General features: G+C 67.1%; 76 protein-coding genes. 25 read left to right on the top strand and 51 right to left on the bottom strand.

What is annotated here, in order from left to right; all coding sequences use genetic code 11:
- Positions 1-816 (top strand): FecR family protein (locus D7Y61_RS03580; RefSeq protein WP_258010201.1); only part of this gene is annotated, 816 nt, incomplete at its 5' end.
- A 70-nt stretch (positions 817-886) separates the two neighbouring features.
- Entirely contained in the window at positions 887-3,304 is a 2,418-nt protein-coding gene (locus D7Y61_RS03575; protein ID WP_180865090.1) for a TonB-dependent receptor domain-containing protein, read from the top strand.
- Positions 3,305-3,358: 54 nt separating this feature from the next.
- Here the strand turns inward: D7Y61_RS03575 and D7Y61_RS03570 are convergent, their stop codons facing one another.
- Positions 3,359-5,260, bottom strand: a complete 1,902-nt coding sequence (locus tag D7Y61_RS03570) for an amidohydrolase (RefSeq protein WP_219627777.1) — start codon at positions 5,258-5,260, stop codon at positions 3,359-3,361.
- Between the two features lie 39 nt (positions 5,261-5,299).
- On the opposite strand from D7Y61_RS03570, the gene blaL1 reads away from it, so the two are divergent.
- Positions 5,300-6,172: a L1 family subclass B3 metallo-beta-lactamase gene (gene blaL1 / locus D7Y61_RS03565; RefSeq protein WP_180865089.1), complete on the top strand. Its 873-nt coding sequence runs from the start codon at positions 5,300-5,302 to the stop codon at positions 6,170-6,172.
- 118 nt (positions 6,173-6,290) lie between these two features.
- Here the strand turns inward: blaL1 and D7Y61_RS03560 are convergent, their stop codons facing one another.
- Both D7Y61_RS03560 and D7Y61_RS03555 read right to left on the bottom strand, forming a co-directional pair.
- A complete protein-coding gene (locus D7Y61_RS03560) occupies positions 6,291-6,827 on the bottom strand; it encodes a DUF411 domain-containing protein (RefSeq protein WP_180865087.1) in 537 nt (178 codons plus the stop codon).
- 477 nt (positions 6,828-7,304) lie between these two features.
- A complete protein-coding gene (locus D7Y61_RS03555; protein ID WP_180865085.1) occupies positions 7,305-9,590 on the bottom strand; it encodes an FdhF/YdeP family oxidoreductase in 2,286 nt (761 codons plus the stop codon).
- Between the two features lie 245 nt (positions 9,591-9,835).
- Here D7Y61_RS03555 and fdhD point away from each other — a divergent pair, with 245 nt between their 5' ends.
- Positions 9,836-10,675 (top strand): formate dehydrogenase accessory sulfurtransferase FdhD, encoded by an 840-nt coding sequence (gene fdhD, locus D7Y61_RS03550; RefSeq protein ID WP_180865083.1) that lies wholly within the window; start codon positions 9,836-9,838, stop codon positions 10,673-10,675.
- Positions 10,676-10,832: 157 nt separating this feature from the next.
- Here fdhD and D7Y61_RS03545 read toward each other — a convergent pair whose 3' ends face one another.
- The gene (locus tag D7Y61_RS03545) at positions 10,833-11,369 is read right to left on the bottom strand and encodes a carboxymuconolactone decarboxylase family protein (protein ID WP_180865081.1); all 537 of its coding nucleotides are present in this window, start codon (positions 11,367-11,369) and stop codon (positions 10,833-10,835) included.
- Positions 11,370-11,475: 106 nt separating this feature from the next.
- Here D7Y61_RS03545 and D7Y61_RS03540 point away from each other — a divergent pair, with 106 nt between their 5' ends.
- Positions 11,476-12,357, top strand: a complete 882-nt coding sequence (locus D7Y61_RS03540; RefSeq protein ID WP_180865079.1) for an AraC family transcriptional regulator — start codon at positions 11,476-11,478, stop codon at positions 12,355-12,357.
- Positions 12,358-12,452: 95 nt separating this feature from the next.
- Here the strand turns inward: D7Y61_RS03540 and D7Y61_RS03535 are convergent, their stop codons facing one another.
- The 8 genes from D7Y61_RS03535 to D7Y61_RS03500 form a co-directional block, all read right to left on the bottom strand.
- Complete coding sequence (locus D7Y61_RS03535; protein ID WP_180865077.1) at positions 12,453-13,013, bottom strand: TetR/AcrR family transcriptional regulator; 561 nt, start codon at positions 13,011-13,013, stop codon at positions 12,453-12,455.
- Between the two features lie 4 nt (positions 13,014-13,017).
- Complete coding sequence (locus D7Y61_RS03530) at positions 13,018-14,550, bottom strand: MFS transporter (protein WP_180865075.1); 1,533 nt, start codon at positions 14,548-14,550, stop codon at positions 13,018-13,020.
- A 151-nt stretch (positions 14,551-14,701) separates the two neighbouring features.
- Entirely contained in the window at positions 14,702-15,448 is a 747-nt protein-coding gene (locus D7Y61_RS03525; protein WP_180865073.1) for a hypothetical protein, read from the bottom strand.
- Positions 15,448-16,068 carry a DUF3299 domain-containing protein gene (locus tag D7Y61_RS03520; protein ID WP_180865071.1) on the bottom strand — a complete coding sequence of 207 codons (621 nt, stop codon included), beginning with the start codon at positions 16,066-16,068 and terminating at the stop codon, positions 15,448-15,450. Before D7Y61_RS03520 ends, D7Y61_RS03525 begins: the two co-directional genes overlap by 1 nt.
- Entirely contained in the window at positions 16,058-16,609 is a 552-nt protein-coding gene (locus D7Y61_RS03515; RefSeq protein ID WP_180865070.1) for a DUF3299 domain-containing protein, read from the bottom strand. The genes D7Y61_RS03520 and D7Y61_RS03515 overlap by 11 nt, the downstream gene beginning before the upstream one ends.
- Positions 16,610-16,611: 2 nt before the next feature.
- A complete protein-coding gene (locus D7Y61_RS03510; protein WP_180865068.1) occupies positions 16,612-17,865 on the bottom strand; it encodes an ABC transporter permease in 1,254 nt (417 codons plus the stop codon).
- Positions 17,858-18,553 carry an ATP-binding cassette domain-containing protein gene (locus D7Y61_RS03505; RefSeq protein WP_180865066.1) on the bottom strand — a complete coding sequence of 232 codons (696 nt, stop codon included), beginning with the start codon at positions 18,551-18,553 and terminating at the stop codon, positions 17,858-17,860. Before D7Y61_RS03505 ends, D7Y61_RS03510 begins: the two co-directional genes overlap by 8 nt.
- Positions 18,550-19,083 (bottom strand): ZrgA family zinc uptake protein, encoded by a 534-nt coding sequence (locus D7Y61_RS03500; RefSeq protein WP_180865064.1) that lies wholly within the window; start codon positions 19,081-19,083, stop codon positions 18,550-18,552. The genes D7Y61_RS03505 and D7Y61_RS03500 overlap by 4 nt, the downstream gene beginning before the upstream one ends.
- Positions 19,084-19,115: 32 nt before the next feature.
- Here D7Y61_RS03500 and D7Y61_RS03495 point away from each other — a divergent pair, with 32 nt between their 5' ends.
- Positions 19,116-19,592 carry a MerC domain-containing protein gene (locus tag D7Y61_RS03495; protein WP_180865062.1) on the top strand — a complete coding sequence of 159 codons (477 nt, stop codon included), beginning with the start codon at positions 19,116-19,118 and terminating at the stop codon, positions 19,590-19,592.
- A gap of 57 nt (positions 19,593-19,649) precedes the next feature.
- Here the strand turns inward: D7Y61_RS03495 and D7Y61_RS03490 are convergent, their stop codons facing one another.
- Entirely contained in the window at positions 19,650-21,782 is a 2,133-nt protein-coding gene (locus tag D7Y61_RS03490) for a TonB-dependent receptor (RefSeq protein WP_180865060.1), read from the bottom strand.
- A gap of 189 nt (positions 21,783-21,971) precedes the next feature.
- Between D7Y61_RS03490 and D7Y61_RS03485 the strand changes: the two genes are divergently transcribed.
- From D7Y61_RS03485 to D7Y61_RS03465, 5 genes are all read left to right on the top strand, one after another.
- Positions 21,972-22,826, top strand: a complete 855-nt coding sequence (locus D7Y61_RS03485; protein ID WP_180865058.1) for a helix-turn-helix domain-containing protein — start codon at positions 21,972-21,974, stop codon at positions 22,824-22,826.
- A gap of 115 nt (positions 22,827-22,941) precedes the next feature.
- The gene (gene copC, locus D7Y61_RS03480; RefSeq protein ID WP_180865056.1) at positions 22,942-23,319 is read left to right on the top strand and encodes a copper homeostasis periplasmic binding protein CopC; all 378 of its coding nucleotides are present in this window, start codon (positions 22,942-22,944) and stop codon (positions 23,317-23,319) included.
- Positions 23,320-23,329: 10 nt separating this feature from the next.
- On the top strand, positions 23,330-24,214 hold the full coding sequence (copD, locus tag D7Y61_RS03475; RefSeq protein ID WP_180865054.1) for a copper homeostasis membrane protein CopD: 885 nt from the start codon (positions 23,330-23,332) through the stop codon (positions 24,212-24,214).
- Positions 24,215-24,259: 45 nt separating this feature from the next.
- Complete coding sequence (locus D7Y61_RS03470; RefSeq protein WP_180865052.1) at positions 24,260-24,958, top strand: heavy metal response regulator transcription factor; 699 nt, start codon at positions 24,260-24,262, stop codon at positions 24,956-24,958.
- Entirely contained in the window at positions 24,955-26,322 is a 1,368-nt protein-coding gene (locus tag D7Y61_RS03465; RefSeq protein ID WP_180865050.1) for a heavy metal sensor histidine kinase, read from the top strand. Before D7Y61_RS03470 ends, D7Y61_RS03465 begins: the two co-directional genes overlap by 4 nt.
- Positions 26,323-26,341: 19 nt before the next feature.
- On the opposite strand, the gene D7Y61_RS03460 is transcribed toward D7Y61_RS03465, so the two are convergent.
- Entirely contained in the window at positions 26,342-27,280 is a 939-nt protein-coding gene (locus D7Y61_RS03460; protein WP_180865048.1) for a LysR family transcriptional regulator, read from the bottom strand.
- Between the two features lie 105 nt (positions 27,281-27,385).
- Between D7Y61_RS03460 and D7Y61_RS03455 the strand changes: the two genes are divergently transcribed.
- Positions 27,386-28,129 (top strand): SDR family oxidoreductase, encoded by a 744-nt coding sequence (locus D7Y61_RS03455; protein WP_180865046.1) that lies wholly within the window; start codon positions 27,386-27,388, stop codon positions 28,127-28,129.
- A gap of 48 nt (positions 28,130-28,177) precedes the next feature.
- A complete protein-coding gene (locus D7Y61_RS03450; protein WP_180865045.1) occupies positions 28,178-28,525 on the top strand; it encodes a hypothetical protein in 348 nt (115 codons plus the stop codon).
- A 91-nt stretch (positions 28,526-28,616) separates the two neighbouring features.
- Here D7Y61_RS03450 and D7Y61_RS03445 read toward each other — a convergent pair whose 3' ends face one another.
- Genes D7Y61_RS03445 through D7Y61_RS03435 form a run of 3 tightly spaced genes read right to left on the bottom strand, consistent with a single transcriptional unit; the run spans position 28,617 to position 34,113 of the window.
- Positions 28,617-31,694, bottom strand: a complete 3,078-nt coding sequence (locus tag D7Y61_RS03445; RefSeq protein WP_180865043.1) for an efflux RND transporter permease subunit — start codon at positions 31,692-31,694, stop codon at positions 28,617-28,619.
- Complete coding sequence (locus tag D7Y61_RS03440) at positions 31,691-32,869, bottom strand: efflux RND transporter periplasmic adaptor subunit (RefSeq protein ID WP_180865041.1); 1,179 nt, start codon at positions 32,867-32,869, stop codon at positions 31,691-31,693. The genes D7Y61_RS03445 and D7Y61_RS03440 overlap by 4 nt, the downstream gene beginning before the upstream one ends.
- The gene (locus D7Y61_RS03435; protein ID WP_180865039.1) at positions 32,866-34,113 is read right to left on the bottom strand and encodes a TolC family protein; all 1,248 of its coding nucleotides are present in this window, start codon (positions 34,111-34,113) and stop codon (positions 32,866-32,868) included. The genes D7Y61_RS03440 and D7Y61_RS03435 overlap by 4 nt, the downstream gene beginning before the upstream one ends.
- Positions 34,114-34,175: 62 nt before the next feature.
- Between D7Y61_RS03435 and D7Y61_RS03430 the strand changes: the two genes are divergently transcribed.
- Positions 34,176-34,850, top strand: coding sequence for a response regulator (locus D7Y61_RS03430; RefSeq protein ID WP_180865037.1), 675 nt, complete (start codon positions 34,176-34,178; stop codon positions 34,848-34,850).
- The gene (locus D7Y61_RS03425; RefSeq protein WP_180865035.1) at positions 34,843-36,216 is read left to right on the top strand and encodes a sensor histidine kinase N-terminal domain-containing protein; all 1,374 of its coding nucleotides are present in this window, start codon (positions 34,843-34,845) and stop codon (positions 36,214-36,216) included. Before D7Y61_RS03430 ends, D7Y61_RS03425 begins: the two co-directional genes overlap by 8 nt.
- A gap of 123 nt (positions 36,217-36,339) precedes the next feature.
- Here the strand turns inward: D7Y61_RS03425 and D7Y61_RS03420 are convergent, their stop codons facing one another.
- The 3 genes from D7Y61_RS03420 to D7Y61_RS03410 all read right to left on the bottom strand — a co-directional run bounded on the left by D7Y61_RS03420 (position 36,340) and on the right by D7Y61_RS03410 (position 39,533).
- The gene (locus D7Y61_RS03420) at positions 36,340-38,691 is read right to left on the bottom strand and encodes a GH92 family glycosyl hydrolase (RefSeq protein WP_180865033.1); all 2,352 of its coding nucleotides are present in this window, start codon (positions 38,689-38,691) and stop codon (positions 36,340-36,342) included.
- A gap of 96 nt (positions 38,692-38,787) precedes the next feature.
- The gene (locus D7Y61_RS03415; RefSeq protein ID WP_180865031.1) at positions 38,788-39,111 is read right to left on the bottom strand and encodes a thioredoxin family protein; all 324 of its coding nucleotides are present in this window, start codon (positions 39,109-39,111) and stop codon (positions 38,788-38,790) included.
- A gap of 5 nt (positions 39,112-39,116) precedes the next feature.
- A complete protein-coding gene (locus D7Y61_RS03410) occupies positions 39,117-39,533 on the bottom strand; it encodes a host attachment protein (RefSeq protein WP_019337746.1) in 417 nt (138 codons plus the stop codon).
- Positions 39,534-39,695: 162 nt separating this feature from the next.
- Here D7Y61_RS03410 and D7Y61_RS03405 point away from each other — a divergent pair, with 162 nt between their 5' ends.
- Together D7Y61_RS03405 and proP are read left to right on the top strand one after the other, a co-directional pair.
- Complete coding sequence (locus D7Y61_RS03405) at positions 39,696-39,923, top strand: hypothetical protein (protein ID WP_049462507.1); 228 nt, start codon at positions 39,696-39,698, stop codon at positions 39,921-39,923.
- A 477-nt stretch (positions 39,924-40,400) separates the two neighbouring features.
- Positions 40,401-41,891: a glycine betaine/L-proline transporter ProP gene (gene proP / locus D7Y61_RS03400; protein ID WP_180865029.1), complete on the top strand. Its 1,491-nt coding sequence runs from the start codon at positions 40,401-40,403 to the stop codon at positions 41,889-41,891.
- 72 nt (positions 41,892-41,963) lie between these two features.
- Here the strand turns inward: proP and D7Y61_RS03395 are convergent, their stop codons facing one another.
- The 10 genes from D7Y61_RS03395 to D7Y61_RS03350 form a co-directional block, all read right to left on the bottom strand.
- On the bottom strand, positions 41,964-42,593 hold the full coding sequence (locus D7Y61_RS03395) for an AAA family ATPase (RefSeq protein ID WP_180865027.1): 630 nt from the start codon (positions 42,591-42,593) through the stop codon (positions 41,964-41,966).
- Positions 42,594-42,596: 3 nt separating this feature from the next.
- Positions 42,597-42,938 carry a type II toxin-antitoxin system prevent-host-death family antitoxin gene (locus D7Y61_RS03390; RefSeq protein WP_180865025.1) on the bottom strand — a complete coding sequence of 114 codons (342 nt, stop codon included), beginning with the start codon at positions 42,936-42,938 and terminating at the stop codon, positions 42,597-42,599.
- Between the two features lie 70 nt (positions 42,939-43,008).
- Positions 43,009-44,601 carry a sensor histidine kinase gene (locus tag D7Y61_RS03385; protein WP_180865022.1) on the bottom strand — a complete coding sequence of 531 codons (1,593 nt, stop codon included), beginning with the start codon at positions 44,599-44,601 and terminating at the stop codon, positions 43,009-43,011.
- 9 nt (positions 44,602-44,610) lie between these two features.
- The gene (locus D7Y61_RS03380; RefSeq protein ID WP_180865094.1) at positions 44,611-45,015 is read right to left on the bottom strand and encodes a response regulator; all 405 of its coding nucleotides are present in this window, start codon (positions 45,013-45,015) and stop codon (positions 44,611-44,613) included.
- A 136-nt stretch (positions 45,016-45,151) separates the two neighbouring features.
- On the bottom strand, positions 45,152-46,606 hold the full coding sequence (locus D7Y61_RS03375; RefSeq protein WP_180865020.1) for a surface lipoprotein assembly modifier: 1,455 nt from the start codon (positions 46,604-46,606) through the stop codon (positions 45,152-45,154).
- Positions 46,607-46,696: 90 nt separating this feature from the next.
- Positions 46,697-47,461 (bottom strand): Slam-dependent surface lipoprotein, encoded by a 765-nt coding sequence (locus D7Y61_RS03370; RefSeq protein ID WP_180865018.1) that lies wholly within the window; start codon positions 47,459-47,461, stop codon positions 46,697-46,699.
- 54 nt (positions 47,462-47,515) lie between these two features.
- The gene (locus D7Y61_RS03365; RefSeq protein WP_180865016.1) at positions 47,516-50,638 is read right to left on the bottom strand and encodes a TonB-dependent receptor; all 3,123 of its coding nucleotides are present in this window, start codon (positions 50,636-50,638) and stop codon (positions 47,516-47,518) included.
- Positions 50,639-50,820: 182 nt separating this feature from the next.
- A complete protein-coding gene (locus D7Y61_RS03360) occupies positions 50,821-51,777 on the bottom strand; it encodes a FecR family protein (protein WP_180865014.1) in 957 nt (318 codons plus the stop codon).
- A gap of 82 nt (positions 51,778-51,859) precedes the next feature.
- The gene (locus D7Y61_RS03355) at positions 51,860-52,363 is read right to left on the bottom strand and encodes an RNA polymerase sigma factor (protein ID WP_180865011.1); all 504 of its coding nucleotides are present in this window, start codon (positions 52,361-52,363) and stop codon (positions 51,860-51,862) included.
- Between the two features lie 191 nt (positions 52,364-52,554).
- On the bottom strand, positions 52,555-53,481 hold the full coding sequence (locus D7Y61_RS03350) for a LysR family transcriptional regulator (RefSeq protein ID WP_180865009.1): 927 nt from the start codon (positions 53,479-53,481) through the stop codon (positions 52,555-52,557).
- A 150-nt stretch (positions 53,482-53,631) separates the two neighbouring features.
- Here D7Y61_RS03350 and D7Y61_RS03345 point away from each other — a divergent pair, with 150 nt between their 5' ends.
- From D7Y61_RS03345 to D7Y61_RS03330, 4 genes are all read left to right on the top strand, one after another.
- Positions 53,632-54,498 carry a pirin family protein gene (locus D7Y61_RS03345; protein ID WP_180865007.1) on the top strand — a complete coding sequence of 289 codons (867 nt, stop codon included), beginning with the start codon at positions 53,632-53,634 and terminating at the stop codon, positions 54,496-54,498.
- A gap of 71 nt (positions 54,499-54,569) precedes the next feature.
- The gene (locus D7Y61_RS03340; RefSeq protein WP_049399760.1) at positions 54,570-55,250 is read left to right on the top strand and encodes a hydrolase; all 681 of its coding nucleotides are present in this window, start codon (positions 54,570-54,572) and stop codon (positions 55,248-55,250) included.
- 55 nt (positions 55,251-55,305) lie between these two features.
- Positions 55,306-55,947: a hydrolase gene (locus D7Y61_RS03335; RefSeq protein WP_180865005.1), complete on the top strand. Its 642-nt coding sequence runs from the start codon at positions 55,306-55,308 to the stop codon at positions 55,945-55,947.
- A gap of 84 nt (positions 55,948-56,031) precedes the next feature.
- Complete coding sequence (locus D7Y61_RS03330; RefSeq protein WP_180865003.1) at positions 56,032-56,430, top strand: OsmC family protein; 399 nt, start codon at positions 56,032-56,034, stop codon at positions 56,428-56,430.
- 94 nt (positions 56,431-56,524) lie between these two features.
- Here D7Y61_RS03330 and D7Y61_RS03325 read toward each other — a convergent pair whose 3' ends face one another.
- The 6 genes from D7Y61_RS03325 to D7Y61_RS03300 all read right to left on the bottom strand — a co-directional run bounded on the left by D7Y61_RS03325 (position 56,525) and on the right by D7Y61_RS03300 (position 63,308).
- Positions 56,525-56,854 (bottom strand): hypothetical protein, encoded by a 330-nt coding sequence (locus D7Y61_RS03325; protein ID WP_005409871.1) that lies wholly within the window; start codon positions 56,852-56,854, stop codon positions 56,525-56,527.
- Positions 56,855-56,952: 98 nt separating this feature from the next.
- Positions 56,953-58,698: a putative porin gene (locus tag D7Y61_RS03320; protein ID WP_012511241.1), complete on the bottom strand. Its 1,746-nt coding sequence runs from the start codon at positions 58,696-58,698 to the stop codon at positions 56,953-56,955.
- A gap of 41 nt (positions 58,699-58,739) precedes the next feature.
- Positions 58,740-59,405 (bottom strand): cell envelope integrity protein TolA, encoded by a 666-nt coding sequence (locus D7Y61_RS03315; RefSeq protein WP_180865001.1) that lies wholly within the window; start codon positions 59,403-59,405, stop codon positions 58,740-58,742.
- A gap of 39 nt (positions 59,406-59,444) precedes the next feature.
- Entirely contained in the window at positions 59,445-59,858 is a 414-nt protein-coding gene (locus D7Y61_RS03310) for an ExbD/TolR family protein (protein ID WP_005409874.1), read from the bottom strand.
- Between the two features lie 10 nt (positions 59,859-59,868).
- The gene (locus D7Y61_RS03305; protein ID WP_180865000.1) at positions 59,869-61,653 is read right to left on the bottom strand and encodes a DUF2341 domain-containing protein; all 1,785 of its coding nucleotides are present in this window, start codon (positions 61,651-61,653) and stop codon (positions 59,869-59,871) included.
- A 38-nt stretch (positions 61,654-61,691) separates the two neighbouring features.
- Positions 61,692-63,308: a ShlB/FhaC/HecB family hemolysin secretion/activation protein gene (locus tag D7Y61_RS03300; RefSeq protein ID WP_180864998.1), complete on the bottom strand. Its 1,617-nt coding sequence runs from the start codon at positions 63,306-63,308 to the stop codon at positions 61,692-61,694.
- 201 nt (positions 63,309-63,509) lie between these two features.
- Here D7Y61_RS03300 and D7Y61_RS03295 point away from each other — a divergent pair, with 201 nt between their 5' ends.
- Positions 63,510-63,845: a hypothetical protein gene (locus D7Y61_RS03295; RefSeq protein WP_180864996.1), complete on the top strand. Its 336-nt coding sequence runs from the start codon at positions 63,510-63,512 to the stop codon at positions 63,843-63,845.
- A gap of 90 nt (positions 63,846-63,935) precedes the next feature.
- Here D7Y61_RS03295 and D7Y61_RS03290 read toward each other — a convergent pair whose 3' ends face one another.
- A complete protein-coding gene (locus D7Y61_RS03290; RefSeq protein WP_180864994.1) occupies positions 63,936-64,385 on the bottom strand; it encodes a general secretion pathway protein in 450 nt (149 codons plus the stop codon).
- Positions 64,386-64,500: 115 nt separating this feature from the next.
- Here D7Y61_RS03290 and gspH point away from each other — a divergent pair, with 115 nt between their 5' ends.
- The 3 genes from gspH to D7Y61_RS03275 are packed head-to-tail and all read left to right on the top strand — an operon-like array spanning position 64,501 to position 65,917.
- Positions 64,501-64,947, top strand: a complete 447-nt coding sequence (gene gspH / locus D7Y61_RS03285; protein ID WP_180864992.1) for a type II secretion system minor pseudopilin GspH — start codon at positions 64,501-64,503, stop codon at positions 64,945-64,947.
- Positions 64,944-65,306: a type II secretion system minor pseudopilin GspI gene (gene gspI, locus D7Y61_RS03280; protein WP_097047718.1), complete on the top strand. Its 363-nt coding sequence runs from the start codon at positions 64,944-64,946 to the stop codon at positions 65,304-65,306. The genes gspH and gspI overlap by 4 nt, the downstream gene beginning before the upstream one ends.
- A complete protein-coding gene (locus D7Y61_RS03275) occupies positions 65,303-65,917 on the top strand; it encodes a prepilin-type N-terminal cleavage/methylation domain-containing protein (RefSeq protein WP_180864990.1) in 615 nt (204 codons plus the stop codon). Before gspI ends, D7Y61_RS03275 begins: the two co-directional genes overlap by 4 nt.
- 380 nt (positions 65,918-66,297) lie before the next feature.
- Here D7Y61_RS03275 and D7Y61_RS03270 read toward each other — a convergent pair whose 3' ends face one another.
- The 14 genes from D7Y61_RS03270 to D7Y61_RS03205 all read right to left on the bottom strand — a co-directional run bounded on the left by D7Y61_RS03270 (position 66,298) and on the right by D7Y61_RS03205 (position 92,140).
- Complete coding sequence (locus D7Y61_RS03270; RefSeq protein WP_180864988.1) at positions 66,298-78,672, bottom strand: filamentous haemagglutinin family protein; 12,375 nt, start codon at positions 78,670-78,672, stop codon at positions 66,298-66,300.
- A 187-nt stretch (positions 78,673-78,859) separates the two neighbouring features.
- Entirely contained in the window at positions 78,860-80,029 is a 1,170-nt protein-coding gene (locus D7Y61_RS03265; RefSeq protein ID WP_049400282.1) for a substrate-binding domain-containing protein, read from the bottom strand.
- 409 nt (positions 80,030-80,438) lie between these two features.
- Complete coding sequence (gene gspF / locus D7Y61_RS03260; protein ID WP_180864986.1) at positions 80,439-81,638, bottom strand: type II secretion system inner membrane protein GspF; 1,200 nt, start codon at positions 81,636-81,638, stop codon at positions 80,439-80,441.
- Between the two features lie 7 nt (positions 81,639-81,645).
- Positions 81,646-83,079 carry a type II secretion system ATPase GspE gene (gene gspE, locus D7Y61_RS03255; RefSeq protein ID WP_132810252.1) on the bottom strand — a complete coding sequence of 478 codons (1,434 nt, stop codon included), beginning with the start codon at positions 83,077-83,079 and terminating at the stop codon, positions 81,646-81,648.
- Positions 83,076-85,457, bottom strand: coding sequence for a type II secretion system secretin GspD (gene gspD, locus D7Y61_RS03250; RefSeq protein ID WP_180864984.1), 2,382 nt, complete (start codon positions 85,455-85,457; stop codon positions 83,076-83,078). The genes gspE and gspD overlap by 4 nt, the downstream gene beginning before the upstream one ends.
- Complete coding sequence (gspM, locus tag D7Y61_RS03245) at positions 85,454-85,981, bottom strand: type II secretion system protein GspM (RefSeq protein ID WP_180864982.1); 528 nt, start codon at positions 85,979-85,981, stop codon at positions 85,454-85,456. Before gspM ends, gspD begins: the two co-directional genes overlap by 4 nt.
- Positions 85,978-87,141, bottom strand: a complete 1,164-nt coding sequence (gene gspL, locus D7Y61_RS03240) for a type II secretion system protein GspL (protein WP_180864974.1) — start codon at positions 87,139-87,141, stop codon at positions 85,978-85,980. Before gspL ends, gspM begins: the two co-directional genes overlap by 4 nt.
- Positions 87,138-88,043 carry a type II secretion system minor pseudopilin GspK gene (gene gspK, locus D7Y61_RS03235; protein ID WP_180864972.1) on the bottom strand — a complete coding sequence of 302 codons (906 nt, stop codon included), beginning with the start codon at positions 88,041-88,043 and terminating at the stop codon, positions 87,138-87,140. Before gspK ends, gspL begins: the two co-directional genes overlap by 4 nt.
- Positions 88,044-88,052: 9 nt before the next feature.
- Complete coding sequence (gene gspG, locus D7Y61_RS03230) at positions 88,053-88,490, bottom strand: type II secretion system major pseudopilin GspG (RefSeq protein ID WP_180864970.1); 438 nt, start codon at positions 88,488-88,490, stop codon at positions 88,053-88,055.
- A gap of 57 nt (positions 88,491-88,547) precedes the next feature.
- Positions 88,548-89,108 (bottom strand): hypothetical protein, encoded by a 561-nt coding sequence (locus D7Y61_RS03225; RefSeq protein ID WP_258010197.1) that lies wholly within the window; start codon positions 89,106-89,108, stop codon positions 88,548-88,550.
- A gap of 144 nt (positions 89,109-89,252) precedes the next feature.
- Entirely contained in the window at positions 89,253-89,804 is a 552-nt protein-coding gene (locus D7Y61_RS03220; protein ID WP_180864968.1) for a hypothetical protein, read from the bottom strand.
- Positions 89,805-89,862: 58 nt separating this feature from the next.
- Positions 89,863-90,843, bottom strand: a complete 981-nt coding sequence (locus D7Y61_RS03215) for a FecR family protein (RefSeq protein WP_049463064.1) — start codon at positions 90,841-90,843, stop codon at positions 89,863-89,865.
- A gap of 69 nt (positions 90,844-90,912) precedes the next feature.
- Positions 90,913-91,443 carry an RNA polymerase sigma factor gene (locus D7Y61_RS03210; RefSeq protein ID WP_032128154.1) on the bottom strand — a complete coding sequence of 177 codons (531 nt, stop codon included), beginning with the start codon at positions 91,441-91,443 and terminating at the stop codon, positions 90,913-90,915.
- Positions 91,444-91,459: 16 nt separating this feature from the next.
- On the bottom strand, positions 91,460-92,140 hold the full coding sequence (locus D7Y61_RS03205; protein WP_180864966.1) for an STN domain-containing protein: 681 nt from the start codon (positions 92,138-92,140) through the stop codon (positions 91,460-91,462).
- Between the last annotated feature and the right edge of the window lie 363 nt (positions 92,141-92,503).

Genomic DNA, 92,503 nt, shown 5'->3' with positions numbered 1-92,503 from the left:
GCCCCCCCCTCCACCGAGCAGGTGCTGGACCAGCATCGCGACGCCCTCAAGAAACGCTTCCCGCTGCCGGCCCCCGAAACCTTGCGACGCCGCGGCGGGGGGGACGCAAAGCGGGGGATGCCCGCGCTGGCCGTACTGCTGGTGATGGCAGGCGCACTGTTCGTGGTCGATCCGGCCTGGCAGGTACGCGAGTACCAGACCGGCGTGGCCGAGCGCCGCGAGCTGCCCCTGTCCGATGGCAGCCGCGTACTGCTTGACGCAGGCACCCGTCTGCAGGTGCGCCGCCATCTGCGCTCCCGGCAGGTACTGCTGGTCCAGGGGCGCGCCCGCTTCGACGTGCAGCACTCCGCCTGGCGGCGCTTCGAGGTGGATGCCGGCCCGGTGCACGTGCGCAACTATGGCACGGTGTTCGATGTCGATCGCCAGGGCGAGCTCAGCGAGGTCACGCTGTGGCGCGGCGAGGTAGGCGTGCGCGTGGAAGGCGGCACTGCCGAACAGCGGCTGGTCCCCGGCCAGCGCCTGCTGGCCCAGCCGGGTTCGGTCTCCCCGCCGGAGGTGGTCGAGCTGGACCAGGCCGACTGGACCCATGGCCGGCTGCAGTTCGATCGCATGCCTTTGGCTGAGGTTCTGCGGATCCTGCAGCGCTATCACGACCGTCCCATCGTGCTGGACGACCCGGCTCTGGGTCCACTGCTGGTATCGGGCGTGTTCGATGCCGATCGCGCCGAGACCGCCGTGGCGTTGTTGCCGGAGATCCTGCCGGTGCAGGTGAATACCGCTGCAGATGGAAGCCTGCATCTGCGCGCACGCCATTAGCGGCCACATCGAGGGTGGGTTGAGCGCCGCCCCAACCGGCAACTGCTTGAACCCCTTCGAAGGACCCCGCATGACCCGCCGTCATTCGCCCGCCGCCCTGCGCCGGCTGGCCCCCACCCTGCTCGCCGCCTGCCTCTGCACCGCGCTGCCCGCTGCCGCACAGACCACCGCACCTGCGCCGCTCGAACTGCACCTGCCCGCCGGCCCGCTGCAGGCTTCGCTCAACGCGCTGGCGCGCCAGAGTGGTATCCAGCTGCTGTTCGCCGCCGACACGGTAAGCGGCCGCAACGCACCCGCTCTCGATGGCCGCTACACGCCAGGCGAGGCGCTGCAGCGGTTGCTGGCCGGGCACGGCCTCACCCTCCAGGAACGCTCGCCCGGTGTCTTCGTGGTAAGCCCGGCAGCCACGCCGCCAAAGGCCAAGGCGCCGGCGCGGGCCTCCTCGCCAACGGCCCCCACCTCGCTGGCCCGCGTCACGGTATCGGCCTCCACGGCGCGCATGCCGCAGGGCGAAACCGCGATGCCCAACACCATCACCGTGCTGACCCGCGAGGACATCGCCCAGCAACTGGCGCTGGGCTCGGATGTTTCGCGCGTGCTGTCGTCACAGATTCCGGCGTTCGCGCCAGCGCGCGAGAAAATGTCCAACTACGGCGAAACAATGCGCGGCCGCGGCATCCTGTACATGGTCGATGGTGTACCGCAGTCCACACCGCTGCGTGATGGATCGCGCGATTCGCACACCATTGATCCGGCGATGATCGAGCGCATCGAAGTGATCCACGGTGCCAATGCGCTGCAGGGCATCGGCGGCACCGGTGGCATCGTCAATATCATCACCCGCAGTGCGCCCAGTGAGCCGGGCGCGTTCCTGCTCGACACCAATGTCAGCTACAGCTCTGCCCTGCCCAGCCGCCATGATGACAATGGCCAGCGCGGCTCGGCCCTGGTGGGTGTGCGCAGCGAGCAGTTCGACCTGGTCGCTGGCCTGGCCTATGAAAAGCAGGGCCTGTACCACGACGGCGAGGGCCGATCGATCGGCACCAACGCGCAGGGCGAACTGATGGATTCGACCTCGTCGAATGTATTCGCCAAGCTGGGCTGGAGCATTGCCGAGGGCCATCGCCTGCAGGTGATGGCCAACCGCTACGAACTGCGCGGGCTGGACAACTACTTCGCAGTGAATGGCGACTTCCGCAGCGGCCGCCCGACCGTTTCGGTACCGGGTGACACGCCACTGGATCCGCCGATGAACCGCTCACGCTCCTTGACCGTGGACTACAGCGCTGCCGATCTGCTTGGCGGTCGCTTCCAGGCACAGGCGTTCGCGGTCGACTTCGAAGGCCGTTATGGTGCCAGCCAGTGGGATCCGTGGGGCAACACAGGTGCCAATGCCGCCTGGGACCAGACCCAGAACGAATCGGACAAGCGCGGCTTCAAGCTGACCCAGAGCTGGACCCGCGTGGCCGATACCACGCTGGACGTCACCCTGGGCCTGGACGGCCTGCGTGACCGCACCCACCAGGTGCTGCTGGCCAGCGGCATGAACTGGGTGCCGCTGACCACCTACCAGAGCCTCTCGCCGCTGCTGCAGCTGCACTGGTGGCCGACCGATCACCTCATGCTGTCCGGCGGCCTTCGCTACGAAAAGGGGGAGCTGGAAGTGGGCGATTACACGACGCTGCCGCGTTACGGTACGCGGAAAGTGGCCGGGGGCAAGCCGACCATGAGCGAGACCCTGCCCAACTTCGGCGCGGTCTGGTACATCAACGATCGCCTCAACGCCTATGCCTCGTACTCGGAGGGCTACACCGTGGCCGATGTCGGCCGCGTGCTGCGTGCGATCAACCGCGACGGCCAACGCGTGGAGAACCTGGTCGACCTGTCGCCGGTGGTCTCGGACAACCGCGAAATCGGTCTTGAATACGACGATGGCCGCTTCAGCGGTGACATCGCCTACTACACCTCCGAATCCAAGCTGGGCTCGGTGCTGGTCTACGACGCCGGCATCGACGCCTACAACGTGCAACGGCAGGCCACGCGCGTGGAAGGCTTCGAGAGCAACCTGCGCCTGCGCCTGGGTGACAGCCGCCTCGGCCTGGGCTACGCGCGCGCGAACGGCCGCTATGACGCCGACATCGACGGTCGCCTCGACAGCGACCTGGCGGGCGTGAACATCGCACCGAACCGGCTGACCGCGTTCTGGGAACAGGGCTGGACGCCGCAGCTCAGCACCCGCCTGCAGGCCAGCCACGCCTTCGATCGCGACTTCGACCTGCGTGGCGCGCGGGTAGCAGAGTTCAAGGGCTACACCACGGTGGATCTGGTCGCGCGCTACATGCTGGACAAGCATGCCTTCACACTTGGCGTGCAGAACCTGGCGAACAAGCAGTACATCAGCTACTACTCGCAGACGACGCCATCGAATCCAAGCTATTTCTCTGGTCGCGGCCGGGTGCTGACGCTGGGGTGGCAGTACCGGTACTAAGCAGCAGCAGGGCCCGGGGCGGAGTTGCCCCGGGCCCGCAGTGGAATCTGCGGGTCACGCTGCGTAGCGTCGCTCACCCTGCAGCCAGGTCTCCATCACCTTCAGGTCGAGCACCCTTGCCGGATCGATCTTCAGTGGATCGCGATCGAGGATGACCATGTCCGCATACTTGCCGTGTTCCAGGCTTCCGACAATGTCATCGACGCGGCACTGCCAGGCCGCATCGATCGTGACGGCGCGCAGTGCCTGCTCGACACTGATGCACTCCTCCGGATTCAGCACCTCGCCACCATCACGCATGCGCCGGTTCACCGCATTGTCGATGTAGCGCAAGGGTTCGATGGTCGTGACATTGAAATCCGAATGCAGCGAGATGCGCAGGCCTCCATTCAATGCAGAACGGCATGGGTCGTAGAACGCCGCGCGCTGCGGTCCGAGGATGTTGTCGCGGAACGCTTTTCCCCAGTAGAAAACGTGCCCGATCAGGAACGAAGGAGAGACCTGGAGATCGGCCAGCCGGGCGATCTGCTCGGGATGCAGCACGCTGCAATGTTCGATGCGATGGCGATGATCCGTGCGCGCGGTCTTTGCCAGCACCGCCTGATAGACGTTCAGCGTAGTGTCAATGGCTGCATCACCGTTGGCATGGATACCCACCTGCCAACCGAGGTCGTGGGCGCGCTGGACCCCAGCGATCAACTGGGCTTCGGTGTAGTTCAATGCTCCCCGCTTGTCCGAACCCAGATAGTTCTGGCGCTGATAGCCGGTCTGCGCCTGGTTGGAGCCATCGGACCAGAACTTGATGCCGGTCAGGCGGAAGCGATCATCGCCATCCCCAGGCTTGATGCCACGCTTGATCCAGTCGTCCATCAGATCGGAGGTGAGGAATCCTGAGTAGCGGACAGATGGATTGTTCGCCATCACGCCATGGAGGACGTCCAGATCCGTAGTTCCACCGGTGCCGATGCCTGCGTCATGCAGGCTGGTGCAACCGGCCTTGGTCGCGTCTGCGAACAGCTGCTGGATCAGCTCCGCATATCGCTCCGGGCCCGGCATCGGCATCACCGCCATGAACGGCTTCATCGCAGGGGATTCCTGCATGCGCCCGGTGAGTATTCCATGCACGCGATCGTAGCGCCCCTGATCCGGATCGGGCGTGGCATCGGTGACCCCTGCTGCCGCGAATCCCTTCGTGTTGCTGTAGGCGATATGCCCATTGGACTCGAGCACGAAAACCGGATTGTCCGCCGCCACACCATCCAGTGCCTGCATCGTGATGGCCGGGCCTGGCATCAGCGAGGGGTCGATGCCCTGCGCAACGATCCATTCCCCGGGTTTGACTGCACGCGCTGCGGCGCCGATCTTGGACAGCGCTTCGTCCAGGGTGGCGGTACTGAACGGTGTCACGTCCACCCAGTCGGACAGCATCGCCATCGCCGAGTGCATATGCGGATCGATGAAGCCTGGCAACAGCGCCCTGCCGCGCAGATCCACCACGTCAGTGTGGCGCCCCCGGTGCAACATGACCTCCTCGTGGCTGCCCGTGGCCAGGATCCGCCCTTGGCGAACCGCGATGGCCTGCACCTTGCCCTTGCGCCCGAGCGTATGGATCGGACCGCCATGGAAAATCCGATCCGCCGGCCCCGCCAGGTCCGGCGCCGGCGTAGCCGCGATCGCCGTCATCGGTGCAGCCGTTCCCGCCACTGCCACCACCCCCAATCCGATCATGCTGCCGAGAAAATCACGACGAGCCTGCAGGAATGCTGCGGCTCCGGGATTGCACACAATGCACATGCGCCTGCTCCTTCCTTGTGGTCCGCGCAGGCTACCCCGAGCACGTCGAATACGCTGCGAACTGCATCGCCCTTTAACGACGGGGCAGCGCCAGAATTCCGGCACCTGCAACCCCTCCTCATGGCAGGCATGAGGAATCATCGAAACGGGACCGGAAAACACCGTGCTAGCCTCGATCCACCTTCCCTATGCATCTTTCACATGCGCCAGCACATGCTCGCCCTCACGCTTGCCGCAGTACTCACGATCACCCACGCCAGCGCTGCCGAAGCGCCCTTGCCACAGCTGCGGGCCTATACCGTGGATGCGTCCTGGTTGCAGCCGATGGCGCCGCTACGGATCGCCGACCACACGTGGCAGATCGGCACGCAGGACCTGACCGCGTTGCTGGTGCAGACTGCCGACGGCGCAGTGCTGCTGGACGGCGGCATGCCACAGATGGCCGGCCACCTGCTGGACAACATGAAGGCGCGCGGTGTGGCTCCGCAGGACCTGCGATTGATTCTGCTCAGCCATGCGCATGCCGACCACGCCGGCCCGGTTGCCGAACTCAAGCGTCGCACCGGCGCGCATGTAGCTGCCAATGCCGAATCGGCGGTGCTGCTGGCACGCGGCGGCAGCGATGATCTTCACTTCGGTGATGGCATCACCTATCCGCCCACCAGCGCTGACCGGATCATCATGGATGCCGAAGTGGTTACGGTGGGTGGCATCGCGTTCACCGCGCACTTCATGCCGGGGCACACGCCGGGAAGCACCGCGTGGACCTGGACCGATACCCGCGATGGCAAGCCGGTGCGCATCGCCTACGCCGACAGCCTGAGTGCGCCGGGCTACCAGCTGAAGGACAATCCCCGCTATCCGCGCCTGATCGAAGACTACAGGCGCAGCTTCACCACGGTGCGTGGCCTGCCCTGCGACCTGCTGCTGACTCCGCATCCAGGTGCCAGCCAATGGAACTACGCTGCCGGCAGCAAGGCCAGCGCCAACGCGCTGACCTGCAAGGCCTACGCGGATGAGGCCGAGAAGAAATTCGACGCGCAGTTGGCCAGGGAATCTGCGGTACACCGATGATCCTGTAGAGCCGAGCCTACGCTCGGCTTGCCGGCCGAAAGCAGCCGAGCGTGGGCTCGGCTCTACACCGGCCGCGTAGAGGGGTGCCGGCCAGGCCGACCGGCACCTCCACTGACTGTCAGCCCCCCTGCCCGTGCTGGGCATACGGCTCGGTGCTGCCGTCGGTGCGCACCAGCTCAACGGTGTACCGCTGCACGTAGCCATCGGGCATTTCCATTCCCGGCGAACCGGCCGGCATACCGGGCAGCACCAGCCCGCGCGCCGACGGTCGTTCGGCCAACAAGCGCTTGATGTCCTCGGCCGGGATATGGCCCTCGACCACGTAGCCACCGATCTCGGCGGTATGGCAGGAGGCCTTGCCGACCGGCACGCCCAGGCGGACCTTGATCGGGTTCATGTCGTCGGTATCGCGCACATCGACCTGGAAGCCGGCGGCCTTCAAGTGATCGACCCATATGCCGCAGCAACCGCAGCTGGCGGTCTTGTGCACGATGGCAACCGGCAAGGCCGGATCAACCATCGCCGGGCTGACCGGGGCTGGTGCCGGTGCCTCGCTGGCGACCGGTGCTGCGGAGGATTCTTCGACGGCACGAGCGCAGGCGTTCGTGGCCAACACAGTGCCCAGCAGCAGGCCGAGGGAGAGAGTACGGTTCATTGAGTGATTCCTTTGCAGGTACGGGCAACAAGGCCCGCCGCCCGCGCATCGAAGGCGCCGGCAGAGTCGAGAAAAAGTCGAGCAGTCTTGGCAGGCGCTTGAGGGCCTGCAGGAAATCACGCGATGGGTGGACGCAACGGGTCCGGCATCGGCGGCGGTGCGCGCTGCTGGGTGCTTGCCGGCACAGGTGCCTCACGCCAGGGCGATGCCGGTGTTCCGTTCAATGTCGCCAGCAAGCCAAGACAGGCCGGCGGGCATTCACACTCGCCGCTCTGGCAGGCCGTTGATGCAGCAGCGTCGCAGCATCCGGCCATGGCCGCAGAATGCGGTGCGGCGCAATGGTCCGCGCTGGACTGCGCCGCGTACGAGGATGAGACAGTCGCAAGCGCCGGTGCATTCAGCACCAAGGCAACAAGCAGCATCCATCTCAGTAGCAGGCCAGGCAGGTTCACCCGCCGATGATAGCCGATGCGCGCGTCACGCAATCGCCGCCACCATTGCGCTCACCCGCACCGGAATCGACTTGGCGGCTGGCGTGCCGCTGATCCGGTCGTAGTAATCCAGCGGCAGCAACGGGTTCAGTTCAGGGTAGTAACCGGCCAGCGCGCCGCGCGGCATCGGGTAGTCCAGTACGGTCAGGCCTTCGATGCGCCGCTGAACGCCATCACCGCTGATGGTCTCCAGACTGACCAGTGCCTCCTTCTCCAGCCCGCGCGCCAGCCGATCCTCGATGTTCATGAACAGCACCATGCGGTCGTTGTACACGCCGCGATAGCGGTCGTTGTAGCTGTAGATGGTGGTGTTGTACTGATCGTGCGAGCGCACGGTGGCCAGCCGCAGCATGTCCGGATCATGTACGGGATCGTCCACGTCCAGGCCAGGCATCACCAGGATGTTGGCCTTGCCGTTCGGCGTGGGCCAGACGCGGCGGCGCGGCGGGATGTCCAGATGGAAACCATGCGGCTGCTGGATGCGCTCGTTGAAGCCGGTGTAGATCTCCGGGTACACCGCAGCTATCAGTTCACGAATGGGGGCATAGTCGTGAATGCAGCGTGCCCAGTCGACCCTGCTGTGCGGCAGTGCGGCCATCGCCATGCGGCAGACGATCTCTACCTCCGGCAACACATCGGCACTGACCGGCTCGAGCACACCCCGCGAGGCGGTCACATTGGACATCGCATCTTCGATGGTGACGAACTGCTCGCCGGCCGGCGTGACGATGCGCTCCGAGCGCGCGACCACCGGCAGGATCAGCGCGTCGCGGCCGTGCACCAGATGACCTCGGTTGAGCTTGGTGGCGATGCCCACGGTCAGATCCAGGCCACGCATGGCCTCATACGCACGCGGCGTATCGGGCACTGCATGAATGAAATTGCCACCCAGGCCGATGAACACCTTGGCGCTGCCGTCCAGCATCGCTTCGATCGATTCGACCACATGGTGGCCGTGCTCGCGTGGCGGATCGAAGCCGAACACCTGCTGCACGCGATCCAGATAGGCCGGCTTGGGCTTCTCATCGATGCCGACGGTTCGGTCGCCCTGCACATTGGAATGGCCGCGGATCGGCCCGATGCCGGCACCGGGCTTGCCGAAGTTGCCACGCAGCAACAGCAGGTTGGCGACCTGCTGCAGCAGGCGCGAGCCGTACTGATGCTGGGTCAGTCCCATGCCGTAGCAGATCACCGTGGCGTTGGAGCGGATGTAGATCTCCGCACAACGGCGGATCTGCGCCTGCGAAATGCCGGAAATCCGTACGATCTCGTCCCAATCCTGCGCCATCACGTCCTCGCGCAGCGCCTCCAGGCCCACCGTGTGTTCTGACAGGAAGTCGTGGTCGAGCACGTGCTCGCCCTGCGCCTCGCGCTCGAACATCACCTTCATCATGCCCTTGATCAGCGCGAGGTCGCCGCCGATGCGGATGTGCACGAACTCGCTTGTGATTTCGGTAGAACCGAACGTGGCCATCTGTACCACGTCCTGCGGTTCTGCGAAGCGGATCAGCGCGCGCTCGGGCATCGGGTTGACCGCTACGATGGGGATGCCGCGTTTGCGCGCCTCGACCAGGTTGCTCATCATCCGCGGCGAATTGGTGCCGGTGTTCTGGCCGATCACGAAGATCGCCTCGGCGTGCTCGAAATCCTGCAGCACGATGGTGCCCTTGCCCACCCCGATGGCCGGCGGCAGGCCGCGGCTGGTCGGCTCGTGGCACATGTTCGAGCAGTCCGGGAAGTTGTTGGTGCCGAACTCGCGCACGAAGATCGAATAGAGGAACGCAGCTTCGTTCGGCGTGCGGCCGGAGGTGTAGAACTCGGCCTGGTGCGGGCTGTCCAGTGCCTGCAGGTGGCGGCCGATCAACGCGAAGGCCTCATCCCAGCTGCACGGAACATAGTGGTCGGTGGCTGCGTCGTAACGCATTGGCTCGGTCAGCCGGCCCTGCATCTCCAGCCAGTAATCGGTCTGCGCCATCAGTTCGGTAACGGTGTGCTGTGCGAACAGTTCGCGGCCGGCGCGGAACTGGGTGGCTTCCCAGGCCAGTGCCTTCGCGCCGTTTTCGCAGAACTCCAGTTTCCTGCGCTCGTCGGCGTCCGGGAACGCACAGCTGGGGCACTTGAAGCCACCCGGCTGGTTCATCGCCAGCAACGCCTTCGAGCCTTTGCCGATCACGCTCTGCTGCAGCAGCACCCTGGCGGTAGCGCCGGCGGCCCCCCAGCCACCAGCCGGCTGGTTGTAGGGCTTGTAACGCGGTGGCTTCTGCTCGGACATGTTCGGGAACCTGACGGGAGGAACGCAGCAACACAACGGCACAATGCGCTCCGGCAGCGCCTTCGATCGCACGGCCAGCTTCACAGTCAAGCACGGCCCACGCCGCTCCGCCAGTGGATACGTGCCATTTTCAGCGCAGCCTGCCATGACAACGGTTACCGCCGCGTCTGCGTGTGATCACTGCGCTATCCTCGAAACCGCAGGCGGTGGCCCGCCCGCGTTTCTTCCTTGTCCGGACGCGCTGCATGCCTGATTCGATCCCGCCGCACACCCCGCCGGCCGGCACCGTCCAACGCCCGTTGCAGCGATGGCGCAACGAGGGTCGACAGCGGCAGGTCGATGTGGTGGCCGAAGAAGTACCGGTGGCGCTGCGCTACAACGGCGCCGCCTTCGCGGTGATGATGGCCACGCCGTGTGACCTGGAAGATTTCGCGCTCGGGTTCTCGCTCAGCGAGGGCCTGATCGACACCCCCTCGCAGTTGCTGTCGGTCGACATCCGCCCGCAGCTGGAAGGCATCGAGCTGCAGATGACCGTCGCCGAGGAGGCGCCCGGTGCTGACCTGGACCCGGCCAATGGACGTCTACTACCGGGCCGCGGTGGTTGTGGCCTGTGCGGCACACGCCAACTGGAAGAGGTGCTGCGACCGCTGCCTGAGGTGCGTGAGCGGCGGACCTACCCCCCGGCAGCCCTGCAGCGGGCGCTGGCCATGCTGGTGCAGCATCAGCCGATGAATGCGGTGAGTGGCTCGACCCACGCTGCCGCCTGGGCCGACGCCAATGGCCGGATCGGCTGGGTGCGCGAGGATGTCGGCCGCCACAATGCGTTGGACAAGCTGATCGGTGCTCTGCATCACAACGAGCACACCGTCACCGGCGGCCTGCTGGTCATTTCCAGCCGCGCCAGCTACGAAATGGTCAGCAAGGCGGTACGTGCCGGCGCCAGCGTGCTGGCGGCGGTATCGGCACCGACCGCGCTGGCGATCGACCTGGCCCGCAGCGCAGGCCTGTGCCTGGTGGGTTTCGCGCGGGAGAGCGGATTCAACGTATATACGCATCCCGAACGGCTGCAGGCGGATGACAAGTAACGTCGACTGGGTAGAGTCGACTGTCAGTCGACTGCCCTTCGTTCAGATCCCCAAAACCCCGCGCTGCGCACGATAGTCGACTGACAGTCGACTCTACCCCGTCGGCTCCATTCCGACCGGCCCGGGCGGACCACTGCCACCCGGGCCGAACCGAATCTCAGCGCAGCGCCACCTTCGGGAAGTCCACCGGCACGTCGAACGCTACGTTGACGTAGTTGGTGAACAGGTTGAGCGCCACGTGGGCGAGGATCTCAACGATCTGCTCATCGTCGAAGCCGGCCGCACGCAGCGCCTGCACATCGCCATCGGCAATCTGCGCACGCTGCTCGACCACCTTCAGTGCGAAGTTCAGGGCAGCGGCGGTCGCTGGGTCGCTGGACTGGCCGATCTGCGCGGCGGCCATCTGCTCGCTGCTGGCACCGGCCTTGCGACCTAACGCAGTGTGGGCGGCCAGGCAGTATTCGCACGCATTGCGGTTGGCGATGGCCACGGCGATCTGCTCGCCCAGCAGCGGCGACAGGCGACCGCCGCCCAGCGCGCCGAACGAACCCCACATGCTCTGCAGGGCGGCTGGCGAGTTGGCCACGGCGCGGAACATGGCCGGGGTGGCGCCGAAAGCGGCATGGACCTGGCCCAGCAGGGCCTGGCGGTCGGCAGTGGTGTTGGCGGCATCGATCAGGGGGACACGGGACATGGTGGATCTCCTTGGGAAAGCGCCCGGGATTGGACGACCCGCTCATCCTAGGTAGACTCGTTGGACGCATTAGGCGCAATCAGCCACACATGTTGTCCATTCATCCATGAGCATCCCCGCCGACACCTCCCCACCCGACCGCCTCTCCTCCCTGCTGGAGCGCTTCCGGGTACAGGCCGCGCTGTTCCACAGCGGTCCGCTGTGCGGGCGCCATGTCTTCGAGCCGCAGCCCGGTCGTGCCTTCCTGCACATCCTGCGCCAGGGTGAAATGGAGGTCCGCCATCCCGGGGGCGATATCGCGCTGCCCCGCTTGAAGATCGACACACCCAGCCTGCTGCTGTATCCGCAGCCGCTGCACCATGTGTTCTTCAACGCACCGCTGGATGGCCCCGATTTCACCTGTGCCACGCTGGATTTCGATGGCGGTGCGCGTAATCCGATCGTGCAGTCGCTGCCGCCGGTGATGGTGGTGCCACTGGCCGCGATCGGCGAATTGGACGACACCCTGCACCTGCTGTTCGCAGAGGCTGATCGCCGGCGTTGCGGCTCAAGGCTGCTGACCAACCGCCTGTTCGAGGTGGCGCTGATCCAGATCCTGCGCTGGGTGGTGGACCACCCGGACGCGGCCGGCGTCAGCCACGGGCTGATGCGGGGGCTGTCCGATGCGCGGCTGGCGCGCACGCTGGTGGCGATGCACCAGGCGCCGCAGGAAGAATGGACGCTGCCACGCATGGCTGCGACCGCCGGGATGTCGCGCAGCGCCTTCGCGGCGGCGTTCAAGGACGTGATGCAGGCGACGCCGGCCAGCTATCTGCTGGACTGGCGGCTGAGCCTGGCCTGCGCGCAGTTGAGGGCGGGCGTGGCGGTCAAGCAGGTGGCGATCGAGGTGGGGTTTGCCGATACCGCCTCGCTATCGAAGGCGTTCCGCAAGCGGCTGGGGGCGTCGCCGAGGGCATGGCTGGCGGGCCTTGCCGCGCAGGCCGGGTAGAGTCGACTGTCAGTCGACTCTCGCGCGCAGCGCGGGGGTTTCGTTGTCTGGTTGAAGAGCAGTCGACTGACAGTCGACTCTACCGACAGTCGACTCTACACGTGCGACGCCCCATCAGACTTCGCCAGCAAGCCGGCGATGCGCTCTGCAACCTGGGCACGCACATCTTCATCCAGCTGCCCTTCGTACATCGCCTCATAGATCCACAGGCCATCGGCGGCCAGGCGCGCCACGAAATTGTCGAGCGTCGTCGGGTCGGCATTCCCGGCCTCCGGCGCGGACGGTGCCCAGCGCTGGACCGCCGGGCCCCACGGACGCTCGCGCGCTTCAGGGTCGGCCGATTCAAGCATGAACATCAGCTCGGCACGGGTAGCGCTCTGGGCCGACACGCGCACGAAGGTCTGGTAACGCTCCAACGCAGTGGCCTGCTCGGCGGTCTTGCCCAGCAACGCTTCCATCGACGTCTCCCAGGCATGCACCAGGTGTTCGTCGATACCCCGCAGCAGCGCCTCGCGGGACGGGAAGTGATACAGCAGGCCACCACGTGTCAGCTGGGCCTCGGCCGCCACCGACTCGAAGGTCACCGCGCGCACGCCGTCACGATTGATCACGTTGACGGCGGCGTCGAGGATGCGATCGCGCTTGCTGGTTCTCATCGCTTCATTTTACGCGATCGGCCGCGCCCTCGCGGCTGCCCACGCGGCCGCGCAGCAGGCGCGCGATGATCGCCGCGCCCAGTGCGAGCATCGCAGTGATCACCAGCAGCACGATCTGGTAGCCGCGGTCATACGCGGCCGCAGCCAGCACGAACCACTCGCCCTGCCCGCTCTCGCGCGCGGCATGCAGCGCCTGGGTGAAGCCTTCCCGGGCAAGTACAGGCATGTCGGCCGAGACCGGCAGGAATGCGCTGTACATTGCCGCGCTCAGGCTGCCCAGCATCGCCACCGCCAGCAGGCCGCCGAACTCATAGGACACTTCTTCCACCGACGAGGCCATGCCTGCCCGATGTGCAGGCACATTGTTGAGGATGGCGGTGGACGCCACCGAGATGGCCGCACCCATGCCGAATCCGGTGATCGCCATGCCCGCCACGACCCAGCCGAGCCCGTGCGGGAAGCCGAACGCCACCACGCCGACACCCAGCGCGCCCGCAGCCAGGCCGCCGCAGATCAACGGACGCAGGCCGACCCGATGGAGGATGCTGCCGCCCAGCAGCGCACTGGGCAGGCTGCCCAGCGCTGCCACCGATACCAGCAGGCCCGCCTGCAGCGGCGTAAAGCCCGCCACCAGCTGGAAGCGCTGGGTGGTGACCAGCTGCAGGCCGGCCATCGCGAACAGGGTGAACACCGCCGACAACGTGCCGGCCAGGAACGCCGGGTTGCGGAAGATCGCGAAGTCCAGCAGCGGGTACGGTAGCTGCTGCTGGCGGCGCGCGAACGCCGCACCGCTGATGACGGCCAACAGCAGCGCGCTTGCGCCCAGCGCATACGACGGCGGCGTAGCGATCAGCGACTTGATCGCCAGCACCAGGCCGGACAGTGCAGCCAATGCCAGCACTGACGACACCAGATCCCAGGGCCGCGAGGTGTCGCGCTGTCCTTCCGGCGCCAGCAGCAGCGTGGCCACGAACGCGACCACCACCACCGGTACATTGATCAGGAACACCGAGCCCCACCAGAAGTGCTGTAGCAGCCAGCCGCCAATGATCGGGCCGAGCGCCGCACCGACAATAGCGACCGAACCCCAGATCGCGATGGCGATGTTGCGTTCGCGTTCTTCGTGGAAGCTCAGTCCGATCAGCGCCAGCGTGGCCGGCATCATCGCTGCGGCACCGACCGCTAGGAACGCTCGCGCAGCAATCAACTGCGCGGCAGTTCCAGCGAAGGCTGCGGCCAGCGAGGCAATGCCGAACACCACCAGGCCGATCAGGAACATGCGCCGGTGACCGATGCGGTCGCCCAGCGTACCCGCGCCCAGCAGCAGCCCGGCCATCACCAGCGGATAGGCGTTGATGATCCACAGCGCCTGGCCGGCACTGGCCGAGAGTTCTTCGGTCAGCGTGGGCAGTGCGGTGTAGAGCACGGAGTTGTCGAGCGTAACCAGCAGCAGGCCAGCGGCGACGGTGAACAACAGTGCCCAGCGACGGGCACGCGACAGGGCCGGCGCACCGGCCAAGGGCTGGGACAAAGCCATGGGAGAACCTGATTGGGGGTGGAATACGGCCATAACTATACAGGATGTCCTGTATAGTTATGAGAACAACGGTACCGATTCAGATTGGGGCCCGGGCAATGTTCATGTTGTCGTGCCCGTCATGCCGGGTCGTGGACAGTGTCAGGGATCATCACCGGCAGTCCTCCGGCAGCGCGGCAATCGCCGATACCACCGCTGCCTGCATGCCCTGCCCCACAGCCATGTCCAGTTCCCCGCCAGTTCCCCCATGCTGGCGCCGCAGCTCGTCCTCGCACAGGCCGCGCACCCGTGCACGGGCGTTCGCGCGCAGGCTGCTGCACCGCCAGTCGGTGCCACCCAGCGGCAGCACCGAATACACCACGCTGTTGCAGGCGTTGCCGGCGCGCTGCTGCAGCGACAGTCCAGCGAAATCCCGCGGTTCGCTGCTGCGTTGCGGGTCGAAGTAGCTGTCCGGGAACGTGCGCGCGTACTGTTCGATGTCCACGGCCATGCTGCGCCCACCAGCCAGCGGCATCTGCAGCGGCTGGCCGCACTGCGTCGCATCGGCGCGATGCTGGATGTACTGGTAGATCGGCCGGTCCAGCGATGGATCCTGCTGGGTCACCGCACTGACCGCCGCCAGCACCGGCAGCGATGCACGATTGGCCATGCGCGCCAACAGACCTGCCTGCGCCGGCTGGCAGCGGTCGCGCAGGGTTGCAGCGAGCAGGAACAGTACGTCGTTGCGGAACGCGTGGTCATCGCCCAGGCGCTGTTCGATACGCCGGCTGGCGTCGGACGCCGGTGCCGGAAACGCGACCGCCGGCGGCGCGATGGGTGCGCGCTGCTGCTGCCACCACACCAGCAGCGCAACCACTGCCAGCACCATTCCCGTAGCAATGATCGAGCGCCTGCGCATCAGTTGCGGATCGCCGTCAGCGTGGCCGCTGCGGCATCGTAGGATGCGCTGGCGATGTCCGCGTCGAAACGCTTCACCTGCAGGCGGCCGGCAAGCCGGTACGGGTCCCACAGGTCTCCCAGTGCGATCGGCGTGGCCAGGGTCACATGGATGATCTGGTTCGGTGGCGGTGGCGGCACATGGATGCAGGCCCCGTAGAACGGCACGAACAGCAGTTCATCCACCAATCCTGCATCGTTGGTACCGAGCGGTACCACGTAGCCATCCAGATCCACCGCGCGACCATCGACAGCATCGACCACGCGCGAAGAGCCGAACTGCTTGGCGCGGTCGGGGCTGGAATGGTCGATCTCCAGCCCCGGCGGCGTGCCCGAGCCGGTGTCGTCGATCAGGCCACCCACGCCCTCCATGCCGTTGCGTGACAGGCCGATCTGCGGGGGTGGGCGCTGGAAGGTCACTTCGTCCGGCCGCAGCGCGTCCCAGCGATCAATGGCGGCTTCGGCCGTGACCGAGGGTGCCGGCTTTTCCTGTGGCGTGACCGCCACGGTATCGCCGCCCGGCGCCGTACAGCCCGTCAACCACAGGCATCCCAACGCCAGCAACAGGTGACTACGGTTCATAGGGCCTCAGCTGTGCGTCACGCATGGTGTAGGCCGAACCGGCCAGATCGTCATCCAACCGTTCGGCGCGCAGGGTGCCGACCAGGAAGAACGGCGAATACATGTCCGGCATCTCGATCGGGCGCGGCAGCACCACGTGCACGATCTGGTTCGGCGGTGGCGGCGGCACATGGATGCAGGCGCCGTAGTACGGCACGAACAGGAATTCGGTCAGCCGCCCGTCCTGCGCGTTGGCCAGCGGCACCACGTAACCCGGCAAGCGCACCGGCCGTTGCAGCACGGTATCCGCGGTGCGAAACGTACCGAACTGCGGCATGCGCCGGTTGCCGTTGTGCTCGACTTCCGGGCCCTCGCCCCGTTCCAGCGCGGCCAGCTCGTCCTTCGGCATCATCTGCAGCCAGTCCAGTTCCTGCTCCGCAGCGTCTGCAGGGTCATCGCGGTCAACAACCGGCGCGGGTGGCAACGCCTGCACGCCGGTATCCACGGGCCGCTCACAGGCGGCCAGCGCCAGCACCATCGGCACTACCCACATCCAGCGCATGCTCAGCCTCCCGGTGAAAGGCCATCGGCCAGGGTGCGCCGGTAAGCGAGCAACGCCGGCACCAGCCCCGCTACCGCGCTGACCAGCAGCACGCCCGCAGCCCATGTCAGCTCGCGGCCATCCGGCCAGACATGGGTGATCGACAGGCCGAAGGTGGCAAGTACCCAGCCGCGCCCGGCAATGCTGGCGACCACCAGCAGCGACAGGGCCAGCACGCACGCCACGGCACTGGTCGCCACGGCTTCCACCACGAGCAGGCCAGCGATGTAGCGCGGTCGCGCACCGGTGGCACGCAGGATGGCCATCTCACGCCGCCGCTCCTGCAGGGTCGAGACCAGCAGCGCCACCAGCGAGACCATGCCCAGCAGCACCACCATTGCACTGATCAGCTGCAGGGCGCGCTCGGCGGTGCCCAGTGACTGCCACAGCTGTTGCAGCGTGACGCCGGGCAGGATCGCCAGCATCGCCTCGTCCGGATACTCGTTGATCCTGCGCTGTACCGAGAACGTGGCGATGCGCGAGTTGAGGCCGAGCATGAAGGCGGTGATGCTGGTCGGCGTCAGGTCCAGGTGGCGCGCCTGCTCGGCGCTGACGCTCTGGCTGCGCAGCTGCACGCCCGATCGCCAGTCGACATGGATCGCCTCGATGGCCGGCAGCGAGACCAGCAGCGACGAATCCACCGGCGTGCCGGTGCGCTGCAGGATGCCCGCAACACGGAACGGCTTGTCGGCATGCGTGGCCAGGGTGACCGCGCCGGTGCCGTGTGCCAGCACGATCTCATCGCCGAGGCCGACCTTCTGCGCGCGTGCCACTTCTGCGCCGATCACCGCGTCATACAGATCATCGAAGGGCTGCCCCTGTGCAAAGGCCAGCTCGTGACCGGAACCATAGCGATAGTGTTCAAAGTAGCCGCCAGTGGTACCCACTACACGGTAGCCGCGCCAGGAATCGCCCAGCGACAGTGGCACCGACCACTTCACCTGCGGCAAGGCGGACAGCTCCTGGTAGGACTGCCAGGACACGTTGTTGGTCGGGTCGCCGATATGGAACACCGAGTACAGCAGCAGGTTCACCGGTCCCGAGCGCGCACCGACGATCAGGTCGGTGCCCGATACGGTGCTGGCGAACCCCTCATGCGCCTGCGTGCGCACACGCTCGACGCCCAGCAGCAACACCACGCTGAGGGTGATGACCAGCACGGTCAGGCCGACACTTAACGCACGGCTGCGCAGACTGGCCCAGGCAAGCTCAAGCATGGCCGGCACCTGCCTGGTTGATCTCGGACAGTGAAATGGTGCGGTCGAACAACGGCTGCAGGCTGTCGTCATGGCTGACCACCAGCACCGTGGTGCCAGCCGCCTGGCACTGCGCGGACATCAGCTGCAGGAAGGCGGTCGCCGCTTCGCGGTCGAGCGCCGAGGTGGGCTCATCGGCCAGCAGCAACGCCGGGCGGCCGATCAGGGCGCGTGCCGCCGCCACGCGCTGCTGCTGGCCAACACTGAGCGTGCCTGCGCGCCGCTGCATCAGCGCCGGGTCCAGCTGCAGGGCCAGCAGCAGGCGGGCGATCTCGGCATCCAGCGGCCCACTGATGCGCGCGCTGCGCAGGCGCGAGAAGCGCAGGCCCAGCGCGATGTTGTCGCGCACGGTGAGGAACGGCAGCAGATTGAACTGCTGGAAGATCACGCCCAACTGGTCGGCACGGAAACGATCCCGCGCCGCACCTCCCATGTCCTGAAGTGCCTGGCCTGCCACCTCGACACGGCCCCTGCCAGGCAACAGCACACCGGCCAGCAGGCCCAGCAGGGTACTTTTGCCACCGCCGCTGATTCCGCGCAGCAACACGCTGCTGCCCTGCTCGACCCACAACCGCGGGATATCCAGCACCAGCTGCATGCCGTATCCGAACTGCACGTCTTCCAGCGAGATCACCGGTGCCGCGCTCACGGTGCCAGCACCACGCGCAGGTTGTCGGGGGTCAGGACGTTGCGATTCTGGCCGTTGGCTGTCGCACTGTTGACGATGACTTCGTGCAGGCCCGGGAACAGTACGGGCAGGCGCACGACGATGGCGCGCAGCTCGGCAGGTTTGGCACAGTGGTACTGCAGCGTTGCGCTGAAACCTGCGTGCCGGTGCTGTCCCGGCGGCGGCGCTGCGGCCGTCGCGTCGAAACCCTCTGCATCGGCTCTACTGGTGGCCAGAAGGCACTCTGCAGCGGTGGGCAAGGTGACCCAGCTGCCGCCCTTCAGCAACGACGTCGCTCGTGCCAGCGTGGCCTGCTCGGCTGCATTGGCCGGCGGCCGCTCGTAATCGAGGATGCCTATGCCGGGGGCCTGAAGGGCGAATTCCAGGGTTTGCTGGTCAAGCGCAACATCCACTGTCGCCTGGCCATGCACGTGCGGTGCGTTCTGGCGGATGTCATGGGCCTGCGCGGCGCTGGCAGCCAGCAGCAGGAATAGAGCAGCAGGAAGCTTCATGGGGGAGTCTCCAATTGTTACTATGTAACATTATGGACCATATCCCCACGACGCCCGCAAGGGCCCTGGCCCAGCCGCCAACTTCGGCACGCTGGCACCTCCGCTTCGATCTTGCCGGTGCCTGGCTGTCCCTGGCCTGCGCCGCCCATTGCATCGCCCTACCCCTGCTGCTGGCCTTCGTGCCGGCAGCGATGATGGCGCTGCGCTCGTTCCAGCATCCCGGCCATGGCGCAATGACATTGCTGCTGATGATGTCGCGCTGGGAGTGGCTGTTCGCGCTGCTGGCCTCCTCGCTGGCCTTGGCGAGCACCTCGGCCGGGGTGCACCGGCATCGGCACTGGCGGCCTGTGCAGCTGGCCTGCGCCGGCGCCATCCTGCTGCTGTCGGCCTCTCTGTATCTGCCGCTGAAGGAATCGCTGCTCTGGCATGGCGTAGCCACGGCATGTGGTGGCGTGTTGTTGGCGGCGGCGCACGTCGGCAATCGACGGGCGTTGCGTAACCGCCGGTAGCGCCGGCCGTTGACCGACGCCCCGAAGATGCCGGCCAGCGGCCGGCACTACCTATCATCAGAAGCGGTAGCCCACTTCCGCCCCGAAGATGCGCGGGCTGTCGACCGGGCCGTAGTAATTGCCATCACGCCCAAATGCCAGATTGTCGAAGATCAGGCCGTTGATGCGACGCTTGTTGGTCAGGTTCTGCACGAATACCCGTGCGCTCCACGGCCCGGTTTCGTAGCCCAGCTGCGCGCCCAGCACGGCGACGGCCGGCTGGAAGGCGCGGTTGCGCTCGTCAAGTGCGCTGGAGCCGGTGAACTGCGACTCCAGCCGCGCGTAAAGCCCGGATTCAAACTGGTAGCGTGCGGCCAGGTAGCCGGTGTAATGCGGGGTCAGTTTGACCCGCTTGCCATCCAGGTTCTGGTCGACGGTGACCCACAGTTTGGTGTACTTCGCGTCGACGTAGCCCACATTCGCCATCAGCGTGAAACCCGGCAGCACTTCAAACACGCCCTCCAGCTCGGCACCGCGCGAACGGATCGAGGCATCCGAGCCCACGTAGTCCGAAGAGATCGGACGGCCGTTGGCATCGGTGGCCACCTGGATCTCCTGCCAGTTGTCCGACGTGATATGGAACAGCGCGCCACCGATGTGCCCGCGCCCACCAGCCAGGTTCATCTTGAAGCCCAGTTCATGACTCCACATGCGCTCAGCCTCATAGCGCAGCACCTTGTCGTTGACCACATCGCTCTGCGCTGCGGCCAGGTTGAAGCCACCCGGTATGTAGCCCTTGGCCGAAGCGGCATAGAACGACAGGTCGTCAGTGGCGTCGTAGCGCAGCGACACCCGCGGCAGTGTCGCCGTGAAGGTATGCGCCAGCGCGGCGTCGCGGTACAGCACGCGGCCACCGGCGCCCAGATCCAGCGCACCTGCACGCTGCTCGGTGGAACGCCGCGCCTGCTCATGGCGCAGGCCGGCACTGGCGGTCAGCTTGGGCAGCGCGGGGAAGGTGTAGCTTGCGGTAGCGAACGCACTGTAGTCCTCGCCCTTCGAAGTCTGCCGCGGCGCCAGGTTGTAACTGTCCAGCCCATGCAGTGCCGGGCCGACGAACGTGCCAAGGACCGAATCCTTGCTGTTGCGGTAGGTGGACACACCGGCCATCCACGTCAGGGCCTGGTCGCTGGGTGAACTGAAGCGCGCCTCGGCCGTCCACTCGCGCTTCCGGTCGTAGATGCGGCCTGCCAATGCCGGGCTCTGGGTCATGTCAAAGTCATAGCCGGCGGAGGTCACTTCCTCGCTGCGCCAGGAGGCGGCCACGTCCAGCGTGCCTGCCTGCAGCTGCCATTGCGCGCTCAGGCCTGCAACCGACTCATCCTTTTCGGTGCGCTTGGGTGCGTCGTTGATATAGGTGAAGTCACCGGCAGGACGGCCACCGTTGAGCGACGTTCCGTAGGTGCGGTTGTACTGGCCGGTATCCAGCGGCAGGTACTCGTACTCGAACATGCCGGGCGCGCGGGTGCGCAGGTGATAGGCCAGCGCGTTCACCGAAACATAGTCGCTTGGCCGCCAGCGCAGCTTGCCCTGCAGATAGCCTTCGCCCACCCTGCCGCGCGCACCGGACGGCGTGAGGTTCTTCAGGTAGGCGTCCTCATCCGAGCCCATGAACGCCACCGAGCCCGACAGGCTGCCCGTCTTGTTCAACGGCCCTGCCAGGAAGCCATCCAGAGCGGTGCCATTGCCGTTGCCGAACCAGGTGCTGCGCACATTGACCTCGCCCTCTCGCGCATCGGCCGGGCCGCGTGTACGCACCAGCACCAGCCCCGACTCGCTGTTGGCACCGTACAGCGTGCCCTGCGGCCCGCGCAGCACTTCCACCGACTCGACCTGGTTGAGCACTGCGTTGCTCAACTCCCGGAACGGGATGCCATCGATGTAGACCGAGGCACGATTGACCAGGAACGGATTGGACTCGATGCCGCGGATCGAGATGAACATGTTGCTGAGCTGGCCCATCGCATTGAATTTCACGTTGGGCGCGAGCTTGTCGAGGTCACGGAACTCGGTGACACCCGCCTCCTTCAGCGCCTGCCGGTCGAGCACCGTCACCGACAGGTCGCTCTTCAGGTAGGGGGTATCGCGCTTTGAACCGGTGACGCGTACACCGTCGAGCGTGGCCGGGTCGGCCTGCTGGGCCAGCACGGGCATTGCGGGAATGAGCAGGGATGCCGCAACGAGGGCGGCGGCAGGCGTGGACGACTTCAACGGGGAGACCTCGACGGGCTGGACTGGAGGACGCGCGAGCGGCGGCAGCGCGGGACAAGAGTGTTATGATGTAACACCCGCGCCGCGCTGCCACTCCATTCCGGGCGGCACTGCTCCATTCCCGGATCCTTGATGCCAACCCTCGCCGACCAGCTGTTGCAGGAAGCCGGCCCGCAGCCCCCTGTGGTTCACGCCAGCAATGAGGGCGCGGTGGTGCTGCTGCGCCACCACTTCGAAGCAGGTGAAGGTGAGATGGGGCATCCGCACCAGCTTCGCCTGGGCATGGCCGTGGGCGGCGGCGGACAACTGCAGCAGCACACCCTCAACGGTCTTCTGCGGGCATCCTGGCGACCTGGCCAGTTCAACCTGGTGCTGCCCGCAGACACCGGCACCTATGTCAGCCCGTCAGTGGATCTGATCGGGATCGCCATCGATACCCGCATGCTGCCGCACAACGTGCAGACGCTGCATCACCTGCAGCCGCTGGCTGCGCGGCTGCACCGCGATCCGGTGGTGTCCGCGGTGCTGAGCGCGTTGTGGTGCAGCACGCAGGCCGATGCCTGCCTGCCCGGCTTCCTTGAGCATGGCGCGCAGGTGCTGCTGCACCGCCTGGGCCAGCTTGCCGGCCAACCTCGCCAGGCACGCGGCACCACGTCTGCGCTGTCGGCACGACGGCTGCGACAACTGGAGGCCTACATCGACGCGCAGCACGGTCGGGCGCTGACGGTCCCACAGCTGGCTGCTGCAGTGCAGATGGAGGCCGCAACGTTCAGTCGGGCGCTACGCGCGGCCACAGGCCTGCCACCCTACGCGTTCCTCACCCAGCGCCGCATGCACTGGGCGCGCACCGAACTCGCGCAGGGCCGCCGTGTCACCGATGTTGCCCTGGCCAGCGGGTATGCCAATCCCAGCAAGTTCAGCGCGGCATTCCGCCGCGTGCTCGGCTGTTCGCCGTCTGCATGGATCGCGCAGTCACGTACCCGGTAGTGCCGGCCGCTGGCCGGCAGCCAACCAACATTACAAGACGGTAATGTCCGCGTCAGGGCAGCGAAAGGCGCCACTCTTCACCCTGAGGGCCAGTTCTCCCACAGGTGTCCCGCGCATGACCCGCTTCCCGATCCGCTCCGTTTCCCTTGTTCTTCTCCTGTCCGGCCTCGCGGTTGTACCGCTGGCGCTGGCCCATCCCAGCCTGGTGCGTTCGACGCCGGCCGCCGACGCCACCGTAGCCCCGGCGACCGAGATCACGCTGCAGTTCAGTGAGAAGGTGATGCCGCGTGCCACCCGCATCGAACTGAGCATGGACCACGGCCGCATGAAGATGGCCATGCCCACCACCACGCAGGACCTCTCAGAAGATGGCCACACCCTGCGTGCGCGCTTCGCCAAACCCTTGCCGGCAGGAAGCTACGCACTGCAGTGGCGCGCGGTCGGCCAGGACACTCATCCGATGACCGGCAGCTACCGCTTCACCGTGAAGTAAGGCGGCCGTCGTGGCCGAGCTCTCACCGTATGCGCTGCGGCTGGCGTTGTACCTGGTGCTGATGCTGCTATTCGGGCGGCTGCTGTTCGTCCGCCCCGGGCCGCCACGCGGCATCTCGCTGGCGCTCGCCGTGGTTGCGCTGATCCTGGTCGTCACCGATGCGGCCAGCCGATTGTCCGGCGTGCTTGGCATATCAGCAGTCGACATCGATGGCGAGACGGCGCGCTGGTTTCTTACCGGTACGCCGGTGGGTGAGGCGGGGCTGCTGCGCATCCTGGCCCTGCTGGCAATGCTGCCGCTGCTGGCAGTCAATCGCCCGGTGCAGGGCCTGCGCCGTCTGGCGCTGCTGGCATTCTCGGCGGCGACCCTGGCCAGCCTCGCCTGGAATGGCCATGCCGCTGCTGGCGATGGGTTCGCTGGCAGGCTGCGTCTTGCCGCCGGCATCGTCCACCTGTTGGCCGCCGGCGCCTGGGTCGGTGCGATCGCCGCCATCCTGCAGCTGGCACTGCGCCGCCAGGGCCTGCGCCTGCGCGAACGCACCTACGAGTTGTGGCAGGCCGCGCATAGCTTCGCCGTGCCGGGCACGATCATCGTCGTCCTGCTGGCGATGACCGGCACCTATACCTATGTCGATCTCGGCGGTTCCATACAGACCCTGACCGGCGCCGCGCATGGGCGTTGGCTGCTGCTCAAGCTGGCGCTGGTGGGTGGCATGCTGGGACTTGCCGCGCTGCATCGCTGGCGGCTGGTGCCGGCGCTGGCCAGTTCCATCCGCGGCGGCTGGCAACCCAGGCCGCTGCGCTCACTTCGCCACAGCCTGGCCTGCGAATCGGTGCTGGCCGTGCTGGTGCTGGCCTGCGTAGCGGTGCTAGGCACGCTGGACCCATTGGCATGACTCATCCGTTCCAGCACGGGCCCAAGCTGCGATGATGGGCACACCATGAAACTGCTGATCGTCGAAGACGAACCCAAGACCGGCAACTACCTGCGCCAGGGCCTGATCGAGGCCGGCTACGTGGTCGATCTCGCCTGCAACGGCCTTGACGGGCTGCACCTGGCCGGCAGCGGCGAGTACCAGCTGGTCATCCTCGACGTGATGCTGCCCGGCCTGGATGGCTGGAACGTGCTGTCGCGGCTGCGCGAGGCCGGATGGCAGGTGCCGGTGCTGTTCCTCACCGCGCGCAGCAGCATCGCCGACCGCGTGCAGGGCCTGGAGCTGGGCGCGGATGACTACCTGGCCAAGCCGTTCGCCTTCGCCGAGCTGCTGGCGCGCGTGCGCACCCTGCTGCGTCGTGGCCAGGCGCTGCCGCAGGCCGAGCGCATCGTCATCGCCGACCTGGTGGTGGACACCCTGCGCCGCCGGGTCGAACGCGGCGGCCAGCGCATCCCCCTCAGCCAGAAGGAATACACCCTGCTGGAACTGCTGGCGCGGCGGCGCGGCGAAGTGCTGCCGCGCTCGTTGATCGCCTCTCAGGTATGGGACATGAACTTCGACAGCGACACCAACGTGATCGACGTGGCGATCCGCCGCCTGCGCGCGAAGATCGACGATGACTTCGACGCCAAGCTGATCGTCACCGTGCGCGGCATGGGCTACGTGCTCGAGGCACCGGACGACGGCACTGTGAGCAACGGATGAGCCTGCGCCGTTCCATTGCGGTACGGCTGACGCTGCTGTTCGCCATCGTGGCCACGCTGGTGCTGGCCGCATTGGGCGTGGCGATCTATGTCAGCGCCCGCCACGACCTGGTGGCCCAGGACTTCATCGAACTGGAAAACAAGGTTGCGTTGATCCGTGACCTGGCTGATAACGGACCGGCATCTGCACGCGGGCAGCGCTTGGCGGAGGCGCTGGGCCATCATCCGGATATCGCCTTCCACATTGTTGATGGGAGCGGCGCGGTGCTGTTCTCCACCGCACCGGCACTGCTGCGCGAGCATGCACGCAGCCAGCCCATCGACGCCGCGCCACGGCGGCACGACTGGATCCTCACTGATGGCCGCTGCATGCATGTCCTGCACCTGCGCCAGACGCTGGCCGACGGCAGCCAGCTGGTCATCCTGCTGGCCATCGACGACAACCGCCATGCTGATTTCCTGCAGCGCTTCCGCCATCTGCTGGCGATCGCGATCATCGGCGCCGCGGTGGCCAGCAGCCTGCTCGGCGGCTACGTGGTGCGGCGAACGCTGCGGCCGCTGCGCACGCTGGCCGATGAGGCCCGGCAGATCACCGCCGGCCGGCTGCAACGCCGACTGAGTGCACGCAGTGCACCGGCCGAACTGGAGCAGCTGGCGCAGACGCTCAACGGGATGCTGGCGCGCCTGCAGCAGGACTTCGCGCGGCTGACCGAGTTCTCCGGTGATCTCGCCCACGAGCTGCGCACGCCGATCACCAATATGCTGACCCAGGTGCAGGTGGTGCTTGCGCACCCGCGCAGCAATGAGGCCTACCGCGAGACGCTGGCGTCGTGTGCCGAGGAACTGCAGCAACTGGCACAGACCGTGGGCGACCTGCTGTACCTGGCGCAGGCCGAGGCGCCGGGCGCGCTGCCCTCGCGCGAGCCGGTGGCGCTGGATGGGGTGGTGGATTCGCTGCTCGAGTTCTACGACCTGCTGGCCGAGGATCGGCAGTTGACCCTGCGCCGCGACGGCACCGCACGCGTCGAGGGCAATCGCTTGATGCTGCACCGTGCGATCGCCAACCTGCTGTCCAACGCGTTGAAGCACGCAGCCGTGGGCAGCGAAGTGCGGGTGCGGCTGCTCGAGGCCGATGGCGTGTGCAGGGTCAGTGTGCACAACCTCGGCACGCCGATTGCCAGCGAGGCGCTGCCGCGCCTGTTCGATCGGTTCTACCGCGGCGAACGTGGCCGCCACGAAGGTGCCGGACTGGGCCTGGCGATCACCCGCGCGATTGCACAGGCGCACGGCGGCAGCGTGAGTGTTGCGTCGGATGGCACCGGCACCATGTTCGAGCTGGTGCTGCCGAGGGCCTCAGCCCGGTAGTGCCGGCCGCGGGCCGGCACTACCCAGCGCCCCCCCTGGTCGGTAGTGCCGGCCGCTGGCCGGCAACCCCTGTCTGGTCAAACACCCCGGCAACCCAATCGATGAACACCCGCAACCGTGGCGACGGCGTTCGGTTGCGCGGGTAGACCAGGCTCAGTGGACTCGGCGTCGGCGGCGTCTCGGGCAACAGCTCCACCAACTGCTCGCGCGCGATGTACGGGTCCATCCGGTAGCGCGGCGCCTGGATGATACCGAGGCCCGCCAGCGCGGCACCAAGGAACGCGTCCGCACCGGACACTCGCACCCGCGCCGGCAGCGGCACGTAGCGCACCTGCCAGCCCTGCTGGAACTCCAGAGGAATCAGCTGGCCGGTGGCGCTGGAGCGGTAGCCGACCATCTGGTGGCCGTCCTGCAGTGCATCGATGCTGCCCGGTACGCCTCTGGCCTGCAGGTAGCCCGGCGAGGCCACCGTGACCTCGCGCAGCATCGTCAACCGTCGCGCCGCCAGATCGCTGTCGGCCAGCGTCCCCACCCGCAACGCCGCATCCACGCCTTCGCGCAGCAGGTCGACATAGCGGTCGCCTTCACTGACGTCCAGCTCGATCTCCGGGTAGCGCTGCAGGAATTCCGGCAGGTGCGGAAACAGCAGGTGCCGGCCCAGCGTGCCATGCACTTCAATGCGCAACGGGCCACGTGGCGGGGCATCACGGAACGCAGCCTCGGCATCGTCCATGTCGGCGATCAGGCGCAGGCAACGGCCATAGAAGGCCTCGCCTTCCAGCGTCGGCACCACCAGCCGGGTGGTCCGGTGCAGCAGGCGCACGCCCAGCCGCTGTTCCAGCGCCTTGATCGCGTCGGTCACCGTGGCCCGCGGCAGGCCCAGGTCCTCGGAGGCCCGGGTGAAGCTGCGGCGCTCGACGATACGGACGAAGGCGCGCATGGCCGTGAAACGATCCATTGTTCGGCTGTCCGGATGATGTTGACGGATTATGCAGGATTATCCGAAAAGGCAATATCGCGAAGATGGCCCTGCGCCACTCCGGCGCGCCCGCTGGAACCGACCATGACCCTCTCCCCCGCCCGCTCTGTCGCCCTGGTCACCGGCGGCTCCCGTGGCATCGGCGCCGCCATCTCCCGCCGCCTGGCCGCCGAGGGCCACGCGCTCGCGATCAACTATGCGGGGCGCCGCGACGACGCCGAAGCTTTGGCGGCCGAGCTCAGCGCAGCCGGAGCGCAGGCCATCGCGCTGCAGGCCGATGTCGCCGATCCTCAGGCGGTGCGGCAGCTGTTCGATGCCATCGAGGCGCGCTTCGGCGGTATCGACGTAGTGGTGAACAGTGCCGGCGTGCTGCAGTTGGCGCCGCTGGCCGACAGCGACGATGCCCTGTTCGAGCGGGTGATCGGGATCAACCTGAAAGGCGCCTTCAACGTGCTGCGCGAGAGCGCGCGACGGGTGCGCGACGGTGGCCGCCTGATCACCCTGTCCACCAGCGTGGTCGGCATCAGACTGGAGAACTACAGCGTGTATGCGGCCAGCAAGGCAGCGGTGGAGACAATGGGCGCGATCCTCAGCAAGGAGCTGCGCGGGCGAAACATCACCGTGAACGCAGTGGCCCCCGGCCCCACCGCTACCGACCTGTTCCTGGACGGCAAGTCACCGGAACTGATCGAGCGGCTGGCGAAGATGAACCCCTTGGAGCGGTTGGGTACGCCGGAGGACGTCGCCGGTGCAGTAGCCTTCCTGGCCGGCACCGATGGTGGGTGGATCAACGGCCAGGTGCTGCGCGCCAACGGCGGGATGGTGTGAAGACCCCTTCTCTGCCTATCCTCGCTCAAACGGACGGGAGCCACGCGCATGGGAAAGCCGGGCATCTGGTATTGGCTATGGATGATCACCCTCCTGATGGGAGGTCTGTTGGCCCTGGCGACGCTGGTACTGTGGACCAGGCTGCCTGGCGACGTTCGCAATCTGGCCATGGCGCTGACCTGGGTGCTGTGGGCACTGGCCACCGTCTGCTTCTTTCTGGGCGGCATCGTCGCTGGCTTTACGATCTGGGGCGTCAACCACGGCAGGAAAGTCTGGCGTGCGGACAGGCCGCGAGTTTTCTGGCTCTGCCACATCACCACGACGATGCTGTGCGTCAGCTGCCTGGGCCTGCTGATCGTACCGATGATGATTGCCTGGCAGGGCGTGGCGTGGTGACGTAGCACTGCTGTAGAGCCGAGCCCATGCTCGGCTGCTCTTCGCGCAGAAGCCAGAAGCAGCCGAGCACGGGCTCGGCTCTACATTATCGTCAGCCCGTCCGCGCCTCGCGGCGGCGGTGTACCCAGTAGTACAGCGTGGGCAGCACCAGCAGGGTCAGCAGCATCGCCGACAGCAGGCCGCCGATCACCACCACCGCGAGCGGTTTCTGCGTCTCGGCACCGATCGCATGCGAAGTCGCCATCGGCAGCAGGCCGAACATCGCCAGCAGCGCGGTCATCAGCACCGTGCGCAGGCGCTGCAGCGATCCCTGTACCACCGACTGCAGCAGGTCCATGCCCTGATCTCGCAGCTGCGCGAAGCGACTGAGCATCACCACCCCGTTCAATACCGCCTGCCCGAACAAGGCGATGAATCCAATCGCCGCCGACACCGACAGCGGAATGCCGGTCAGCCACAGCGCCAGGATGCCGCCGATCATCGCCAGCGGCACGTTGGCCAGGATCAGTGCTGCACTACTGATGTCCTTGAACGCGTCAAACAGCAGCACGAAAATCAGCAGCACCGACAACGGAATCACCCAGCCCAGCCGCTTCATCGCGCGCTGCTGGTTCTCGAACTCGCCGGACCACTCCAGCCGGTAGCCTTCCGGCAGCTGAACACTGGCGTCCACGCGCTTGCGCATGTCGGCCACCACGCTGCCCATGTCACGCCCGGCGATGAAGATGCTCACCGCCTTCACCCGCTGTGCGTTCTCGCGCGAGATGTTGATCGCGCCGCTGGCCATGCGGAAATCAGCCACGTCGGACAGCGTCACGGTGTGGCCGTCACCGATGCCGACCGGCACCGTGCGCAGCCGTTGCAGGTCGCGGTCGGCGTCGTCCAGGCGCAGCGTGATCGGGAACTTGCGGTCGCCCTCCCACAGTTCGCCAACCTGGCGCCCGCCCAGTGCGGTCTCGATCACCTCGTCGATGTCGCGCACATTGAGGCCATAGCGCGCAGCTCGGTCGCGGTCGATCTCGATCTGCAGCTGCGGCAATGACCCGTCCCGGTCGATGAACGCGCTCTCCACGCCCTCCACCCCACGTACCTGGCGCAGGATCGCCTGCGCCTGCTGGTTGAGTACGTCCAGATCCGAGCCACTGACCTTGATCACCACCTGGCCCTTGATCTGCGAGATGCTCTCCAGGATGTTGTCGCGCACCGGCTGCGAGATCGAGAACTCCGGCCCCGGAATGCGTTGCTCCAGGGTGCGCTGCAGGTCACTCACCAGTTGCCGCTTGTCCACGCCCTTCGGCCACTCCTTTTCCGGCTTCAGCGCTACCAGCGCCTCGATCTGGTTGGCGCCCTTGGCGTCGGAGCCGTCTTCCGGGCGGCCAAGCTTGGCCACCACCGTCGACACCTGCGGGAAGGTGCCGACCAGCTCACGGATGCGCCGCGACTGCTGCTGGGCTTCGGCCAGGCTGGTGCTGGGGTCGAGCGTGGCGGTCAACCAGATCGAACCCTCGTCCAGCTCCGGCAGGAACTCCGAGCCCAGTCGCGTGCCCAACGCCAGCGTACCGACCAGCAGCGCCACTGCAGTCAGCACCACTGTACGCGGTCGCGCCAGGGCGCGCTCCAGCACCGGCTTGTACCAACCCGTCAGGCGGTCCATCAGCGGATTGCCGTCGCGCATGCGGTCGCGCCGCAACCACCAGTAGCAGAACAGCGGTACCACGGTCAGCGCCAGGATCAGCGCACCGATCAACGCCGAGGTCACCGAATACGCCATCGGCGCGAACATGCGGCCTTCCTGGCGCTGCAGGGTGAAGATCGGGATGTGTGCGGCGATGATGATCAGCATCGAGAAGAACGTCGGCCGGCCCACTTCCGATGCGGCTGAAAGAATGGTCGAGAACCGCGCCTTCCGGTCGGCGTCGGGTGGTAGTTTCGAGAGTCGCGAAACGATGTGCTCGGTCACGATCACCGCGCCATCAATGATGATGCCGAAATCCATCGCACCCAACGACAGCAGGTTCGCCGGCACACCCCACAGATGCAGGCCGAGGAAGGTCGACAGCAGGGCCAGCGGCATCATCGCCGCCACGATCAGCGCGGCCCGGGCGTTGTACAGGAACAGCCACAACACCAGGAACACCAGCACCGCGCCTTCCAGCAGGTTGCGGAACACCGTCTTCAATGTGGTCGAGACCAGCCACGAGCGGTCATAGAACGGCTCGATGCTGACCCCGGCCGGCAGCTGGTTGGCCTGGATCTCGGCAATGCGCGCATGCAGCGCATCGAGCACATCGGACGGGTTCTCGCCTTTGCGCATCAGCACCATGCCGAACACCGCATCGTCGTTGTCGTCCTGTCCGACCAGACCCTGGCGCGGCAGGCCGGTGTCGGCGATGCCGGCCAGGTCGCGCACCAGGAGAGGCGTGCCCCCCCGCTGCGCCACCACCACGTTGCCGATGTCGGCCGGCGAACGCATCAGGCCGACACCACGGATCAGGAACTGCTGCTGGCCGCGCTCCACGTAGCCGCCACCGGCATTGGAACTGCCCTTCTCCAGCGCCTCGGCGAACTCGCCGAGACTGATACCGCGGTCGCGCAGCTTGTCCAGATCCGGCTTGACCTGGAATGTTCTCGCGAAGCCCCCAAAGCTGACCACATTGGCCACCCCTGGCACCGTGCGCAGGCTGCGCTCCATCGTCCATTCCTGCACCGTGCGCAGCTGGGTGGACGTCAGGTGCGGGCCCTTCAGCACATAGCGGTAGATCTCGCCCACCGCCGAGCTCATCGCCTCCAGCTCAGGGGTCACCCCTTCCGGCAGCTCCACGCCCTGCAGGCGCTCCAGCACCTGCTGCCGCGCGAAATAGTCGTCGGCCTTGTCATGGAAGGTCAGGATGATCATCGACAGGCCGAACTGCGTATGCGAGAACACCCGCACCGAATGCGGAATGCCGGACAACGCCACCTCCAGTGGCATCGTTACCTCGCGCTCCACTTCCTCGGCGGCACGGCCCGGGTGCAGCGACACCACCGTCACCTGGGTGTCGGACACATCCGGGAAGGCTTCCACCGGAAGCACGCGGAACGCGGCGATACCGGCGCCGATGAACAACAGCAATGCCAGCATCACCATCAACGGTTGGCGCAGGCAATAGGCAATCAGGCGATCGATCATGGCGCGGCATGCCCTGTAGCGCGAGCAGTCGCCGCTGCTACCGGCGCGCTGTCCACCAGCTGCTGCAGCAGCAGCCCGCCCTCGACCACCACCCGGCTGCCGGCCGCCAGGCCCTCACGCACCCACAAGCGGCCATCACCGAGTTCTTCGACCTGCACGGCATGGCGCACGAAACGGCCCTTGCCCTCTTCCACGAACACCACCTGCCTGCCGTCGATCAACAACACGGCCGCATCGGGCAGCGAGACACCTCCCTCGGCCGGCAACGCCACCTGTGCACGCACGTACTGCCCTGCCTTGAAGCCGCGTGCGCGGTTGTCCAGCTCGGCGCGCGCCTGCACTACGCGGCGCTCACTGTCGACAAAGTCGTCTACGTGCTGCAGCGTGGCCTGCAACGGCGTGCCGTCGGCGCCGGGCACGCTCACCTGCATGCCGGCCTTCAAGCGTCCGGCCAGGCTCTCCGGTACATCCAGCATCAACCACAGGCGGTCCGGATCGCCAATCACCGCCAACGGCTGATCGCTGTCGGGGCTGACTGTCATGCCCGGGCTCATCCGCCGCTCCACCAGCACGCCGTCGATGGGCGCGCGCAACGGCAGGCGCTGGTCGACGTGCTGGCCATTGCCATAGGCCTTGGCGAAGGCGGTCGCGCGTGCATGATCGGCCTGGCTGCCGGCGAAGCTGGCCTCGGCCTCGTCCAGTTCGCGCCCGGACGCTACGCCTGCGGCGTGCAGCTCGCGGGTGCGTTCCAGCTCCCTGCGGGCCTGCTGCAGCTCGGCGCGGCCACGCACGCCGTCGGCCTGGGCCTGGCCGAACTCGGGCGAAGTGATCCAGGCGATCACCTGGCCCGCCTTCATCTTCTGCCCTGGCTGCGCCTCGATGCGCGCCACCTGCCCCGCCAACGGCGTGCGCAGTGCACTGGATCGGGTCTCGTCCCAGACCACGCGGCCCGGCAGCTGCAGCCTGGCGCTGGCGCCGGCGGTCACCACCTCGCTGCGCAGCACGTCCAGCTGGCGGCTGTCGGCCGGGAACTGAATCTGCCCGGCACTGACCTGCGGCGCATCCTCGGTGTACGACGCCGGCTCGCGACCGCAGCCCCCCAGCAGGGCCAGCGCCAGCAGCGCCGGCAGCACGGCATGACGCGCCCGCAGGCGATGGGCGACGATGGACTTCATCGGGATTCTCCTTCAGCAACGGAAGTGGCCGCTACCCAGCGCGCCAGGGCAATGGCATGGTCGGCACGCGCTTCAATCAACGCGGCCTCGAACTCGCGCCAGCTGCGGCGCGCATCCAGCAGATCGGTCAGGCTGGCGGCGCCGCGCCTGTAGGCCAGCTCGATGCCCTGCACCGCCTTGCGTGCGGCGTCTGACTGCAGTCCTTCGTAGTCGCTGCGACGCTGTGCGGCGGACTGCGCACTGGCCTGCAACTGGTCCAGTTCGGCGCGCGCTTCGCGCTGCAGCACCTGCAGTTCCAGCGCGGCACTGTCACGGTCGGCCTCGGCACGCTGGATCGCGCCGCGCGCACGTGACGGGCCGCCGAGCGGAATGGTCAATGACACACCCCAGGTGACGCCGCTGATGTCGGTCGGCTCACGCTCGGCCTCCACGCCCAACTGGATGTCGCGGTGGCGCTCACTGCGCGCGAGTGCCACACCGGCGTCGGCCGCGGCCAGGCGCAAACGTGCCGCGCGCAGATCGGCACGCTGCTGCGGATCGAACGCATGCACGCCGGCCACGCTGCTGGCCTCCGGCCAGGGATCATCGGCACTGAGGTCATGGCTGCCGTCGCGGCCGAGCAGCAAGCCCAGCGCATGCCGCGCGTCGCGCAGATCCAGCGCTGCTTCGCGCGCCGCGTCGGCTACGGCGAGATCGTCCACCGCCAGGCGCGCGCGATCCACCGGTGCCATCGCCCCTGTCGCAACCTGCTTATCCGCCGCCGCCATCTGCTCGGCCGAACTCTGCCGGTTGGCGTCGGCAATCTGGGCCCGCTCCTGCGCGCCCTTCAGGCCGAAATAGGCTTCATGCAGTGCCACCTGTTGTCGGCGACGGGTATCGAGCATCTCCAGCCCTGCGACTTCCAGCAGCGCGTCGGCCTGGCGGATGCGCAACGCACGCTTGCCACCACGTTCCCAGGTCCAGCCCAGGCCCACGGTGCTGTCCACGCGCTTGTCCTGCCAGCGCCCCGGGCCGATGCCATGCTTGGGGCTGACCTTGCTGGTACCGAGCGACAGCTCGGTGGCCGGGCGCAATGCCGCCGTCTGCGCATCGCCCTGCACACCGCGCAGCTCCAGTGCCGCCGCACGCAAGTCAGGGTTGTGTGCGTCCATTGCGCGCTGCGCGTCCTGCAGGGACAGCGCCGAAGCCACAGGCGCGCACAGAAGAGTGGCCAGCACGGCCGCAAGACGAGAGGAGAAATTCATGTGCGTCAAGGTAAGGTGATGCACTTGCGCCAAACTTGCCCCAACCTTGCACGAAGCTTGCAATGCGAATCCTGCTGATCGAAGACGATGCCGCCCTGGCCGATGGACTGATCCGCGCCCTGCAAGGTGCTGGCCATCTGTGCGACCACCTCTCGCGCGGACTGCACGCACCTGCGGCGCTGGCCAGTGCACCCTATGACGTGATGGTGCTGGACCTTTCCTTGCCGGACGTGGATGGCCTCGACCTGCTGTCGCGCCTGCGCAACGATGGCACCACATTGCCGGTGCTGATTCTCACTGCGCGCGATGGCGTGGAGGATCGCATCCTTGGCCTCGATCGTGGCGGCGATGACTATCTGGCAAAACCATTCGCGCTGGGCGAGCTGGAAGCGCGCCTGCGTGCGTTGTCGCGCCGCCGCAGTGACGCACCCGCACAGAAGCGATTGGGCCGGCTGTGCTTCGACAGCATCCGCAACGAAGTGCAGGTAGAAGGCCAGCGTATCGAGCTGACCGCGCGCGAGCTTTCGCTGGTCGAAGCGTTGATGCAGCACCCCGGCCGCACCGTGACCAAGCAGCGCCTGTTCGATGCGCTTTACAGCTGGGACCACGAGGCCAACCTGTCGGTGATCGAGGTGCACGTCAGCCGCCTGCGCCGCAAGCTGGAGCAGGCCCGCGCCGGCGTCGGCATCCGCATGCTGCGCGGCCTCGGCTACCGGCTGGAGGCCGTGGGTGACTGAGCGCGTACACAGCCTGCGTGGCCTGCTGCTGCGCCGCCTGTGGCTGCCGCTGCTGGTGCTGATGCTGTGCAGTGCGGTTGACTCGTTTGCGTTGGCCCGTTTCTACGCCGGCCAGGTCTACGACCGCTGGCTGCTGGATTCGGCGATGTCGTTGTCCGAGCTGGTGACGGTGCAGGACGGCCGCGCATCCATCGAGATCACCCCTGCGGTATCACGCATGTTCACCTGGGACACCGCCGACGAAGTGCATGGCGAGGTGGTCGACGCCGTGGGCGGGCGCCTGTATGGCGACCTGCCCGATGCATTGCCACGTCCGGCGAGCGCCGCCGCGAATGACGATGCGGTCTACTACGATGCGCGCCTGCGTGGTCAACCGGTGCGCATGGTCGAAGTGGTGGTCAGCGCCGGCCCGGGCCATGACATCCGGCTGCGCGTGGCCGAAACACTGCGCAAGCGCCACCGGCTGGAACGCAAGTTGCTGCTGACCAGCGTGCCGTTCCAGGCCGCGATCCTGGCACTGGCGGCGTGGCTGGCCTGGTCCGGCACCGGCGCCGCCGCAGGCCACGCCAACCTGGTCGCACGGAAGCTGGCCAGCCCGCGGCCGGATCCGTTGGCACCGCTGGATCCGGCGCAGGAGGCACCGCGCGAACTGTGGCCGGCGGTTGAGGCCTACAACGCCCTGCTGCAGCGCCTGGACGCGATGCAGGATGCGCAGCGGCGCTTCGTCAGCAACGCCGCACATCAACTGCGCACCCCGTTGGCAGCCATGCAGGTGGAGCTGGAGAGCTCATTGCGCCAGCATGATCCGCAGACCCAGCAGCTGGCGCTGTCCGGCACGCTGGCCGGGTTGGCCCGCTTGCAGCATCTGGTCAACCAACTGCTGATGTTGAGCCGCTCCGAAGATCCGCATGGCAGTGCACTGCCGCTGCAGCCAGTGGACCTGGCCGCGTTGGCGCGCGGCGTGGTGGAGCGCTATGCGGACCGTGCATTGGCTGCAGGCGTGGACCTGGGTTATGACGGGCCCGACGACGGCGTGCAGGTACAGGGCGATCCGCAGCTGCTGCGCGAGGCGCTGGGCAACCTGCTGGACAACGCACTGCGCTATGGTGCCGTGCGTGGTGTGATCACCCTGGGCCTGCAGCAGAATGCCGAAGGCGTTCAGGCATGGGTGGATGATGACGGCACCGGCATTGCCGAGGCCGAACGCGGGCGCGTCACGGAACGCTTCTACCGGGCCAGCAGCGAAGGTGATGGCTGCGGGCTGGGGCTGGCGATCGTGGCCGAGATCGCGCAGCGGCATGGTGCGGCGCTGGTGATTGATACCGCCCCGATCGGTGGCGCGCGGGTGGGGTTGTGGTTTCGCTGACCTTTGTCGAATTGCCCTTGTAGAGCCGAGCCCATGCTCGGCTGCTCCTGGCACGATGCCTGAGCCGAGCATGGGCTCGGCTCTACAGGTTCCAGGTCAGCCGTGTAGCGTGCCAACCAAGCGTCACCGGCTCATCGAATACGGCGCCTGCGCGCCCTGCCCCGGCCATGCCTTGTTCGGCTCGGCCTGCATGCTGAAGCGCAGTTCGCCGCCGGCCAGGATCTCGTCGTGGCGCAGGAAGGTGCGCTGTAGCGGCTTGCCGTTGAGGCTCACGCTGCCCACATAGGTGTGCTTGTCATCCAGCTCATCGGCCACGATGGTGAAGGTCTTGCCGTTCGGCAGTCGCATCGCGGTCTTCGGCAGGAACGGACGACCCAGGATGTACTCGCCCGAGCCGGGGGCCACCGGGTAGAAGCCCAGCGCGGTAAACACGTACCACGCCGACATCTGGCCGACATCATCGTTGCCGGCCAGGCCATCGGGACGGTCGGCGTACTGGGTGTCCATGATCTGCTTCAGGCGCGCCTGCGTGCGCCACGGCTGGCCGGCATACGCATACAGGTAGGCCACGTGGTGGCTGGGCTCGTTGCCATGCGCATACCAGCCGATCAGGCCGGTGATGTCTTCCATGTGCTCGAAGATGGACGGATCGACCTTGGCGCTGAACACGTCGTCCAGGCGCGCGAGCAGCTTGTCGCTGCCACCGTGCGCGGCGGCCAGGCCGGCGACGTCCTGCGGTACGTACCACGAATACTGCCAGGCATTGCCTTCGGTGTAGTCGGTGCCGTAACCACTTGCGCTGGGATCGAACGGCGTGCGGAAGCTGCCATCGCGCTTGCGTGCGCGCATGAAGCCGGTGTCCTTGTCGAAGGCGTTGCGCCAGTTGCCGGCGCGCTTGTCGAAGGTGGCCGCAACATCGGTCTTGCCCATCGCCTGTGCCATGCGCGCGATGGTCCAGTCGTCGAAGGCGTACTCCAGTGTCTTGCTGGCCGCTTCGCCTTCCTCGTCGATCGGCACATAGCCCAGCTCGCGGTACTGCGCGATGCCGTCGTAGGGCCCGTAGTTGGCGGTCTCGACCATCGCCTTCAGCGCCTTGTCGGCGTCGAAGCCACGGATGCCTTTTACGTAGGCATCGGCGATCACCGGCACGGCGTGGTAGCCGATCATGCACCAGTCTTCCAGGCCGTGGAACGACCACACCGGCAGCATGCCGTAGGGGCTGTGCTCATGGTGGGCCAGCATCGAATTGACGAAGTCGCTGTTGCGCTTCTCCGGCTGCACCAGCGTCAGCAGCGGATGCAGCGCGCGGTAGGTATCCCACAGCGAGAACGTGGAGTAGTTGGTGTAGCCCTTGGCCTGGTGCACCGCGTTGTCCGAACCGCGGTACTGGCCATCGGCATCCATGAACAGCGTCGGCCCCAGCATCGTGTGGTACAGCGCGGTATAGGCGCTGCGTCGCGCATGTTCCGGCGCTTCGATATCCAGCACCGACAGCGCCTGCGTCCATTCCTGCTTTGCCTGCGCGCGAATGCGGTCAAAATCGAAGTCCGCCACTTCCGCGCCGAGGTTGGCGATGGCACCGGCTTCACTGACCGGCGAGATCGCAACCTTGACCACCAGCGGTGCGTCCAGCTTGCCGAATGCGAAGGTACCGACCAGCTGACGGCCTTCGATCTGCGCCCGCTGCGCTGGATCCTTCTCGCCCGGCGGCGGGAAGCCCTTGTAGACGATGTCCTGCTCGGTGTTGTGCAGCTCATGCCCGGCCAGCGGGCGCGAGAAACGCATCGCGAAATACAGCTGGCGGCCCGGCGCCCAGCCGCGCGTCTCGCGGAAGCCGGTCACCGTGCCATCGGCGCGCACCCGCACCCGCGACCACAGCACCTTGCCCGGGTAGTCGTACATGCTGGTGCGCATGTCCAGCAGCACCTTGGCATCGGCGCCCTTGGGGAAGGCATAGCGGTGCACGCCCACGCGCGCACTGGTGGTCAGCTCCGCGCGCACCTTGTAGTCATCCAGGGTGACTGCGTAGTAGCCCGGCTCGGCCTTCTCGTCGTCGTGGCGGAAGCGCGATGCATAGCCGCTGCGCGGCTTCTCGGGATCGCCACGCTCCAGGCCCGGATTGCCGGTGAACGGCATCAGCAGGATGTCGCCCAGATCCGAATGGCCGGTGCCGGAAAAATGGGTGTGCGAGAAGCCGACGATGCTGCTGTCGTCGTAGCGATAGCCGGCCGCCCAGCCGTAGGCCTTCTCACGCGGCTGGATGCGCGTATCCGGGCTGAGCTGGACCATGCCGAACGGCACTGTGGCACCCGGGTAGGTGTGGCCTTCACCTCCAGTACCAATGAACGGGTCGACCGAGGCGTAGGCCTTGTCGGCGGCGGTTTTGGCGGGAGCGGCCGACGCCAGGCAGGAAGCGAGCATTGCCGTGGCGGCGACAGCAATCAGGAGACGACGGTCCAGCGTGGGCATCGGCATTTGGATCGATTCAGGTGGTAGCCGGATGCTAGCACCGGGCCTGTCACGCCGCATGCTGCAGTGCGACTGCCCGGTGTCCCGCGCCGGGTTCAATCGTCAACCGGGAAGCGCGTTCTGCAACGACATGAGGTCCGCGCTGTGCAGCGGCCTCACCACCCGCGCGACCTCTTCTCCATCGCGCAGCAGCACCACTGTCGGCCACAGCTTCACCTTGAACGCTCGCCCCAATGCCCTTCCCTTGCCATCCTCGATCTTCCAATGCGGCAGATCGTTCGCTTCGACGAAGGCCTGCAACGCGGGCTGCGCGGCCTGGCAATGACCGCACCAGGGCGCACCGAACTCCAGCACCTGCCACCCAGCCTGCGCCGCCACCCCCGCAGAGGTGGGCTCGTTCGGAAGGTGATCACGCATGAACGGCATGAGCGCTACGCCGCCAGTGCCTTCTGGATGTCTTCCAGCGGCGCGTTGGTCAGGTCCTTGGCAATATCCCCGAGCAATCGCGCCTGGACCTCTTTATGCAGCAGCGGACGAATGCGACCCAGCGTGGTCGGGTCGGCGATCAACACCAGGTGCGCATAGCGGTTCTTCAAGGCATCCTCATTGAGCTGTTCGGCCACCTGCTTGGCGAACGTCGCCTCGTTGAGCTGCGAGACCGACATGTCCTTCGGCACGGCACCCGCAGGCCCCTGCCCGGACACGCCCTGCTCACTGATGTCCTGCAGGCGCAACTCGCCCTCCTGCTTCAGGGTCAACTGATGGTTGCTGCCCACGTTGGTGAACACCCGTGCCGAACCACCGTCGGCTACCACGATCAGCGTTCCTTCGGGAATCGTCCGCGCCATTGCATCCTCCGTCAATTTGAAAAGTGGGTGTGTGCTCCACCTTATGCACGCCTATGTCACCAGAGCGCGTACAGGATGTGATTCCGTCATCGCAATCTGAAATCCACCCTAAATTTACCGGGACGCCTGCCGCTATGGCCTCCATCATCGCGAGGAACCGCTGTGCACGCTGGCTCACTGTTCCACGTCTGCTTCGCCACCAGCCTGGCCATTGCCGGCTGTGCCGGCTGCATCCACCAGTTCCTGCAGGGCCAACCGTTCTTCGCCCTGGCCATCATGCTCTCGGTGCTCACGATGATCGGCGCCGCACTGGTCACGCGGAAACTGGCACTGCCGGGCGCCTTGGCGATGGCCTGCACGGTGTTCGGTTTGCTGGCGAAGTCAGCCTGAACCTTCTGAACAGGCGACGTGGAACACAGCGTGCAGATCAGCCCGCTTCGCTGCACGCTCACGCCGGTGCCGTTATGATGAACGGATGATCGACATGACCCACTACGTGACGGGCGCACCTGTTACGTGGGAAGCACTGCCGACCGGCGCTTCGCTTGCCACGATTGCTCCCGCCCTGCATTTCCATCGCCTCGCGCTGGATCCCGGCGGATGACGCCCGCAGGCCCACGGCCTGCCTTCCCCACACGCTGATGTGACACGCGGCTGCCAACTGCGCGGCCGTTGTGATCCCGTTGCCGCGTTTCCGCCCTTGCGGCGGTGCTTTGCCGTGCGCGTGGCGTTGCGCCTGCACACATTCCCCGGCCCCCACGCCGCCTTCCGATGCCCCTGCGCCACTTGCGCCTGCATCGCCGTTTCCGATTTCCGGGACACACCACAGCACCCATTCCCCTATTCCATACCTACAAGGGAGCCCCTATGCAGGACACGCCCGATTCCCATGCCCACTTCGGCTGGTTCAAACGCCGCCGCCACCTGAAGGTCGATGAGATCACCGTCGTCGACAAGCCCATGCTCAAGCGCGCCGTCGGTGCCGCTGCACTCGGCAATGCCATGGAGTGGTTCGACTTCGGTGTCTACGGCTATCTGGCCGTCACCATCGGCCAGGTGTTCTTCCCGTCGAGCAATCCCACCGCGCAGGTGATCGCGGCCTTCGCCACCTTCACCGTGGCATTCCTGGTGCGCCCGCTGGGTGGCCTGGTGTTCGGCCCACTCGGCGACCGCTACGGGCGCCAGAAAGTGCTGGCGTTCACCATGATCCTGATGGCGCTGGGTACCTTTGCGATCGGCCTGATTCCTTCCTACGAGCGGATCGGCATCTGGGCACCGGTGCTGTTGCTGCTGGCGCGTGTGGTGCAGGGCTTTTCCACCGGCGGCGAGTATGGCGGTGCGGCCACCTTCATCGCCGAGTATTCCACCGACCGCAACCGCGGGTTGATGGGCAGCTGGCTGGAGTTCGGTACGCTGGGCGGCTATATAGCCGGTGCCGGTACCGTAACCGCACTGCACATGCTGTTGAGCAGCGAGCAGATGCTGGACTGGGGCTGGCGCATTCCATTCCTGGTGGCCGGCCCGCTGGGCCTGCTCGGCCTGTACATGCGCATGAAGCTGGAAGAGACCCCGGCATTCCGCGCCTTCGCCGAGGAGGCCGAGAAACGCGAACATGATCGGCCCGGGCTTGGCGCGCTGTTCCAGGTGCATGGCCGCCAGCTGCTGGTATGCATGGGCCTGGTGCTGGTGTTCAACGTCACCGATTACATGCTGCTGACCTACATGCCCAGCTACCTCAGCGTGACCATGGGCTATGCCGAGAGCAAGGGGCTGCTGCTGATCATCATCGTGATGCTGGTGATGATGCCGTTGAACATCGTCGGCGGGTTGTTCAGTGACAGGTTGGGCCGTCGGCCGATGATCATCGGTGCCTGCATCGCGCTGCTCGTGCTGGCTATTCCGTGCCTGCTGCTGGTGGGCAGCGGCAACGACTGGCTGATTTTCCTGGGCCTGATGCTGCTGGGCCTTGCATTGGTGTGCTTCACCAGTTCGATGCCGTCCACTTTGCCGGCGCTGTTCTACACCCCGGTGCGCTACAGCGCGCTTTCGATCGCCTTCAATGTGTCGGTGTCGTTGTTCGGTGGCACGACGCCGCTGGTCACCGCATGGCTGGTGGAGCGTACCGGCGATCCGCTGGTGCCGGCCTATTACCTGATGGGCGCGGCGGTGGTCGGGCTGGTGACCATGCTGTTCGTGAAGGAAACCGCTGGTCTGCCGCTTCGCGGTTCGCCGCCCGCTGTGGGCAGCGACAAGGAAGCGGCGGCATTGCTGAAGAGCGATGTACCGGTGACGGTGGACCCGAGCCTGCCGCCGCTGCCGGACGTCGCGGAGCCTGAGCAGGTGAAGCCGGCCCTGTAGAGCCCAGCCCGCGCTCGGCTGCCTTTCTCGGAATCAGCCGAGCATGGGCTCGGCCCTACAACGTGCATGGCCTCAATCGCGCGCGGCATTCAACTCCATCGCGCGCATCACGATGGGCTTGGCCCAGTCCGGCGTGTGCATCAGCTCGGCCACCGAGACCGGATACTGCAGTTGGCCATGCGTCATTGCCAGCACCGGCAGCGGCTCGACGCAGCCATCGGCATCAGCCGGGGCACTGTTGTCGTACACGTGCAGCTCGGCCAGGTACGGCAGAAGATCCAGCAGGTGCTCGCGTGCCGAGTCGAAGCGGGCGTGGATCTTCTCCACCGGAATATCATGGCCGCCGGCAGCTACCCGCGCGGCGACACGGGCGATGTGCAGTTCCACCGTCGCCAGGCCACAGAACCAGATGGCCACCTGGTGCTGGTCGCAGGCCTCGCGCAACAATCGCGGGATGGTGTTGCCCCCCAGCGTAGTCTCGAATGCGAAGTCGCTGCCGTCGGCCATGGCCTTGCGCAGCCGGCGGGTGCCTTCCTGCCACGCTTCGGCGTTGGCTTCGGCCAATGGCCACCCGGCGTCCACCAGGCGGCGGGTAAAGGAATCGGGGTTGAACCAGCTCAGCCCTTCGGCCTCCAGCCAGGTGCCCAGCAGCGAACTTTTGCCGGCGCCATTGACGCCGGCCAACACCAGGATCCGCCCCATCGGTCAGAGCGGACGGCCGAGGGTGACCTTGCGACCGCGACGGATCGGCTGCCCAAGCACCCTGCCCAACCCCTCTCCGCGTTGCAGGCTGGCCAGGGTCTGGTCGAATTCATCGCGCAGGCGCAGCAGTTCTTCGCTGCGCTCACCGGCGTCACCGCCGGCGGCCTTGGCCAGCAGTTCCTGATACGTGCGGATATCCACGATCACCGCTTCCGGATGATTGTGGTTGGTGATGACCAGCGCCTGCTTCTCGCGCACAGTGCGCATCAGGCTCGGCCAGCCACGGGTCTTCACCGACGACGCCGGGGCCTTTTCGAGGCCGGGCAGATCCAGCGGCAGGGTCATGGCACGGCTCCGGGCAGGGACAGTTGAGGCCATTATGCCCAATTTGGCCAAATTGGGGATAAATGGACATCTATCTGCCGGAATCGTCCGCGGCGCCCGGGGCATCGGTCTGCAGCAGGCTGTCGCGTTCACGCAGAGGGAAGCGGATCCAGGCGTCCAGGCCTTGGGGACCAAAGCGCAACTCACCGCTGCCGGCCAGTTCGTACGGCACGCGCTGCTCGATCAGCGCCCGGCCAAGGCCGCGCTGCCGGGGCAACTCCCAGTCCTCCACCTCGGCGTGGCGCTCGCACCAGTGCAGGCCCAGCCATGGCTGACCGGCCTGAACCTGCAGATCCCAGGTCACCTCGATCCGGCCATCCTCATGGGTCAGAGCGCCGTGCCGCAGTGCGTTGCTGGCCAGCTCATGGATCGCCAGGGACAGTACTTCGGCCGCCTTCGGCGGCAGCAGCACGTCCTCGCCCTGCAGGCGATAGGCAGCCGCCGCTGGCGTCTGCGCCGCGATCTCTTCATCAAGCATGCCGCGCAGGCAGACCCCGGCATTGGCGCCACGGGTCAGGAGGCTTTGCGTGCGCGCCAGTGACATCAGTCGCCCGCACAACCGTTCAGCATATTCATCCACGCTGCTGACCGACTCGCGGGTCCGCCAGGCAATGGCATGGATGGTCGACATGATGTTGCGCACCCGGTGCTGCAGCTCGGCCAGCAACACCGATTGGCGCTCGGTGGCACGCTTGAGGTCGTCGATGTCCACGGCGATGGCAAAGACTCCGCTGACCTTGCCATCACCATCGCGCAGTGGCGCGGCCGCGACCCGGGTCCAGCGCGCGCGGCCATCGTCATGCAGGTACTGGAACTCCAACCCCGGCACCACGGTCTCGCCGCGCATCGCACGGGCGATGGCAAAATCCTCCGGCCCGATGGGGGTGCCGTCGGCGTGCCAGCCACGCCAGCGATGCTGGTTCTCTGCATCCGAAGATGGCACCTTGCCCGTGGGCAGGTAGGCACGCATCTGATCGTTGGACAGCAGCATCCGGCCCTGCAGATCAACGATGCACAGGCCCACCGGCAACATCCGGAAGGCCAGCTCCAGGCGCCGCTCGCTCTCACGCCGCCGCAGCTCTTCGCGCTCTCGCGCCGCCAGCGCCAGATGCGCGGCGGTGGTTTCGAACATGGTCACCAGTACGCCGTTGATGCGTCCTTCCTCACCACGGATCGGGCTGTAGGTGATGGTGAACCAGATGTCTTCCAACCGACCGCGCCGGACCAGCGGGTACAGCTTGTCCTCGAAGGTGAGTGTCTCGCCCTGCCAGACACGGGTGTAGATGGGCCCATTGATATGCCACACCTCGGGCCAGCATTCGCGGGTCGGCTGGCCGAGCCCGCCAGGATGCTTGTCAGCCAGGATCTCGGCATAGCCATCGTTGTAGAGCTGCACCAGCTGCTCGCCCCACAGCACGATCATCGGGAAGCCATGGGCGAGCATCAGGTCGACGGTGGCGCGCAGGTGGGGTGGCCACTGCTCACAGCTACCCAACGGTGTGGATGACCAGTCGTGGCGGTCTATGCGGGCGGCCATGCCATCGTGGCGCGCGCGCAGGCGCGGTGCAGGTGGCATCCCGCCACGCAGCTTGGCGGCGTGGATACCTTCAGGACGGCGCGACATGCCGCGCAATCAGGCGGTGCCCGCAGAGACCTGCGGCGTCGCCACCAGCCCCGCCAGCTGCTGCACCAGGGCTTCGATGTGATAAGGCTTGGTACAGCGCGGTGCGCTGGCGAAGCGGCTGGGCAGGTTGTCGTCGTAACCGGAGGTCAGCAGGAAGGGGGTGCCTGCCTCGGCTAGCCGATCGGCCAGCGGATAGACCTGCTCACCGCCCAGGTTGATGTCAAGCAGCGCCACATCGATGGGATGGGTATCGACCAGCTGCCCCAGCGCCTGCAGGTCACCGGCAGGCCCCACCACCTGTGCGCCTTTCAGCTCCAGATAGTCGACCAGGAACATCGCGATGGCGAATTCATCCTCCGCCACCAGTACACGCAGCCCTTTCAGGCCCTCTGGCTTGTTGCCCGCTTCCAGCACGACCGGCGCTCCTCGATGCACGCGGCCTACCTCTGCCGCAACGCCCGCAGGATGCGCGAACCGGGCTACAAGAGCGCGTGATGATGGATGAAGATCGCGGCCACGGCGCGTTCACCGCGGCAGCGCAACGGCGCGTTCAGAAGGCCCGTTCCCACTTCAGGCTGAGGAGGCTACGGTCGTGGCTGTACAGCCAGCCGACGTTGCTGTCGATGCGCGCGTAGCGCAGGCTCAGGCTGGGTACCAGCCCGGCCACGGCCAGGCGCTCACTGCGCACGATGGCGATCAGATTCTGTTCGTCGTCCTGCCTGCGCGCCTCCAGCAACGGACTCCAGGTGTCGTAGTCGCGCTGGCGCAGCGACACGAACAGGGTGGCGGTGGTGCCGCTCCACTGCCGTGCCGCACCCAGCCGCAGGCCCCGCTGACGGTAGCCGTTGGCCGGGTCGGCAGCGCTGCTGTCGGTGACATCCAGCCCGGCGAATACCGTCCAGCGCGGATTGAGCGCGCGGAACCAGGTGGCATACACCGATGCCAGCTCGCCGTCGTAGTTGCTGGCCAGGCCCTGCTGGCGATACCGCTGGCGCTTCCAGTCGGCCTCCAGCTTGAGCAGGCTACGTGCATCCAGGGTGTACTGCCATTCCGCGTGCACGCCACTGCCGCCCTGCAGCGCATGGTTGCCCAGGCCCTGATAGTCATAGCTGGGGGCGAGCATCACGGTCTGCCGTGCACTACGCCAGCTGTAGCCCGCCTGCACGTTGGCATTGAGCTCGTTGTACGCACTGTGCCCGCGCCATGCCTGACCGAAGGCGAGACCGCGCACGTACAGCCCATGATGCCCGCCGAGCACCCAGCGCCGTTCCAGGCTGGCGTCGTAGTCGAGGCCCGCCGCGCGCTGGGCATCCGGCAGCTTCCGCTCGATGATGCAGGCGTCGCCCACGCCGAACAGGCAGGTGCGACTGGCCGAGCTGCGGTTGATGTTGTCACTCCATGCCGGGCCGGCGGACAGCGCGCCTTTCCAGCGCTGGCGCGCCTGCAGGGCACTCAGGTAACCGTCCACGCGCGCACGGACGCCGGCCGTGGCCGGATCATCGGCATTGATGCCTGCAGCGATGGCCGTGAACAGCGCGGCCGCATCGCGATCGCGCTGGTCTTCCGCATAGACACGCGCCAGCTCGAGGCGGGCCGGCAGGAAATCCGGCTGCGACGCCAGCAGCGCTTCGTACTCCTTCGCTGCGCGACGATGGTCGCCTGCCACCCGCGCCAGCGCTCCCTGCGCGTAGTGGCGCAGCAGGGGGTCATGCCCCGGCAGCTCGATGTACTCATCGAGGAACGCAGCGGCGACCTGCCATTGCTGATGCTGCAGTGACAGATAGAGGGCCTGGCCAAGATCATCGACGGTGCGCTCCACGCGCAGCGTCTGGCCGTCGATGGTGATGGTCGGCCGCTCCGACTCGGCCTGCTGCAGGCGCTGCTGGTCCTGCTGCTGGTGGCGCAGTTCGGTGCCCTGTTCAAGCACACGGCGAAGATCGTCCTGCTGGGCGCGCACGTTGGTGGCAGCCAACAGCAGTACGACAAGGAAGATGGAATGGCGCATGGTCGATCCGTGGTGGAGCGTACACCGGGCCGAAGCAGGGACTGGCGGATCGCGGCTTGTCCCTGCCCTGCCCCGTCAAGGGCGTGGCGATCAGTTCTTGCTGCCGCCGAAAGCGGTGTCGTACTGGCTGTTGCCGCTGAAGGTGGCGATACCGGCCAGGGCGGCCGCGTTGGCGCCGAAGAACTGACCCTGGGTGGTGCCGGTGACCGAGCCGTTGGCGGTGGCGGTGCCGGCGAACGAGGCGTTGGCGCTGTTGATGTTGGCGTTGACGTTGATCGACAGGCCGCCACCGCTCAGGCCACCGAGCAGGGTGCCATTGCCGAAGTTGGCGCGGAAGGTACCCGACAGCAGGTTGCTGCCATTGAACTTGTTCAGGCCTGCCACGCTGTAGGTGGCCACACCGGCCGGCAGCGTGGTGCCGGTGCGGTCACCGACGAAATAGACCTGGCGGTTGTTGAAACCACCGGCGGCGCCATCCTTGGACCACTCGCCGAACCACACATCGCCGCTGCCGACCTTGACGAAGTTGAAGTGGCCCATGCCCGAGTGGCTGCCCGGCGCGCCGGTGATCGGCATGGCCAGGGTGCGCACGGTGGTGCCGTTGACCGTGGTCGGCACCGAGTACGCCGACAGGCCCTGGAAGTCGACACGGCGGGCGCCGGAGACGGTGCCGACGCCGATGCCGGCCTTGCCAGCCTGGTGCGGGCCACCGTTGACCTGCGATTCACCGACGGCGACGTACAGCTCGGCATCGGTCACCGGGCTGGCTGCGCCCACGATATCGGCTGCCTGCGCGGCACCAGCCAGGGCGAAGGTTGCCGCAACGGCGAGAACCGAACGGGAGATCATCTTCATGGTATTGCTCCTTGGATTGAGGGAACTACGGGTACAACACGTGAAACGGATACATCAGAAGCGCGCGGTGACGCCGAGCTTGATCGTGCGGCCCGGCGCCGGCAGCGTGGAGCGTGTGGCCGGGTCGACGTAGTAGCGGTTGCCGAGGTTGCTGCCGACCAGCTCGACGCTGGCGTGCTCGTTGAAGCGCCAGCGCGCATAGGCATCGACGGTGGTGATGTTGCCCCAGGTGAACGGCACGTTCTGCCACAGCAGGCTGCTGCCACCGGCCAGCAGCCGGTCGCGGTACGCCTGCAGATCGGGGTTTTCGTGGCGCTGGTAGTGAACGATGCGGCTGCCCAGTTCCAACCGCTCATCGAACAGGCGGGTGCCCAGCGACAGGTTCACAGACAGCTTCGGAATCGCCTGGGTCAGCAGGTAGCCACTGACGAAGCCGTCCTGCACGCAGTTCGGGACCAGGCCACGATTGGCGTCCAGCAGCACGGCCGTACTTTCGTCGCACACCTCGTTTTCCAGCGTGCGGGCGATGCCCAGGTCGGTGAAGAAGCGCCGATTGTCGAAGCGCGCCTGCAGCTCGATGCCGCGAATGGTCTGCTTGTCGATGTTGTCGAACAGAAAATACGCATCACGCTCGATCACGTTGCGGGTCTTGTGCACGTAATAGGCCAGCTTGACGTCGGCATCGGCGGTGTTGCCGAACAGGCCGGAAAGGTTGTGCACGTAGCCCAGTTCGTAGTTGTAGGCGTGTTCCGGCTTGAGCGAATACAGCGGGTTGAGGCTGCTGGAGAAGGCGATGGTGCTTTCAAACATGCTCGGGAAGCGCACTGCCTCGCTGTAGCGCAGGTAGACGCGTGCGGCCGGCGACAGGTTCACCGTGGCCGAGAAACTGGGAAGCCAGGCATGGTCACGACGGCGTTCATTGCGCCCATCCACCGGTCGCGACTGCAGGGTGCTGCCGATGCTGCAGACCAGGTCGCTGCCCGCGTAGAGCGGCAGCGCACCGGGAATCCCCGCCACCTGGCCATTGAGGCAGGGGTTGGTGGCACGGCTGTAATTGCCGCTGGCATCAGGCTGCCAGGCGATGCGGTGTTCCACTGCCTGCGGCGTCTCGTAGTACGCCAGCAGGCCATGCAACGCATCGTCGATCACCGAACCCATACCGATGCTCTCCCAGAACTCACGTTCGGCCTCGAGCGCGTCGATCTCCGCCTGCAGACTGGCCGGCCGCTCGGGCAGCTCGTTGGTCCGGTAGGTCGCCTCCTTGCTGCCCACGCCCTTGGTCAGCAGCTCCGAATGCGCCTGCAGGAAGTCGTCGAACGCCCAGTAGCGGCTGTAGCGCACGCCGGCGTTGAGGGTGAGGAACTCGAACGGGCGCCACGCCAGATTGAGGTAGCCCTCGCCTTCCTGGCGGCGACCGGCACGCGGGTACATGCGCCAACCATCGGAAGGACCGAAGTACGGGTCACGCGAGCCGAGCTTTTCGTACTGCCAGTTGCCGCCCACGGTCAGGTCCAGGCGGGAATGCAGGGCGAAACGGTTGCTCAGGGTCAGGCCGGTGCGATCATTACGCGCATTGGCCAGCGCGGTGTTGCGCAGGATCGGGCTGGCGCCCGGGTTCCAGGCCGGATTTCCCGGCGCGAAGTTGGGAAAGCCGCCTGCGGTGTAGGTATCGCTGTCCGTCTCGGTGCGCCACAGGTTGGCGTAGAGGTCCAGCCAGCGGCTTCCGGCCGGCTGGAAGCGGTACTCCAGGTTCCAGGCATCGGACGCAACCCGGCTGAGCGGCCACTGGATGCGCCCGTAATCGGGCGCGGACAGGATGCGCGACGGCATGATCTCGCCGTAGTGCGACAGCGTGCGCCGCCACGTGGCCTTGAGCTGCTGGACATCGTTGATCTGCCAGCTGCCCTTCAGCAGCCACGATTCCTGTTCGCTGGAAGTGTTGGGCACTTCATCGCCGGGCTTGAAGTAGCGCGCAAGCGTGGTGATGTAGTCGATGCCCTGGTACTCGAACTGCTCGCGCGGGTCCTGGTCGTAGTAGGCGCTGCCCTTGCTGCCGGAGAAGTAGTTGCCGCGCTTGCGCCAGGCATAGGCCGCCATCAGGTCGACCGTATCGCCGCGGTAGCCGAGCGCCAGACGCCAGGCCTGGTCCTCGCCGTCGAAGGGATTGTTGCCACTGCGCGACTTCACCGGCACCACCAGGGTGCGGTCGTCATAGGGCGAGGCCGGCGACGCCTGCGGGAAGCCGGGTACCGTGCGGTAGTCCTCGCCGGTGTGAAGGCGCGGCAGGCGCGGCGCCACCGCATTGCTGCTGCCTTCGATCTTCAGCTCCCCGCCGAAGCGCTCACCCGCTTCCACGATGTCATCGACGTCGATGGTCTTGATCACCAGCGCGCCACCGATCCCGCTGTGCACATCGCGCACCAGCCCTGGCCCCTTGATGACCTGGATGCCACCAATCAGGTTGGGATCGATGTAGTTGCGGTTGCTGACGCCGTTGTAGCCGCGCCAGACCGTGAGCGCCTGCTCACCACCGTCGATGCTGACCGGCACCCGCCCCGGCCCCTGGATGCCGCGGATGTTGATGTCCAGCGCGCCGCTGTTGCGTGCGTCGCCACTGAACACACCGATCAGATCCTTGACCACGTCGGCCGGATTGGAGCCGCGATAGCGCTCCACCCGGTCACGCCCCGAATACGCCGTGGTCAGGTCCAGCGCGAACACATCATCGTAGCCGCGTCGATCACGGGCCTCGCCCCCTTCCGACTGCAGGCGACCGGCCACGTCCAGTGTTTCGGTCACCCGCACCCCTTCCCCCTCACCCGCCTCCGCTGCGGCACGCAGGCTCCAGGTGCCGTCCATGCCGCGCTGCGCGCGCACGCCGCTGCCGCGCAGCAGCTGCTGCAGTGCCTGCATCTGGCTGTACTCACCACGCACTGCACTGGAGCGGCGGCCCTCCACCAGGTCACTGCGGAACACCACCTGCACATCAGCCTGGCGACCAAAGGCACGCACGGCGTCGGCCAAGGGCTGTTCCGGAATGACGTACTGGCGCACCGGCGCGACGACCGCCGGTTGCGCCTGCACGACCGGCACCCAAGCCAGCGGCAGCAGTGCGGTGGAGATGGCCAGGGCCAGGACGGTGGCGCGACGATGACAGGCGAATGCCGTGGACGGCATGGACAGGAACTCCTCAAGCGTGGCGGAACCACGGGCACATCCGGTGCCGGTGGCATGTCTGGCTTGAGGAGAAACGGTGTTTCGCTCTGGCTATACCTCTATAGACAGCAGGGCACAGCGAGTGCCCACGGTTTTTTCATGTTTTTTTCATGTGGCGGGCTGTGCGCTGCGCCGCAGGCGCCTCACCACACCACCAGCGCGCCACCGGGCAAGCGCTGCACACGCAGTCCTGCCTGCGCGGCGACCGCGTCAATGGCGGTCTCCGGCTGCTGCAGATGGAACAGGCCACTGACCCGTACGTCCTTGCCCTGCCCGCCCAGTACCCACACCGGAGCACGGCGGTAGCGCGCCAGATCGGCGATGGCCTGCGCGGCCGGCTGATCGTCGATCACCACCTCGCCGCGCCGCCACGGCGCCATGGTCTCGGGATCTTCCAGCCGCACCGGCTGCAGCCAGCGACCGTCACGGAACACACGTGCCTGCCCGGCATGCAGGCGCTGTACGCTGCCATCGCCGGGGCGCACATCCACGACACCCTCACTGACCTGGGTCACGACCGTGGTGTCCTGCATGGATACGCTGAAGGCCGTGCCGATGTCACGGATCTGGCCACCGCCGGCATCGACCTGGAACGGACGCTGTTCATGCGCCACCTGGAACCAGGCCTGCCCGCGCAACAGGCGCAGGCGCCGCTGCTGGCCATCGAACGCAACCGCCAGTGCGGTGCCCGCATCGAGTACCGCGGTGCTGCCGTCCTCCAACTGCACCACGCGCGGTGCATCGCTGCTGCGCAGGTCACTGCGTGCCAACAGCAGCGCGTGTGGCGCAGCGGCAACCATCAGCGCCACCGCGGCAGCACTGGCCAGCAGCCACGGCAGGCGCCGACGCGGCGCGATCGGGCGCAACCCTTGGCGATCAGCCGTCAACCCGGGCAGCGCGGCCAGCACCTCGGGCCCGGCGGCATCCAACCCTTGCCAGAAGGCCTGCTGCTGGCGCCATGCCAACGCGTGGCGGGGATCGGCCTGCAGCCAGCGCTGCAGAGTTCGTTGCTGGCGTTCCGGCAGCGGGCCTGCGCTGCACCGGATCACCCAGCGCAACGCCTGCCTGGCCTGACGCGGCGAGGGTTCGGACGTGGTCATGGTTGTGGCCTGCCGCACCGCGAACGGGTGCGCCTTCCTGTTGTGACAACGGCGGGCGCGATCTGCCCACGGCAATCGCGGCTCATCGGCGTGTTCCCTGCTGGTGCTGCTGGATCAGCAACGCCGCGCGCATCACGTATTTGCCCACCACACTCTTGGAAATGCCGAGATGCGCGGCGATCTCGCGCTCGCTCAGGCCCAGGTAGCGGTTGAGCACGAAGCACTCGCGCACCTGTGCCGGCAACGCAAGGATAGTCTGGGTGATCTCGCGCAGCTGCGCCTGGTCCAGCGCCTGGGCCTCGCCATCATGGCCTGCATCGACCATGTCGACGGCGTACTCGGCCATCGCGCGCCGCTCGCGGGCCTCAGCTTGGCTGCGGTTGAGCGCGTGATGATAGGCCATCCGGTACAGATAGCCGCGCGGCTCGAGGATGGGTGGATCGCCGGGTACGCTGCTGGCCTTCAGGTACAGGTTCTGCAGGGTGTCCTCGGTACTGGCCGGGTCGAGATAGCGCGCGATGAAGCGAGACAACGCACGGCGCTCGCGGATCAGCAGCTCGACCAGCGCCAGGGCATTGGGAGACATAGGTGCCAAGGCCGGACCGGGGAATGATGGGCGTGATGGCGACGGTCCGAAGGTGGATTGTGGGCCGCGCGGCCGCAGGCGGCAAGCCGCACCGTGTAGAGCCGAGCCCATGCTCGGCTGTGCCTGGGCCAAGGGCAGCCGAGCATCGGCTCGGCTCTACAGTAGATCCACGCCATGCGTGGATGGAGGATCTAAGGTTCCTCCAGCGCCTCGAAACGCTCGGCGAGGTAATCGATCAACGCGCGCACCGCTGGCAGCAGCCCCCGCCGCGACGGGAACACCGCATGCACGATGCCATGCTTCGGCACCCACTCCTGCAGCACCGGTACCAACGAGCCACTGGCCAGCTCATCGGTGATCATCATCCGCGGCAGCATCAGCAGCCCGACCCCGGCCACGGCGGCCGCACGCAGCGCGATCATGTCATCACTGACCAGCCGGGGACGGTGGTGCACGCTGGCCTGCACGTCCTCCGGCCCGGTGTACTCCCATACATGCTGCTGGCTGGGCGATGCCAGGTCCACCGTCGGCATCATCGCCAGATCAGCCGGCACCTGCGGCGTACCCAGCCGCTGCAACAACGCCGGACTGGCACTGGTGCACCACACCCGGCGCGCCAGCACACGCACCACCAGGTCGCTGTCCTCCAGCGGCGGCGGCCGTACCCGGATCGCCACGTCCACACCCTCGCCCACCACGTCCACGCGGCGGTTGGTGGCGTCCAGCTGCACCGTCACCTGCGGGTGCAGGGCCAGGAAGTCGGCCAGCATCGTGCCGATGCGCGCATGCAGGATCGCGATCGGGCACGCCAGGCGAATCGTGCCGCGCGGCTCGGCGCGTGACATCGCAATCGCTTCTTCGGCCGCCTCGGCCTCGACCAGCATTGCCTTGCAATGGCGGTAGTAGTCCTGGCCGACCTCGGTGACCGAGAAACGCCGGGTCGAGCGCTGGATCAGGCGCACGCCCAACCGTTCTTCCAGCAGCGCGATGCGCCGGCTCAGTTTCGACTTTGGCATGGCCAGCGCCCGACCGGCCTGCGAGAAGCCGCCGTGCTCGACCACCATGGCGAAATAGAACAGATCGTTGAGATCACAACGGCGGATATCTGCGATGAACACGGGGCGATCTCCTGCGGCCCACGGCCTGCCGCCATTGTTCACCAGATAGGACTATGACGGCAAATATTGGCGTCTACCGGCCCAATTGTCGCGGCGATATCGTCTTCGCAACGAAGAACAGCGGCCGGCAGCCCCGGCCAGGAGATCGCCATGAAGCGTGTCACCGGTAGCTACAGCGCCCCCCGCCCGCACTGGGTAGGCGACGGATTCCCCGCCCGCTCGATGTTTTCCTACAACACCCACGGCCAGCACCTGAGCCCGTTCCTGCTGCTGGACTATGCCGGCCCGTACAGCTTCGCGCCCAGCGATACCCCGCGTGGGGTCGGCCAGCATCCGCACCGCGGTTTCGAGACAGTCACCATCGTCTATGAAGGCGAGGTCGCGCATCGCGATTCGACCGGTGCCGGCGGCACCATCGGCCCGGGCGACGTGCAGTGGATGACCGCTGCCTCCGGCATTCTCCACGAGGAATTCCATACGCCGGAATTCAGCAAGCGCGGCGGCACCCTGGACATGGTGCAGCTTTGGGTGAACCTGCCGGCGCGGGACAAGATGGGCGCACCGGGCTACCAGACCCTGCTCGACGCCGACATTCCCTCGGTGGATCTGCCTGAAGGCGCCGGCCGCGTGCGTGTCATCGCGGGCCGCCTCGACGGCCACGCCGGCCCGGCACGTACCCACACGCCGATGGATGTCTGGGACATCCGCCTGCAGCAGGGCCACCACGCCGAACTGCCGGTGGCCGATGGCCGCACGCTGGCGCTGGTGGTGTTGAAGGGCCAGGTCCGGATCAACGGCGGCCAGCCGGTCGGCGAGGCGCAGCTGGTCACCTTCGATCGCAGCGGCGAGGACGTGTTCGTCGACGCCGACAGCGACGCCACTGTGCTGCTGCTCAGCGGCGAGCCGATCGACGAGCCGGTGGTGGGCTATGGCCCGTTCGTGATGAACAGCCAGGCCGAGATCAGCCAGGCGGTCAACGACTTCAACAGCGGCCGCTTCGGCCGGATCGCGCACTGAGCGCTTCCGCGCGGCGGGCGATGACCCGCCGCGCCAATGGGCCATCGCCCACTTTCCCCAGGAGACCGACCATGAGTACCCCCGCCAACTTCAACGGTGCCCGCCCGGTGATCGATCCGGACAACGCCGCGATGTTGCTGATCGACCACCAGAGCGGCCTGTTCCAGACCATCGGTGACATGCCATTCACCAGCGTGCGCGCCCACGCCACTGCGCTGGCGAAGATGGCCACGCTGGCAAAGATGCCGGTGATCACCACCGCCTCGGTCCCGCAGGGCCCGAACGGTCCGCTGATTCCGGAGATCCATGAGGCCGCCCCGCATGCCCAGTATGTAGCGCGTAAGGGTGAGATCAATGCCTGGGACAACCCGGAGTTCGTTGCTGCGGTGAAGGCTACCGGCCGCAAGCAGCTGATCATTGCCGGCACCATCACCAGCGTGTGCATGGCCTTCCCGTCGATCGCCGCCGTGGCCGATGGCTACCAGGTGTTCGCGGTGATCGATGCCTCGGGCACCTATTCGAAGATGGCCGAAGAGATCACCCTGGCCCGCGTGGTGCAGGCCGGCGTGGTGCCGATGGACACCGCCGCGGTGGCCTCGGAGATCCAGCGCAGCTGGAACCGCGACGATGCCCAGCAATGGGCCGAGGTCTACACGAAGATCTTCCCGAACTACCAGCTGCTGATCGAGAGCTACCTCAAGGCGCAGGACGTGCAGAAGAACCAGGAGCAGCTGGATTCGCAGCGCAGCTGAGCTGCCCCCGGGGTGCCGGCCCGCTGCCGGCACTCCTCCCAACCGGAGACCCATCATGTCCAGTGAACCGATCCGCGACCCGGCCAGCGACCACCTGCTGACCCCGCAGAATTCCGCCTTCATCATCATCGACTACCAGCCGGTGCAGGTGAACTCCATCGCCTCGATGGACCGCCAGCTGCTGGTCAACAACATCGTCGGCACCGCCAAGGCCGCTGTGGGTTACGGTCTGCCGATCGTGCATTCGACGGTCAACGTCAAGACCGGCCTGAACAAACCGCCGATTCCGCAACTGCGCAAGGTGCTGGGCGACTACCCCACCTACGACCGCACCACCATCAATTCCTGGGAGGACGTCGAGTTCCGCAAGGCGGTGGAAGCCACCGGCCGCCGCAAGCTGATCATGACCGCGCTGTGGACCGAGGCCTGCCTGACTTTCCCGGCCCTGGATGCGTTGAGGGAAGGCTATGAGGTGTATGTGGTGGTCGACGCCGTCGGCGGCACCTCGCTGGCCGCGCACGATGCGGCGCTGCGCCGCATCGAACAGGCCGGTGGCCAGCTGATCAGCGTGCCGCAGTTGTTCTGCGAGCTGCAGCGCGACTGGGCCCGCTCGGAAACGGTGCCGGCTTTCATGAATCTCTTCATTGAAACCGGTGGTACGGCAGGCATCCAGTTCTCGTACGATCGTACCGAGTGATTGGGTGGCGGCGCCGGTCCTGGCCGGCGCCGCCTTTTGGAGCAGTCGAGCATGGTTCGACGCTACAGACAGATGGAGAATGTGATGGCCTACGCGCGCATTGTTTCGACCGGCGACAACTACCTGCACCACATCAACAATGGCAGCTTTGATGTGGATGCGGACGAGCCCGCCTCGCTGGGCGGCCAGGGCAAGGGCTTCGCGCCCTTCGATCTGTACCTGGCCTCGCTGGCCGCCTGCACCGCCATCACCCTGCGCATGTATGCGCAGCGCAAGGGCTGGGAACTGGGCGAGTTCCATGCCGAGCTGCGCTCGGACCGTGACGCGGATGGGCGCTTCCACGTGCACCGCGTGCTTCATGCCAGCGCCGAGCTGAGCGATGCGCAGTGGCAGCGGTTGCTGGAGGTGGTGGAAAAGACCCCGGTGACGCTGGTGATGCGCGAAGGTGCGCGCATCACCAGTGAGCGCGGGGGCGCAGCGTAACCCCATCCACGCATGGCGTGGATCTGCTGTAGAGCCGAGCCCATGCTCGGCTCCTCAGCGTGCAGCCGAGCGTGGGCTCGGCTCTACATTCCGCTCAGCGGCGTGAATGCAGCACAGTGCGCTGGCGCATCGCGTTGAATTCCTGCTCCACCTGCTGGATGTCCTCGGCCTGGAAGCCGGCCGCATCCAGCAGCTGGTCGGCGGCAGCCGCCGCCAGCGGATCATCGTCACGCTGGCGCCAGCAGCGCGCCGGCAGGAAATAGCCCACTTCGCTGCGCCCGCGCATGATCACCACCGGCCGGCCCGCATACAGCAGGAACTCGGCCAGGTGCTGGCGCAGGCCCTCCACTGAAACATAGGCCGGTCCAACACCCAGCATCTGGCTGGACGGTTCGGGACTCTCGAACAGCTTGCGACGGCTCATCCACTCCTCCTTTTGAACAACGCGTGGTCTCCTTTCCTTAGACGGGCGCATCGCTGCGCCCCCGCCACGCACTACGTGATCCGCATCACGCCCGCCACTCAGAACCCGGTGTTGAACTCCAGCTGGAACACGTCGATCGACAGCGGCGCGCCGGACACTTCCTTGGCCGCCATCCACTTGCCGCTGATCCAGCTGCGTGCATCCAGCGCGTAGGCGCCGCCCACGTAGTAGCCGCGGGCGTTGGTGCCGCCCAGGTGGAAGTTCGGATCGTTGTAGGCATCGGGCAGTGCGTCGGCCTCGATGTGCTTGTAGCCCAGCAGCGCCTGCCACTGGCCCTTCTCCTTCAGCTCGGTGGCACCGAAGGTGGCCTGCACCATCCATGCGGTGTCGCCACTGCGGAAGGTATCGATGCCGACAGTATCGCCGGCGCCGTAGTTGTTGACGATGCCGTTCTGGGCACGACTGAACATGGCCTGCTTGTCGTAGGCCAGGTTGCGGATGTAGTCGCCATCCAGGCGCAGACCGATGCCCTGCGCCAGCTGCGTGTCCCAGCGCAGGTTCAGCGTGGCCAGGCGGAACGCCGAGGCCAGGCCGACATACTGCGGGGTCGGCGTACCGGCCGGATCCACCGGATTGCGCGCGATGTTGCGGATCAGCATCAGGGTATTTCCCTTCTGCATGAACGCCGGGCGCGACCAGTCGGTGTCGCAGCCCACCGCACCCGAGTACAGCGAGCACGTTGAGGACAGGCGACCGCTGATGTTCTTGAAGTCGTAGTAGCCCAGCGCAGCACGCAGCGCGTTGTCATCGTTGAAGCGCCAGTTCACGCCCACCTGGGCACCGGACAGCCACTTGTTCTCGTTCGGAGTCTTGACCTTGCTCTGGCTCGGCGAGCTGTCTGAGGTGTACTCCAGCGGTACCACCGCGAGGTTGCCGAACAGGTCGAGGTCGCCACCATCGAAGTCATACTTCAGGTTCGCGGCCAGGCCATCGAAGTTGAGATCGTTGGAGAACAGCGTGTCGCTGGTCCAGAACGGATTGCCGAAGCGGCCGCCACGCACCGTCACCCAGTCCGCCGGGCTGTAGGCCAGCCAGGCCTGGTCCAGCCACACGTCCTTCTTGCTCAGGCCGCCGCCCAGCTGCTCGGTGGTCGACACCGGGCCATTGCTGCTGCCGCTGGCCAGGCGCACGCCGGCCGTGGTGTGCTGGCCAATGGTGGCCTCGATGCCCAGGCGGGCACGGATGCGCCACAGATTACGGCGGTCCTGGCGGGTGTTCAGCAGCGGCGGCAACTGCAGGTTGGTATTGGTGTTGGTGTCGAAGCCGTTGCCGGAGTTGATCGACGACCAGTTGCTCACGATGTCGCTGTTGCGCTCGGAGTAGAAGCGCGACTCGCTGCGCACACGCATGTCACCGGTGACCTTGATGCGCTTGGTCCACTCGGCCACTTCGTTGGGTGCCGCCCAGCCTTCCGACTTCGCCTGCGCCATCACGTCCTGGCGCACTTCGTCACGGATACCATCGCGCACGCTCTGCGGTACGTACGGCACGCGCACGTCACCGGCCTCCAGGGCCACGCCACCGCTCGCCGCGGTGCTGCCCGTGGCTGCAGTGCGCTGTGCGGCCGCCGCTTCGGCTTCGGCCTGTACCAGCAGTGCCTGGCCGTCTTCGGGTTTCAATGCACCGCTGGCGATCAGGCCCTTGATCAGCTTGACCATGGTGGTTTCGGCCGCCATCGCACCGGCCGGGGCGGCCAGGCTGAGCAGCACGGCGCAGCACAGCAGCGCCCGTCGGGCCGGCCGCGGGCGGCGGGAGTCGGTTCGTGCGCGGACGTGGTCGTTCATCACGGTTCTCATCGAAAGAAGGGAAATCACGGAAGTCGGAGTCAGGCCCCCGGCCGGCGGCCCTGGATCAGGACGCGGGCGGGGAAATCGAGTGACGGCGGCGGTGCCTGGTCAACCTTGCCGATGCGACGCAGGGCATCGAGCACGGCCGCGTCGGCCTCCTCGTTGCCACTGCCGCGCACCAGCTCGACCTTCTCCAGGCGGCCATCGCTGGCCAGCCATACGTTCACCTGCAGCTGGAATGCCAGGCGCTTGACCTTGTCGTCGCGCGAGATCGCCTGCTGCATCAGGTAGCCCAGGTAGCGGCCGTAGGTAGCGTTGCCGGCGCCACCACGGCCAACGCCGGACGAACCGCCACCACTGCCGGACTGGATACCGAAGTTGTCACCACCGGCCTGCGCGTCGGCATTCATCGTCACCGGATCGCTGTTATCCGGCGTCGGCGTCGGCTCTTCGGCCGGCGTCGGCTGATCCAGCGGTTCCGGTTCGGGCATCGTCTCTTCCGGTGGTGTCTCCGGCTCCGGTGGTTTTTCCGGGGGCGGCGGGGGCGGCGGCGGAGGGGGTGGCAGCGCCAGCATCGGCGGCTGCGCCACCGGCCGACGGGTGCTGGCGGTGTCCTTGAACAACAGCCACCACACCGCGATGCCGAGCACCAGCAACGCGGCCAGCACCAGTGCCACGGTCACCAGCAACTGGCGACCGCGCATGCCGGGCTCCGGTCGAGGGGGTTGATGGGCCGTCATGCCTCAACCCTGCGCCTTGCCGGTGACCAGGCCGACCTGGGCCAGCTCCAGGCGCCGCAGCAGGTCCAGCACCTCGACCACGCGGGCGTACTGCACCTGCGCATCACCGCGCACGATCACCGGGAAATCTGGCGTGGTCGCGCGTTCGGTACGCAGCCGGTCTTCCAGCTCGGCCATCGTCACCGGATAGGCATCCAGGAACACCTGGCCACTGGGGTCGATGGTGATCGCCTTGGTCTTCGGCTTTTCCAGGGCCACGCTGTTGCTGGCCTTCGGCAGATTGACCTCGATGCCGGGGATGGAGGCGTTGCTGGTCAGGATGAAGATCACCAGCACCACCAGCAGCACGTCGACGAAGGGCGTTACGTTGATGCCCTTCTCGCGCTTCTTGATGCCGAACTTCGCCTTCTGGCCCATGGCGCGCCCCTCAGCCCTGGACCGCGGCCGGGCCGCGCCCGTCCTGCTCTTCGGCCAGGCGCGCGGCGAACTCGTCGATGAACACCGCCATATCCGCGCCGATCGCCTCGGCGCGTGCGCCCAGGTAGTTGTAGCCGAACAGCGCCGGGATCGCGACGCCGAGGCCGGCAGCGGTACACAGCAGCGCCGCCGCCATGCCGGGCGCCACCGAATTGATGTCCACCGCGCCAGCCATCGCCGCCACCACGAACACCAGCATGATGCCGATCACGGTACCGAACAGGCCCACGTACGGCGCGCCTTCGATGGTGGTCGACAGCCAGTTCATGCGCCGCGCCATCGCTTCCTGCTCGCGCACCATCACCGCATCCATCGAGGCGCGGATCGCCGCAATGGTGGCACCACTGAGATAACCACTATTGCCGTCGCGCTGGTGACGCTGCTGCATTTCATCGATGGCCACCTGGTAGATGCGCCACAGCGAGCCGTCGTGCATCGCGGTCGGCGCCTTGCCCTGGCGGTCCATCTCGGACAGAGTGCGCAGCGGCACACCGGACAACTTGCCGAAGCTCTCGGTGAATACCGCATTGGCCTTGCTGGTGCGGCCGAAGTGGCGGCTCTTGGCAATCATGATCGCCCACGACAGCAGCATCATCAGGCCGAGGATGGCGACCACCACCCAGGCATCGAACGGCATCGCCTTGAGAATGAAGCCGAAGTGGCTCTGCCCGGCGGATTGCTCGTCGGCGCCGTAGCTGATCAGGCGCGAGTCGGCGCCCTGAGCGGTGGCATCGGCCAGCAGCAGCGCGGCCGGACGTGCCACCCGCGAGATGCGCAGCTCATCCAGAGCGCCTTCGAAGTTGGCCAAAGGCTGTGCAGCACCCGGGGCATCGGCGCCCACCACCGGCGCGGTACCCAGCGCCGGCAGCTCGCCGCTCAGCTGGGCCACTACACGGCCGTTGAGGTACAGCTGCAGCGCACCCTTGTCCGCGGTCAGTGCCACGTGCGCCCACTGCCCTTCCGGAATCGGCTGTGCCGGCGTACTGCGCTGGCCATTGAGTTGCACGAACGGCACCCGGTTCTCGATACCGACCACCAGCTCGGAGGCGCCATCGCGACGGGCATAGATTGCCTGCGCCGCATTGTTGCTGCCCGGCTTGATCCAGGCCGAGAGGGTCAACGGCGCCCCCGCTTCCTGTGCCAGCGAGGCGCTGGCCGGCAACGGCAGCGGGCCTGCGCCCAACTGCACGCCACGGCCGATCACCGAACCTTCGGACGGCGGCACCACAGCACCGGCATTGTTGCCGTAGGCGGTGGTGTCGCGTGCAGGCGCATTGGCTTCGGCGAAGTGGTAGACCAGCGTGTAGTCCGGGTCGAACACCTGCTGGCCGTTGCCGCTGGCCGGGGCCTTCTCGTTGCCGTAGTACATCCAGATCGTCTGCGGCGCCGCGGCGCTGACTGCCGGCACGTCCACCCAGACCAGGGCCAGGCCCAGCTTGGGATCGAACTGTTCGATCTGATGGGCCAGCACAGTCCGGCCATCGCCCGAGACGAAACGCAGGTCGTTGCCCGCGTCCTGGGTACCGTCGAAACCGAAGTTGCCGGTATGCAGGCGCAACAGCAGCGGCGTGCGGCCCGGGTCAGCGGCCAGGCCGGCGCCTTGCGGGCCGGCGTCGACGGTGATCGGCTTGCGGTACTTCCATTCGGCCTGCCACCAATTGGCATCGGCCGCAGCAGCAGGCAACGCAACCAGCGCGGCCAGCAGCAGCAACACTCGGGAAAGCAAACGGTCCATGCGAAGGGTCTCCGGAGAACGCATGTTCAAGGGAAGGGTCAGTAACTGGTGCTGATGTTGAAATGCAGGCGCGGGTCGTCCTTGCGCGTGACCGGGCCATCGGCATAGGGCCAGGCGTAGTCCAGGCGCAGCTGCAGGTGCTCGCCCAGGCGCAGCTGCGCGCCCAGGCCGACCGAGGCCAGGTTGTACTTGTCACGCTGTTCGGGCAGTGGCTGGCGCAGGCGCAGGTAGGCGGCGTCTGCAAAGCTGTAGACGCGCAGATCCGTGCCGCTCCACAGCGACCACGCCGGGGTGCGCCATTCCAGGCTGGCCAGACCACCGTAGTCGCCGATCGCCTCGGCCGACAGGTAGCCACGCACGGTGTACATGCCACCGGCGGCGAACTGCTCGGCCGACACCAGCGGCGCATCGGTCACCTGCAGCGAGCCGCGCGCATACCATTGCCAGTCATTGCCGAAGGTGTGGGTGTTGGCCACGTCGGCCTTGAAGGCCACGAAGCTCGGGTCGGCCCAATAGCGCTTCTGCCCGAACCCGATGGCATCGCTGCCATAGCCGAACAGCCGACGGGTACCGGCCACCAGCTGCGTGTTGATGCTCAACTGATCCTGCTCGCCCTGGCGCACACCGACAAACGCCAGGCTGATCGGCGCGTACTTCAGCGGCGTCTTCAGGCTCTCCTTGCCCATCTGCGTGTCTTCCTCGGTGTCCTTGAAGTCCACGCCGAGGCTGAGCTGGCGCCACCATTGGCTGCTGCCGGCCAGGCGGTAGTTGAGCTTGACACCAATCGAATGACCATTGCCGATCACATTGGTGCCAGTGCCGGTTCCGACCTGCCCGCCCGCGTTCAGCACGCGGCTGTCGGACTTGTAGCCGGAGGCTTCCAGGCTCCACGGCGTGCCTTCGAACGGCATCGTGTACGAGGCCGAGAACACCTTGGCCTGCTTTGTATCTTCCGGCGCCAGGTACACGCCGATGTTGGCGCTGTGCCCGCGCTTCCACAGGTTGTCGTAGGCCAGCGACGCACTCAGGCGCAGCTTCTCGGTGTCGGCGCTGTGGTCGTTGTTGAGTGACGCGCTGGCACGCCACGGCGACTTCTCTTCGACCTGCAGGTCCACATCCATCGTGCCCGGCACCTGGCCTTCGCGCACCAGCGGCATCACCTGGCGACGTCCGCCTTCATTGAGCGCGGTCAGTTCTTTCTGGGCCTGGTCGAAGTCCGGCACCTTGCCCTCGGCAAGTGCCGGTACGCGTTCGCGGATGCGTTCGGGCGATTCGTGCTTCGTGCCCACGACCCGCAGCTGGCCGATCGGTGTCTGCTGCACTTTCAGCAGCACCACGCCGCCGGTGACCTGCTGCTCGGGCAGCTCCACGTAGACCGACTGGTAGCCCGCCTGCTGGTACAGCGCATTGACTGCATCGCGTGCCTTCTCGACATCGGCCAGGGTCTTTCCCGGGCCGAGGAAGGGCTCGACCGCGCGCTCGATCTGGCGCGGATCGAGCACGGTGTTGCCGCGCACGATGTATTCATTGATGTTCACGCTGGGCGCAGGCGCCGCCTCCTGCGCGAACAATGGCAGCGGCATCGCGGCCAGGGCCAGCACCAGTGGATGCAGGCGCAGGGGATGGCGGACGGCTCGGCACGGAACAGGAGTCATCGAAGGCATCGCGTCGTATCGAAGGTAATGGCCATGGAGCGGCGCGTGGGTCTACCAACAGGACGTGTACGTCGCGTCAAAACCGCCAACAGTTTTGTGACAGCACTGTCATCTTTTGACAGCGCCGCAACGCACGCAGGCGGACCCTGGCTTCGCCACACGTCTTCATTGCAGAGCGCCGATTGCTGCGGGAGATTCGAGATGCGTGAATCATTGATGGTGGAACTGCGCGGCGCCCTCGCCCTTGCGTTGCTGCTGGTGTTGGCCCCGGTTCGCGCCGACGAGGCGAAGAAGCAGGAGGACGCTGCGCCCTGCATCGAAGTGCAGGTCAATGGCGAGCGTATTCCGGCCTGGGACTGCCTGCAGCGCAAACTTGCGCCGGCATCGAAAACGTCGAAATCACCGGCGCTACCGGAGGCCGAACGCCTGATGCGGCAGCCCGGCAACCAGCTGATGCAGTACAACCTGGAAGGCACACGACAGCGCATGGGCGATGCCTTTGGTCGTTCGGTGGTACCGCAGCGTCCGGCGCGCTGAGCCAGCGCCTTTGTAGAGCCGAGCCCATGCTCGGCTGTTTTTGCACTCATCGGCGATGCCGCACAGGAGCAGCCGAGCGCGGGCTCGGCTCTACGGGGCGCCCGGCACGATGCCATCGGTCGGCACCGGCGGCAGCTCAGGCACCGGCAAGCTGCGTGATTGCCCAGCCTGGTTCAGTTCCACCGCGCTGGCACTGATGCTGGCCAGTACCGTGCAGGGTCCGAGTCGTTGGCCGGGCGAATACGCTTCCGCCGGGCGTCCATCCACCGAGAGCAGGGCCAATGGCGCATGGTCACCGGCCATCACGCCCAGCACCACCACCTCGGTCTGCACCGCACCGGGCGACAGCAGGCGCACCAGCGGCAGGCTGGCCACTGCATCGAACATCGGCCGTACCGGTGCCTCGGCTTTCGTCTCGCTGGCCGCGGCCGCTGGCGCCACCGCAGACAGGGTGACACCCCAATAGGCCACCACGGCCAGCAGCAGCGTCGCCGCCAGCAGGGTCAGTATGCGATTGCGATCCCAGCGCCTGCCATCCATGTTCCGCACCACCGCCACGTTCGTGTCCGCCTACGCTAGCAGCTGTGGCTGACGCTTTTGTTTCATCATGCCGGCCTACGCTGGCAGGTATCGACCCGGACAGGAGGCAACGTCGATGCAGCACGTGCCGCGTGGTTTCACCCTGCTGGAGCTGATGGTGGTGCTGGTGATCATCGGCATCTGCACGGCGGGCATCGGCCTGGGCCTGGGCAGCCTGCTCGACCCGGGCCGGCAGCTGCGGCAGGAAGCCGAACGGTTGGCGCAGCGCCTGCAGGTGGCACGCGATGAGGCCCGCATCGATGGCCGCACCCTGCGTTGGCAGGCCGACGCCGACGGCTATCGCTTCAGCCGCCTCGAAGGCAGCCGCTGGGTCACCGTTGAACGCGATGATCTGCTGCGTCCGCAGAAGTGGCAGGCAACGGGCATCGCGGTGCAGCCCGCCAACCCCATTGAGCTGAGCCCGGAGTGGATCGGTATCGCCTGGGAGGTTGGGTTGTCGCTGGATGGTCGCAAACTGCGTCTTCGTGATGATGGCAGCGGACAGTTGCAGGTCGTGCAATGAAGCAGGTGGCCCGCGGATTCACCCTGATCGAGGTGCTGATCGCGCTTGCGATCGTATCGATTGCACTGGCGGCGGTGATGCGCTCGGTGGCAGTGGCAACCGACGATCAGTCACGGCTGCGCGACCGTCGCCTGGCACTGTTGTGTGCGCAGGATCGCTGGCAGGAACTGCGCCTGAGCGGACAGGCACCGCAGGATGCCCGGCAGCGCTGTGTGCAGGGACGCGGCAGCTTCCTGGTGCTTCAGCATCTGGGCACGGGCAGCGACGGGCAGCCGCAACTGGAACTGACCGTGGTGGCCGAAGATGCACCGCGGCAGTCGCTGACCCGGATGCAGCTGCCGTGGACTGCCACTCAATGAAGCGGGTCGCGCGCGGCTTCACCCTGATCGAGGTGATGATCGCGATCACCATCATGGGCGTGCTGGCGCTGATCTGCTGGCGTGCGCTGGACAGCGTGGCCAGCAGCGACCAACGCCTGCGCCAGGCCGATGCCGAGACCACGACGGCGCTGCGCGTGCTGCAGCAGTTCCAGCGGGATATCGAAATGCGCGCAGACGATGCGCTGATGAATGGCGCGGTGCGCCCGGCAGATCGTCCGCAGCGATTGCTGCCCCCGTCGCTGGTGAGCGAGCGACACCCGGATGGCACCTTCGCGCTGGAGATCACCCGCAGTGTCGGCAGCGATGGGCTGCGCTGGCAGCGGGTGCGCTGGTGGCGGCAGGGCAACACGTTGTGGCGGGCCAGTGGTGCGGCTACGGACCGGTATCCGCTGCCAGAGCCTGAGCAATCGAGAGGCATCGCGGTGGCCCGGGATGTGCATCGGTTCGAGGTGCGCGCCTGGCAGCCCGGCGCCGGTTGGGCAATGTTGCCGAGCAAGGGCGAGGTGCTGCCGGCCACCGGGCTGGAGCTGCGGCTTGGCCTTCGCGATGGGCGTGGGCCGTTGAGTTACCGGCGGGTGCTGGAGCTTTAGGACTCGTTCGTGGCACCGCATCCACGCATGACGTGGATCTACGGCCGAGCGGCTCCTGCTGCCACGCCTGCTCTGGTGGGTGCCGACCGTTGGTCGGCACTGAGGCTGTCCGGGCATCCACGCATGGCGAGGATCTACTGCCGACCAAGGTCGGCATCTACCGTGACACATGCGCGCGTCCCTCCTGCCGCCGGGTGCTCTCCTGCACCCGGCGGCGCTGTGTCGGTGGTCCTCACCGCTGATGGCCGCTCCCTGCCCTCCGTGCCGTCCTGGCTGGGGCCGCCACCGTTCCCTGGCGGCTGGCCCGATGCTGCAGCCCGATGCGCTGCATCGGGCAATGCGTGCCGACCAAGGTCGGCACCTACCGGGGCGTGCTATGCCTATCGGCGCTGCGTGCCTTCGTCGCGGCTTGCCTGCGGGAACTGGAAGGCGCTGTTGGCGTCGTAGCCGCTGTTGGCGGTCGTGCCGCGCGCCGGCGGCGCAATGCTGCTGGTGCCGCTGCCGAAGCCGAGAATCTGCACGCTGATCACTGACGGCTGGTTGCGCCGTGCGTCGTCCTGGCTCTTGCGCATCACGTCCTGTGCGGCCTGGCTGGCGCTGTTCGCTGCAGCACTGGCCGACGCCAGCGCATTGACGTTCACCGTGGCCAACACCGGCAGGCCCTTGCTCTCGCCCTGCACCTGGATATTGGCGGCGTTGAGCACCTGCAGCGCTGCCAGATTGATGTTGCCCGAGACACGGATACCTGCTTCGCCTGCATCGATGGTGCCCAGCGGCGCGATCAGGTCGACGTCGCCCGGCGGTACTTCGGGAATCGGGTCCAGCGTGGCGAAACCGGCACCGCTGACCGGTGCGAGCGGCGACAGGCTGACGTTGCCCCAGCGGTCGTACAGGCGGCGTGGCGGGGTATACACCAGCGTGGTGCGCGAGCCACGGCCCGCATTGATGTCGCCCTGTTCGGACCAGGCCAGGATGTCACCGCCAAAGGTGGTCATCACCCGCGACAAACCCAACAGCACGCTGTCCTGGCTGAACAGCCGGATGTCGCCCTGACCCTGGGTCACCAGGCCCGCGCTTGCCGGTGGCGCCTCGCCAACCACGCCCACCACGATCTGCCCACCCGGCGCCATCAACTCGATATTGCCACCGGCCTCGGTACGCACGCCGGCTCCGCCATACATCACGATATCGCCGGTGCGCTGGATCGTCGTGCCCGCTGCATCCTTGTCCGGCATCAAGGTGGCGATGGCCTCGCGGCCGCGCAGGTAGGAGCCCACGCGCGGGCCATCTGCATCGGTGTACTCGCGGCCACCCTCGCGCAGTTCGGCGTAGTAGACCTGGCGCAGGAAGATGCGCTGCTGCTCCTGCGGCAGTGTGTCGAACAGGGCCAGTCCCTGCGCGCCGTCAGCGCTGATGTTGAAACGCTCCAGCAGCCACTGCTTCAGTTCCTTGTCATAGACCTTGACCACCTTGCCCGGCTGCGACGCCAGTGTCTGCGCGGGATCGGCCAGCCGGGTCGCATCCAGGTAGCGCGCACGCACGGCGCCGAAGTCGATCTGCTGGTTGCCGGCGGTCATCGCGATGCTGGCACCGGGGCGCGTGTCGCCCTGCACCAGGCCGCCGCGGCTGACGATGCTTCCCTTGTCTTCCTGGCGCAGCTGGCGGCCGGCGCTGACATCGACGTTGCCGCTGCCGTATACGCTGACGTTGGCATGCACGATGTCACGCCCGGCCTGCAGCACCGTGACATCGCTGGCACTGTTGTTCAACGCAAGGACGGTGCTGGACAGGATGTCCTGGCCTGCACGCAGCTGCACCGGCGCAGCCACGTCAATCCACTCGCGAACGGTGCGGCTGCTGCCACTGGCGGCGTTCAGCATCCATCGTTCGCCCGTGCGTAGACCGATGATGTCGCCCGAGCCTGCGTAGAAGCGGTTCGGCGTGCCCCCGGCAGTGCGTGCCACCGCCAGCATGGGACGGTTCGGCCCAAAGGCGAACAGCGGTGTGGTATCGCCCCATGTGGGTACCCGAGCATTGATGCCATCGGGCGAGATATTGCCGAGCAATTCGGTGCCCTTCGCGTCCCGTGCGGTGAATACCGGATCGAACGGGGATGGCAGGCGCGTGTCCGCACCGGAGCTGCTGATGTACGGAGACCGATCGCCGGCGATGATCGAATCGCCCGCCAGCAACTGCATGCTGCCCGTAGGGGAAGGAGCGGTAAGCAGTATGTTGTTCTCACCGCCTTCGCCCAACTTGATGTCGCCGCTGGTGGCCTGCACCTTCAGCCTGGAGGGATAGATCCAGTAGGCGAAATTGTCGCCGGTGGATTCCGATCGCAGATTCTGCCCCGGGCTGCTGGCATGCGCTGTCAGCGGGGTGGCGTCGCCGCCGAACGAAACCAGATTTACCGCCGTGGCCGCGGTCCACAGCGAGAAGCCGGTAGTACCCGCCGCAAGACCACCTCCCGCCAGCGCCACCTGCGGCGCATTGAATTGCACCACACGGCCGGCGTCGGCTACGCCGCCCAGGATGACGTCGCCGCGGGCGTGCAGGTTTGCCACGGCGTCGCCCAGCACCAGCACCGGACCACCCATCGCCTTGCCACCGAAAGCGCGGAACGGATCGCTGGGGCGCAGGCCAGCGCTGGGATCAGTGTACTGGGAGATGCCGACGGCACTGCCACCAATGCGGGAGGCCTCAAGACTCAGGCTGCCGCGCAGGTTCGTGAATGTGCCATTGAGTTCCAGGTCCTGCTCGTTGCTGACGTGATTGATCGTAGTGGCCATCAGGTTCGGGTTGAGTGCACCGCTGGCGCGCAGGCTCAGATCGCCACCACCTGTCAGCACCAGCCGCCCATCATCCACACGTCCGGTCGAGCCCACCGCTGCGTTGATCGCGGTGGAGAAACGGGTGCTGCTTGTGTTCTTCAGCGCGTCACCCTTGGCCTCGGTCACACCGGCATGCCTGCCCGCATCAATCTCCAGATTGCCGCCACCCAACGTACCAAAGCCGGTGAAGCCGACCATGCGTGGACTGGGGTTGGAGAACGTGGACACATTGGCGTAAGTGCCGAAGTTGATCCACCAGGCGACAGGCTGCTGCTCGACGCCCGCAACCGCACCTGTACCCTGGCGCCACAGCCAGTTGGCAACCGCGCTGCTGGCGTGGTTGGCCAGGTCACCCGCCGCCGAGCCGGACGACGACAGCGCACCCCATGTTGCCCCGGTCACGTCGCGGCCAGCCGCAATGCTCAGGTTGCCGCCGTGATCCGGATACCACGCGCGATAGGCGGCAAGTGCCGCGTCATAGTCACCGCTGGACTGCTGCAACCCGAGCAGTGCCTCGCGTCCGGACGGCGGCGCGCGCTCGGACTGGAAACGGGCATCGAGGCCATTACCCAGCGCGGTCGGCGTTCCCGCAGTATAGACGCCGTACACCGAGCGCATCGACAGATCGCGGCCGGCCATCAACTGCAGGTCGCCACTGCCGGTGCGCAGCACGCTCCACAGCGGCGTGCCATGTTTCGGTTGACCCACGGTCGCCACATCACGCATCTCGCCGGGCATCACGCAGATGCCCGAACTGACCGAACCGCACAGCTCCTCTTCGGTCATCCCGAACATCTCGGCAATTTCCTTCACGGGCATGCCGACCAGCGACGGATCGCCCATTTCATCGGCACCTTGCGCCGTGAACAAGTAAGGTGCCGCCTCGCAGCTGCTACCAGCCGCGCAGATCGCAGACTCAGGCTTGCCCAGATGCTCGGCCAGCGCCTTCACCGGTTTGCCGACCCAGCTTGCATCCACACCTTCGCGCTGCGCACCCAGGGCGGTCACCCGCTGTTCGCGCACGAACGTGGAGACCATGGTCGCCGCACGCACAACGCCGTAGTGGGTGTCGGCCAGCACCAGATCGCCGCTTCCATTGCGCCGCGCACGCGGGTCGGCTGCCTCGGTATCGGCGCCCGCAACGGCGGTGAGATCCCACGAGGTGGTGCCCTCGGGCAACATCTGCGCCAACGCCCAGTTGCGTCCCTGTCGACCATCGCTGCCCACCGGGCGCAGGTCGATCGGTTGACCGCCGGCCAGCTCCAGCGTGGTCATTGCCGGAATCAGCGAACCTCGTGCCAGCGGTGTGCGCGCCGCCAGTCGCAGCTCCGTCGGCAATCGCGCGCCGGCCGGCCAGGTCGTGGCCCTTACGCTGGCCTCGCTGCGCAGCTGGAAGCCCGCGCCCAGGCGCGAGCCGGCGGGCAGTTGCAGCGCCTGCGCCAGCACGCTGCCTGCGGCACGCACCTGACCATCGGCCAGCGTAACCGCGGCCGGCAGCACGTAGCCTGCCGGCAACGTAAGTGCCTGCCCCAGCGTCATCTCCACCGGCAACGTGGTGCCGGCAGGCAGGACCGCATCGCGAACCGCGATCGCGTAGTTCAGCACGGCACCCGCCGGGAAGCGCGTGCCGGCCTCCAGTACGACGTTGTCATTGGGCACCAGGATGTCACTGCCGAACGGTGTAATGCCGGCACCGAAACTCTGTCCAGGCACCAGCTGCCAACCGCGATCATCCGGGCTGGCAGGTGGCGGCGCAAAGCCGTCGTTGATGCTGCCATGGATGAACAGGTCGCCGGCTGCGCGCAGGCGCAACGCACCCGCTTCACCGAAGCCGCGTCGCGCGGGGTCCTGTCGATTGGCCTGCGGGCCGTAGCGATAGCCGGAAAGATCGATATCGCCGCTGACGGTCAGGTCACCATGCGGGTTGCTGGACGAGATGGCGCCGACGACGTCCACGCCGGGACGCAGGCGCACGGTCCCCAGTGTGGCCAGCCGTGTCGACAGCCCGGCATTACCCAGCGCGGCGTTCATCCATGCACTGTTGGCCGGATCCACCACCGTATCCAGCCACGACTGGGTAACCAGCTGGCCGCGTCGGCCGTTCACATCCGCCGTGTCAGCCAGGGGTGCGTCGTCATAGCGGCGCACGCCGGTCACGAAGATATCGCGCGCGCCGAGCACCTGCACGCCATTGGCGCTATCGACGCCTGCATCGTCGCTGCCCACTCTCGGCACGTTCAGCACGAACGTGCCGCGGGCACGTCCATCGTTCTGCCCTGCTCCGGTACCGACGGCAACGCCGGTGCCGCTGCGTAGATCGATCCGCGCCGCCGATCCCAGCTGCACGCGTCCATCGCGGCTTTCCAGCTCGACGATGGCACGGTTCGGGCTGTCGATGATCTTGCCATAGCTGTCCACACGCAGTGTCGTGCCGTGGGCGTCCAGGCTTCCGTCCACCTGCAGGCCATCGCGCGCTGCCAGGCGGATGCTGCCGACCCGGTCGCCGCTGGCGTCGATGCGCCCGACCACCCGCAGCGCGCCGCCGTCAACGCTGATATCCACCTTGCGTGCTTTCACTTCGTCGCCGATCAGCAGGTCGCCCTGCTTGATCTGGAAGCTGCGCGCTCCGGTGACACCGTCGCGGGTGAGGCGCTGGTTGAGGCCACTGAAGTCTGTCAGTTCACGTGCGCGCACCACCAGCTCACCGTTCTCATACGGCACCAGGCTGCCACCTGCGTCCAGCGTGCCGCTGGCCTGGCCAAGCAGCCGCCCTGCCAGGTCGACATGCCCGCCGGCAGTACCCAGCGCGGTCACGGTGAGACGACCCGCGCGGTTGTTCTGCGCCGACAGATCGACCCGCGATGCAGCATCGCTGCGCACGTCACCTTCCGTTGCGGTCAGCGTGACGTCACCGCCGACGCTGTAGGTATCGACATCGAACAGGCTGACCTTGCGCCCGGCCAGATCGAGGTTGGCGCTGCTGCCAAGCTGCACCGAGCGGGCAGCCGTGGCCGCCAGGCGGCCCGAGGCCAGGGCGATGCGGGTATCGAGGAGGATGTCGTTGGCGTCCAGCGTCAATTCGGCGCCCAGCGCATCGGCCGCCGTCGAGGCGCCCGCACCGTGCACGCGCAGCGTGCCACCAGCAGTCACCTCCAGCTTCGCGCCTGCTTCGGCAGTGACCAGCGGTGCCTGGATATCGAGGTTGCCACCACTGTAGGTCCAGCCCTTGGCTGCGTCGTAGGCGCCCTGGAACTGATGCACATTCAACGCACCATTGCCGGCGAAGACCACCTGCTGTGCGGCACGCAGGTTCACCCCGGAGAAGCCGAGGACCTGGCGTCCGGCCACGACCTCCGAGGCGGGCCACGACTGTGGCGCCGGGCCGAGCCGCAACGTATCGGCAATGATGTCCAGCTGGCCACTGCCAAGGCGGTCGACCATCGCCGCGCCGCCGGGCTGCGCGGCATTCGAATCCGCAAACCCACTCGCCGCAAGTGCACCGGCCCAGGTGAGGTTGTCGGCGAAGATGCGCGCACGATCGCCGCTGTTGCCATAGCCATGGATGGCCGGTGCGCCCAGCACCAGGCTGCGAAGGCTCGACTTGCCGGTCGCGCTGTCACGCGTATCGAGGTCGACACTGCCGAACACATTGATCGACTCGGCCGCCGAGAGCTTCAGCGTCTCCAGTGCCGGTGCGCCGGTGGCGGTATTGCCGCGCAGCAAGGCGGTCAGCACCTGCTGGTTCATCATCATGCCCGGCGGCAACGCGGCGGCCGCAGCGGCCTGCGCGATGGCATCGTCGCTGCCCAGATTGATCGCGGCCACGCTGACACCGAGCTGGCGGGTGCCGTAGCTGGCCGCATCGCGCAGCTGCAGGCTGCCATTGGTGGCGACGTTGATGCTCCCCTCCGACACCAGTCGTGCCTGGCCCGCACACTGACGCCCCGGATCACAGGTGCCGATGTCGAAGCTGACCAGCGACGGATCGCTTCCCTCGCGCAGGGGCGCGGCCAGCAGATCGGTGCGCCCGTTGGACACCACCATCACCCCGCCCTCGGCCTGGTAGTAGAAGCCGGCATCGGCGGGCAACGAAGCGGCACCGCGACCGAGCGTGTCGATACCTGCGCCTGCCTCCACGCGCACGCCCGTGCCACCGGCCACCGCACCCAGAATCACCTCCGGCGCACGCAGGACCGCACCGTCCCGCAACACCAGGTTCTGGCCGACACCGGCCACCTGCAGGCGCTGGTTGCTGGTAGCGCGGATCTGTGCGTTGAGCACCAGGCGTGAGGGCTGCAACGCGTTGAGCACGTCCGCCTCGATGGTAGCGCCATTGCCGGTGGAGCTGGGCGTGCGACCGGCCGCCACCACTTCCAGTTCGCCCAGCCGGTTGACCAGGTTCACTTCCACCGAACCGCCAATGCCCGCGCTGCCCGCTGCCGGCGCAAACCGGGTCTGGCCCTGGAAGCTGAAAGCCAGCGTGCCGTCCCTGCCGGCGCCATTGCCAAGCCCGAGGCGCAGCGTGCCGGCATCGACGGTCTGCCAGCCGCGCGGCGTGCCCAACCGTTGCGCCGACGCGGTCACGAATGCGTTGTAGCTTGTCTCGTTGTAGCTGGAATGCCGGCGAACGGTATCGGCCGGGGTCAGCAGCAACGCGGTCAGCAAGGGCGAACGCAGGCCACCCAGCGCCGACCCCGTGTGTCCGCCGACCATCCAGGAGCCGGTGCCGGTGGCCAGCGGTGCACCGATGCCGACCGCGCCGGTGCGCCCCAGCTCCACCCGGAACGCACCCTGCTGCAGTGCGAAGCTGGCCGGCAACAAGGTGTAGGTGCCGGCCGGCAATCCAGGCACGCCTGCGGGAATCGTGATCTGCTGGCCAATGCCAGGGTCCAGCGAGCCGTCACTCAACCCCAGCGGCGCTGCACTGCCGGTGTAGCCGGGCAGGATCGCATACACCGGACTGGCCGATTCGCTGAAGCCATAGCGCGGATTGGCATCGGCCAATGCATGGCGCAGGATGTCGACCGAGCCACCGCGCCCGCTGACAAAGGCCGCACCGGTCAACTCACCGCCGCCGGAGAGATCCAGCAGCGCCCCTTCGGCCACCTCGGTACGGCTGCTGATGATGGCGATGCCCTTGGGGTCCGCGCCGGGCGCGGCACCGCCTACCGGCGGTATGGCCTGGGCGCTGCCGTCCCTGCGCCAGTCCACGCCATCGACGGTGCCACCGAACGGCACACTGAGCCCCGCGCCGCTGGTGGAGGTGACGCTTCCGGGCAGCAGCGTCACCGAGCCGGCCAGGCGCCCGTCGGCATCGGTACCACCCAGGGTTATGGCGCCCAACGGCGCCCGGAGGATGCCGCCCTGCTCGATGGTCGCTGCCACCACTGACAGGCCGCCGGACACCGACAACGGCAGGGCTGGAACCGCCCCGCCAAGACCATGGATGCGCACGATGCCTTCGGCATCATCCCAGCGGCTGATCGCACTGCCCGGCTGCGACACACCGGCCGCCAGCACGCCGCCCGCATCGGCCACCGGGTACAACTGCGCTGCGGTTACGTCCAGGCTGCGCGGCGCGACCAGCTGCGCGCCGGTACCGCCGACCGCTGCGCCACTGCCCAGGAAACGCACATCGCCGCGGCTGCGCAGTTGCACGTCGTCGAATCCCGCCAGCCAGGTGGTATTGCGCAGGTCGATCAGGTCCGCGTCCACGCTGAAGCGGTGCTGGCGACCGGTATCCACCGCCACGGCAGCGGTATCGACCCGGCCTTCGCCTTGCAGAGGCAACCAGCTGCTCTGGGCGAGCCGCACGTAGGGCGCGCTCAGCGCCAGCAGGCCGCCAGCGCTGCCGCCCGGCAGCATGCCCAGCCCATCCTGTTGCAGGCCGTGGAAGCGCAGGCTCTGGCCGAGGCGCAGTTCCACATCACCTTCGGCGCGCACGTTTCCGAACAGCGACAGATTGTCGAAGCCACCGGCACCGACCTGCGCCGCCGACAGGCGTGCGTGCCCATACTGCAGCTGGGCCGGCGCGGCCTGCTCTCGATCGTCCTGGGTGAGCACGATGGCACGCGGTGCCAGCACCTCCTCGGTGGCACCACGCGCATGCCTGCTGCCACCGAAGGCGATGCCCAGGGTGCCACCCTGCGCACCGGCGCCGCCGGCTGCGGCCTGCAGGCCACCCTGCAGGTACAGCGCGTTGGCCGATCGCACCACGATGGTGCCGCCATCGCTGGCCACGTCCTGGCGGCCGGCGCCATCGATGTCCAGCTGCGCTGAACTGCCGTTGGCCAGCAGTTTCGCACCGCGCTCAACAACCACGAATGCATCCACTGGCCGGTCAGGCACGTTGTCCTGGCCATCCCAGTCGAGCGCGCCTCCAATCTCGATGCTGCCACCCTTGCGCACCTGCCCGCGCAGGCGTCCACTGGCATCGCTCGCAGTGAAGGTGTCACCACTGACGTCGAGCACACCCTGCGCACCGATGCGGTAGGTGCGCTCGTTGCGCTGCGAGTCGAACAGGCTCGTCGGTTCGCGAACGTCGTCCAGGCGGATGCGGCCACCCGCCGCTTTCAGGCTGCCATCGACCGTGATGCTGCCAGCCGCGCGCAGGGTCATCGACTGGCCGGCGTCCACACTGACCAGGGCGTCGCGACCGATGCGCAGATCGCCGCCGGCCTCACCCTGCTGCGAACGCAGCGTCAGACTCGCGCCATTGCGCTGGCTGAACCTGCCGGTGATCGGATCCGCGCTGTAAAGGGGTGCCGACCAGATCTGCAATGCGTCGTGCCGGTCGCGTGCCTGCATCGCTGCTTCGGCCAGGCGCAGGCCCGGCATGCGCACGGCGACGATGGCTCCGTCCGCCACTTCCACACCTTGCTGGCCATTGATGTCATAGCTGGCGAAACCCCTGTTGAACAGGGTCTCCTGCAGGGTGAGTGCGCCGTCGGCCGGCTGACCGCCGATCACGATACGTCCACCATCGCCCAGCGACAGCGTGCCGCTGCCGGCGCCGAGCGCGCTCAAGCGTGCATCGGCCGACAGCTGCAGGCGACCGACCCGTCCACTGCTGTCGGCCACGCTCGCTGCCTGCAGGCTGACGTCGCCGCCCTTGCCGATCGTGACCTTGCCCTTTGCATCAATGCGACCGCCACCATCAACGCGAACGTCGCTGTCCGGCACCACGACATCGTGGCTGCTCTGCAATCGCAGCTTGCCGCCGTCAGTCCACGCCATGCCCGGGCTGGACGCCGGTTCCAGCAACGCATTCACCCAGCGGCCACTGAGATCGATGCGCGCGCCCTCCGCCAGGGCCACGCGCGAACGACCGCCCTGCAGCAGCCAGGCGGCGGGAGCGCCCACGCGGGTCAGTTCATTGCCCGCCTGCACCTGTCCGCCCGCGATCTGGATGTCACCCCCCAGCAGTACATCGGCGGCCGTGAGCACCAGCTGGCCACCGTCCTGCAGGCGCAGCGCACCCTCCACCGCGATGCTGCCACCGCTGGCCAGATCGATGCGTCCCCACTGCTGCGCGCTGAGCTGGTTGGCATCAAGCCACAGCGTATTGCGCTGTTCCTGTTGCAGCGGCGCCTGCAGCGACACGTCGGCGGCGGGCAGCCCGCCATCGACGATCCGCACCTGGGTGTCGAACACCGCATTGCGACCGTTGCCATCGTAGCGCCCGAGCCACAGCTGGGCATTGCGCGCTACGGCGGTCTGCGCCTGCGCGTAGCCGTCGCGCGCAGCATCGGGTGTCTTCGATTGCTGCGCACCCTGGAAGGTATCGGTCGCCACCTGCCCCTGCAGTACCGCACTGGGCGCGGACACCAGCAGCCGGCCGGCATCGCGGCCCACGGTATAGCCATTCTCCACCCGCTGTTCGGCACCGATCAGCGGATTGCGGAACACATCGGTGGCTCCCCAGCGCTCCTGCTTTACTTCAAAGCCCCGATACAGGCCGTCGTACCGCATCTCGGCCGGCGCATCATCCAGTCGGTACAGCTGACCGTCGGTGCCACGCAGCCAGCTCTGCTTGATGGCACCGCTCTGCACATCCAGGCTGCCGCCAGCCAGGTTGATCCTGGAGCCGGCATGGGTGACCACTTCGCTGCCGGACAATTGCACGGTACCGCCCTGCGCGGCCCATTCGCCTATCGAATGGCCCTGGTTGTCGAGATACCCACCGACTTCCAGCAGGCCACCACCGGCATACCAGCGCTCGGCGGCGTTGCCACCGGTGCCTGCGGGCACGTGCTGCAGCTGGCGGCGATCGATCCAGACCTCGCTGCTGATCAGCTTGCCACTGTCGCGGTTGTCGGGAGAATCACGCAGTTCGTTGCCCTGCACCTTCACTTGGACGTTGTTGCTTTCCATCGCAACCCGCACGCCCACCGCACCGGACACATCAATGCGCGCGGCATTGCCGGCGTAGGTCCGGCGTGCGGCTTCCGCTACCACCTGACCGCCGGTGGCCAGGGTCAGCGAACCGTCCTGGAAGTTCACGTCGCCGCCGGACACGATCTCCACGCGTGACTGGTCACGCCGGTCCTGCATGCGCGAGAGATTGTCGAATGTGCCAGTGCTGCTCGCGCCGCGCAGCAGGTCCTGCTCGGCCGAGGCCTTGACCAACGCATCACGGCGGCTGTCCAGAGCCGTGTTCTTGCCATCGTCTTCGATCAGCACCGCCGTGGTCGCGCCGCTGGCCAGGGTGACCGTACCGGCGCGGTCGCTGATGGCGTTGAGCAGGTGCACCGTGCCGCGCTGGTCCAGCGTGGTGGTGGCCACGGCCACGCCCGCCTGTTCCACCGTGCGCCCGGCCAGCGTGATGTCGCCCTCGCGCGCCTGGATCAGGCCACTGTTACGCACGCTGCCGGCACTGCTGCCGGCCGCGATGCGCGGCGCGATCTCGTTGCCGGCCGTGGTCGAGGCGGTGTTCTGCGCGGTACCCACGCCGCGGCGAATCACGAACGAGTCGCCCGCAGCCAGCTGCGTCTGGCCCTTGCGCGTTTCAATCTGGCCGGCATTCTCCACGGTGTGGCCGGCCAGCAGCACATAGCCACCGCCGCGGGTGGCCGAGGCAGGCGCCTGCGTGGTGATGCGTGCGCCCTGCTCAACCAGGACCTTGCCGAAGGCATCGGTGAGCGCAGCGGTGTTGTTGTCGGCACTGTACAGGCCGTTGTCACGGAACTGGCCATCGCTGATCCGTGTCGCTGCCGCGACCAGATTACCCACGTTGACCTGGCTGTTGTTGCCGAACACAACACCGTTGCGGTTGACCACGAACACGGTACCGTTGGCCTTCAGCTGGCCCAGGATCTGGCTGGGACGCGCGCTCGGATCGTTGACCCGGTTCAGCACTGCCCAGTCCGCATTCTGTTTGAAATCGAGCGTGGTGTTGCCGCCGATGTTGAAGGTCTCCCAGTTCAGGATCGCGCGGTCTGCGGTCTGCTCGATGCTGACCTGAAGCTTGCCGTCGCTGCCCTGCGACTGGATCGCTTCACGTGCATTCACCCAGCCACGGGTCAGCGGATTCTCATCCACCTTCAGGCCGTCCTTGCCGAGGCCGTCAGCAATCACGAAACCGGCAGCACGCTGCTGCGCACGGGCCTGCTCCTGCAAGCGCTGCTGCAGCGCAATGGCCTGCGCAGCCGTGCCCAGATTGTCGATCGACTGCTGCAGCTTCTGCCGGGCGGCATCCTGCTGCTGGGCCGGCAGCTGGAACTGGATCGGCACGCCGTTGGGCATGCGCCCACTCTGCGCGGCTGCGCCCTGCGCTGCACCGCGCTCGGCGAACCAGCCCGGCGAAAATGCCTGCTGCGCCTGCGCAGGCAGCATGGGCGTGGCGCCCAGCGCAAGCGCGATGGCCCAGGCCATCGGATGGCGGTGCGGCGCAGTGTGCGGAACAGGCGAGTGCAGGTGCGACATCAGGACCTCGAGCGACCGACGGACGGTCTGCGGCATAGGAGAGATTCGACTGCCCGCAGGCATCGCCGGGCACTATCAGATAGACGTTGTCCGCGCCGGAAAAACGACAGCTTCTTCACATTCGGCGCGACCACAAAAAAAAGGCGCCGACCTCGCGGTCGGCGCCCTGTTCAGCAGGTACGGTGGATCAACGGCCGATGCCGGCGCAGGTGCTGGCGTTGCCCAGACCGGTGGCCGGGGTGGCCGAGATCAGGTTGTTGGCAACGGCTTCACGCCAGGTCTGGGTCAGCGGGATGAAACCGTGCGCACGCACGGCAGCATCGTTGTTGCCATCGACGCCCAGGTTGTAGTGCTTTTCCAGGAAGTTGCGGACAGCCTGGCGCTGCGGCAGGGTGCGGTAGCACTGTGCGAACACCAGGTTGGTGTAACCGGCGATCGGGTAGCCGGCGGTCGGGTTGGTGAACACCGGCACCCACTTGGCCGGGTTGGCGATGTCGGCACCGGTCGGCGGGGCGACGGTGTTCAGGGTAGCGGCAACGCTCACTTCATCCGGCGAGAAGCCCTTCACCTTGGCAATCTTGGTCGCATCCTGCAGGTTCGGGATCACGTCCGGGCCGACATAGCCGATGGCGCCGGCAACCTGGTAGACACGGTTGTACAGCGAGGTGCCGCCGGTGGCCGGAGCCGCTTCCAGGAAGGCCGGCAGGTTGTTCTGCGCATCGCGGGTGAACAGATCGGCGAAGGTCGACTTGACCTGGAACTTGCCGCCGACCAGACGGGTGGCGCTCAGGTCTTCGGTGGCACAGGCGGCGGTCAGGAAGCGGGTCAGCAGCTCGCTGGTGCCGCTGCTTTCGCCGCGGTAGATGACCTTGATGGCGCCGCTGCGGGCGCTGTCCAGCTGCGACCAGTCATTGATCTTGCCCGAGAACACGCCGCAGATCTTGGCCACGTCAAGGTTCAGATCACCACCGGCCTTGTTGTACGGCACGGTGACCGAGGTGGCGACCGACGGCAGCTGCAGCACCGGGCCGAGCGTGGAGGCCAGCGCCGAGCTGTTGTAGTTGCTGATCTCGGTGCTGCTCAGGACCGAGTCGCTGCCAGCGAAATGGACGTTGCCGGTGCCGTTGGTGATGAACAGGCCGATGGTGTTCTCGAGGAACGCCTTCTTGCCGGTGCCCGAGCCGGTCACGGCGTAGCTGAAGTTGGCCGGCAGGATGCTGTCGGCCTGGCCCTTGTACAGATCGGCAGGCAGCGAGGCGCCACCACCGTTGATGAGGGACTGCTGGGCCGAAGCGGCACCGGCGGTGGCGAGCAGCGCGGTAGCAACCAGCGCGGCCAGGGTCTTGTACTTGTTCATGATCTTCTCCTGAAGGGTTTACTGCGAAGGGAAACACCAAGGGAGGAACGGTCACTACACGCCTGCTGCCGCCGAGGGCCTCCCAGCCCACTCTGCGGCGACGTGTCCATGCTGGTCCGCGCCGATGACAGGCCGCTTAAGAAACCTGTGGAAGATCAGAAAAAGGTGTGGAGGATTGTGTGGAGAATCGGCCCATGCCACGTTCCAACGACGCCGCTCGATCGACTGGATCGAATCGACCTGATGGAATCGACCTGATGGAATCGACCTGATGGAATCGACCTGATGGAATCGACTGGGTAGAGTCGACTGTTAGTCGACTGCTCTTCACAACCAGTAGCAGTACGAAGCACGCGCTCTGCGCGCTAGTCGACTAACAGTCGACTCTACCCGTGATGCGCTTCGCGCATCACTGCACCAGCTGATTCATTTCCATTATCGGCATCAGCACCGCCAGCACGATCGTCAGCACCACGCCGCCCATCACCAGGATCATGGTCGGCTCCAGCAACGCAGTCAGTGCCATCGCGCGACGCTCGATCTCGCGCGAGATCGTCTGCGCGGCGCGATCCAGCAGAGGCGCCAGCGAACCGGTCTTCTCGCCACTGGCCACCAGATGCACCAGGATCGGCGGATACACCTTCTGTACCTTCAACGCCGCACCCAGTGCCGCACCTTCGCGTACGCGCGCAGCCACATCATCGGCACAGCGCGCCAGCAGCGCATTGCCAAGCGTCTGCCGCGCCGCCTCCAACGCACGCAGCAGTGGCACACCGGCATCCAGCAGGATCGCCAGCGTCGAGGCAAAGCGCGCACTGTTCACACCCAGCGCGAAACGCCCGACCATCGGCACCCGCAGCAGCATCGCGTCCCAGCGCAGGCGCAGCTCGGGCCGGCGCAACGCCAGCCGCCACGCCACCACCAACGCAGCGATGGCCAGCCCCGCCCACACGCCCCAGCTGCGCACGAACGCGCTGGCCGCCAGCATCACCTGCGTGAGCATCGGCAACGTCTGCCGCGCCTGCACGAACGCGGTCACCACCTGCGGCACCACGTAGCTGAGCAGGAAGATCACGATCGCCACCGATACCAGGCTGATCGCCGCTGGATAGATGAAGGCGGTCAGTACCTTGGCCTGCAGCGCGTTGCGTTCTTCGATGTAGTCGGCAAGGCGCTCCATCACCCGCGCCAGGTCACCGGAGTCTTCACCTGCGCCCACCAGCGCCCGATAGATCGGCGGAAAATCGCGTGGCCGCGCTGCCAGTGCAACAGTCAGGCGCTGGCCAGCGCGCACATCGGCACGAACGGCAGTAAGCGCCTGCGCGACATGGGGGCGCTCAGCCTGTTCGATCACCGCGCTCAAAGCGCCTTCCAGCGGCAGGCTGGCGGCCAGCAGGCTGGCCAGCTGCCGCGTGGCCCACGCCAGCTCGCTGGCAGACAGCCGGCGCGTGCCCCAGCCACTGCCCGCACTGCGCGCCGCGCTGACCTGCACGGGCGTCAGCCCACGACCGCGCAGCACCTGGCGCGCGCCGCGCGGGCTGTCGGCGTCCAGCTGGCCCTTCTCGATGCGGCCCTGCGCGTTGGCGGCCTGGTAGTCGAACAATGCCATCGCTGCCTCAGTCGTCGCCGGTGACGCGCAGGATCTCTTCCAGCGTGGTCACCCCGCTGTCGACCCAACGCTGGCCGTCCTGGCGCAAGGTCCGCATCCCGGCGCGCCGTGCCGCCTCGCGCAGCGCAGGTTCACCCTGCCCTTCATGGATCAGCGCACGCACGCGATCGTCCACCACGAACAGCTCGTGGATGCCGGTACGCCCCCGGTAGCCGCTGTTGGCACAGGCCGCGCAGCCCACCGCACGCCACACGGTACGGCCGTCGCCATCCACCTCGGCGCGCCGGCACTGCGTGCACAGCCGCCGCACCAGCCGCTGCGCCAGCACGCCGCGCAACGACGAGGCCAACAGGAACGGCTCCACGCCCATATCGGCCAGGCGGGTCACCGCCGAGATCGCATCGTTGGTGTGCAGGGACGCCAGCACGCCATGGCCGGTCAGCGACGACTGCACCGCAATCTGCGCGGTCTCCAGGTCGCGGATCTCACCAATCATGATCGTGTCCGGATCCTGACGCAGAATCGCGCGCAGCGCGGTGCCAAAGCTCATGCCGATGCGCGCGTTGACCTGGATCTGGCCGATGCCGGCGAAGTCGTACTCCACCGGGTCTTCCACGGTGAGGATGTTGCTGGTGCTGCTGTCGAGCTGGCCCAGCGCCGCGTACAGCGACGTGGTCTTGCCACTGCCGGTCGGCCCGGTGACCAGTACGATGCCATGCGGCTGCCGGATCAATCCGGTGAACGTGGCCAGGGTGTCATCGGCCATGCCGAGGCGCTGCAGCTGCAGGCGTCCGGCATCCTTCTCCAGCAGGCGCAGCACGGCACGCTCGCCATGTCCGGTCGGCACCGTGGAGACACGGATATCCAGCGGCCGCCCGCCCACGCGGATCGCGATGCGCCCGTCCTGTGGCAGCCGCTTCTCGGCAATATCCAGGTGCGCCATGATCTTGATGCGCGACACCAGCGCCGCGTGCAGCGCGCGCCGTGGCTGCACCATGTCGCGCAGGGTGCCGTCCACGCGGTAGCGCACCACCGAATGGGTCTCGAACGGCTCGATGTGCAGATCGCTGGCGCCATCGCGTGCAGCCTGTGCCAGCAGCGCATTGATCATGCGGATCACCGGCGCATCGTCCTGCGCATCCAGCAGATCGGTAACCTCCGGCATGTCCTGCATCAACCGATCCAGATCGACTTCGCTTTCGGCGGCACCGACCACGGCAGCGGCATCGCCGCCGTCACGGTATTGCTCACCCAGCCGCTGCTGCCAGGTCGCCGCATCCAGCGCATGGAACGGCAACGGGCCATGCCGGCGGCGCAGTTCGGCCACCGCCCACGCGGCGGTGTCGGCCGTTCCCAGCAGCACCGGCTCGCCACCGGCTTCGGACAGCATCACGCCATGGCTGCGCACCCATGCATACGGCAGTGGCGCAGGCGCGCTCACGGCCCGATCACCAGTTCCGGCGTGTAGCCCAGCCCGCGCAGCTGCTGCAGTGCCGGGTCCAGCGTCGCCGGATCGCGCGGCAGTCGCACGCGCAGGCGCTGCCCGCTCTCGCCCGGCGTCGCTTCGGCATAGGCCTGCAGGCCCAGTGCCCGCACCTGCGCCACGCCCTGACTGGCACGTGCCGGGTCCAGCCCCTGCGCGAACTGCACCAGCTGCGCATCGCCGTCACCGGCCGGATACAACGCTGCCAGGCTGGTGTTCTGCAGCGGCTGGCCCTGGCCATCGCGCGCATTGCCCTGGCCGAGTACAGACAGGTCCTGCGGCGGCAGCTGCGGTGCGGACAGCGCCGGCAATGCCCAGCTCTGTACCGGCTGCGCGCCGGCCTGCGCGTTGCGCATGTAGTCGTAGCGGTCGCGGGTCAGGCGCTGGCCGGCGGCGGGGTCACGCACCACGTGCGGGCGCAGGAACACCATCAGGTTGGTCTTGGAACGCTTGCGCGTATCACTGCGGAACAGCGCCCCCAGCACCGGGATCCTGCCCAGGCCCGGCACCGCATCACGGCCATGGCTGACGTTGTCCTCCAGCAGGCCACCAAGCACCATGATCTGGCCATCGTCCAGCAGCACGCTGGTATCCAGCGCACGCTTGTTGGTGATGATGCCGACGGCACTGTTGGCACTCTGCGCATCGATGCTGCTGACTTCCTGGTAGATGTCCAGCTTCACCGTGCCGCCCTCGGAAATCTGCGGGCGTACGCGCAGCTTCAGGCCCACGTCCTCGCGCACGATGGTCTGGAACGGGTTGTTGCTGCCGCCACCACCGTCGGTCACGTAACGACCGCTGACGAACGGCACGGTCTGGCCGACCATGATGCTGGCCGCCTCGTTGTCCAGCGTCATCAGGTTCGGCGTGGACAGGATGTTCGCGCCGCCCTTGCTCTGCAGCGCGTTGGCCAGCGCTTTCATGTTGAGGATCTGACCGACACCGGGCAGGTTGATGGTGCCGTCGATCACACCGATCTTCAGGCCGTCCTTGGGCAGCACGTCCAGGGTGGTGCGCGCGGTGGTGCTCAACCCGCTGCCGCCGGTGGCGCCACCGAAGTGGGTGCCGCCAAAGGTACGGCCATTGCCCAGCATCCATTGCACGCCCAGCTCGGCCGCGTCGGTCTGGTTGACCTCCACGATCAGGCTCTCGACCAGCACCTGCGCACGACGCTGGTCGAGCTGGTCGATCACACGCCGCAGGTTGCGGTACACCGGCTCCGGCGCCGAGATCAGCAGCGTGTTGGTGACCACGTCCGCCTGCACCGAAATGCCGTTCTGGCTGAAGCCGGTGCTTCCCGCGTCGATCGGGTCACGGCGGCTCGGGTCCAGTCGCTGTGATTCCAGCGCATTGCCCCCGGTCTTGGCCTGCTGCGGCTGCGACGGCTGCGCGGGCGTGGAACGGTTGGCGTCACCCGGCAGTGGCGTGATGCCTTCGTTGCTGCCCATTGCCGGTGCATCGCTCTGTCCGGCCACCACGCCGCGCAGCACGCCGGCGAGCTGGTTGGCCTGGGCATTGCGCAGGTAGACCACATGCAGGTTGCCGGACTCGTCCTGCGCGCGGTCCAGCTTCTCCACCAGCTGCCGCGCCAGACGGGTGCGGCCTGGGCTGCTGGAACGCAGCAGCACGCTGTTGCTGCGCGGGTCGGCCATCACCACCACCTTCTGGCTCGGTTCGGCGCCCTGCGCATCCAGCAGCGGCGCGACCATCGCCGCCACGTCAACAGCAATACCCTGCTGCAGCTTCACCACATCGGTGTCCATGCCGGCCGGTGTATCGACGCTTGCGATCACCCGTGCGATGCGCTCCAAGTTGTCGGCGTAGTCAGTGATCACCAGGGTGTTGTTGTCTGGATTGGCGGTGATCGGATTGTCCGGACTGATCATCGGACGCAGCACCGCCACCAGTGCCGCCGCGTTCTCGTAGCGCAGCGCGAAGGTGCGCGTGGCGACCTCGCCGCCGGCACCACCGGTGCCGACGCGTCCTCCCAACAGCTTGGCCTCGGCCTGCGGCACCACCCGGCTGACGCCGCCGTTCTCTACCACGGCGAAGCCACGCATGCGCAGTGCGCCTAACAGCAACTGGTAGGCCTGGGTACGGCTGACCGGGCCATCGGAAACCACTGTCATCTTGCCGGTCACCCGTGGGTCGACCAGGAACTGGCGGCCGGTGAAGCGTGCGGCCATGCGCAACACGCCACCGATATCGGTGTCGACCAGGTTCAACTGCACCGGCTCATCGCGAGCGTCCTGCGCCAGCACCGACGCCGGTGCGTGGGCCATGCACACGATCAAGGCCAGTGCGGTACTGCAGGCAAGGCTGCGCATCGCCCTCATGGATGGGCACCCACGTTGAGCGCCATCACGATGTTTCCGGAAATCCGTGCCGCCGGCATGTTCGCATCCCCTGTGCGTGTCAGTTGCAGCTGCTGCAGTTCGATGGCCGGATCGGCCAGCACGGGCAGCAGCCAGTTCCACAGCGCGTCAGCGGGCACCGCGTGCACCTGCAGGTGCCAACGCCCGTCGCGCGCTTCGATATGCAGTCCGTCGGCGAGGCCGGCTGACTTGATTCCATCACGCAACCCGGCCATCGTCGGGCGCTGCCCCTGCGTCTGCTGCTGGCGCTCGCGTGCCTGCAGCAGTGGTGCCAGTACACGCGCCTGTGCCTGCAGCCGCGGCAGCTCGGCCTGCCAGTGCGTGCGCTGCTTCAGCAGCGGCTCCAGCCACAACATCCACAGACCCGCCGCGAGCAGCGTCACCACCATCACCCACAGCATCAGCCGGTCGCGCGGTGGCAGGCGTTGCCAGCGTTGCTGCAGGCCCTCCATTGCATCGCGCAACCGCAGGGTTCGGATCGTCACTGTCCAGCTCCGCTCACCCGCAGGCCTCCACCGGCTTCGCGCGCCAACTGCAGGCCCTGCGCCTGGACCGCTTGCTGCCAATGCTCAAGCCGCTGCGGATCGTCGGCCAGTGCCTGGGCATCGGCATCCAGCTCCATGTCCAGCTGCCCGGGTTGGTAATGCAGGCTGCGCACCTGCCCGGCCAGCTCGGGAACCGCCTGCAGCGTGCCGGCTACCTGACGCTGCAGCGGCGGCAACGGCGGTGCCGGCAGTGGCACGGCCAGTGCTCGCCTTGCCTGTAGCACCGGGTCCACCACGTCGGTGATCTCCGGGAAGCGTGCGCTGAACTGGCGTGCCATGTCCTGTTGCAGGGCCTCGCCCTCGATCCGCCAACGCGAGACCTGCAGCTGCAGGCCGAGTGCAGCCAGCAGCACTGCTGCCAGTGCCAGGCCGATCGCCAGTCGTGGTGCTTGCCTGCTGAGACCCGGCAGTGGCAACGACCACGCTGGCACGGGTCCGCACGCCTGTCGTTCATGCGCGACCACGGTGGCCGGCAGGTTCTCCGGCCACGCCGACGGCACGCTGTCGATCCACTGCACGGCCTGCACCCCGGATTGCTGAAGACGCGTCGCGAGCGACTGCAGCACCGCCGCCGTGTCGCGCCCACCGCACCACTGCACAAAACCACGATCGCGCCCGCAGCGCACCAGCAGATGCTCACCGTCAGCCTGCAGCGTTGCCTGGCCGTTCTGCCACGGCATCAGCAGCGGCGTCGGATACAGCGCCTGAAGCTGCAGTGCGCACGAGGCCAGCAGCTGCTGCGCCTGCAGGACTGCCTGCTGGCCGAGCCAGGCCACCGGAACCGTGCCGTCCGCCGCCTGCGCACCGTGTGCCAACGCGACCTCCTGCAGGTCATCCAGCAGCATCGCCTCTACTTCGCCCTGCAGTGCGGCCTGCAGCCTGCGGTCCGACAGTGGCGGCAGCTGCAGTTCCAGCAGGATCAGGTCCTGCGGATCGAGACAGGCCAGCACCTCGGCCTGCGGATGACGTTGCCCGAGCACGGCCAAGCCCTCGCGGCCATGGGCCAGCACCCCACCCTTGTGCATCTGCGCCCACTCGACCGTACTGTCGGCGCGCAGGTGTTCCAGCGCCGGCAGGCGCACCCTCAGCTGCACGCTCATGCTCCAATCCTCGTCCACACACGCTGCACGCGCACACTGTCATCGCGATACTCGCGCCAGATCAGGGCCCGGAAGTCGACCGCATTGGCATCGGCCTGTACCTGGCCGACGGCAAGGAACCACTCGCTATGAATGCCAAGCGGCACCACGGCCATCTGCGCGCTGCTCAGTTGCAGTCGATTGGAGATATCACCGCGGTTGAGCAGCCAATGGCCACCGTCGCGCTCACCGAGCAGCGCCTGCAGGCGCCCCGGCTCCACGCCGGGAGTGACCGCCTGCAACACGCTGATGTCACTGGTGTTGGCATTGACCAGGGTCTGGGCCGGCAGCACCACGGTGCGCCCAGCGAGTGCCTGCACCGCCACTGGGTCGGCGCCCGCCAGGGCCTGCTCGATCAGCGATTCACGCGGCAACGGCGCCTGCGCCTGCAGGTCGCCATCACGCAGCCGCGCCTGGATGTGGTCGGCAGCAGATGCACAGGCACCCTGCCCCAGCCCCTGCCCGGCACACAACGCGATGAACGCGCGTCGCGCCTCCGGGTCCGGCCGGCCATGCGCCAGCAGGTTGCGCAGGTTGAACATGGACTGTGCATCGACCAGCTGCAACTGCACCGGCAGCGGCAACTGCAGCGTCAGCGGACGCGCCCAACGGCCGCCGCGCACCGTGGTCAGCTGCTCCTTTACATCCTCACGCAGCTGCTGCGCCGCGCGCTCCAGGGTGGCATCGACCGCCATGCGCACCTGCGCACGCAGCTGGTCGCCACGCAGCGCACGCAGCTGTGCCGACTGCCGGGTCAGCAGTGCAGTGGCAATCACCGCCACCAATGCCACCACCAGCAGGGCGACGATCACCGCCATGCCGCGCTGGCGGGTGCACGGGACCGAACGCGTCCGGGCTGTCATCTGCACGCCTCACAGCTGCCAGGAGCCGATATCCGCGTTCCCGGCGTCGCCACCGGCCTTGCTGTCCGCACCCAGCGAGAACACATCGATGTCGCCGTGGGTTCCGGGAATCTGGTACTGGTACGGATGGCCCCATGGGTCATTCGGCAGGCGATCCAGATACGGTGTCACCGGCATCGCACCACCGCCCTGCGGCGGCTTCACCAGCGCCTGCAGGCCCTGTTCGGCGCTGGGATAGCGACCGTTGTCCAGCTTGAACAACTTCAATGCCTGCATCAGCGCCGCGATGTCCTGGCGCGCCGCCACCACGCGCGCCTGGTCGGGACGGTCCATCAACCGCGGCACGATCAATGCCGCGAGAATGCCGATGATCACCACCACCACCATGATCTCGATCAGGCTGAAACCCTGCTGCCGAGCCCTGCGACTACCCACCTGCCTTGCCATTGTTCCGCCCTCGTCATCCTGGAAGAGACCGCTGCGCCATGGTCAGCGGTGCATGTGTCAGTACGATAAACATCCGCCTGCTATTCGCTGCGCGTGTGCCTGTGCAGGCGCAACACGTGTAGCCGGGGCACATGCAGACTCGAACAGGTGCTGCGGCACGCTGGCCAGCGCATCGTCGATGCAGCCGCGCAGCAACGGGTGCGCGCAGGCCTGCAGCAGGCGCACGCACTGCATCGGCGACCACGCGGTGCCATGGTCGAGGCCGATGAACATCCGGTAGGCCTGGTGGTAGCGCAGATCGTCGTACACGCGCTGCGCACTGTTGAGATCACGCACGACCACCAGCAGCGCCGCACGTTGCAGCAGCCGCACATCGCCCGCGTCAAGCGGCAGCGCGTTCATGGCCGCTTCGGGCCAGGGCCGCAGCTGCAGGTCGAGGGCGCGCCGCAACGCCGCCAGCGGATGCGCGCTGCTGTCCAGTGCCGCCCAGCGCGCCGCATCTGCCCAGGCGTCACTGGACAGTACCCAGACCCACGAGTGCCCATAGCGCTGCACGTTCACGGGCGTATGCCGTGCCTGTTCCAGCGACTGGCTCAGGTGACGATCCAGCTCCAGCATGCTGATCCTGCGACTGTCTGCCATCGGCGCCGCCCGTGCTCCGCGACGCGTGGTGCGTCGTACTCTGCAGAAGACGTCAGCAAGGCAGGTGAAGCGACAACGCGAATGCATCTCTGTGCGCTGCGTGGCGCTTCATCAGCAACGTCATCGCAGCGTCATCTGCCTGCAGGCTTCGCGCTCCAGTCGCGGTACGTCGCCGCCGCAGCGCCGCGCCAGAATCGCCACCTCACTACGCTGCGCGAACGCCGCCAGCGCGTCGGACATGTCCACGTCATCCAGCCATGACGCCATCGCAACACGCAGCGCTGGCAGCTGCCAGCCATCCATCACGCCATGGCTGCCGGCCACGAACCAGTGCCAAAGACGATGATGCTGTACCTGCTCGTGCAGTTGCACGAGATCGTCGATGCCGTGCATGCCCATCAGCAGCAGCACACGCGCCATCGCCGCAGGCGGCAGCGTGCCGGCCTCAGCGAGGGGCAGCACCTGCTGCTGCAGCCGCAACAGCATCGCCAACGGGTGGGACTGTGGATCGAACTCCAGCAGAACGGCCTGTTGCTGCCATTGCGCATCGGAGACCACGCACACCCACGGCGATCCATAGCGATGCACCATCAATGGCCGTCGCTGCGTGGTTTCCAGCAGCGCCGACAGATTGCGGCGCAGATCCAGCACACCGATGGTCTCGTTGCGCATCCTTGGCGTCTCCTTGCTTGCAACAGCCCTGCGCGGCGCGCACGGCCAGCGACTTCACCTAACCAAGGACGGCAATGCCACCCGGAAAGCGACGCAGATCCAGCGACATCGTCAGTCGCAGCTGCTCCAGCGCCGCGTCCGGATCATCGATGCGGAAACGGCCGCTGACCGGGGCCCGCGCCAATGCCGATTCGCCCAGCAGCACCTTGCCGCGGCGGTAGCGGTTGATTTCATCCACCACCTCGCGCAATGGAGCGCGGCGGAACACCAGCATGCCCTCGGTCCAGGCGCTCACTTCCGAGGCCAGGGCTTCGGCCACCACGCCACTGAGGCGCTCGTCGTACTGGGTCTGCTGGCCCGCCTGCAGCTGCAGGCGGCCCTGCGGGTGCTCGATGCGGGCGCTGCCCTGCAGGCAGGTTACCCGTACCTGGCCGTGGGTGTTGCGGACGTCCAGGCGCACCGCACCTTCATCGGCAATCACGCAGCCCGGCCCCGCGAACAGGGCAAGGCGCAGGCCTGCCTGGGTTTCGATCGCGGCCTGGCCCTGCACCAGCTCGAAGCCTTCGCCCTGCGTGTCCGAACGACGGCGCAGGCTGCTCTGCGTATCCAGTTCGATCTTCAGCTGCGGCAAGGGCGCGATCTGCAGCCGTTCACCGGTGCCGGTGTGGAAATCGGCCGCCATCGCCGTCACCGAGGGCCACAGCCCCAGCGGCGGGCGGATCGCCGCCACCACCACCAGGCTGGCCGGTGCGGCAATCGCGGCGCCCAGGAAGGCGCGCCGGCTCCAGCGCTGGGCCGGTATCGGCGCGACCGGCTGGCGCGCAGCGGCGGGCAGCTGTTCGCCGGCCAGGCGTACCTGCTCCCATTGCCGGCGCGCACGGCCGAATGCTTCGCGATGACGCGGGTCAGCCTCGCACCACTCGCGGAACCTGCGCCCATCGGCGGCGGTCGCCTCGCCCGAGGTCAGCCGCACCACCCACGCGTGGGCCTGACGCTCGACGGCATCCAGCGGGCGTTGCGGGCGATCGTCAGGATCCATGGGGGCTCATGCCGGACCCGCACGCTGCGGGGTTCTGCTCGGCGTCAAAGTGTAGACGGATGCCGTCGCTCAGAACCGCACCTGACGTCCCTGTCCGCTGCGCTCGGCCAGGTAGTCCTGGGCCGCTTTCAGCTCGCGCTGCACAAGCCGCAGCGACACGCCCAGCTGGTCGGCGACGTCGCGCTGCTGCAGGCCATCGACGCGGATCGCCAGCAGGATGCGGCGTCGGCGCTCGGGCATGCGCTGCAGCAGGCCGACCATGTCCTCCAGCGCGAAATCCAGTTCGGCCGCCTGCGCCGGGCCCGGTGCCGGGTCGGCCATCTCCATCAGCGTATCCACCTCTTCCAGGCTCAGCAGGCGGTGGTCGGCACGCTGGCGGTCGATCACCGTGTTCATCGCCATGCGCAGCAGGTAGGCCGCGGGGTTCTGCACGGCATCCAGGCGGTCACGGCGCGCACTCAGGCGCATCCAGGTGTCCTGCAGCGCATCGCCGGCCAGCTCCTCCGAGCCCAGCTTGCGCACCAGGCGGCGCTTCAGCTCGTCGTAGGCCCCCAGAAGGTGGTCCATCAGGTCAACTGCCCCAGCCGTACCGTTGCTCATGTTCGAATCCTTGAAGTCATGGAAGGGGCGCGCGCCGGCCACAGTCGTGGTCGGTGCCGGAAGGTCGGATCTGCAGCGTCACCGGCTGCGGCAGCGCGGCGGCATCGGGCGCCAGTACCAGGCCGTGCAGCGCGTGAAGCAGGCGCGCATCGCGGCGGGCACTGCCGCTGCCCGACAGCAGTTCGGGCTGCTGCACCTGACCTTCGCCGTCGACGCGGAAGCGCAGCGTTGCGGCATAGCGGCCGGGCGCGATCTCGGGGTCGTCACAGAACGCCGCACGCAGCCGCTGCTGCAGGCCGCCATAGCGTCGCCGACGCTCGGCATCCGGGAGCTCGGCGCCAATACCGGGTTCGGCTGCCGCGGGCGTGCCTCGGCGCAGCACCACACGCTGCTCGCCGATCACCTCGGCCTCGATACCGGAATCCTGCAGCAGCATCTGCAAGGCAGGCAGCGGCGCAAGGCTGGCGCGCAGCGCATGGCTGCTACGGCCGGCGGCAAGATCGCCCGGGTACATCACCGACCACCCGCTGATGACGCTGAAGCGCTCGACCGCCTGCTCCAGCGGCTGCGCAGGGATGTCGTAGGCATGAACACCGTCCTGCGCCACAGCGGCGAAGGACAACAGCAGCCATGCGGCGATGGCCACCTTCCAAGTTCTGACCGCATGGTGTCCATTCAGCCCCCTGACGTAGAACACATGACCCTCGGCAGCGACAGCAGCTGCAGTGGACGCGCGCCACGACCGGAGACCCGGCCCGCGCGACCAGCAAGCGGGCTCAAACCGTACCGGGGCCAGATGTCATTGCGATGACCGCTGCCCACGGTCTGGCGTCGAGGCAGGCTCCGTGGAGCCAGTCACGCATCAGGAATCAATGAATCGAACAGACATGTCCATCTGCTCCCGGGTCAGAGCCCGTTGCACAGCAACGGGATCCGACCCCAACAGGTCGCAGGGAACTGTCAGGCGCGGGGCGGTGTGGGCAGGCAGGACCGTTGGCGCCATGGATGGCGCCATCGAGCCCCCATGGATGGGTCTACGGCGTGTCCTGCCTGGCCACAC

This window comes from Stenotrophomonas maltophilia (assembly GCF_013464485.1).
Lineage (GTDB): Bacteria > Pseudomonadota > Gammaproteobacteria > Xanthomonadales > Xanthomonadaceae > Stenotrophomonas > Stenotrophomonas maltophilia_AW.
This window is presented reverse-complemented; position numbering and strand designations above follow the sequence as displayed.

Bases quoted from the DNA above. Each gene is read 5' to 3' on its own strand.
- D7Y61_RS03575 (WP_180865090.1), top strand. From the start codon at position 887: ATGACCCGCCGTCATTCGCCCGCCGCCCTGCGCCGGCTGGCCCCCACC.
- blaL1 (WP_180865089.1), top strand. From the start codon at position 5,300: ATGCGCCAGCACATGCTCGCCCTCACGCTTGCCGCAGTACTCACGATC.
- D7Y61_RS03560 (WP_180865087.1), bottom strand. From the start codon at position 6,827: ATGAACCGTACTCTCTCCCTCGGCCTGCTGCTGGGCACTGTGTTGGCC.
- D7Y61_RS03555 (WP_180865085.1), bottom strand. From the start codon at position 9,590: ATGTCCGAGCAGAAGCCACCGCGTTACAAGCCCTACAACCAGCCGGCT.
- fdhD (WP_180865083.1), top strand. From the start codon at position 9,836: ATGCCTGATTCGATCCCGCCGCACACCCCGCCGGCCGGCACCGTCCAA.
- D7Y61_RS03545 (WP_180865081.1), bottom strand. From the start codon at position 11,369: ATGTCCCGTGTCCCCCTGATCGATGCCGCCAACACCACTGCCGACCGC.
- D7Y61_RS03540 (WP_180865079.1), top strand. From the start codon at position 11,476: ATGAGCATCCCCGCCGACACCTCCCCACCCGACCGCCTCTCCTCCCTG.
- D7Y61_RS03535 (WP_180865077.1), bottom strand. From the start codon at position 13,013: ATGAGAACCAGCAAGCGCGATCGCATCCTCGACGCCGCCGTCAACGTG.
- D7Y61_RS03530 (WP_180865075.1), bottom strand. From the start codon at position 14,550: ATGGCTTTGTCCCAGCCCTTGGCCGGTGCGCCGGCCCTGTCGCGTGCC.
- D7Y61_RS03525 (WP_180865073.1), bottom strand. From the start codon at position 15,448: ATGCGCAGGCGCTCGATCATTGCTACGGGAATGGTGCTGGCAGTGGTT.
- D7Y61_RS03520 (WP_180865071.1), bottom strand. From the start codon at position 16,068: ATGAACCGTAGTCACCTGTTGCTGGCGTTGGGATGCCTGTGGTTGACG.
- D7Y61_RS03515 (WP_180865070.1), bottom strand. From the start codon at position 16,609: ATGCGCTGGATGTGGGTAGTGCCGATGGTGCTGGCGCTGGCCGCCTGT.
- D7Y61_RS03510 (WP_180865068.1), bottom strand. From the start codon at position 17,865: ATGCTTGAGCTTGCCTGGGCCAGTCTGCGCAGCCGTGCGTTAAGTGTC.
- D7Y61_RS03500 (WP_180865064.1), bottom strand. From the start codon at position 19,083: ATGAAGCTTCCTGCTGCTCTATTCCTGCTGCTGGCTGCCAGCGCCGCG.
- D7Y61_RS03495 (WP_180865062.1), top strand. From the start codon at position 19,116: ATGGACCATATCCCCACGACGCCCGCAAGGGCCCTGGCCCAGCCGCCA.
- D7Y61_RS03490 (WP_180865060.1), bottom strand. From the start codon at position 21,782: ATGCCCGTGCTGGCCCAGCAGGCCGACCCGGCCACGCTCGACGGTGTA.
- D7Y61_RS03485 (WP_180865058.1), top strand. From the start codon at position 21,972: ATGCCAACCCTCGCCGACCAGCTGTTGCAGGAAGCCGGCCCGCAGCCC.
- copC (WP_180865056.1), top strand. From the start codon at position 22,942: ATGACCCGCTTCCCGATCCGCTCCGTTTCCCTTGTTCTTCTCCTGTCC.
- D7Y61_RS03470 (WP_180865052.1), top strand. From the start codon at position 24,260: ATGAAACTGCTGATCGTCGAAGACGAACCCAAGACCGGCAACTACCTG.
- D7Y61_RS03465 (WP_180865050.1), top strand. From the start codon at position 24,955: ATGAGCCTGCGCCGTTCCATTGCGGTACGGCTGACGCTGCTGTTCGCC.
- D7Y61_RS03460 (WP_180865048.1), bottom strand. From the start codon at position 27,280: ATGGATCGTTTCACGGCCATGCGCGCCTTCGTCCGTATCGTCGAGCGC.
- D7Y61_RS03455 (WP_180865046.1), top strand. From the start codon at position 27,386: ATGACCCTCTCCCCCGCCCGCTCTGTCGCCCTGGTCACCGGCGGCTCC.
- D7Y61_RS03450 (WP_180865045.1), top strand. From the start codon at position 28,178: ATGGGAAAGCCGGGCATCTGGTATTGGCTATGGATGATCACCCTCCTG.
- D7Y61_RS03445 (WP_180865043.1), bottom strand. From the start codon at position 31,694: ATGATCGATCGCCTGATTGCCTATTGCCTGCGCCAACCGTTGATGGTG.
- D7Y61_RS03440 (WP_180865041.1), bottom strand. From the start codon at position 32,869: ATGAAGTCCATCGTCGCCCATCGCCTGCGGGCGCGTCATGCCGTGCTG.
- D7Y61_RS03435 (WP_180865039.1), bottom strand. From the start codon at position 34,113: ATGAATTTCTCCTCTCGTCTTGCGGCCGTGCTGGCCACTCTTCTGTGC.
- D7Y61_RS03430 (WP_180865037.1), top strand. From the start codon at position 34,176: ATGCGAATCCTGCTGATCGAAGACGATGCCGCCCTGGCCGATGGACTG.
- D7Y61_RS03420 (WP_180865033.1), bottom strand. From the start codon at position 38,691: ATGCCGATGCCCACGCTGGACCGTCGTCTCCTGATTGCTGTCGCCGCC.
- D7Y61_RS03415 (WP_180865031.1), bottom strand. From the start codon at position 39,111: ATGCCGTTCATGCGTGATCACCTTCCGAACGAGCCCACCTCTGCGGGG.
- D7Y61_RS03410 (WP_019337746.1), bottom strand. From the start codon at position 39,533: ATGGCGCGGACGATTCCCGAAGGAACGCTGATCGTGGTAGCCGACGGT.
- proP (WP_180865029.1), top strand. From the start codon at position 40,401: ATGCAGGACACGCCCGATTCCCATGCCCACTTCGGCTGGTTCAAACGC.
- D7Y61_RS03395 (WP_180865027.1), bottom strand. From the start codon at position 42,593: ATGGGGCGGATCCTGGTGTTGGCCGGCGTCAATGGCGCCGGCAAAAGT.
- D7Y61_RS03390 (WP_180865025.1), bottom strand. From the start codon at position 42,938: ATGACCCTGCCGCTGGATCTGCCCGGCCTCGAAAAGGCCCCGGCGTCG.
- D7Y61_RS03385 (WP_180865022.1), bottom strand. From the start codon at position 44,601: ATGTCGCGCCGTCCTGAAGGTATCCACGCCGCCAAGCTGCGTGGCGGG.
- D7Y61_RS03375 (WP_180865020.1), bottom strand. From the start codon at position 46,606: ATGCGCCATTCCATCTTCCTTGTCGTACTGCTGTTGGCTGCCACCAAC.
- D7Y61_RS03370 (WP_180865018.1), bottom strand. From the start codon at position 47,461: ATGAAGATGATCTCCCGTTCGGTTCTCGCCGTTGCGGCAACCTTCGCC.
- D7Y61_RS03365 (WP_180865016.1), bottom strand. From the start codon at position 50,638: ATGCCGTCCACGGCATTCGCCTGTCATCGTCGCGCCACCGTCCTGGCC.
- D7Y61_RS03360 (WP_180865014.1), bottom strand. From the start codon at position 51,777: ATGACCACGTCCGAACCCTCGCCGCGTCAGGCCAGGCAGGCGTTGCGC.
- D7Y61_RS03355 (WP_180865011.1), bottom strand. From the start codon at position 52,363: ATGTCTCCCAATGCCCTGGCGCTGGTCGAGCTGCTGATCCGCGAGCGC.
- D7Y61_RS03345 (WP_180865007.1), top strand. From the start codon at position 53,632: ATGAAGCGTGTCACCGGTAGCTACAGCGCCCCCCGCCCGCACTGGGTA.
- D7Y61_RS03340 (WP_049399760.1), top strand. From the start codon at position 54,570: ATGAGTACCCCCGCCAACTTCAACGGTGCCCGCCCGGTGATCGATCCG.
- D7Y61_RS03335 (WP_180865005.1), top strand. From the start codon at position 55,306: ATGTCCAGTGAACCGATCCGCGACCCGGCCAGCGACCACCTGCTGACC.
- D7Y61_RS03330 (WP_180865003.1), top strand. From the start codon at position 56,032: ATGGCCTACGCGCGCATTGTTTCGACCGGCGACAACTACCTGCACCAC.
- D7Y61_RS03325 (WP_005409871.1), bottom strand. From the start codon at position 56,854: ATGAGCCGTCGCAAGCTGTTCGAGAGTCCCGAACCGTCCAGCCAGATG.
- D7Y61_RS03320 (WP_012511241.1), bottom strand. From the start codon at position 58,698: ATGAACGACCACGTCCGCGCACGAACCGACTCCCGCCGCCCGCGGCCG.
- D7Y61_RS03315 (WP_180865001.1), bottom strand. From the start codon at position 59,405: ATGCGCGGTCGCCAGTTGCTGGTGACCGTGGCACTGGTGCTGGCCGCG.
- D7Y61_RS03310 (WP_005409874.1), bottom strand. From the start codon at position 59,858: ATGGGCCAGAAGGCGAAGTTCGGCATCAAGAAGCGCGAGAAGGGCATC.
- D7Y61_RS03305 (WP_180865000.1), bottom strand. From the start codon at position 61,653: ATGGACCGTTTGCTTTCCCGAGTGTTGCTGCTGCTGGCCGCGCTGGTT.
- D7Y61_RS03300 (WP_180864998.1), bottom strand. From the start codon at position 63,308: ATGACTCCTGTTCCGTGCCGAGCCGTCCGCCATCCCCTGCGCCTGCAT.
- D7Y61_RS03295 (WP_180864996.1), top strand. From the start codon at position 63,510: ATGCGTGAATCATTGATGGTGGAACTGCGCGGCGCCCTCGCCCTTGCG.
- D7Y61_RS03290 (WP_180864994.1), bottom strand. From the start codon at position 64,385: ATGGATGGCAGGCGCTGGGATCGCAATCGCATACTGACCCTGCTGGCG.
- gspH (WP_180864992.1), top strand. From the start codon at position 64,501: ATGCAGCACGTGCCGCGTGGTTTCACCCTGCTGGAGCTGATGGTGGTG.
- gspI (WP_097047718.1), top strand. From the start codon at position 64,944: ATGAAGCAGGTGGCCCGCGGATTCACCCTGATCGAGGTGCTGATCGCG.
- D7Y61_RS03275 (WP_180864990.1), top strand. From the start codon at position 65,303: ATGAAGCGGGTCGCGCGCGGCTTCACCCTGATCGAGGTGATGATCGCG.
- D7Y61_RS03270 (WP_180864988.1), bottom strand. From the start codon at position 78,672: ATGTCGCACCTGCACTCGCCTGTTCCGCACACTGCGCCGCACCGCCAT.
- D7Y61_RS03265 (WP_049400282.1), bottom strand. From the start codon at position 80,029: ATGAACAAGTACAAGACCCTGGCCGCGCTGGTTGCTACCGCGCTGCTC.
- gspF (WP_180864986.1), bottom strand. From the start codon at position 81,638: ATGGCATTGTTCGACTACCAGGCCGCCAACGCGCAGGGCCGCATCGAG.
- gspD (WP_180864984.1), bottom strand. From the start codon at position 85,457: ATGAGGGCGATGCGCAGCCTTGCCTGCAGTACCGCACTGGCCTTGATC.
- gspL (WP_180864974.1), bottom strand. From the start codon at position 87,141: ATGAGCGTGCAGCTGAGGGTGCGCCTGCCGGCGCTGGAACACCTGCGC.
- gspK (WP_180864972.1), bottom strand. From the start codon at position 88,043: ATGACAGCCCGGACGCGTTCGGTCCCGTGCACCCGCCAGCGCGGCATG.
- gspG (WP_180864970.1), bottom strand. From the start codon at position 88,490: ATGGCAAGGCAGGTGGGTAGTCGCAGGGCTCGGCAGCAGGGTTTCAGC.
- D7Y61_RS03225 (WP_258010197.1), bottom strand. From the start codon at position 89,108: ATGCTGGAGCTGGATCGTCACCTGAGCCAGTCGCTGGAACAGGCACGG.
- D7Y61_RS03220 (WP_180864968.1), bottom strand. From the start codon at position 89,804: ATGCGCAACGAGACCATCGGTGTGCTGGATCTGCGCCGCAATCTGTCG.
- D7Y61_RS03215 (WP_049463064.1), bottom strand. From the start codon at position 90,843: ATGGATCCTGACGATCGCCCGCAACGCCCGCTGGATGCCGTCGAGCGT.
- D7Y61_RS03210 (WP_032128154.1), bottom strand. From the start codon at position 91,443: ATGAGCAACGGTACGGCTGGGGCAGTTGACCTGATGGACCACCTTCTG.